The following is a 115,343-nucleotide window of genomic DNA, read 5'->3' on the forward strand; positions in this document are numbered from 1 at the left end:
CCGGAGCGAGATACGGACTATCGGTTTCTATCAAGAGCCGATCGAGTGGTATATGGCGCGCCAGTTGTCGAACTGACGTGGCATTGCGGAATGTTACGATACCCGACAGGGAAATATAGAAGCCCATCCCCACCGCCTCACGAGCCATGTCGAGGTCTTCAGTAAAGCAGTGCAGCACGCCGCCGATGGCTGGATCGCTATACTCGCGGATCAAGGTCAGGGTGTCTTCCCGAGCATCGCGGGTATGCACGACAACGGGCAGACGGCTCTCTGTGGCTGCGATGAGATGATTGCGAAAACGTGCATATTGGCGTTCTCGCGGGATGACATCGTAGTGATAATCGAGCCCTGTCTCGCCGATGGCAACCGCTTGATAACGGTCGGCACACTCGCTGATCGCCAGTGCATCGGGTTCCTCGGCGACCTCATGCAATGGATGGACACCGGCAGAGATCACGACGTCCCCCTGCTCCCTTGCCATCGCCGCCAATGCCGGAACGCCATCGAGTGTTACGGCTATCGCCAGAAACTGTCGTACCTCACGGTGCCTGGCTGCGTCGAGAGCCGCACCGATATCTCCACCATGTGCCGTAAGGTCGAGGCGGTCTAGATGACAATGGGAGTCGATGAACATGCAAACCTCTCGTGGAACAATGATATAATTGAAGCGCCGCGCTGCCTCACGTCTCTGCGTCCCGGCAGGATACAGGCTCGTCAGGAACGTAGCAGCGTCGACCAGCGAACCAGCCAGGCTTCGAGAACCAGTTGGGCATTAGGGTTACCGCCGGCAGACAACAGCTGACGCTGCTCGCGTGCGTAGTCCAGTAGCCGAAACCAATCGTGGACACGCCCATTCTTGATTGCCTGACGATACAAGGGAAGCAGGTCGGGATTGGATACTGTCTCGGCGTCACCAGAGAGCCCCAACCGGATGAGATCTTCGAGCCAGGCGATACCATAGCCAAGTATCGATTCCACCGACTGGCCAGCCAGGCGTGACGCTTCAGCAACAGGCTCGGCACCACGCACCAAGGCATCGAACACCTCATGCAATTGCTGCCTCAGACCTCGCTCCTCAGACTCGGCAAGCTCACTGGCCCGTAGCGGGACTCCTCCCGCGACACGCAGCCAGAACCGTGCCTCTTCGCGCCCCAGACGTTCGCTCAGCCAAGGAAGGCAGTCATCCGCATCGGGAATGGTCAGGCGCCATTGCTGACAACGGGAGCGTATCGTGGCCGGCAATCGTGAGGGGATATCGGACAATAGCAGGAACAGTGTCCTGCCACCCGGCTCTTCCAGGCTCTTCAGTAACGCATTGGCCGCTGCAACATTGAGCGCTTCGGCCGGCTGCATGAGGATGACCCGATACCCCCCCTGCTGTGCTGTCTGCTGCGTAAAATCACTGATATCGCGCACCGCATCGATACGTATCTGGCGACTCGAACCGGCCGGCGTGACCGTCAACAAATCCGGATGATAGCCCGACGCCAGCATCGCACAGCCATGACAGTGACCGCAGGCAGTATCCGCCGGATGGTGGCACAGTGTTCTGGCGATCAGCGCCTCCGCCAACGCCTGCTTTCCCACCCCGCGAGGACCTGATAACAGGAGTGCATGCGGTAATCGCTCATGGTCCTGTTGTGCAGTCAAATGCTTCCATGAGGTCTGCTGCCAGGGCAGCGGGTGAGGCCAGGTCGAGTACGAGGTTACTGCCATGGCGATATCCGATCGTCGAGGGCTTCGGCGATCATGGCCTGGACTTCGTCCAGGGAGCGTCCCGCATCGATGACGACGAATCGCTCAGGTTCTGCCGTGGCCCGTTCCAGATACGTCCGGCGAACCGATTCGAAGAACGCCAAGCGTTCACGTTCGAAACGGTCACGATGTCCTCCTGCCCCCTCGAGGCGTGACTGAAGACGTTGTTGAGCGTCCACGACCGGCATGTCGAGCAGCAGGGTGAGATCAGGCGTCAGCTCACGCTGGACGAATCGTTCCAGGGAAGCGATACGCGACGCGGCAATACCACGTCCTCCCCCCTGGTAAGCATATGTGGCATCGGTGAAACGGTCACATATCACCCACGCGCCTCTGGCCAGAGCGGGACGAATCTTGGTGGCGAGATGCTGGGCGCGGGCAGCGAATACCAACAGGAGTTCCGCGTCATCATCCAATGGCTCGTCATGGCCGGGATCGAGCAATAACTTGCGGATCGCCTCGGCGCGTGGTGTCCCCCCCGGTTCCCGGGTTCTCACCACTTCCATGCCTCGCGACTGCAGCCAGTGGCATATGAACTCGATATTGGATGTCTTGCCGACACCCTCGCTCCCTTCCACGGTGATGAAACGACCGCGCTCGTTCATGGAACTCCCGTTAACGATGCTTGTTCACCGGTTGAGAATATAACGCCTGACAGCTTGATTGTGCTCCTGCAGGCTGCTGGAAAAGTGGTGACTGCCATCTCCCTTTGCAACGAAATAAAGCGCATCGCCGTCCTCTGGATCCACTGCGGCTTCCAGCGAGGCCCGCCCTGGCATGGCAATCGGCGTCGGAGGGAGGCCATCAATGACATAGGTGTTATAGGCAGTGGCTTCACGCAGGTCTTCGTGGGTAATATTGCCGTTGTACCGCTCCCCCATGCCATAAATAACGGTCGGATCCGTCTGCAATCGCATCCCGTTTTCCAACCGACGGACGAATACGCCGGCAATCTCACGACGTTCCTCCGGGACCCCCGTCTCGCGTTCAATCAGCGACGCCAGAATCAATGCTTCATACGCAGAATCCAGCGGCAGGTCGTCATCTCGCTGTTGCCAGACCTCTTCCAGCATCGCTTCCATGCGGCGATGAGACTGCCGAAGTATATCCAAATCGCTCATTCCCTTGTGGTAATGATAAGTGTCCGGGAAGAACCATCCTTCGGGATGTTCGACATCGCTGCCCAGGCGCTCCAGGATCTCTTCTTCTTCCAGATCCGCCGTTTGCTGCGACAATTTGGGTGCCTCGGCCAACACGTCACGTATCTGTTGAAACGTCCAGCCTTCGGGAAACGTGACGGGATACGTGACGACATCGCCGCTTCCCAGATGCTCCAGCAATTCCCGGCCGCTCATGTCAGGGTCAAGACGATACTCCCCGGGACGCAGTTCGGGCAGCGTATCCGGCTCAAGCCGAACCAGAACACGATATGGCCAAGTGGCGTCGATGATATCCCGTTCCGACAGATCACTGAGCACACGATAGAATCCCGCCCCTTTCGAGACTTCATAGACTACCGGCTCATCGATGGCCAGTGGCTTATCGAGTTGTATTTGCCAATAGCGATACCCCCCGAATGCCATTGCCACGGCCAGGATGGCGAGTCCGAGTAGTACTTTCAACGCACGCATGAATGTTCCTCAATCAGGCGCCGGATACGGCGGGTAACGGATAACCGAGCAATGAATGCGCCGTCACCTGAAGTGGCTTGTGAATGGGTCCCAATGACCACTGATGCAATGCCTCCCCCGTCATGTCATCAAGCCGGATAACCGGCCACAGGCCCTGAACCGAATTGCCCACCCAAACGGCCTCGGCCTGACCAAGAATGTCCGGTGGACAGTGGACTTCCTTGATCGGATGTCTTGTCATCAGCGCCTCACGCAGGGTTCCTGCCACACCTGCTTGATCGAGACAGGGGGTTTCCAATCGCCCTTCCCGCTGCCAGAACACATTCATGGACGTGGCTTCCACCAGGTCGCCATGGGTATCGCAGAGGAGTCCTTCGGCTACCGCTGGGTCCGTCCATTCCCGGCGCGCCATGACATTTTCCAGGCGGTTCATGTGCTTGATACCCGCCAATGCCGGTTGAATCGCCAATCGCCAATCGCATTGACGAATGCGGACACCTTCCCACCAGCAGGATGCTCGAGGCGTAAACGGAACGCTCAGCCATCGCCAGTTCGGCTCGGGAGATGACGGCGGCATGTAGCCACGCCCCCCACTGCCTCGTGTGACGATCAACTTGAGCACATGCTGGCCCTCACCGAGGCGGCCGGGAAGCTCGGAAATCGCCTCCATTGCGGGCAGCGGTATCCCGAGACGACGACAGCCCCGCTTCAGGCGCGATAGATGGGCCTCCCATAACATGGGGCGTCCGTCGCGCACCAGCACGGTTTCGAATACGCCATCGCCAAACGCCAGGCCCCGGTCCTCCAATGGTAAAGACGTCTCTGCGATCACAGCACTCATTCGCTCATTTCAGTCGCGAGAACACCAGTGACCCATTGGTCCCACCAAAACCAAAGGAGTTCGACAGACTGACATCAATCGTCATCTCACGGGCCGTGTGAGGGACATAATCAAGATCACAACCGTCATCGGGATCGTCGAGATTGATCGTGGGCGGGGCGATCTGATCACGAATCGCCAGCACACTGAAAATCGCTTCGACAGCCCCTGCTGCGCCCAACAAATGCCCGATCATGGACTTGGTGGAACTGACTGCGACGGCATCGGCATGCTCGCTCAGGACTTTCTTGATCGCCCGACTCTCGGCTAGATCGCCCGCCTGTGTCGAGGTCCCATGCGCATTGATGTAATCGACCGCTGACGTATCGATGCCAGCATCGCTCAATGCGTTCTTCATCGACAGGGCAGCGCCACTACCATCTTCAGGTGGCGCCGTCATGTGATGCGCATCATCACTCATCCCGAAACCGCTCAGTTCCGCATAGATGGGTGCTCCACGATTTTTCGCATGCTCGTACTCCTCAAGGACCAGTACCCCGGCACCATCGGAGAGCACGAACCCATCACGCCCCCTGTCCCAGGGCCGACTGGCTGCCGCCGGGTCCTCATTGCGAGTCGACAAGGCACGCGCCGCCGAGAAACCACCGAGTCCCAAGGGAGTACTGGCCATTTCCGCACCACCACATAGCATGACATCGGCATCGCCATACGCAATAGTCCGAGCGCTATAGCCGATGTTGTGCGTTCCCGTGGTGCAGGCCGTCGTGATTGCGATGTTGGGACCGCGAAAGCCATACTGGATGGCGAGGTTGCCGGAAATCATGTTGATGATGGAGCCGGGAACGAAGAACGGCGAAATCCGGCGAGGCCCACCCCGGTTCATGGCATTATGGTTGTGTTCGATCATCGGCAACCCACCGATGCCCGATCCGATCGCGACACCAATACGGCCGCTGTTCTCTTCAGTACACTCGAGACCGGCATCCTCTATGGCCTGAACACCTGCAGCAATACCGTACTGAATGAACACATCCATCTTCCGCGCTTCCTTGGGATTCAGATAAGGGCTGATATCGAAATCCTTCACCGCCCCACCGAAACGCGTGTTGAACCCGCTGGTATCGAAATGCTCGATATTGGCAATACCGCTCTTGCCGGCCACGATATTGTTCCAGCTCTCCTTGACGGTATTGCCGACTGGCGTCACCAGACCGACCCCTGTTACCACGACCCTTCTACCAGGCATCAGCTTTCCTCCAGACTTGCTTGGTAGCATGACGGCGAACCGGTCGGGACGCTGTCATACCCTGTTGATGCGCATTATACCTGATCAGACAGGCTGTGTGCGTCCATCGGGAAACCTCCCGTTTCCCGACAATGACATAAAACGAGAGCCGCTCTGTTTCCAGAACGGCTCTCGTGCAAGTTCCATTACCCGGAACTCATTCCGACCGAGTCACGAACGTGACGCCAGGATTCACTGATGGGCGTTAACGTAGTCGATCGCTTCTTGAACGGTGGTGATTTTCTCGGCTTCTTCATCAGGAATTTCAGTATCAAATTCCTCTTCAAGTGCCATGACCAATTCAACCGTATCCAAGGAATCGGCGCCGAGATCTTCGGTAAAGGAGGATGTGTTCTGAATATCCTCTTCCTTGACGTTCAGGCGCTCAGCCACAACCTTCTTTACGCGCTCTTCGATCGTGCTCATTAGTCACTCCAGTCGTTCAAATAACCGTTTATTCCAGCCGTACCAAATCCGCAAGCGTTTAAGCTGCGGGGTAGTTTATAGACCGCTCAAGGCCTTCGCAACAGCAGGTTCGACGAGCTCTCAACGCATGTTCATGCCGCCGTTGACCTGCAATGTTTCCCCTGTGATATAACCGGCCGCTTCGCTGGTCAAAAATCCAACGGCAGCGGCAATCTCTTCCGGCTGCCCCAATCTGGCCAACGGGATCTGTTGCAGCAAGGCGTCGTGCTGAGATTCCGGCAGCGCATTGGTCATGTCGGTAGCGATGAAACCCGGGGCGACATTATTGACCGTGATGTTGCGAGCTGCGACTTCACGTGCCAGCGCCCGAGAAAAGCCTTCCATCCCGGCCTTGGCCGCAGCATAGTTGCTTTGCCCCAAGTTGCCCATACCTGCCACCACGGAACTGATGTTCACAATACGGCCAAATCGGGCTTTGGTCATGCCACGAATGCAGGCTTTCGACACCCGATAAACCGACTTGAGATTCGTATCCAGTACGGCATCCCAGTCATCATCCTTCATTCGCATCAACAAGTTATCACGAGTGATACCTGCATTATTGACGAGGATCGTTGGCGCGCCGAACGCCTCGGTCACTGACTTGATCAAGGCCTCGACACTGGACGTGTCCGTCACATCCAACTGGCGCCCGGCCCCTTCGATGCCATGCGCCTTGAGATCGGCATCGATCCGGTCAGCTCCCTCCGATGTCGTCGCCGTACCTATCACCAGGCGTCCCTGGCGGCCAAGCTCATGTGCGATGGCACGTCCTATGCCACGACTGGCTCCGGTTACCAAGGCAACCCTGTGCTCACCGCTGGATGACGCGTCGGTCGTACTGGTCATAATGAATACCGCAATTTGAATGCTGAAAAATAGGCAGAAATGACGCTGCACTATACTATCGATGATCGAGGATGACTATTATCCGTCAACGCCATAGTCATCAGGGCACCATTCACCATTATGGTCAAGGCCAGGATGGTCCCCTTCCGACCCGGTTATTCCTCGGTATCCGGGCGTGCCAATGACAAGGCCGTTTCCAGACTCTCCGGATCATTGACCGCCGCCCCTTTACTTTGCCGCACAATACGCTTATTGAGGCCAGTCAACACTTTTCCGGGACCACACTCGACGAATGTCGTTGCCCCCATATCGGCCATTGCCTCGACACATTCAGTCCAGCGCACGGGACGATACAATTGTTCGATCAACTTCTCCTGGAGTGTGAGGGTGTCGCCATGCGCCTGCGCATCGGCATTCTGCACGACCGTGTAACGCGGCGGGCGAAGTGTCAACTCATCCATGGCGGCAGCCAGACGCTCCGCTGCCGGCTTCATGAGATCACAATGAGAGGGAACCGATACCGGTAATGGCAACGCCCGTTTGGCGCCGGCTTCCTGGCAGTTAGCGATGGCCCGGTCAACCGCGGCTCTGGCACCGGCTATGACCACCTGCCCCGGCGCATTGTAGTTGACAGCCGCGACGACATCCCCTTGAGCTGCATCGGCACAGGCTTTTTCAACCGTCTCATCATCGAGGCCAAGAATTGCAGCCATCGCTCCCTGTCCTTGAGGAACAGCCTCCTGCATGGCTTCACCACGTAGTCTTACCAGACGCACACCTTCTGCAAAGGGCAGTACGCCAGCACAAACCATGGCACTGTATTCACCAAGGCTGTGTCCTGCCATCGCCACTGGACGCGGGCCCTCAAGCTCCTGCCAGACACGCCAGATAGCAACACTGGAACTCAACAGCGCAGGCTGCGTGCATGCCGTCGCATTGAGCACCTCATCGGGGCCCTCCTGCACCACATGCCAAAGGTCGTAACCCAACGCATCCGACGCCTCTTCAAACGTGGTTCGTACCACACTGTAGCGCTCCGCCAGCTCCCGCATCATGCCGACATGCTGGGAGCCCTGCCCCGGAAATATGAGGGCCAGGGATTGCGTCATGACATTCACCTTTTACGTAACATCTTCATTTTGATCGTCTGCGATCGGTGGCGTCGCAGCTCGCATCATCCCCAATTCTCGATCGAGATGACGGGGTAATGACTGATCGACTTCCTGCAGAGCTCGTGAAATGGCAAAGGCGAACCCCCTGGCATCGGCTCCACCATGGCTCTTGATGACGATCCCGCGAAGGCCCAGCAAGCTGGCGCCGTTATAACGCACTGGATCAAGACCGTTTTTCAGGCGTTTCAGTGCCGGGCGAGCCAACAATCCGACCAAACGACTTCCCCAATGCGCCTCAAACGTCTGCTGTACACGCTCGCCCAACATGCGAGCCAGACCTTCACTGGCCTTGAGCACCGCATTGCCGACGAAACCATCGCAAACCACAACGTCGACACCGCCGGAATAGAGGCCATCCCCTTCCACGAAACCACGATAGTCCATACTGGGTAGAGACCGCATTATCCTGTCGGCCGTGCGTACGCTGCGACTCCCCTTGGTTCCCTCAATGCCGACATTGAGCAAGGCGACACGCGGGGCCGGCAACCCATCAATCCGCTTGGCCATGACACTTCCCATCATGGCGAAATCCACCAAGCGTTCGGCGCCGACCTCGACATTGGCTCCCAGATCCAGCAGGTAACAACGTCCACCCGTACGCGTCGGTATGGCGGTACATATCGCAGGGCGGGGAATGCCCCCCACCGTCCCGAGTTCTCGACGTGACAGTGCCATCAATGCACCGGTGTTGCCGGCACTGATCCCGGCGTCGGCGTCACTAGTCGCGACACACTGAAGCATGGCCGACATGCTATTACCCTCTACCACGCGCAAGGCGGCAGAGGGTTTCATCGACTGGGGAATGACTCGTGGGGCATCGACAACCATCATACGTTCTTCCAGCGCTAGCCGGAAACGCCGTGGCAAGGTCTTGATTTCCGCTTGCAACGCATCCCGAGGACCAAATAACCGGACGCTCAGCCCTGAATGCGCCTGCAATGCCAGTGCCGTACCCTGGACGGTGGCTTGGCAGCCCAGATCCCCCCCCATCGCATCAACGGCAACTTGCACCTCGGAACACGCCCCTTGGTGAGAGTCGAAGATCAGGCGTCGACGATCTTGCGTCCCCGGTAGTAGCCATCCGGTGCGACATGATGACGACGATGGGTCGTGCCGGTTTCCTTGTCTTGAGACAACGTCGGCGCAGTGAGCGCATCGTGACTACGACGCATGTCACGCTTGGAACGGGATTTGCGGTTCTGTTGAACAGCCATGAGATATCACTCCAGATATGAGTCGTTATGAATCAGATTTACCTTTCAGGTGGCGTAACACCTCGAAAGGGTTTTCGGTGGAGGCGTTCGAGCTCTCGACCTCCGCCCCACTGCTCAGCTGATCGCGCGAGAGACCACAATCAGCTTCATCGTGATAAACCACCTGGGGCAAGCTCAGGATGAGTTCATCCTCGATCACCTCCAGGAGATTCAGCTGTTCATTCTCCGCCAGCACTGGCTCATGAGTGCTGGGGAGCGCTGCGGCCAGCTCGTCACCGCTGACGATACCCAGCAGGAAATGATTTTCCACCTGAACCGGCATCGGCTGCAGACAACGACGACACGCCAAACGTAAATCAGCTTTTAACCAACCATCGATGACACGACGCCCCTGCTCATCAATAAAAAAGTCCAGACGCACCTGGCACTCACCATCCTGGGGCGGCGCATCAAGAGCCAATCGTTCAAGCCGACTCAACGCCAGCAGACCTTCGACACGTTCATCGTTGGCGGCCAGCCGGTAAGGCTCGACTACTAAGGGCAATCGCTCGGTCAACATAGGCGCGCAATGATAGGCACTCACCCTCCAACTGTCAAAACACATGAATCCTGGCTGTACATCGTCTATCCAAACGCGCAGACTCCCGACGAATCACGACCCGTCGCCCCAAGAAACCGGAGACCACTCATGCCCCGCTTGGTTCTTGCATCCAGTTCACCGTGGCGTCGCCAGCTGCTCGATCGACTGGGCATCGATTATCAATGCGCGGCTCCCGATATCGATGAAACACGCAAACCCCAGGAGAGCCCTGCCGCTCTCGTGCAGCGTCTCGCACTTTCCAAGGCGGCCCGGCTGGCCGACCAGTTTCCAGCCCACCTCATCATTGGCTCCGACCAGGTGGCGGTTTTCGATGGAGACATCCTTGGCAAGCCAGGCGATGAAACGACGGCAAAAGCCAATCTGAGGCGATTTTCCGGCCACTCAGTGCTTTTCATGACGGGCCTGGCACTTCTCGATACGGCGAGCGGCCGGCATTGGCTGACTCACGAAAACTATCGTGTCACTTTCCGCTCGCTGACCGAGCAGGATATAGCGACCTATGTCGAACGGGAGCGTCCACTGGACAGCGCCGGTAGTTTTCGCATGGAGGGGCTGGGTATCACCCTGTTCGATAAGCTCGAAGGGGACGACCCGAACACACTGGTCGGCCTGCCACTGATACGGCTGTGCCAAATGCTGCGAGAGGCCGGGCTGGATCCGCTGCACCGACATCCGCACGAGGATGCCGGCGCCTGATCGGCATCGTGCTATTCAGCTTGATATCGGATAGGGGAGTCCGTACGCGGCACTCCCAGCCATTCTGCAGCGACTTGCCCAAACCGTCGAGCAAGCCGGTCGAACGGATCCAGTGACGGCGTGTAATTGCGCCATTGCGGCTCCTCCAAACGCTCACGGGCCAGGCTGTCAAGACTGCCCAGCTCGTCGACCAACCCAAGCTCGAGGCCCTGTTCTCCCGTCCATATCAAACCGGAGAACAGGTCGTCATTATCCGCAAGCCGATCCCCACGACCACGCTCGACCGCCTCGATGAACTGCTCATGGGTCGTTTCCAGCACGTCCTGCCAGAATACTCGCTGGTTTTCGTCAAGCTCCGAGAAGGGGTCCAGGAACGCCTTGTTTTCACCCGCAGTGAAAACGCGCCGTTCGATGCCTAGTTGTTCGATGGCCTCATCGAGACCAAAACTCGAATAGATGACCCCGATCGAGCCGACCAGACTGGAAGGCGATGCCACGATCTCGTCAGCGGCAGCGGCAATATAATATCCTCCGCTGGCACCGATATCCTCGATAACAGCGATGATCGGTTTATCGCCCTTTTCGCGCAGCCGCATGATCTCCTGATAGATACGCTGCGCCTGAACCGGGCTCCCGCCAGGACTATCGATATGCAGCACGACGGCTTCTGCGTCATCGTTCTCCCAGGCTCGCTCCACGCCGTCAATGATGCGTCTGGCATTGGCAGGAGATTCGGCATCGATGACACCATCAACTTCCACGAGCCCCAGATGCGGTCCCGCCGGCCCTTCCGGCTGCTGTGCCATGAATACGCCGTAACCGGCCAATGCCAGTGACGCCAGGATCAGCACTGCAAACAGGAAGCGGAAAAACAGTTTCCAACGCCGCGAACGTCGCTGCTCCTTGAGCACACCATCCATCCAGCGGTCCATCATCGCGAGCTGGGCCAGACGCTGTCGCTCCCTCAATGTTTCCGCGTCATCACTCCCATCGGCCGATGCCGGCGACGAGTCGGCACTGCCACCCGATGTATCGGGTGGCACCTCGGGTCCCTGTGTCCATTTGTCATCGTGCGATTCATTGCTCATGGGTTCTCACATCCATTCCCTGTCAAACGCGTTCAGTCATGCAGCCAATCGACCAGCTCGGAAAACCTGTCGGCACTGAACACCGGTTCATACGCCGCCAGACGTTCCGGGGCATGGACACCATAGGTGACCGCCACGCGATCCATCCCCACCGCCCGGGCCATCGCCAGATCATATTCGGTATCGCCTACCATCAATGCCTGCTCCACATCGACGCCACACTCACTCAAGAGTTCCTCGAGCATCTGTGGATGCGGCTTGGAACGGGTTTCATCGGCGGTGCGACTGGCATGAAACCAGTCACCGCTGCCGTTTGCCATGAACACACGGTCGAGACCCCGGCGACTTTTGCCGGTCGCTACCGCCAGCTGCAGCCGGGGATTGGCACGCAATCGCGCCACGCCCGTCTCGACTCCCGGGAAAAACGCCATGGGAATACGGTCGGCCGCCACGAAGCGTTCGGCATAACATTCACGTAACCGCTGGGCCCGCTCGCCCTCGATACCGGGGCATAACCGTGCAATGGCTTCAGGCAAGCCCAACCCGATGATATCACGCACCTCATCGGCCCCCAGAGGGTCCCAGCCGATATCCTGAGCCGCTGCCTGCATACAGGCCACAATCCGCGATTCCGAATCCATCAGGGTGCCATCCCAGTCGAAAATCACCAGCTGATACCGCATCGTCACGACTCCATCTCAAGACCACTGACGTGCCCGAGCCAGGGCGGCCTGCAGGGTCTCATCCAGCGGTGCCTTGATACTGACCGGACGGCCATTGCGAGGTTCGGGGAATGTCAATGACGCAGCGTGAAGAAAAAGGCGCGACAACCCCAAACGCTGGGTCAGAAGCTGCTCCTTTCGGTTGCCATACTTGTCGTCACCCAACAAGGGGCAGCCGGCATGTGCTGCATGGACACGTATCTGATGCGTCCGACCGGTCACGGGCTCCACATCGACCAGAGTCATATCAGGCAGCGCCTCGCGAACGGCAAATCGTGTTCTTGCGACCTTCCCTTGGGTGTCAACGCGCACACGGCGTTCACCGTTGCCCGCCTCGTAGCGTAACAGCCGAGCACTGACGAACTCGCGTCGTGCCGGCCAGCGTCCTGCCAGCAGAGCCTGGTAGCGTTTCTCCATGCGGTGCTTCTTGAGTGACTCGTTGAGTGAGAGCAATCCCGTACGGGACTTTGCCAGCAATAAACACCCCGAGGTGTCACGATCCAGGCGATGCACGAGCTCCAGGAAGTCAAGATCCTCGCGTACCTGGCGAAGCGCTTCGATCAAGCCGATCTTGACACCACTTCCTCCATGCACGGCCAGGCCGGAAGGCTTGTTGATCACCAACCAGTCGGGCCCTTCCAATAATACGCTTCCCGCCAACAGGTTACGCAGGCTATCACTCACTTCCTGAACCGCCTCTTCCGGCGCCAGTCGCAAGGGCGGAATCCTCACGACATCGCCCGGAGACAACCGATGGTCTGCCTTGACGCGTTTCTTGTTGACGCGCACTTCGCCTTTCCGTACGACACGATAAATCAGCGACTTGGGCGCCCCTTTCAAACGGGAGCGAAGAAAATTGTCGATACGCTGTCCCGCCTGATCCTCCTGCACCTCGACCCAACGCACATCGCGTCCCTCGGCCATGCTCGTCTCCCGTTATGCGCAGCAACATAGCGCATTCTACCTCAGCGGACCGGGTGTTGTGTCAATTGCTGCGACTGACTATTGCTGGTATATTTCTTACGCGCTCAGATGGGCGAGAAGCGTCCGAAAAACGCGCCTGCACGACAGACACGCAGGCCAGAGCGCCGAAACAAGGCGGTCGATGTCATCGCAACGACATACTACCGCCCGAAAGAAACGATTAGTTACGCCACGCCCGGACCCGAGTCGCGCTTTAGTGTGCGAATCATGGCCACGGGGCTTAGTCATCGCGTGCCGGAAGCCGGCGTTGGCGAATCGATGAATGCCAGGTGTCTGGCGGTAGACCGCAGAGCCGGACCAGCGTATCGCTAGCCGAAACATGTTCTGCCACCGCCGCGTACTCACAACATGGTCAGCCGTCCCAGTTGCGGAACGACACCGTTCCGTATTGGCGGAATGCAACATTGCCTTCGTGACATGAACTGAGCACAAGCACGCAGCACCCAAAGGTTCGCCTTCGTCGACGCCATAGGGCGCTTTTCGGCACGCCCTTTGTTAGCGAGACGACATGAAAAGAATGCTCATCAATGCGACTCAGCCGGAAGAGCTGCGTGTCGCGCTGGTCGACGGTCAACGCTTGTATGACCTGGACATCGAATCCGGTGCCCGGGAACAGAAAAAAGCCAACATCTATCGTGGCAAGATCACCCGCATCGAACCTTCACTGGAAGCTGCGTTCGTGGACTTCGGCGCCGATCGACATGGTTTTCTGCCCCTCAAGGAAATTTCTCGCGAATATTTCACCAAAGAGGTCTCGGGACGTCCCAACATCAAGGATGTGCTCAAGGAAGGTCAGGAGATCATCGTCCAGGTAGACAAGGAAGAGCGCGGCAACAAAGGGGCAGCGCTGACGACCTTCATCAGTCTGGCGGGTCGCTTTCTGGTATTGATGCCCAACAATCCTCGTGCCGGCGGCATCTCCCGCCGGATCGAGGGTGAAGAACGCAGCCAGCTCAAGGAAGCCATGGGACAATTGACCCTGCCTGACAAGATGGGGGTCATCGTTCGTACGGCGGGTATCGGGCGCACACCGGAAGAGTTGCAGTGGGACCTCGATTATCTGGTCCAGGTCTGGGAGTCGATCACCGAGGAAGCCGGGAAGCGTCCAGCGCCGTTTCTGATTTACCGTGAGTCCAATGTCATCATTCGGGCGATGCGTGACTACCTGCGTCACGACATCGGCGAAGTCCTGATCGATAGTCCCGAAATCCATCAGGAAGCCCTGGCCTTCATTCGCCAGGTGATGCCTTCTTATCAACAGAAGATCAAGCTCTACGCCGACGAAGTGCCTCTGTTCTCGCGTTTCCAGATCGAGTCACAGATCGAAACGGCATACCAGCGCGAGGTCAAGCTTCCCTCGGGCGGGTCGATCGTCATCGATCATACCGAGGCGCTGGTGTCCATCGACATCAACTCGTCACGAGCCACACGCGGCAGCGACATCGAAGAGACGGCATTACAGACCAATCTGGAAGCGGCCGATGAAATCGCGCGGCAGCTACGTTTACGAGACATCGGCGGCCTGGTGGTCATCGATTTCATCGACATGAGTCCGGCCCGTAACCAGCGTGAAGTCGAGAATCGCGTCCGTGACGCGCTCAAGCTCGACCGTGCGCGGGTACAGATCGGGCGAATCTCGCGCTTCGGTCTGATGGAAATGTCCCGTCAACGGTTGCGCCCTTCACTCGGTGAAACCAGCGGAGTCGTCTGCCCCCGCTGTGTCGGCCAGGGCACGATCCGTGATGTTCGCTCCCTGTCACTGTCGATACTACGCCTGATCGAAGAAGAGGCGATGAAGGAGCGCAGCGCACACATCCGAGCCATCCTGCCGGTCTCGGTCGCAACCTACCTGCTCAATGAAAAGCGCAACGTCCTCGCCGACGTCGAACGCCGGCAAAACGTTCGCCTGGTGCTGCTGCCCAGCGCCGATATGGACACACCGCACTACGATGTCCAGCGGCTCCGCGACGATCATCTCGACAGTGAAGGCCCCGACAAGTCGAGCTTCGAGCTCTCCACCGAGAGCGAGATCGGCAAAGAGCCCGACACGCGTGCCGACAAACTCGTTCAGCGTGATGAAGCCGCTGTCAAAAGTGTTGCTCATAATGCGCCGGCTCCTGCGTCACTGCAGCAAGAACCCTCTACCGCACCATCCAGTGACGATGAAGCCAGTGTCATCTCGCGGCTGTTCAAAGGGTTCGGCAAGTTGCTCGGAGGAGGTGGTGGTTCCGAGGCACCAGCGACTCCCCGACCCTCGGGTCAACAGACGACCACGTCATCTTCGCGGCAAGAGAGCTCCCAACCCGCTCGTGAGAAGTCTACGCGCAGTGACGGCACCTCTTCTTCCGGACAAGAACCTTCCGAGAACCGTAGCGGCAACGGAGGACAGCGCCGTCAGCGTCAACGCAACGGCAAACAGGAGCGCGATGACAGCCGCACCAGGAACTCCCAGCGCCAGGACGAGTCCCGCTCGCCCAAGAGCGATACGCGCAGCGACGACAGTGATCAAGGCGATACCCGCAAACGTGGTGGACGACAGGATGGTCAGCGTCAATCTGGCGGCGCATCGACTTCACACAAGTCATCCGGTGACACATCAGGCAAATCGACCGCCAACAAACCCAAGGCGGCCGATAAGCCCAAGACGAACGGCCAGGCCAAGGCGAACGGCGAGGATTCGCAAAAAGGAAAACAGGAAACCGCGGACAGCAAGCCCAAGCGCACGCGTAATAATCCTCGCAAGCGTACCCGCAAGCATGCCATCAATCCGAAGGCAGAAGCCGAGCAGCAACGTCTGCAGACAGAGGCTGAGACAGTGACAAGCCAGCCGTCTGAGGCTGGCACACAGGAGTCCCAACCCAAGACGATTGCCGACAAGGGCGGCGAAGAACGCGCAACGGCCGACCCGACGCCTCGGGACACGGCACAACCTGCCACCGCACCGGAGACATCATCCAATCAGGCAACATCGGATGAAGCCCCTGCAGCGGCTACACCACCAGAGACGGCGCAGGCAACCGACAAGGTGGCATCAGTCACCGAAGCGGTTGAGCCGGGAACTGCGGAAGCGACCGAGCAGAAAACAGCGGATGCTGTAGAAGACGCCTCAGAACCGAGCGCCGACGTCGACGCAACGACCGAGGTCAACAGCGAGGCTACGGGCCAATCCGAGCCGACTCGAACCGAGTCAGTGTCACAGCAGGCGCCGACCCAGACGCCCGCCACGTCGGAATCTCCGTCCTCTGCTTCTTCCGAGCCAACGGATACCATGGCGCATCAATCATCCGAGGCGACGACCCAGTCATCTGCACCGGATACCCGCTCCTCTACAATGCAGCCGGATGTGCCGTTCGCTGAACAGCAAAGCACGTCGTCAGACGACGCGACCGCCAAGTCAGGTATGACGACTCAGCAACAACAGACATCCGAGTCGGAAACAAACGACGAGGCAGCGACCGAGCAAACGACTGACGGTGAAACGTCGATGACGGCATCGGTTGAAGACGGCCAACGGGATGACGAGGTGCAGGCGACACGCCCCCGACGCCGCCGACGGGCACACAACGACCCGCGCGAGATGCGTCGGCGTGAGCAGCAAACCCCGTCGGAAAACAGCCAGCACTGAGCCTGGCATGTGACGCAAGGACGACGGGCCCGGAACCGAGCTGTTCCGGGCCCGTCGTCTTCTGTGACCGCGCCGGCTACTCGATGCCTATTGCACGCGGTTCCCGTTCCAGTACCACACCGAAACGTTCGGCCACTCTTCCGGCAATATCTTGAGCAAACGACAACAATTCCCGCGCCGTTCCCCCGCCATAGTGCACCAGCACCAATGCCTGCCTTTCATGAACACCAAACGCCCCGTGGCGTTTTCCCTTGAGACCGCACTGATCGATCAACCAGCCCGCGGCAAGCTTGACGCTGCCATCCGGTTGCGGAAAGCAGGGCATACCCGGATCGCTTTTCAATAGCGACTGCGCATGGTCTCGGGAGACGATAGGGTTCTTGAAGAAGCTCCCGGCATTGCACAAGTCGCTGGGGTCAGGCAGCTTTTCTCGGCGTACCTGACATACGGCCTCTGCAATGGCCTTGGCCGTTGGCTCCGGGCCGACCCGGTCGGCCAGGTCGCCATAAGTCAAACGAGGCCTCGGTCGGCGTGACAACCGCAATACCAGTCCCGTGATGAACGCCCGACCGGCCAATTCGCGTTTGAAGATGCTGTCTCGATAGCCGAAGGCACAATCCGACGCACTCAGGCTGGAAAAGTCATCGCTTTCGGGGAAATAGACCTGCACGCGCTCAAGGATATCTGACAGCTCTACCCCATAGGCCCCGATATTCTGGATTGGCGCAGCACCGCAATGACCAGGAATCAACGCCAGATTCTCGACGCCCCACAGGTCTTGCTCGGCCAGCGACATGACCAGGCGATGCCAGTTCATGCCCGCATCGACATGAACCCGGACACTCTCGTCATCAATCGCTTCAACTTGCCATTGCGAGAATGTCGGACGGACGACCGCGCCTGCCAAGAACGGGCCAAGGATCAGGTTGCTCCCGCCTCCCAGCAGCGTCAGCGGCCACCCCTCCTGACGGGCGAGTCGACAGGCCTGACGCAACATTTCAGGCGTCCGGGCCAGCAGATAATGTTCAGCTCGACAGGGCAATCCCAGCGTATTGGCATTGCTCAGATCGCGGTCGCGCTGCCAGTCAAGTCTCACCGCGACATCTCCATACGAGCCTGCAATCGCTGAATCAAGCCGTCAGCACCAGCCTCGATCAGGTCCAGAACACCATCGAAGCCATCACTGCCACCAAAATAAGGGTCAGGGACCGCTTTGCCTTTCATCCCACCCATCTCGAGGAACAGGCCGATATGAGCTTCGCTGTCAGTCGGACGGCGTGACTGCAGCACGGCAAGGTTCTCATGATCCATGGCCAACAGGTAGTCGAAACGATAGAAGTCCTCAACGGCGAGCTGACGAGCTCTCAAATCACTCATATCGATGCCACGCTGGGCGGCAGCCGCTTGCGCGCGCGGGTCCGGGGGTTCTCCGACATGCCAGGGTCCCGTACCGCATGAATCCACCGTGACGGTATCGGCCAATCCGGCTCGCTTCAGATGCTGTAAAAGAATGGCTTCCGCCGTCGGAGAGCGACAAATGTTACCAAGACAAACCAACAAGATACGCATACACTCACCCTTGGTGGGAGGCTGTCGCCAGCCACTCTCTGACCCTTTCCAGATCCTCTGACGTATCGACACCGGCAGGGTGCGGCTCACGTGCCCGAGCGACGAGGATACGATGACCATGCTGCAGCGCTCGTAATTGCTCGAGCTGTTCGAGCTGCTCGAGCGCAGAAGGCGCCCAATCTCGATAGGCCAGAAGGAAGCCGGCCCGATAAGCATACAGGCCGATATGTCGAAGCCAGGCATCATGTTCGAGCATTTCCGGCCGACCCGTGAAAGCGTCACGGTCCCAAGGGATCGGCGCGCGGGAAAAATAGAGCGCTCGCCCCTCGAGGTCACGCACGACCTTGACCACATTGGCATTGAACAGGTCGTTCACCTCCGTGATCGACTCGGCCAGCGTGGCAATGGATGCCTCAGGATCGTCGGCCAGCCGCAATGCCGTCTGATCGATCAGAGCGGGAGGCAGTAATGGCTCGTCGCCTTGTACGTTGACCAGAATGTCATCCGACGACATCGCCAGCATATCGGCCACTTCGGCCAACCGATCGGTTCCTGACGGATGATCCGGCCGAGTCATGAGGGCCTCACCACCCACAGCATCGATCGTGTCACGAATCCGCTCATCGTCGGTTGCCACCACCACTCGCGATGCGCCGCTCCGGCAGGCCTGTCGCCAGACATGGACGATCATCGGCGCTCCGGCAATGTCCAGCAACGGCTTCCCAGGCAACCGGCTCGAAGCATACCGTGCCGGAATGACAACCGTATAATCGATCATGCCGGCCGACTCCGATCATCATCGGATGGTGACGTCTTTCCCAGTTTTTCATCGACCGACATCACTCGCGCTTCTTCTTCCAGCATCACCGGAATACCGTCGCGAATCGGAAATGCCAGACCGTCGTAATGACACTTGAGCTCGGCGTTGTCACGATCGTATTTCAGCTTGCCCTGACAAAGCGGGCAAACCAGCATGGCCAATAGTTGCTTATCCATTGTCGCACCTCGTCTGAACAGAAACCGACCCACCCTCCATTGGAGCGCCGTCCGTCGTATCATGCAGCGCATCGAGTCGTTGTGAAAGCCAGTGGACGAAAGCCGCCTCCGGCGCCGCGACAACATCGAGCACCCAGCAATCCGGACCGACAATATCGCGGCACTTGACCGCGTCTTTTGCCGTCATGACAACAGGTGCCCGATCCCCGAATGCCAAGTCAGACGCATGAAAGGTATGGTGGTCGGGAAACGCATGCGCATAGTGCGGTACGTTCAGCGCCTCCAGCGTCGCGAAGAAACGCTGAGGATGTCCAATGCCCGCAACGGCATGCACCGGTGACGAGAATGGCGCCGGCGTCAACGGCTGTATCCGGTCGTCAGCGAGTCGACGCCACTGTAACGGCTCCAGCGTCATATGGAAGGGCTCTGGAACCATTGCCAACTGCGCTTGACCATTGACGATCACGGCATCGACTCGTTCCAACCGAGATAGTGGTTCCCGCAATGGCCCTGCCGGCAGACACGCGCCGTTGCCGAAGCCGCGTTTGCCATCCACGACCACCAATTCGATATCCCGCCCCAATGCCAAGTGCTGCAGACCATCATCTGCCAACAGGATATCGCACCCTTCATCAAGCAGTCGACGCGCGCCACGGGGCCTGTCGGGGTCGGCCACCAATGGCGTATCCAATTGCGCCGCCAACATGGCGGGCTCATCCCCACAGCCCGATACCGGAGTATCACGGGTCACCAGCAGCGGATATGTTTTCCCGGCGCTACCATACCCCCGGGATACGATTCCGGGACGCCAACCCTGCTCGGCCAACCACTGAGCCAACCACGCAACCAAAGGGGACTTACCGGTCCCTCCCAGCGTGATATTACCCACCACGATCACCGGCACCGGGGCCTTCCAAACCCGCTTCTTGCCTGCTGCATAGGCACGTGATCGGTGTGTTATCACGGCTTGGTAGGCCCATGCCAAGGGGCGCAATGCCTTGAGCCAGGGGGCATCGTTATACCAGGCATCAAGCAGTCGAGCAGACAGGCTCACATCGTCTCCTGAAACTGCAACTGATGAAGTGCTGCATAGGGGCCGCCACGCACCAGCAAGTCTTCGTGCGTTCCCTCTTCGACGATTTCTCCATGCTCCATGACCAGGATCCGATCCGCTCGTTCGATCGTGGAGAGTCGATGGGCAATGACGAATGTCGTACGACCGCGACACACCTCTTCCAGGGCCCGCTGGATATAGCGTTCGGACTCCGTATCGAGTGCTGATGTCGCTTCGTCGAGGATCAGGATGGGCGCATTCTTGAAGATGGCTCGTGCGATCGCCAGGCGTTGACGCTGCCCACCGGAGAGCATCACGCCATTATCGCCGATGAGCGTGTCATATCCATTGGGCATACGCTCAATGAACTCATGGGCATATGCCGCGCGGGCCGCGGCTTCAATGGCTTCGGACGATGCGTCGTTCACACCATAGGCAATATTATCGGCAATGCTGGCGTTGAACAGGGTCACCTGCTGTGACACCAGTGCGATTTGACGTCGCAGTGGTGACAATCGGTACTCTTCGATCGGAACATCATCAATACGGATTTCCCCGGCTGTGGGGCGATAAAAACGTGGCAACAGACTTACCAGAGTCGACTTGCCACTACCGGAGCGACCCACGATGGCAACCATTTCCCCAGGTTCGACCTCGATGTCGATGCCCTTCAACACCTCGGGCTGGTCCTCCCCGTAGGCGAAAGACACGTTCTGAATGCGCACATGTCCCTGTAGAGCCGCTGGCTCCCGTGTCCCCTCATCGCGTTCGGTCGGCTCCCGCATCAAGCTAAAGAGTTCACCGGATGCCGCAATACCCTTTTGGATCTCACTGTTGATCTCGGTCAACTGGCGAACCGGCTTTGCCATCAATGAGGCCGCCGTGATGAAGGCGACGAATTCGCCCGGCGTCATATCCGACATAAGCGCAGGGGACATGGCAAACCACACCAACGTGGCCAACGCGGCAGCGATCAGCAACTGGATGATGGGTGTGGAAATCGCTTTGGTCAGTGCCTCTTTCATGCTCTGCTGGCGATTGTACTCACTGGCATCGGCAAAGCGGCGTTTCTCATAGTCTTCTGCACCATGTGTCCTGACGACACGATAGCCCGATAGCGCCTCGGAGGCGACATGAGTCACGTCACCCATGGAGTGCTGAATGCGGCGCGACAAGCGCCGGAATCGCTTACTGGCATAACTGACGACACCGCCAATCAGCGGAGTGACAGCCAGGAACAATAGCGTCAGCATCCAGTTGGTCCAGAGCAGGTAACCCACCAGGCCAATCACGAACAGTCCTTCACGCAATAGAATCGTCACTGCCCGCGTCGCGGCACCAGTGACCTGTTCGACATGGTAGGTGACGCGTGAAATCAGATGACCACTGGAATGGGAATCGAAAAAACGGCCTGGAAGATGCAGCATGTGGTTGAAGACATTACAACGCAGGGTATGGACCACATTGCGCGCGACATCACTCATGAAATAGGTCCCAAGAAAGGTCCCCAATCCACGAGCCGCGAACATCCCCACGACAAACAGCGGCAGGAACAGCCGAAAGGCAGCATCCGGGTTCTGGATGCCATCGATCAAGCGCTTCATCATCTCGGCCAATGCAGTACTTGAGGCTGCATAGATCGCATAGCCCACGACAGCCAGGGAAAAGGAACGCCAGTGAGGTCTGACATAGCCCAGCAGTTGTTTATATGAGGACCAACCCGAGTACTGCGACACACTTGCTCCGCTACTATTGATGACTTCAGTCGACAGGTAAACCGCTATTGGGCATTGATTCTACCTGATGGCAGTGGGAGCCGACACCACCGGCCGGTGGCCGTTCCGCGACAATCCGTATTCTCGACCCGTCCATGGTCAGTGTCAGGGCCCCATCACTGGCTGTGCTCCAGAGGCAACTTCCCTGTTGCCGAAAACGCCTGACGATCGTGTCATCCGGATGGCCAAAAGGATTATCACGGCCTGCACTGAAAACCACGTGACGTGGCGAGAGCGCTTCAAGGAAGCGCCTACCGGAGCTCGTCTTGCTGCCATGGTGGCCGGCCACCAAGACATCCACAGGCCCCTCCAGCGAGTCGAGCAACTGGCGTTCGACACGATGGCCAACATCGCCGGTGATCAGCAATCGTCGGCGTGGGGACGCCACCAGCAACACACAAGAACGATCATTGCTGGTGAGTGTCTCTGACGAATCCGCCGGTGGCCATAGGAACCGGAACCTCACACCATCCCACTGCCATGCATCGCCACGCCGACAGGCGTCGGTGGAAACCGCCAGCGACTCGCCGGCGGGCGCCATGAATTGTGCTACCGTATGGGACTTCATGGCATCCAGTCCCCCGGCATGATCCATGTCACCATGACTGACGATGACGCGATCGAAATGACGCCCCGGCGGCCATAGACTTTCCAACGGCATGAAGCCCGAACGAAACTTCGGCCCCAGATCGTAGAGTGCCCGATGACTCCGGGTCTGCAGATCAATGGCGAGCCCCTGCCCCACGTCCTGAATTCTGACTTGTATCTCATCGGCCGCCGGCGTGGGCGCCTCCAATGTCAGAGGAAACAGCAGCAGAACCAAACTGACTCCCCACCGCAACGTTCTGTGTAATCCAGGCAAGGACCAGCATGCCGACAGTATCATCAGAGATAACGACAACGGCATGATCATCCAGTGCGGAGGCGTCCACGCCGGTATCATCGTCACAGCCGACGCCAGTACTGTCTGCAGACACTGGCTCGCCAATTCAAATCCGGACCAGCACACCTCGGCCAGTGGAGGCGCCCAGGCCAACAACCAGCCCAATAGCCCCAGCGGTACCAGAATGCTACTCACCCAGGGCACAGCCACCAGATTCACCAATGGCGCCACCGGTGCCAGTCGCTGGAAAGCCAGCAGCGCTGCTCCCGCCATCAACGGCGCCAACAGCCACTGCGTACGTAGCAGTGCCCACAGCCATCCTCGTACACCACGTGGCCGTGACCGTCCTTGCCACACCACGATCAACAAGCCCACAGCCAGAAACGAGAGCCAAAGCCCCGGTCGCCACGCTGATAATGGGTCGATGATGATCACCAGGGCCAACGCGAGCCACCATGCCTGCCAGACGCCGGGGGCATGACGGCCACTTGCCACCCACAAGCCGATAATGGTCATGATCATCGCTCGCAAGGCCGGGGGCTCGAGGCCGGCCAGTCCGGCATAGCCCGCCGCGGTCAATCCTGCAGCCCACCAGGGCCATACCGTCAGACGCCACTGTTCAGGCATCAGCAGGCGAGCTATCCCCCGACATATCATCAGCATACCGGCAGCAATCAGACCGACATGCAACCCCGAGATAACCACCAGATGCGTGGTTCCGCTACCGTTGAGCAACTTCCAGTCATCGTCGGCGAGGCGCTCTCCGGCACCCAGGCTGAGTGCAGCCAGCCAGCGACGGGTTCGATCCCCCAGTTCCTGTTCATCCAGGTATGCCAGCGCTGCTTGACGCAACGACCATGGCGCCGAAGCCAAACGTTCAGCCATGGGCTCATCGCGCACATACCCGGTGGCACCGATACCTTCCCGCCACAACCAAGCGCGATAATTGAATGTATGAGGATTGGAAAAGCCACCGGGAGGCCGCAACCTGGTAGTCAAGGACCAGCGCTCCCCCGTCCGGAGGCGCTGATCTCCGTATAGGGACAATTTCACCAGATCGAGCTTGTCACAACTTGGCAGGTACGAGGATAACGGCCGACATCGGTCGACCCGGAAGCGTAAGCGCGTTATATCATCGGCAAACTCACTGGATACAACACGGCCTTCCAAACGCAGATCCTGGCGCGACAGACCTTCCGGTAACTCGGCACCTGTCGAGAGCAGAATGCATGAAGCGGTCCAGCCCAGTGCCGCCATCATCATGACTCGCTTGGGACGCCGCACGGCCATCAACATTGCCAATGCCCATGACTCGAACAGCCCGGGAGGCGCCCAATGTCCCAAGACGACTCCCGCCAACGCAGCAAGCGCCGCTGGCATAGCCCAACCGATTTGCATTCCGTTGCCCTCGGTTTGGTTCGCCATCACTGCTCAAGCCGACAGCATGGCGAGACATGAAACTTGTATGGATAATGGGTCGAGTTCGAAAGGCCAGAGGGACGCCATGCCGCGCCGGTTCCTTCAGCGTTACCTTCCCCATCCCGATGCGCTCAAGCGCAATCGGTCGCTGCGCGTTATCGAGCCCCTCATCAGTGATGCGTCACTCTGGATGCTTTCACGACGTAGTGTGGCCAACGCGTTCATGGTCGGCCTGTTCAGTGCGCTGCTCCCTATCCCTTTTCAGATGCTGCTGGCCGCGTTCGGGGCCTGGCTGCTTCGTTGTAATCTGCCGCTATCGGTCGGCCTGGTCTGGATCACCAACCCACTCACCATGCCACTGATATATTACGGTAATTACCGCCTGGGGAGTTGGCTACTGGATACCCCGGCTCGCGAGGCTCCCGAAAGAGTCTCTACACGCTGGGTCGCCGAACAGGCAATGGATATTCTTCCAGCACTCACCATCGGATCGTTGGTCAGCGCCCTCATCGCGGGGTTACTCGGCAATCTGATCATCCGCTTGATCTGGCGCTGGCATGTTTCACGCAACTGGCGTCGCCGTCGACGGCGACGCCTGCGCTTTCGTCACCGTTAGGTCCTGATCGTCAAGCCGTTGTGAGGTGGCCATCATCCAGCTGCATGACGCGGTCTTGATGATTGGCCAGGGCCATGTCATGCGTTACGACCACAAACGCACATGCCGTGGTATCTGCCAGCTCGTCCATCAGGGCCAGGATATTTGCCGCAGTGGACTGGTCGAGATTGCCGGTCGGTTCATCCATCAGGACCAAGCTGGGATCGGTGACCAATGCACGTGCAATGGCGACACGTTGCCGCTCACCGCCGGAAAGTTCACCTGGCTTGTGGTCAGCACGATCCCCCATCCCGACTCGCCCGAGGATTTCCATGGCACGTGACTGCGCCTGGGCACGTTTTTGTCCCCGGATGATCAATGGCAGGGCAGCATTTTCCAGAGCCGTCAGTTCTGCCAGTAGATGATGGAACTGATACACGAAGCCGATGTGCCGATTCCTGAAGCGCCCCAATGCCGCATCATTGAGTTCGGAAAGTGCCTGGCCGGCAACCCACACGTCGCCGCCGGAGGGTTTGTCCAGGCCACCGAGCAGATTGAGTAGCGTCGTTTTACCGGAACCCGAGCTGCCAACGATAGCGACCCGTTCACCTGCACTGACATCGAGTTCCAGCGCATTCAGTACCGTCAGGTCCCGCGGCCCTTCCCGGTAAGTTCGCGTTAACCCACGACAGCACAAGAGCACATCGTTACCGCTTGTGGATTCCCGGGATTTCCGACCGTCCATTGCCGTCTCCTCATTCATAACGCAACACCTCCGCAGGCTGGACTCGTGAGGCGCGCCAGGCCGGATACAGTGTCGACAGGAACGTCAACGTTACCGCGGCAGCAACGATATTGCCGACATCCGCCCAATTGAGACGCGACGGCAAGTCACTGATGAAATAGACGTTGGCATTCAGGAACTGGATATTCAGCACGCTCTCCACCCAGCCGATAACATCCGAAATCCCCAGGGCGAGGGCGATACCCAGCACGACGCCGGCGAGAATCCCGATGAAACCGATCGCCAATCCCTGAACGATGAAGATTCCCATGATCGAACGCGGGGTCGCGCCGATCGTTCTCAATATGGCAATGTCGGCGTGCTTGTCGGTCACCACCATGACCAGTGTCGACACGATATTGAAAGCCGCCACTGCAATGATGACCGTCAGCAGGAGCCCGATCATGCGCTTCTCCATGGCAATGGCTTCGAACAGGTTGCCACGAGTGTATGTCCAGTCCAGGCCACGGAAATCGGACCCCAATTCATTGATGATCGCCTGCGTCTCGTCACTGGCTGCAAACAGATCATCAAGCTCCAGCCGAACACCTTCGACGGCCTCTCCCAAGCGCGCCAGACGCTGCATATCCTCAATGTTGGCGTAGGCCAGATTCCCATCGAGATCGGCGCCGACACTGAATATGCCACTCACCGTGAAGCGCTTCAGCCGAGGGAAAACGCCGGCTGGCGTGATCGAGGCCTCGGGTACCAACAACGTGACCTGGTCACCGACCCCGACCCCCAGGTTGCGTGCCAGCATGCTTCCCAGGACGACGTGCCACTCGCCAGACTCAAGGTCGTCCAGAGTTCCCTCGACCATGTGCTCGTCGATGATCGACACGTCACTTTCACGGGAGGGCTCGATACCATTGACCATGGCGCCTTCATTACGCCCTCCAACAGAGAACATGCCCTGCTGTTCGACGTACGGAGCCGCGCCAATGACGCGCTCCCGTTCCGTCAAACGATCTGCCAGGCCTTGCCAGTCCTCCAGACCTCCCGACTTCTCGATCTTGGTATGAGGTACCATGCCGAGTATCCGGGTGCGCAGTTCGTGATCGAAACCGTTCATGACGGATAACACCAGGATCAATACCGCCACGCCCAGTGTCAGCCCCAGCATCGAGGTCAATGAAATGAAAGAAATGAAATGATTGCGGCGCTTGGCTCTGACGTAACGCAGGCCTAGCATGAATGGCAGACGATCGAGCATCGCATTCGGTTCCTTGTCAGCGGGCGCTCATGGTACGTTTTTTTACCAACGGGCACATCATCGTTGCAGATAACCGGCCAGCTTGTTTTCTACCGGCATCGGTTTTACATTGCTTTTCCTGCCAACGGCCTGGACCCGCCAAGAGCATACCGATCAGAGACCTTCATGGCTAACTGCTTGTTCCCCGAATGGTACCCTCAAGATGCAATACAGTTGACCTGGCCGCATCCCGAAAGCGACTGGGCACCGCTGTTGAGTCGACTCGAAGCAACGCTGGAGACGCTCGTGGCGGTCATTGCCCGCTATCAGCATGTACTGATCAGCGTGGCGGACGGCGGCACCCGGCAACGTCTGCTGACCACTTTCACTCAAATGGGGATCGATACGCAGCGACTGCGGCTTTATGTCGCACCCAGCGATGATACCTGGGCTCGCGATCATGGGCCGATCGCCGTGGCACGAGAGGGCCATCCCCACCTGCTGGATTACACCTTCACTGGCTGGGGTGGCAAGTTTCCCGCGTCTCTCGACAACACGTTGACTCGCCGACTGGTCGACCAGGGCGCGTTTTCTGCCACGGTAGAGACCCGCTCCTTGGTACTGGAAGGAGGAGCGATCGACACCGACGGTCAAGGCACACTGTTAACCACCCGAGCCTGCCTGCTCAACCCCAACCGCAACCGGCAGTGGGAGCAAACCGATATCGAAAAGCAATTGCGTCGGGACTTGGGAATCGAACGATTTCTTTGGCTGGAACACGGCCATCTCGAGGGGGATGACACGGATAGCCATATCGATACCCTTGCACGTTTCTGCGATCACGGGACTATTGCCTATGTCCGTTGCGAGGACCAAAGTGACAGCCATTATCCTGAACTGGCTGCGATGGAAGCCGAGCTGCGTGCCATGCGACAACCCGATGGCACTCCCTACCGACTGATTCCGTTGCCCTGGCCATCTCCCTGTCGGGATCCGGAAGACGGTCATCGACTACCGGCGACCTACGCCAACTTCTTGATCATCAACGGTGCCGTGCTGGTACCCGCTTATGGTGATGCCGCGGACCAACATGCAATCCAGGCATTGCAAAATGCATTTCCTGCCCGCGATATCATTCCCATCGACTGTCGCACCGTCATACGTCAGCATGGAAGTCTACACTGTCTGACCATGCAACTACCGTGCGGCAGTCTCAATCTGTCACCATGAATTCCATCATTACTTGAAGGTAGGAAGCGATGACGACGACATTGACAGCGGGACTGGTTCAACAAGCCGCCTGGCCCGACAAATCAAGAAGCCTGGCAGCGAGTGAAGCTGGCATACGCCAGTTGGCTTCTGATGGCGCCCAATTGGTTCTCCTGCAGGAATTGCACGCCACGCACTATTTCTGCCAGTACGAGGATACAGAGTTGTTCGAATTGGCCGAGCCGCTGGATGGACCGACCGGCAGTTGGTTGGCGGCTCTGGCAGCGGAACTCGACATTGTCCTCGTGGGCTCTGTATTCGAGCGTCGAGCTCCAGGCATCTATCACAATACCGCGGTCGTCTACGATCGTCAGCGGGGACGTATTGGCCACTATCGCAAGATGCATATTCCCGATGACCCTGGATTCTATGAAAAATTCTATTTCACGCCTGGAGACCACGACGATGGCCAGGGCTTCCATCCCATCGATACATCGGTCGGCCGATTGGGTGTTTTGGTATGCTGGGATCAATGGTATCCGGAAGCCGCACGCCTGATGGCATTGGCCGGCGCCGATCTATTATTGTATCCCACGGCCATCGGTTGGCATCCACCTGATGACGATGCAGAAAAAGTCCGCCAGAAAGATGCCTGGACCTTGATCCAACGTTCTCATGGCGTCGCCAACGGCATGCCGGTCATGGTAGCGAACCGTATCGGCCATGAGCCCGACCTCTCGGGTGTCAGTGATGGTATCGATTTCTGGGGTGGCAGTTTCATATGCGGTCCCCAAGGAGAAATGCTCGCTCATGCCGGGGAAGAAGATACAACACTGATTGTCGATATTGACCTGACTCACAGTGAACATACCCGCCGCCTGTGGCCCTACCTGCGCGATCGTCGTATCGATGCTTATGGCGACCTGACAAGACGGTACCGGGACTGAGCGGCCGATGTACGGACTGCAACAACGCATGCCTCTAGCATCGTCAGGACACCCTGACGAGTATGTCGCAGCCCGTACGTCCGCTTATCGGCAGGATTTCCAGAAATCCCGAATGGAGGCGATGCCTTGCGCACCAACGCCACGCGCATGATCGGCATCATGACGCGTCATCCCACCCAGGGCGAATACCGGCATCGCGGCACGCTCAACCAGTTGCTGGAAATCATGCCACCCCATGGGATAGACATCCGGATGGGTCGGCGTAGTTCGTAACGGCGAGAGGGTGACAAAATCACAGCCGATACGCCCCGCCTGTTCCAGTTGCGCCTGATCATGCGTCGATGCGGCAAGCCATTTGTCTTCGGGGACAGGGCGCCGCTCCAATGACATCAACTGCTCGCTGGTCAAATGAATTCCGTCAGCATCGACCTCGTCGAGCAGCCTGGGATCGCCATTGAGCAGCAACCGAGCCTCGTAACGACGGCATAGTTCCAGTGCCTTTTTCGCTCTCGATACGAACGCATCATTCTCCAGTGTCTTGGCACGCAGTTGAACCAACCGCACCGCATCCTCACTCAAGGCACGTTCGAGCTTGGACATGAAAGTGGCATCGTCCGCTTCTTCAGCCGTAATCAGATACTCGGTGGGCAACATCACGGCACGCAGGATCGGCATATTTGCCGCCGGGAAGGGATAATTGAAAAGCTCATCCAGCCTGACCCAGCGAACGGCTTGCCCCTCGCGGCCAAACGGCTCGCCGGCATACTCCCGGACCTGCCAGACATCCATCAGAACATGCTTGTCGGGGTATTCGTGGTGCACCCGGATCAGTGGCTGGGCACGTTGTATCTCGACGCCCAACTCTTCATGGAGTTCGCGTTTCAACGCTTCGAATCCCGTTTCGTAGGGCGCCAGCTTGCCTCCGGGAAATTCCCACAGACCACCCTGATCAACAGTCGATGGTCGACGGGCAATCAATACTTGTCGACCGTCGCGACTGATCATGGCGGCCGCCGCCACATGCACCCTTCTCTTTACCATTGTCTCCATTGAACCCTTTCCCACATGATACCGACTATTCAATGCGATCAACTGCGATAGTCAGCGTTGATCGATACATATTCGTGAGACAGATCCGACGTCCATACTGTCGTACCGGCATCACCACGCCCCAGCCGAATGCGGATGGTGATTTCCTCCTCGGCCATCACGGCGCTTCCAGCCTCTTCCGTATAGCCGGGGGCTCGCCCTCCCTTTTCAACCAACCGGACATCGCCAAGATCGATACGCACAAGATCGACATCGAATGCTTCGACCGGGGCACGACCAACAGCGGCCAGAATGCGCCCCCAGTTGGCATCACAAGCGTAAAGCGCCGTCTTGACCAACGGAGAATGCGCAACGGTGAAGGCCACATCCCGCGCTTCCTGTTCCGTCCGCGCTTCGCTGACATCCAGCGTGACGAATTTTGTCGCGCCTTCCGCATCCCGGATGATCTGCTGAGCCAGAGATATCAACACCTCATCGAGCGCGTTGCGAAAACGCTGGATCGCAGCATCGCCATCAATGCGGGCACCACGCCCCGTTGCCACGAGCAGGCAGGCATCGTTCGTGGAAGTATCACTGTCCACCGTGATGCTGTTGAACGAACGCTGAACACCCGAGCCAAGCCACTCGGATAACCGAGGTTGCTCGATGCAGGCATCCGTCGTGACAAACGCCAGCATGGTCGCCATGTCGGGCTGAATCATGCCGGACCCCTTGGCAATCCCATTGAGGGTGACCGGCTGACCATCGATCTCGATACTGACCGTCACACCCTTGGGCCGCGTATCGGTAGTCAAGATCCCGTCGGCAGCTTGCTGCCATCCGTTATCATCCAGAGCCCCGACCGCTTCCGGCAGTGCAGCCAGCAAGCGGTCCATCGGCAACGGTTCACCGATGACTCCGGTCGAAAACGGCAGTACCATTGCCGGATCGACTTCTCCGAGGCGCGCCAGTTCCTGACAACAGGATTCCGCATCACGTCTACCGGCGATACCAGTCCCTGCATTGGCATTGCCGGTATTGATCAACAAGTATCGCGGTGACGTGCCTCGGGTTTGGCAAATCGCCATATGATCCTTGGCGACATGCACCGGCGCCGCACAGAACGCATTACGCGTGAACGTACCGGCAACACTGGCGTCCGGCGCGATCTCGACCACCACCAGATCACGGCGGTTGGCCTGTTTGATTCCCGCCATAGCCGTACCCAACCGGATGCCGTCGATAGCCGGCATAGCTGGAAAAGGCACAGTTCCCACCGCCATGATGTCATCTCCCTAGCTCAATTTGCCACAACACTGCTTGTATTTCTTGCCAGACCCACAAGTGCAGGGGTCGTTACGACCGATCTTGGGGCCCTCACGACGCAATGGACGCCCATCAACTCCCGGCGGCAGAATCCGCTTGTCATCTTCATTGGATTCAGTCGACGGCTGTTCATCATGTCTGGATGCCGCCGTCGCTTTTTCTCGCTCGAGCGATTCGCGTCGTTGACGCTCGAGTTCCTCGACTTCCTCGCGGCGACGTACCTGCACATGGCTGAGAATTCGTGTCACATCGGATTTGATATTCACCAGCAGTTGCTGGAAGAGTTCGAATGCTTCCCGCTTGTACTCTTGCTTGGGATTTTTCTGAGCGTAACCGCGCAGATGAATACCGCGCCGCAAATGATCCATGGATTGCAGATGCTCTTTCCAGCGTGTATCGAGTACCTGAAGCATGACTTGCTTTTCGAAGCGGCGCATCAATTCCTCGCCGACAGCCTCGACCTTCGCGGCGTAAGCTTCACGATGCTGGGTCTGCAAACGCTCACGGAGCTGCTCTTCGTGGAAGTGCTCATCCTCCTCGGCCCACTGCACGACAGGAACATCCAGATTGAATTCGGATTTCAGATGATCCTGCAGACCTCTGAGATCCCATAATTCCGGCAAGCTTTGCGGCGGCACGAAACTACTGATCGCCTCGTCGAGGACCTCCTCACGTATTCCCATGACGTTAGCGGAGACATCATCAGCCGCTAGAATTTCATTGCGTTGTTCATAGATGACACGACGCTGGTCATTGGCTACGTCATCGTATTCGAGCAACTGTTTACGAATATCGAAGTTCCGACCTTCCACCTTTTTCTGCGCACGCTCGACAGCATTGGACACCATCCTGTGCTCGATAGCCTCACCGCGCTCGAGGCCTAACGCTCCCATCATTTTCTGAACGCGCTCGGACCCGAACAAGCGCATCAGGTTATCTTCAAGCGAAAGGAAGAAACGGGTCGAGCCCGGGTCTCCCTGACGTCCAGCGCGGCCTCGCAATTGATTATCGATCCGTCGTGACTCATGCCGCTCGGAGCCGACCACGTACAACCCACCCGCACGAAGCACCGCGTCATGACGTTCTTGCCATGCCACCTTGATGGCATCGATCTGCTCTTGATCGGGGTCGTCGAGTTTGGCGACCTCGGCTTCCCAGTTGCCCCCCAGGACAATATCCGTTCCGCGACCCGCCATGTTGGTCGCGATGGTAATTGCACCTGGACGTCCCGCCTGCGCAATGACTTCGGCTTCCTGCTGATGCTGCTTGGCATTAAGTACATTGAAGCTCATGCCCTCGCGCTTCATCATGTCCGCCAGGCGTTCGGAGCTCTCGATGGAAGCCGTACCGACCAACACCGGACGCCCTGACTCAGTCTGCGACTTCACATCGGCAATAATCGCCTCGAATTTCTCTTCCTCGCTGAGATAGACCAAGTCATTCAGGTCATCACGAATCATCGGCTTGTTGGTAGGAATCACCATGACGTCAAGGCCATAAATCTGACGAAATTCGAAGGCCTCGGTATCCGCCGTGCCGGTCATCCCGGCCAATTTCTCATACAAGCGGAAATAATTCTGGAATGTGGTCGAGGCCAACGTCTGGCTCTCACGTTGCACGGTCACGCCTTCCTTGGCTTCTACGGCCTGGTGCAACCCTTCGGACCAGCGGCGCCCCGGCATCGTACGCCCGGTATGCTCGTCGACGATCACGACCTGATCGTCATTGACGATGTAATCCACATCACGTTGATAAAGGTGACGGGCACGCAGTGCCGAATGCATATGCTGCAGCAGGTTGAGGTTCTTGGCCGCATACAGCGAGTCCTCCTCGGCCAAAAGCCCTTGTTCCCGCATCAGTGACTCGACCTTGTTATGCCCTTGTTCGGTCAACTCCACTTGCTTGTGCTTTTCATCAAGCGTGAAGTCTCCCGATGTCGGGTCCTCCGGATCACTGCACTGCTGGACGTCTTTCGCCAGGCGGTCAATTACCTTGTATAGCTCGGTATTTTCCTCGACCGGCCCGGAGATGATCAGTGGGGTGCGCGCCTCATCGATCAGTATCGAATCAACCTCATCGACAATGGCGTAATGCAATTCCCGCTGGACCTTGTCTTCCAGTGAAAACGCCATATTGTCGCGCAGATAATCGAACCCGAACTCATTATTGGTGCCATAAGTGATGTCGCACGCATAGGCGGCACGCTTCTGTGCCGAGGTTTGTCCCGAGTAGATCGTACCCACGCTCAAACCGAGCAGTTCATAAAGCGGCCGCATCCACTCGGCATCGCGGCTTGCCAGGTAATCATTGACGGTCACGACATGCACGCCCTTGCCCGAGAGCGCATTCAGATAGACGGCAAGCGTCGCAACCAGCGTCTTGCCTTCACCGGTCTTCATCTCGGCAATTCGACCGCGATGGAGTGCCAGCCCGCCTATCAACTGCACATCGAAGTGACGCATGCCCATAGCGCGTTTACTGGCTTCGCGAACAGTCGCAAACGCCTCAGGCAACAGTTTATCCAAGCTCTCGCCACCCGCGAGACGTTCGCGAAACACGGCGGTTTGCGCCGTCAACGCTTCATCATCGAGAGCTTCCATCTGGGTTTCCAGAGCGTTGACCTGAGATACTATCTTTCCCAGACGCTTCACTTCACGGTCATTTTTCGTACCGACGACTTTACGTAGCAACGTATTCAGCATGGAGTGTCCAATTTTGCCAAAGCGCAGCATGACCGTTTCGAGACGATCGTAGCTACCATGCTACCTGCGCTGATGTAATCAAGGGTGTCAGGATATCGAAACGCATGTATCGGTCGGTACGGGGGGACCTCGGCACGCCAGGACATCGTAAGCCGCTGCGGGAAGGCGCTTTACTAACCGCCAGGGAACGAGCTTGATACGCACAGGGGTAGGCATGGGCACCCGCGGATAACAACGCCGACGATGTGCGATGTTGCGGCTACGAGCTCGAATGACACTGGGCGTCAACAAGCAGATCTGTACCACACGCTCGACCGATCTTCCCGGTTCGGCATTCAGCAATGTGGCTGGCAGTAAGCACCCTACCAACAGCCCTGCCAGCCACCAGCGAGTAATCACCCCACGTGGCGACACTCCTGCAGCAGCCTGTGCAGTATCGTCTGTCGCGGTCCTGGTATGGTACATAACTGTTGACATATTCCCGTTCGTGCTATGGTATCAGCCAGTTTCACCGGCCTTGCAGAACAAGCTAATGAGTATAAAGGTTAAGCGTTTCCGCGCCCAGTCCATCAACTCGCTACTTAGCGGTAGCAGCGAGCTTGGCCATCTGATACGAGCCGCTTCATTGCTCGAACGGGCGCAAGGTGAATTGCGTCGCGCCTTGCCAGGCGACATGCAGGAGCATGTGTATGTCGGAGGCTATCACCAAGGAAAACTGACCATTATCACGGACAAGGCCGCCTGGCTGACATGGCTTCGATTCCAGCAATCTCATTTGCTCGGCATACTCCATCGCTTGCCGGAATTGGAGAGTGTGACGGGACTCGCGTTCAAGGTTCGTCCGGTTCACCCGCCCAAGGTGCCTCAACGTCAACATCGCAGACTCCCCAGCAAGGCAGCCGATGAATTATCGAGTTGCGCAGCTGACACTGACAATCCCCGCTTGAAAAAGGCGCTTGAGCGCTTGGCATCACATGCCGAAAGACAGGAATAACGACACAACCAACGCCGGCCGGAATCCTCGACGATCAAACGAAAACGCTGCCTTCCTGGGAGGGCAGCGTTTCTAATCCATAACGGGGCCAAACCGCTCTATGCCATGGCAGGTGCCGCATATGAAATCGGCACGTCTTCGGTTTCGTCTTCAAACGTCACGATTTCCCAAGCGTCGGGCTGCTGAAGCAAGGCACGACAGAGCTGGTTGTTAAGCGCGTGGCCGGATTTGACACCACGAAACTCGCCAATCAGGCTGAAACCGAGTTGGTAAAGATCGCCGATGGCATCCAGCACTTTATGTTTGACGAACTCATCGTCATAACGCAGACCACCTTCATTCACGATCCGGTAATCATCTACCACGATCGCATTGTCCAGGCTGCCACCTAGAGCCAGATTATGAGAACGCAAAAATTCGAGATCTCTCATGAAACCAAAGGTTCTCGCCCGAGAAACCTCTCTAACGAAAGAGGTCGTGGAGAAGTCGACAACGGCTCTCTGCTTCTGTAATTCGATGACAGGGTGATCGAAATCGATGGCAAAAGAGACCTTGAAGCCTTCATGAGGGAGAAATACAGCCTCTTTGTCATCTTCCTGAACGGCAATTTTCCGTTTGATACGAATGAACTTCTTGGGAGCATCCTGCTCGGTGATGCCAGCCGATTGAATCAGGAACACAAAAGGACCGGCACTGCCATCCATGATGGGTACTTCCGGAGCACTGACATCGACGTAAGCATTATCGATACCAAGACCGGCGAGCGCCGACATGAGGTGCTCAACCGTTGCCACCTTCGCTCCCCCTTGAGAAAGCGCTGTGCATAGCATCGTATCAGTGACGTTCTCGGCTCGAGCAGCGATATGTACCATCGGGTCCAGATCGGTACGCACGAAGATGATACCAGCATTGGCAGGTGCCGGCCTCAACGTGAGGTAGACCTTTTCTCCCGAATGCAACCCAACGCCGGTTGCACGAATGGTATTCTTAAGAGTTCGTTGTCGTATCATGGGCAATTGCCAGGCAGCCATTCATTATCAAACACCGTTCACTATAACACTGAACAGGGGTGACAACAAATTGTCATTGCAACGCGCGCCTTTCATTGCCGTGATAGCCAGGCTCAATCAGCCTGGCGACGGAGAAAGGCGGGGATATCCAAGTAATCATCAAGCTCCTGGGATTTGCGGCTATCCGATCGACTACGCGCAGCATTTTCCTGCTGCTCGGCTTTCGCGGACTGCTGCCGCATGACCGCGGGCTGTTGCTGAAGCTTGCGATAGTCGGAGGTATCGGGACGCGCGGCTGCTGTCTCACGCGGTGCTGCCTTCTGCTGATTACCTTCCAAACCGGCAGCGACAACGGTCACCCGAAGCTCGTCCGACATTTCCATATCGATGGAGGTTCCCACGACGATAGTGGCATCTTGAGAAGCGAACTCCTGGACCGTCGCCCCGACGTCATTGAATTCACCAATGGACAGGTCCGGCCCGGCGGTGATATTGACCAGAATACCGCGTGCGCCGTGCAAGTCGATATCCTCCAACAGGGGACTGCGGATGGCCTTCTCGGCAGCTTCCCGAGCGCGGTTCTCACCGGTGGCTCCGCCGGTTCCCATCATGGCCATTCCCATCTCGGACATGACGGTTCGCACATCCGCAAAGTCAACGTTGATGATACCCGGGCTGGTGATCAACTCGGCGATTCCCTGAACGGCACCGAGCAACACGTCATTGGCCGCACTGAAAGCCCCCAACAAGCTGGCATTCTTGCCCAACACGGCGAGCAGCTTCTCATTGGGAATAGTGATCAGGGAGTCGACATGTTCGGAAAGCTCTTTCATGCCTTCTTCGGCAGCACGCATGCGCTTGGGTCCCTCGAACGGGAACGGCCGGGTCACGACGGCCACTGTCAGGATCCCCAGCTCCTTGGCTACCTGTGCAACGATCGGCGCACCTCCTGTCCCGGTACCTCCCCCCATACCGGCAGTGATGAACACCATGTCGGCACCCTCGATAAGTTCGGCAATTCGGTCACGATCTTCCATTGCCGCTTGCCGACCTACATCGGGATTTGCCCCGGCGCCAAGTCCTTTGGTGATGTCACTGCCCAATTGGAGAACGGTCTTGGCAGTGACGCGTTTGAGAGCTTGCGCATCAGTGTTGGCGCAGACGAACTCTACACCTTCAATGTTGCTCTCGACCATGTGGTTGACGGCATTACCACCACCGCCACCGACACCGACCACTTTAATGACCGCACTGCTTGAGGGTGCGTTATCTACCAGTTCGAACATAACCCCGTCTCCTGGGACCGTTAGCGGCCCTTGTCAGAAATTTCCTTTGAACCAGCCCTTGATCTTGTCCAGCGCCGGAATACCGTCCTTGAATCCACGCCGGGAGACGTCCTCCCCTTTCGGCTGGGCCGAAACCAATTTCCCCTGCCCCTGGCGACCATGCCCGAGCCTGGCTTCACGCATACCATAATGTAGCAAACCGACTCCCGTTGAATAAATCGGATTACGCACGACATCAGCCAAGCCTCTGACATTGTATGGAAAGGCGATACGAACCGGCATATGAAAGATTTCTTCTGCCAACTCGACCACGCCTTCCATACGAGAAGTGCCGCCTGTCAAGACGACACCCGCCGCTACCAAATCTTCATAACCGCTTCGCCTGAGCTCTTCGCGAACCAGCGTAAAGAGCTCTTCATAACGAGGCTCCACCACTTCGGCCAATGCCTGACGGGACAAATCCCTTGCCGGCCGGTCACCTACACTGGGCACTTTGATCATCTCGTCACTGGATGCCAACTGTGTAAGAGCACAGGCATATTTAACTTTAATATCTTCGGCGTACTGCGTTGGTGTTCGTAGCGCCATGGCAATATCATTGGTCACTTGATCCCCGGCAATCGGGATGACAGCCGTATGCCGAATGGCACCCTCGGTGAACACAGCAATGTCCGTTGTGCCGCCACCGATATCGACGACGCAGACTCCCAGCTCGCGCTCATCTTCAGTCAAGACCGCATGGCTGGACGCCAGTTGCTCCAGAATAATCGCATCGACTTCAAGCCCACAACGCCTCACGCACTTCTCGATGTTCTGCACTGCATTGAGCGCGGCTGTCACCAAATGAACACGTGCCTCGAGCCGAACCCCGGACATGCCGAGTGGCTCACGAATTCCTTCCTGGTTGTCGATGGCAAATTCCTGGGGTAACACATGCAGAACACGTTGCCCTTCCGAGATGGCTCTTGCACGCGCTGAATCAATGACTCGATCAATATCCGAAGTAGTGACCTCTCGTTCCTTGATGGCGACAACGCCATCGGAATTCATGGAACTGATATGACTCCCGGCGATCCCGACATAGACAGAATGGATATCACAACCGGCCATCAATTCCGCTTCTTCGACTGCGCGCTGGATAGACTGCACAGTCGACTCGATATTGATCACAACTCCTTTTTTCATGCCTCGAGATGGATGCGAGCCGATACCAGCAATTTCGATACTTCCATCATCTGTGGCTTGTCCAACGATCGCCACGACTTTGGATGTTCCGATATCCAGCCCGACTACCATATTCGACGCATCGGATTGAACTGCCATGGGCCGGGAAGACTCCTTAATACTCGTCTATATCGAATGTCCGTATAAGGACGTAATAACACCTTGGACCAATTATAGGAACAACTTGCGCCGATTAACCAGCCCTGATGTAAATCATTCGTCAGAATACGGGGATTTTTACCAAAAAGGAACACCCGAAAAGCCTATTTGACGGGGGATGTATCCAAAAAACGACTCATGAACCTTCATCACCATTCAACGAGTCGGTATCCGTCTCACCATGCCAGGCAACGGCAACACCATTAGGATAGCGGAGATCTATGTAGCGAATTTGCGACGCCTGACTACCCAATTGACGTTGCCATGCCGCGGTCAATCTCGCCAACCTGGCATCACGATCATTTCGCCCCAACATGATCCAGACACTATCATCGAGTTGAAGTCGCCACGCCCCCCTTGCTTCCAACCTCAACTGGGTCACTTCAACGCCCAACGTATCGAAACGCCCCTGTAGTTTTTCAAGATAATTCAGCACCTCCTTGCCACTATCATCCGGGCCCGCAAGATCCGGTAAACCATCGGGAGGAGTCACCTGCCCAATATCGAAGGGCTCGCCCTCTTCATTGAGCAACTCGTCATCGTTCCATCGAGCCACGGGGCGTTGCTCCACCAATTCGAAGCGCAACGCATTGGGCCATTCTCGAGACACGCTGACTTCCGCCAACCAACCTATCCGTTTGGCGCGATGTCGCAGGTCCCCCAAATCCACGGACAACCATGTCTTGCCACGCATCAATGGGGCCATGTGGTTCTGCAGATAGCTGGCACTCACATACTGGAGATCACCACCGACCGATACTCGTTCTATGGGGCGATCCAGCCACACCCACAACGCTCGTCCACCGGCACCCAGTAGCACGACCAACAATACGATTCCCAACCATGAGCCCCGCATAATGAATCAAGCGCCCATCGAGGTATCGAGAATCTGCATGACCAAGGCATCGAAATCCATACCGGCATGAGCCGCCGATTGAGGCACCAGGCTATGATCCGTCATTCCCGGAACGGTATTGACCTCGAGAAGCCAGAAACTGCCGTTGGCATCGCGCATCACATCGACACGCCCCCATCCACGACCGCCGATGACGGCAAACGCCTCACGACATAGCTCGCCCAGTACGTTTTCCTCCGCCGGAGGCAAGCCGCATGGCAAATGGTAGAGTGTCTCGTTGGAATGATATTTGGCCTCATAATCATAGAAACCGCTCGGCACCTCGACGCGAATCGCCGGCAGGACCTTGTCTCCCAATAACGACACGGTATATTCATCACCTTCGATAAACCGCTCCGCCATGACATTGGCATCGAAGCGAGCCGCCTCCTGATAGGCTGATTTCAACGCTTCCACGTTATCGACAATGGTAATCCCGAGCGTCGAACCTTCATGAACAGGCTTGACGATCAAGGGCAACCCAAGGCGCTCACAAACATCACGCCAATCGGAGTGTTCCCCGAGCGTAATGCTTTCCGGCGTCGGCAGGTTCCAGGCATGCCACAGCATCTTCGTGCGCTGCTTATCCATACCCAGCGCCGACGCCAGAACCCCACTCCCGGTATAGGGAATCTTCAGTAACTCCAGGGCGCCTTGCAGGGTGCCGTCTTCTCCATCACCACCATGCAGAGCGATAAAGACTCGATCCGGACGCATGGTCTCGAGGCCAACCAACCCGCCTTCCGCCAGATCGTACCCTTGAGCGTCGACTCCCTGCCGCCATAACGCCGCAAGAATTGCCGCGCCACTGATCAATGAGACTTCCCGCTCAGCGGAATCGCCGCCATAGAGAACCACGACACGACCGTATTCACCAGGCTCTCGTCCCAGATTCATAGCTCCACCTCTGCGAGATTCAAGCGACTCTCCGCCAAGCGCATGGAGATCCCTCCAATATCTCCAGCGCCCTGCGTAATGAGGATGTCACCGGGATGCAACAGGGTCGAGAGCAAATCGGGTAATGCACCTTTCTCTTCAACGAACAGCGGATCCACCTGGCCGCGCTGGCGAATCGACCCTGCCAGAGTACGGCCTTCCGCGCCGGTGATCGGTGCTTCCCCGGCACTGTAGACATCCAATAGCAACAGAGCATCGACGCCGGACAAAACACGCACGAACTCTTCATAAAGGTCACGCGTCCGGGTAAAGCGGTGCGGCTGATACACCATGACCAACCGGCGTTCGGGCCATCCGGCACGCACCGCCTGAATCACCATTTCCACTTCCCGAGGATGATGACCGTAATCATCGACGAGCATGATGTCGCCATCCCCTTGAGGCGCCGGATAGTGACCGTGCACCTGGAAACGGCGTCCAACGCCGGCAAAGCTCGCAAGTCCTTTGAGGATCGCTGTATCGGACACACCGGCGTCGCTCGCGACGGCGATTGCCGCCATTGCATTCAAGGCATTATGGCGCCCCGGCATGGCTAGATTCACATCCAGAGGCGCCTGACCATCCGGCCGTAGCGCCGTAAAATGCACTCCTCCACCTTTCTGAGAAAACTCAACGATCCGATAATCGGCATCAGCACTAAAACCATAGGTCACGAATTGTCGATGCACCTGATCGAGCATGTCGCGGACATGCTCATCATCGACGCACAGAATGGCCAGACCATAAAACGGAAGATTATGGAGAAACTCGAGAAACGTACTTCTCAACCGCTCGAAATCACCGCCATACGTCGACATATGGTCGGCATCGATATTGGTGACGATCGAGACCATCGGTTGCAGATGCAGAAAAGAGGCATCCGATTCATCGGCTTCCGCGACTAACAGATCGCCTTCACCAAGACGTGCATTGGTCCCCGCGCTGGTCAACTTGCCACCGATCACGAATGTTGGGTCCAACCCGCCTTCGCCAAGCAACGTCGCCACGATACTGGTCGTGGTAGTCTTGCCGTGAGTGCCCGCAACGGCGATCCCATGCCGGAAACGCATCAATTCAGCCAGCATCTCGGCACGTCTTACTACTGGTACACGATGTTCGTGAGCCCAGCGTATTTCGGGATTGGCAGCGTCGACGGCCGTGGAAACCACTACGACGTCCGCGTGCTCCACATGACTGGCATCATGGCCTATGGCAACATTGATTCCCACATCGCGGAGGTGGGCAACGACCGCACTCTCCTTGAGGTCACTGCCGCTGACGGCGTATCCCTGGTTGGCCAATACTTCTGCAATACCGCACATACCGGCACCGCCTATACCCACGAAATGAATGCGCCGTATACGACGCATTCCCATGCCGCGGTTATCATTGCCACGCTCTGCCTGGCAAATGGCGTTGGATGTTGTACTAGCGCTCAAGTCCTGTCTCCATACAGCCAGCCACCAGGCGATCAACGGCATCGACATGCGCACTTGCGCGTACCTTTTCCGCCATGGTGGCAAGAATTTGGGGATTCAATAACGAGGACAGTCGTTCGGCGAGAGACGATGACGTCAGGTCACGTTGCAAGAGCATGACGCTACCCCCCGTATCGACAAGCCCTTTCGCATTGATGGCCTGATGATCGTCAACGGCATGAGGAAAAGGAATCAACAACGATGGCTTGGCAGCCGCCGCCAATTCAGACACCGTCAATGCGCCTGCACGGCACACGACTAGATCCGCCCAATCATAGGCCGTTGCCATATCCTCGATGAATGCTGTCACTTCTGCGTCAACGCCATGCTCCAGGTACGCCTGGCGTGTCGATTCCTCCTTGTCGCGACCAGCCTGATGCCAGACTTGTGGGCGTCGTTCCCTCTCCAGAAGACTCAATGCCGTCGGCAGTGTCTCGTTCAGCACTTTTGCACCCAATGACCCACCGACCACCAATAGACGCAGTGGTCGTTCACGCATCGAGTCGCTATCATGTGGCTGAGTACCGAGTGACGCTATCGCTTCACGTACCGGATTGCCGATCACCTCGACATTGTGTCCTGGGAATGCATCAGGGAATGCCGCATAGACACGCTTGGCAAAGCGGGCCAGTACCCGGTTTGTCATTCCCGCAATCGCATTTTGCTCATGAATCAGCACCGGTCGGCCCATCAACCAGGCAGCAATTCCCCCCGGGCCACTCGCGAAACCGCCAAGACCGACCACGACGCCGGGATTGACCTGACGGATAATGCGACCCGCCTGCCATACGGCGCGGGTAAGCCGCCAGGGTGCCATCAACCAGCCGACCATACCGTTACCCCGCAAACCGGCAACGGAAATACGATGCAACGAAAAGCCGGCATCAGGCACCAGGGTATTCTCGATACCATGCGGACTGCCCAGCCAGGACACCTCTATCCCCTGTGCAGTCAAGCCCTGCGCCAATGACAAGGCGGGTATGACATGGCCTCCAGTACCTCCGGCCATGATCAAGGCACGCTTGGGATTGCCCCGGCTCATTGTTTCGCTCCTTTTCGATATCCCGCTGTTCGGGCGGTTTTCCTTGATGCGGTCGGTCTTGAGCGCCTGACCCGTCGACGAGTCTCGATATCGACCCGCAGCAGCATCGCCACCATGACACAGCTGACCAGCAGACTGGAGCCACCATAGCTGAGCAATGGAAGTGTCAACCCTTTGGTGGGCAACATACCAGTGCTTACCGCGATATTGATGAAGGTCTGGGCACCAAGCACGAGAGCGATCCCATAACTGAGATATGCAGCAAACGGCAGTTTGACCAATTCCGCATTCCGTCCGATGACCAGGCCGCGATATATGAGCAGGGCAAACAGGATCACCACGCTCATCGCACCAATCAGGCCCAGTTCTTCGGCAATCACCGCAAAGACGAAATCCGTGTGAGCCTCGGGCAGATAGAACAATTTCTGAACACTGTTTCCCAACCCGAGCCCTAGCCAATGCCCCCGGCCGTAGGCTATCAGAGCCTGGGTCAACTGATAGCCACTGGCGAACTGATCCGACCAGGGATCGGCGAAACTAGTCAATCTCGCCAGCCGGTAGGGTTCAGCAATCGCAACAACAAACCCCAACGCCCCGACAGCCATCAGCAATAACAGAAAACGCCACCAAGGGGCACCTGCCATCAGCAACATTCCCAGCACCCCCCCCATCAGCACTACTACGGCACCATAATCAGGCTCCAGGATCAGCAAGCCGGAAAAGATAAGAGCCACGACCAATGGCCGCAGAAAAGCGCCCCACTGCCGCCGTACCTCAGGCAGAAAACGTTCCAGATAACCTGCCAGATACACGATCAAGAATAGCTTCGCCACTTCCGATGCTTGAAGGTTGAAGGGGATCCCGGGAACAGATAACCACCGTTTGCTGCCGTTGACTTCGCGTCCCACCAGCAACACCATGATCAGCAACACAAAACCCAGCAACAGCAAAAAAGGCCCGTTAACCCGCCACCAGGCAAGAGGAACACGAGTCACACCTGCTGCCGCCGTCAGTGAGATAAGAATGAAAAGACCATGACGGAGGCTGTAATGATACGGATTGCCTGTCAGGCCGGAAGCGACTTCCGTGGACGCGGAGGTCACCATCACCCATCCAATGATGAGCAGCGCCAGAGCCGCCACCAGCAACCAACTATCAAACGGATAGCCCTCGGTTGAGAATCGTTGGGTCAGCGATCTTCGCATGACGCCTCCCCTGCCGACGAACGCACCCATCGGCAGAATACCTCACCCCTCGCCTGATAACCGGTAAACTGATCAAGACTAGCGCATGCCGGCGATAACAGGACGCAGTCACCAGGCTCGGCTATCGATCGTGCATGCGCCATGGCCTGCTCGAGATCCGACACCCGTGAGATAGCGAGGAAGGAAGGCAATGCCTGCGCCAGACGCTCCGCATCCTGCCCGAACAGAACGGCTGCACGCGCATAGGTCGCTAACGGTTGGGCCAATGGCGTAAAGTCCGCATCCTTACCAACCCCACCTGCCAACAACACCAACTTTCCCGGAATCGTCGGCCCTAGACCATGAATGGCAGCAAGCGTTGCACCGACATTGGTTCCCTTGGAATCGTTGATCCAGGAAACGCCATCGAGATCAGCAACCCACTCTCCCCGATGTGGCAACCCCGGGAAACGAGCCAGCGCTTGTCGCATTGCCCTGAGCGGCAACCCCAAGTGCTGTCCCATTGCCAATGCAGCTAATGCATTGGCCTGGTTATGCCGCCCACGCAATCCCATGTCGGTGGTCCGTATCAGTGGTTTACCGCCATGCATCAACCATGTCTCGCCCTCCAACTCGCTGATTCCCCACTCCTCATCGACGGGCTCCTGTGTCGTGAACCGATCCAGCGCCGGCACATCCATCACCGGCCAGGTTCTCTCGTCTTCGCCATTGACTACAGCATGGCGGGCACCCCGAAATATCGATTGTTTAATGGACCCATAATTCGCCATGTCTCCGTGGCGATCGAGGTGATCCTCGCATAAATTGAGATACGCTGCGGTCTCAGCGCCTAACCAGACGGTCGTCTCAAGCTGAAAACTCGACACTTCGAGCACGAACAGCTCAGCGTCAGGATGTTCATGCAGCAAATCCAACGCTGGCGGTCCGAGATTGCCGCCAACCGCCACCCGTCGCCCGGCCGCCCTGGCCATCTCACCCAACAACGTAGTCACGGTCGACTTGGCATTGGAGCCAGTGATTGCAGCGATGGGAACGCAACACTCGCGCACGAAGAGCTCTATCTCCCCGATTACAGGAATACCGTGGCCCTGAGCATGTCGTGAACGTGCTGCTGCCGCCAATTCCGGCATTCGCGGATCGACACCCGGGCTCAGCACGATTTCACCGGCCTCACTCATATCCAATTCGGAAAGCGGACCGCAATACACCGGTACATCGGGATGGTCGACACGAAATGACGCCAACCCCGGAGGGGAAGGTCGCGTATCGGCTAGCATGAAAGGCACATTGCGCTCGGCCAGATGACGGGCAATGGCGCCTCCTGACACCCCAAGCCCAACAACTAGCGTCATCCCGAGCGGGACTTTCATAGTGACACCTCTTGGCCAGATAGCCGTACGGTTTTTTCGGGAGGAAAACTGCGTCAACGAAGCTTGAGTGTTGCTAGACCAAGCAGGACCAGAACAACCGTAATGATCCAGAACCGGACGATGACGCGAGGTTCAGGCCACCCTTTCAGTTCATAATGGTGATGTAGCGGTGCCATGCGAAAAATTCGTCGTCCAGTCAGTTTATAGGAACCGACTTGAAGGATGACCGATACGGTTTCCATCACGAAGACCCCACCCATGACGAACAAGACGATTTCCTGACGCACGATTACCGCAATCACGCCCAGCGCAGCACCCAACGCCAAAGCCCCGACATCCCCCATGAAGACCTGGGCCGGGTAAGTATTGAACCAGAGGAAGCCCAGGCCGGCGCCAGCAATCGTGCCACAAAATACCGCTAATTCCCCGGCGCCAGGAATCACCGGTATATGCAGATAGGTAGCGAATACCGTATTCCCGCTGGCATAGGCAAATACCGCCAATCCCATCGCGACCAGGACCGTCGGCATGATAGCCAGACCGTCGAGCCCATCGGTCAGGTTGACAGCGTTGGAACTCCCAACGATCACGAAATATGCCAGGACAATGTAGAACAGCCCCAGTTGGACGACGACATCCTTGAAAAACGGAACGATCAGGCTCGTTTCAACCGGGCCTGCCGCCGTCAGATACAGAATCGCCGCTGCCGCAAGGCCAATCAGAGATTGCCAGAAATATTTCCACTTCGCCGGTAACCCCCGTGGATTTTTCTCCACGACCTTGCGGTAATCATCGATCCAACCGATGGCGCCATACCCAAGCGTCACGCCCAGCACGACCCAGACGTAATGATTGCGAAGGTCCCCCCACAGCAGCGAGCTGATAGCGATTGCCATCAGGATCATGGCTCCCCCCATGGTAGGGGTGCCCGCTTTGGACAAATGGGACTGAGGCCCATCATCCCTGACGGCTTGCCCGATCTGCCTCTCGACCAATCGGCGGATCATCATCGGTCCCAACCACAAGCACAACAGGAGAGCGCTCAGAGTCCCCATGATGATGCGAGTCGTGAGGTAATTGAAAACATTGAAGGCGCTTTGAAATTGCGCTAAAAACTCGGCCAGAAAAAGCAGCATGTATTCCGTTCACCTTGATCCATCACAACGCAGCGCATCCACGACTCGTTCCATGGCCGCACTACGTGACCCTTTAACCAGCACGCTGGCTCCCGTCGGAAGATGCTCTCGAGCGTATCCGACCAACGCCTCCCATTGCTCGAAATGACATCCCATGTCGCCGAACGCATCAACTGCCGGTTTGGCATCCGTCCCCATCGCTACCAGGCATTGAACACCACATGCCCTCGCATAGTGGCCGATATCGGCATGCAATTCCGGCGAGGCATCTCCCAACTCCGCCATGGCGCCCAACACGCACCAACGAGGAGAAGGCCACTCGGCCAACAACTCAAGAGCCGCTTTTACCGCCCCGGGGCTCGCATTGTAAGTGTCATCGAGTATATGAGTGCCACGAACGCCATCAACAACCGCCATACGCCCCGGCATAGGGCGAAATGACGACAACCCATTCACGACACGTGTCTCGGATACCCCCATGGCCAACGCGCATGCCGCCGCCGCCAGGGCATTGGATACATTGTATCGTCCCAGCAACGACAGGGTGACGCGCCCCAGAGCACGCCCATCCAGCAATAGCGTGAAAGCATAGCGCCCCAACGCATCACAGACCAGCCCACTGGCACGCAGCCTGGCCGCCGGATGCATCCCAAAATCCAGGACGTCATGAGGCATGGCCAACCGTTGCCAGACAGAAAAAAAGGCATCGTCCCGGTTCAGTACCGCCACACCATCATCCGGTAAGCCCGACAAGATCTCCCCTTTGGCTTGAGCTATACGCCCACGACCGCCGAACTCCCCGAGATGCGCACCGGTCACATTGGTGATGACTGCCACATTGGGTGCTGAAAGTGCCGAAGTCCAGGCGATCTCCCCCAGATGATTCGCGCCGAGTTCGATAACGGCATATTGATGCTCCGGGCGTAACGAAAGCAGCGTCAAGGGAGCCCCGATGTCATTATTGAAGTTCCCCTGCGAGGCCAGAACCTCATGATCACCGCCTAATAGAGAGGCCACCAGTTCCTTGACGGTCGTCTTGCCACTATTGCCGGTAATCGCAACCAGAGGCCCATCCCAGGCTCGGCGCCGTGCCTGTCCTAAAACACCCAAAGCGAGCCGGGTATCCTCCACAACCAGCTGCGGCAGGTCATCATCGATCGGTCGGGACACAATGGCAGCGATGGCTCCGGCTTCACGGGCGTTGGCAATGAAGTCGTGCCCATCAAAGCGCTCTCCAACCAAGGCGAGAAACAGGTCCCCGGGAGCCAGAGTCCGCGTGTCCGTCACGATGCGATGGCAGACCTTTTCTTCGGCCTCGGGACAATCGATCGCGAGAATGTCGGCAATATCTGCCAGAGTCGCCAGGCCACATTGCGTCATTGTTCGTCCCTTTGAGCTTGAAGCGCAGCAGTGGCCACGTCGACATCCGAGAATGCATGACGCACTCCATGTATCTCCTGATAGGTTTCATGACCTTTACCGGCAATCAGCACCACATCTTCCGCCTCTGCCTCGCGAATGGCATGCTCGATCGCTCCATCTCGGCCACCGATGCACCACGCACGTTGGGGCGATGCCTCATCCAGGCCGGCCATGATATCCTGCCTGATACACTGCGGCGCCTCGGTTCTGGGATTGTCATCGGTAACAACCAGCAGATCGGCATGTGCCTGCGCCGCTTGAGCCATCAACGCCCGCTTGCCCCGGTCTCGGTCACCGCCACACCCGAAGAGACACCATAGGCGGCCATGCTTACCGCGATGGGCGCGCAACGCTTGTAGTGCATTGGCCAAGGCATCCGGCGTATGTGCATAATCAATCACCACGCTGGGCTGTCCAGGAAATGATAACAATTCCATACGTCCAGGAACCGGCTTGAGCGCGTCGGCAGCCTGAAACAGGGCATCCAGATCATCCCCCAACCCCCAGGCAGTCGCGATCGCCAGCAGTACATTATCAAGGTTGAAGCGTCCCATTAACGAGAGCGCCAGCTCACGCTCTCCTTGCGGTGTCGCGACCAGCGCTCGCTGCCCCTCCTCATGCGGAGTCCACTCGACGACTCGGAGTGTTGCTGCCTCCTGATCACCGCACGCCAGTACCCGAACATGCTGCGCCATACCTGACAGCATCAGACGAGCCAGTGCATCATTACCATTGACCACGGCCACCTGAAGCTCCTGACGCTGAAACAGTTTGGCTTTGGCAGCCGCGTATGCCGCCATGCTGTCATGGTAGTCGAGGTGGTCGCGACTCAAATTGGTGAACACTGCCGTATGCAGACGACATCCCCGCAAGCGTTGCTGATCCAGCGCATGCGAGGAGACTTCCATGGCAATACGCGAGATACCCCGATGTGCCATGTCACCCAGTTGAGCCTGAAGCATCAACGGCCCCGGCGTGGTCAAGCCACTGTCGATAAGCTGTCCTGCAGGCCCGAATCCAAGCGTTCCGATCAAACCCGCACGATGCCCCAGCGCATCACTCAACTGGGCCAGATAGTGGGTTACCGAACTCTTGCCATTGGTACCGGTCACGCCAACCAGCGCCAGAGTATCCGGCACCGCAAAGAGTTTGTGTCCCAACTCTCCCAAGCGTTGCTGTAGCGCAACGAGTCCCAAAACGCATTGCGAGGTACCACCGCTTTCCGTCACTCCCTCATCGTCATGACGCAAGACCAAGGACGCACCGGCAGACAGCGCCTGCTCGATGAATTGCCTGCCATCGACGTGAGTGCCTGGCAATGCCAGGAAAACATCTCCCTTATCGACATCACGACTGTCCGTCACCAGGCGAAGCCGTTCCGGGACGTCCTCTGCCAGGTACCGGTCACTTAGTGCTTCCGGCCACATGGCATCGAGACAAGCAAGCAGGTGATCTCGTTCGAGGTGCATCAAATTGGCCATTAGCGCTCCTGAGCCTCAGACTGCTGGTCGGGTGGGACGTCCAGCAGCCGCAATGCACTCCCCGTTACCCGGGAAAAAACGGGCGCCGCGACCGCGCCACCATAATACTCATCGCCCCGAGGATGATCGATCATCACGACCGTCACAATGCGAGGCTCCGACACAGGGGCAATGCCTGCAAACAAACTACGGTAGGCATCTTTTTCATAACCTCCCGGAGAGGACTTGCGTGAAGTCCCCGTTTTCCCGGCAATACGATACCCCGACACAGCAGCCCGATGTCCCCCCGCACCTGGCTGCACTGACTCTTCCAGCATCCTCAAGAGCTCATGGGATATTTCTGGATCGAAGACCTGCGTGCCCTCAGGTGATTCATTGCGCTTGAGCAGCGACGGCTCCAAACGCCGTCCATCATTGGCAATAGCGGTATAGGCACTGGCCAGTTGCAGTGTCGATACCGACAGGCCATATCCATAGGAAAGTGCCGCACGTTGGCTTCGTGACCATCGCACCGGCGGCGGTACGCTGCCGTCTGCTTCCCCCGGAAATCCTGTTTCGGGCGGCTGGCCCAACCCTAAAGCGTTATAGCGTTCCCAAAGTGTCGTGTCATCGAGCTCCAGTGCAATGCGTGACATACCGATGTTGGACGATTTTTCGAGTATCTCCGCCAGTGTCAAGCGGCCATAGTTGCGAAAATCATGGATCGTGAACCCATCGATACGCATCCAGCCAGGCGATGTGTCGATGACAGTATCCGGCTCGTACTCCCCTGTAGATAATGCCGCAGACATCGCCAGCGGTTTCATGACCGAGCCAGGTTCAAAGACATCAACGATCGCCTGATTGCGCAATCCGCCAGGATCCATACCGGCGCGATCATTAGGATTGAACGAGGGGACATTGGCCATAGCCAGGACTTCGCCATTGCGGTTATCGATCATCACAAGGCTGCCACCTTTGGCATCATGCTCGGAAACGGCTGACTTGAGTTCACGGTAGGCCATGTATTGAAGCCGTTGATCGATGGATAGCGTCAAATCCCCCCCGGGTTTCGCATCCTGCAACAGCTTGACATCACGCACCAGTCGGCCGCGTCGATCTTTCAATACCCGTCGTTTGCCCGGCTCCCCGGCGAGGTGCCGTTGATAGGCAAGCTCCAACCCTTCCTGGCCTCGATCGTCGACATTGGTGACACCCAATAACTGTGCCGTCACCTCACCGGAGGGATAATAACGACGGTACTCATTCTCCGCATGAACACCCGACAGGTTCAGATCCAGAACACGCTGCGCCGCTTCAGGGGTCAATTGACGGCGCAAATACATGAACTCGCGATCCTGATAACGCTCGATGCGGGCATTGAGGTCCTCCAGATCCATATCGATCGCTCGGGCCAGCATCAGACGCTGAATATCATCTGCCGGTAGCTCTTCAGGCTCGGCCCAGAGCGTCACTACCGGTGTGGAAATCGCCAGAGGCTCACCATTGCGGTCCTTGATCATGCCTCGGTGTGCGCCAAGCGACTCCGTACGCAACGTTCTCGCATCGCCCTGTCCCTGCAGAAACGTACGATCGATGATATGAAGATCGACGATGCGCATACCCAGCAATCCCAATGCAACGATGACGATCGTGACCATCAGGGCATAACGACCACCACGCATCGGCTCCATCGCGGGAGAGCGGCGTGACCTTGCGGATTCGCGGTGCTCTTCGCTCACGGACGAATCACCTCGGCCTCGTTGACATCAGGAAGGCGCATATCCAAGCGTTCCCCCGCCAGTTTTTCGATCCGTGCCGGGGATGACCATGCACTCTCTTCCAGCAGAAGTTGCCCCCATTCCGTCTGGAGTTGGTCCGCTTCCTGTTCGAGACGTTGCAGACGTGCATATTGCTCGCGCGTCAAATGCGCACTGGTAATGACTGCCAATGCGGTCCCCAACAGCAACAACAGCAAACCTATCACCAACAGCAGCTGCCCACTGGGACGCCACCGGGCGCCAATTGCAGGGAACAAGGCTCGTCCTTTGAGCATATCCGTTTCACACCAGCTTGCGCGCTGCGCGCAACACGGCACTGCGAGCGCGTGGATTGTCGTCGACTTCGCTTGCCTCTGGCCGCCTGGCTTTTCCCATCATTTCCAGGCGCCTGGCCAATTCATCATCACGAACGGGCATACCGCGTGGCAAATGACTATCGCCGCGTACATGCTCCCGAATGAAGCGCTTGACGCGCCTATCCTCCAATGAATGGAAGCTGATGACCACCAGGTGCCCTCCAGGAGCCAGTGCCTCCAATGCCGCCTTCAAGGCAGTGTCCAGCTGTTCCAGCTCGTTATTGATATGGATACGTAACGCCTGAAAAACCCGTGTAGCAGGATGCTTACCCTTCTCCCATGCTGGATGGGCGGCTTTCACGACCTCCGCCAGATCTTCGGTACGCTCGAATGGTCGCTCCTGGCGCCGCCGAACTATCGCTCGGCTGATACGTTTGGCAAAGCGTTCTTCACCTAACGATTTGAACACTCGTACCATTTCCGACTCACTGGCATATGCCAACCACTGTGCAGCACTCTCGCCACGGGTAGGATCCATACGCATATCCAGTGGCCCGTCTCGGAGGAAACTGAAGCCTCGTTGCGGATCATCCAACTGAGGAGAGGACACCCCGATATCGAGCAATACCCCCGCAAGTCGACCATGGACACCGTGTCGTTCGGCGACTTGATCCAAGCTGGCGAACTCACCGGCTTCCATAAAGAAACGGGAATCATCGATCGACCGGGCGGCTTGCAACGCCTCGGGATCTCGATCAATGGCAATCAGGCGTCCGGATGGCGAGAGGCGATTCAATATGGCACGCGCATGACCTCCCCGTCCGAAAGTGCCATCCAGATACACACCGTCAGGGTCATTCACCAAAATATCCACGGCTCCATCAAGGAGCACACTGGCATGGCGATAGGTCGGCGGTTCCGGAAGGTTATCTGAAGACGTCATGCAATTCTCAATCTGTCAGGCCATGGCGGGATAGACGCCAGGGGCCCGATGACGACGGATGGAGTGAAGGGAGTCGGCCGATAAGCCGGGTTCTGTCTAAGACAGCCATTCATCTAGGAGGCATGTCGCCATACCTCTCGAGCAACCTACCCGAACCCGACGCGGGCCACGCCTATCGGGTTCCTATTTGGTCTTGCTCCGGGTGGGGTTTACCGTGCCACGCTCTGTTACCAGGCGCGCGGTGCGCTCTTACCGCACCCTTTCACCCTTACCGGCCTCCCGGAATCGGGAGACGTAGGCGGTCTACTCTCTGCTGCACTAGCCGTCGGCTCGCGCCGCCCAGGCGTTACCTGGCACCCTGCCCTTTGGAGCCCGGACTTTCCTCCCCCAACCTCGGGTTGGCGGCGGCTGTCTGGCCTACTCCCAAGCAAGGGAGAATAACAGCCTCCCTGCTACCGCTCAAGCGATTCACTGCTCACTGTGCTGCGCCCTCTCCTTGGCGAGCTGGGCACGCTCATACCAATCCTTCTTTCCACCCCCCAATAGTTTCGACGCGACAGCCGCCACCTGTTTGACGCCGACCTTTTCAGCGATCATGGCATCAACCAAGCGTTGTCCCTCCACATTGACTGCTGTTTCGTCGTGGGTCGAGTCGGCGCCCTCAAGCATCACGACAAATTCGCCTCGCGACTGGTCAGGGTCACGCTCCATGAGAGACTGCAGTTGAGCAGGAGCCCCCTCAAGAAAGGTCTCGAACGTTTTGGTCAGTTCGCGAGCTAGCACGACACGCCGCTCACCACATATACCCTCGATATCTTTTAGCGTGTGGCGTATTCGATGAGGTGACTCATAGAAAACGAGCGTTTCCGGTCGTTTCGCAAGCATTTCAAGCCGGGAACGTCGCGCGCTTGACTTGGCGGGCAGAAAACCATGAAAAGAGAAGCTGTCAGTCGGCAGGCCGGATGCCGATAATGCCGCGATCAGGGCACAAGCTCCCGGAATGGGAATGATTCGATGCCCTGCCTCACGCAGCGCCCGCACGAGTAGAAACCCAGGATCACTGATCAATGGCGTCCCCGCATCGCTGATCAATGCAACATCCTCACCGCGCTCAAGGCAGGCTGCGATCTGCGCAATACGGAAGTGTTCGTTGTGTTCATGCAGCGACATCAGCGGCCGCTCCACTCCGAAATGCCGCAACAGGCGACCGCTGTGCCTCGTGTCTTCAACGGCGATCAACGCCACATTTCCCAGAACATGAGCAGCACGAGCTGTCAGATCATCTAGATTCCCAATCGGTGTGGCGACCACGTACAATGCGCCGTAAGCTGATACAGTCATTGCGGTTCCGACATGCAAGTTACCCCAGACAAGGGATAGGATTTATGGACAAATCGCCTCGAAATTTCCTGGCGGCGGCACTGCTGGCGCTTCTGGTAGCCGGTTGCGCAGGACAGCCCGGCCCCGTCGAACGCGAGGATGCCGATCCTCAGGAACTGCTGGAGCAAGCCGAGGAACAGTCCGCTGCTGACGCCGCACGCAGTCGACTGGAAGCGGCTGATATCCTAGCACGTCGTGGCAATGAAACGCAGGCTCTCGATATCGCCAAGGCGATCGATGCCGGCCAGCTGGAAAACGAGCAGCGAATCCGCTGGGCCTTGCTCCTTTCGGAACTGGCTTTGGATCATGAGGATGACAGGGCTGTTATCGAAGCCACTCAATTGCTTGATGAAGACCGGGATATTGCTACAGAAGACGCCAACATTCTGCGTCAGAGACGGGGGCTGGCACTGGGTAATCTTGGAGAACCGCTAGCCGCCACGGAAACGTTGATCGCACTACAGGAAGACACCGACAATCTTGACCTGAATGACGCTATCTGGAAACAAATATCGCGTCTCGGCGAACGTCAGCTAGACAGTCTGGCGGCAGATGCCTCTCGATTGATGAGAGGCTGGACGGAATTGGCGTCACTGCAACAACGCAGCGGCGGCGATATCAACCGTTTGATCCGGCTGTATGATGACTGGCAGGAGCGCTACTCCAGCCACCCAGCAGCCCGCCGCTCTCCTGCCAAACTTGACGCCTTGCGTGATTTGCGTGATGAGCAAGTGGAACGTATCGCTGTCCTGTTACCGGAATCCGGTTCACTTGCTGATGTCGCCGGGGAGATACGTGAAGGCATGGAAGCGCGGCACATGCAAGCCGTCGAGGACGGCGAATCCACGCCACAAATCACATTTCTCGATTCCAGTAATAGCGACCTGGAATCGCTTTACGCCGAGGCGACCATGAATGGAGCACAGGTCGTGATCGGTCCATTGGACAAGGATCAGGTCAGCAGGCTGGAGAATCGCGACGAACTGCCCTTGCCCACCCTGGCACTGAACTACGGGCAGTCCGAGGAGAATCAGGCCGACAACCTGTTCCAATATGGTCTGTCGGCCGAAGACGAAGCGCGTCAAGTCGCACGCCGAGCCTATCTTGATGGCCATCGCCGCAGTGCCGTTCTGATTCCCGACAATGACTGGGGGGAGCGCGTCGGCGAGGCATTTCGGCGTGAATGGGAGACGCAAGGAGGCGACGTTGCCACCGCTCTGCGCTATAACCCCGACGCCTCCGTCACCCGTGCCATCGAGCGACTGCTGGATGTCGATGGCAATGATCGTGCCCGTACTGACGACATCGACATGATGTTCCTGCTCGCACTGCCCCGTTACGCGAGACAGGTTCCTCCAACGCTCGATTACTACTATGCAGAAGAGTTACCGATCTACGGGACATCGCACCTCTATGAAGGCCGACCACAACCCGACAGCGATCATGACCTCAATGACGTGTTCTTCATCGATATTCCCTGGCTGCTTCCCGATGCCGCTGTTGGCGGTGAAGATGCACTGCCCTATGCCAACACTTACAAGACGCTCAGTGAAGAGAGCGATCCCTCCCTGCTCAAGCTAAAAGCCATGGGGGTCGATGCCTACGAGCTCGCACGCCGCCTACCACAGATTCAGCAGATCAGTGGTACGGAAGTTTTCGGTGCCACTGGCACATTGCGCGCGCAGGATGATGGACGTATACAACGCACACTTCCCTGGGCACAGTTCATTGACGGCATCCCCCAGTTGCCCATGCAGAGTGCCGCAAGAGGCATCTTCGGCGATGATTTCGATGATGCCTTCGGGGAGGAAAAGGAGGAAGATGGTGACGACGATGACGATGAGTCATGACGCGCGAGCGCGTGGGCTCGCCATCGAGCGCCAGACCGAGAGATGGCTGCAGGAGCAGGGGCTGATTCCCATTGCCCACAACCAGCATGTCAAAGGCGGAGAACTGGATCTCGTGATGCGAGACGGCGGAACACTGGTCTTTGTTGAGGTCAAACATCGACGCAGTGCTCAACACGGACATCCACTGGAGGCAGTGACGCCCCTGAAACAGCGCCGATTGATTCGCGCCGCCCGTTTTTATCTGGCGCGCAACGGGATATCATCCCCTTGCCGATTCGATGTCGTCGCTGTGACAGGAATACAGCCATCCCTGACCTACGAGTGGATCAAGGCCGCTTTCGACGCTTTCTGAATGTTTCGGACCAGGATGTCACCATGGATTTCCAATCGCGCATACTCGATCAATTCAATGCGAGCATAGACACCAAGACCTATGCGAGCGAAGTGTTACCCCCCTTCATCGAAGTCGCTAGCCAGATGATGGTTCAGTGCCTGGTCAACGAAGGCAAGATCCTTGCCTGCGGAAATGGCGGGAGCGCAGGTGACAGCCAGCACTTCTCGTCCGAGCTGCTCAACCGTTTTGAGCGTGAACGCCCCAGTCTCCCCGCTCTGGCACTGACCACGGACACCTCCACATTAACCTCAATTGCCAACGACTACACGTACAATGAGGTCTACTCCAAGCAGATCCGTGCCTTGGGTCAACCCGGCGATGTGCTGCTCGCCATTTCGACCAGCGGTAACTCCGCCAACGTGGTACAGGCCATTCAGGCAGCCCATGACCGGGATATGACCATCGTCGCCCTGACGGGACGTGATGGTGGTAACATGGTATCCCTGCTCGGCCAGGACGACTGCGAGATCCGAGTCCCGGCCACAGTCACAGCTCGCATACAGGAAGTGCATCTATTGGTCATTCACTGCCTTTGCGACCTCATTGATGAACAACTTTTCGGCAGCAGCGAGTCTCTCACATGAAGATTGGATCATTGACTCCCATCGTATTACTCAGCTTGATGCTCGGTTTGAGTGGCTGCACGACAGTCGCCAATGTCACCAACTCGGACACAATCGAGGAAAACTACGGCAAGCGAACCATAGGCGCACGGGTCGAAGACGAAAGCATCGAGACCAAAATCGAGGTCAACCTGAGCAAGACCGACGCGCGTTTCGATGACGCACGAGTCAATGTCGATAGTTATAACGGCATTGTATTGCTCACCGGTCAGGTTCCCAGCGAGGAACTCCAGGAAAAGGCCCTGGATATCGCAGAAGATGTGCGAAACGTGCGAAAGGTCCACAATGAGCTCAGCGTTTCGGCGAACCTTCCCGCAGGACAGCGCATATCTGACGGCTGGCTGAGCACCCGGATTCGCACCGCGCTGGCGACCAACGAAAATATCGACGCCAGTCGAATTCGAGTCATCACGGAAAACGCCAGCGTCTACTTGATGGGCATCGTGACTAGAGAGGAGGGTGATCGGATCGCCAAGGCAGCCTCCGGTATCAATGGCGTCCAACGTATCGTCAAGGCGTTTGAATATCTGGACTAGTCATTATGCAGTTAGCTAAGTAAACAAGGCAGGCCTGATGGAGCCTGCCCCGAATGAACAAGCGCTCTCACTTGACGACTCGTAATGACGGTTTGCCTTTGTTGGGCGCTTTCGATTTACCCTCATCCTCGGCATCCGTAGCCGATGATTCGACGCTGGATAAATCGGGCTTTTTCTCGGCCTCATCGGATATGACAGGCTCCGACTCCTCTTCCGGCTCATCCTGACCAGGCATGACCGGCTCATGACCGAAGACCATGCCAACGCCATTTTCCCGAGCATAAAGAGCAATCAACGCATCGCTGGGTACCACCACTTCCATGGGGTGCCCCCCAAAGCGGGCATTGAATGTAATTGCATCGTTTCCTATTGAGAGTTCACGTACGGCCGACGGCGAGAGATTGAGCACAATCTGACCGTTCTGCACGAACTGCCTTGGCACCAGTACTCCTTCGCGTTCAGCATCCACGACGATATACGGTGTCTGATCGTTGTCCAGCAGCCACTCGTATAGTGCTCTGGCAAGATAAGGACGGCTAGATAACATGGGGGAACCTCGCTTTATCGCATACCGGATAGGTGTCACGATTTCATCGCTATTCGCTGAATTCAGGCGCGCATTTCCCGCTCGGCTTCGGAAAGCGATGCCTGGAAAGTGTCACGGGCAAACAGGCGCTCCATGTATGCCAGCAAAGGTTTGACCTGCTTTTCCGGCAATTCAATTCCCAATGCCGGCAAACGCCATAGCAAAGGCGCCATGCAACAATCCACCAATGAAAACTCTTCACTCATGAAAAACGGCATGTCTTCGAAGATGGGGGATATCCCCACCAAGCTTTCGCGTAATTCCTTACGTCCCCGGTCGGCGTCTTTCTTGGACCCACTGAGAATATCATCGACCAGCGGACACCATTCCCGTTCGATACGGTGCATCCACAAGCGACTCTGCGCTCTCGCTACCGGATAGACCGGCAACAAGGGAGGATGCGGAAAACGTTCATCCAGATACTCCATCATCACCTTGGATTCGTAGAGTACCAAGTCCCTATCCAGCAGAGTCGGCACACTGTCATAGGGGTTCAGGTCCGCCAGCTCCTTGGGATGATTGTCTTCCGTAACATCCAGGATGTCGACAGCCACGCCTTTCTCGGCCAAGACGATACGCACTCGATGACTGAAGTGGTCGTCACTCCCGGAATAGAACGTCATCGACGACCGCTTTGTCACTACACCCATGAAACAATCCTCACATTTGTCCGAACCCGAATGATAACACGTCCTGACTGTGACACGCTGCCCATATACAGTACCGGACTTTCGATATCTGGCATAAAAGTCAAAGGCGCATGGCCCTGAGACCATGCGCCCTCATGTCGAAGATCACTGCTGGATCAATGCACGTCCCGCCAGTACTCTCGTTTGAGCAGGTAGGCTATGACGCCGAAGATGAACAGGAAGATCAAGACCTTTGGCCCCAATGTATTGGCCTGGAGCTTGGAGGGCTCCCCAACATAGGCCAAAAAATTGGTGAGATCGTAGACAGCCTCTTCGAATTCCTCGGGCTCCATCTCGCCAGGCTCTGTCACCTGAAGCACATCGCACGACCCATCCCCACTCGCATCTTCATCTTCAGGGCATACTTTCTCCTGGACCCCTTGCAAGGGCTCCAGCACATTAGGCATGGCCACCATATCGAAGACTTCGTTGTTGACGCCCGTGGGCTGATCTTCATCCTTATAAAAGGTCAGCAGGTATGAATATATCCAGTCGGTCCCTCGTAACCGACTGTGTAGTGTCAGATCGGGCGGCGGCGCTCCGAACCAGTTTTCCGCATCGCCCTTATCCATGGCGATATGCATCTGATCATTGAACAATAAATCGGAGGAGAAGATGAGATTGTCCTCGACCAGATCTTGAGGCATATCAAGATCACTCGCGGCGCGCGAGAAACGCTGATACTCCAGGGAATGGCATCCTAGGCAATAATTGACATACAGCTTCATGCCATTTTGCAGCGATGCCTTGTCCTCAAGATCCGGTGTCATCGAATACGGCAAGTCACTACTGGGCGCGGCGACACCGACCAAGGGAACCAGCGCGAACAGCAGTGCGAACAGTTGCTTTTTCATTAGCCAGTCACCCTTTCCGGAACGGGTTTTGTTTTTTCTATCCGTGTGTAGTACGGCATCAGCAGAAAGAACGCGAAATAGACTGCCGTACAAATCTGGGAAATCTGAGTCCGCACTCCAGTGGGTGGCAATACTCCCAGCACTCCCAGAATGCAGAAGCTGATCACAAACAGCCCCAGCATGATTCGTGAGAACCAGCCCTTGTAGCGCATCGAGCGTGCTGGACTACGATCCAGCCAAGGAAGAACGAAGAGAATCGCAATCGCCGCTCCCATGGTCATGACACCAAGGAACTTGGCATCAAGGCCGAACAGGGAGAAGGTCACAGACCGCAACATGGCGTAAAAAGGCGTGAAATACCACACCGGCGCGATATGATCCGGTGTCGATAGCGGGTCAGCGGGTTCGAAATTGGGCTTTTCGATAAAATAACCGCCACCTTCAGGAAAATAGAAGACCACCACGCAGAACACGAAGAGGAAAACGGCGACCCCAAACAAGTCCTTGACAGTGTAGTAAGGGTGGAACGGTATGCCATCCAGGGGTTTGCCGGAAGCATCCTTCTTGTCCTTGATTTCGACCCCGTCAGGATTATTGGATCCGACTTCATGCAACGCAATGAGGTGGAGGACCACCAATCCCAGGATGACGATAGGCAACGCCACCACATGCAGCGCAAAGAACCGGTTGAGCGTAATTCCCGACACGAGAAAATCGCCACGAATCCACTGCGCAAGGTCAGGCCCGATAAGAGGAATCGCCGAGAACAACGAGATAATCACCTGAGCGCCCCAATAGGACATCTGCCCCCATGGCAGTAGATAGCCCATGAAGGCCTCGGCCATCAGCACCAGATAGATCGTCATGCCGAACACCCAGACGAGCTCTCTCGGCGCGCGATAGGAACCGTACAGCAAGCCGCGGAACATATGCAGATAGACAACGACGAAAAATGCCGACGCCCCCGTTGAGTGCAGGTAGCGAATCAGCCACCCGTATTCGACATCACGCATGATGTACTCAATGGAGTCGAATGCCCCTTCGGCCGAGGGGTTATAGCTCATGGTAAGCCAGACCCCGGTCAGGATCTGGTTGACGAGCACCAACAACGCCAGTGAGCCAAAGAAATACCAGAAATTGAAATTCTTAGGGGCATAATACCTGGACAGATGCTCCTGCCACATCTGAGTGGCTGGGAAGCGGTCATCCACCCAACGCATGAACCCACGTTCCGCCTTGACGCGATTCGGATTACCCATCAGGCGCTCTCCTTGTCTTCCCCAACCCAGACGATATTGTCGCCTTCATAGCGATGTGGCGGCACTTCGAGATTGGTCGGCGCCGGGACATTGACGAACACGCGACCAGCGAGGTCGAAGCGCGACCCGTGACAGGCACAGAAATAGCCACCCGGCCAATCGCCTCCCAGATCAGAAGCCCCCGGCTCAGGACGGAATGTCGGCGAACAGCCCAGATGGGTGCAAATGCCTACCAGGACGCCGACTTCGGGCTTGATGGAGCGAAGGGGACCAGAAATATATTCCGGTTGTTGGGGATCCTCAGAGTCAGGGTCCGCCAGTTGTGAGGTATCCAAATTCTCCGTCGCTTCGATCATTTCCTTGCTACGGCGCACCAGCCATACCGGCTTGCCGCGCCACTCGACGGTCATCTGCTGACCTTCCTCAAGCTTGGAAATATCGGCAGGTACAGGCGCTCCCGCTGCCCTCGCTCTGGCACTTGGCTGCCATGAAGCGACAAAGGGAACCGCAACCCCGACAGCACCCACCGCCCCCACGACGGTAGTCGCTCCCACGAGGAAGCGGCGTCTCCCTTTGTTGATGCCGTGCTCTGTCATTGTAATGTTTCTCCCATCAACTCACCCGCGGTCTCTATTGTTCGCTGATGCCGGGCGACTCACGGACATTAATCCAAGCTATGGTAAAAAAGTGAACAGTTCAACACAAGATAAGCAGTCTCTGACCTAAGTTGCATATGAGGCTTATCTATTTGATTTACATAAGAAAGCGCCCGGGCATTTTTTGACCCGGGCGCCACAACTGCTATGGAAAGCGCGATTAACGCTTGGAGAACTGAGGACGGCGACGCGCCTTGCGCAAGCCGATCTTCTTACGTTCCACGCTACGTGCATCCCGAGTCACATAGCCGGCGGTACGCAACGGCTTACGGAAATCCTCGTTGTACTGAATCAGGGCACGGGTGATCCCGTGACGGATAGCTCCTGCCTGGGCAGAGCCCCCGCCGCCGGACACAGTGACGTAAACATCGAACTGATCTTGAGTCTCGGTCAACTCCAGCGGCTGGCGAACGACCATATGACCAGTCACGCGACCGAAGTAATCATTCAGTTCGCGATTGTTGACAGAAATCTTGCCGGTGCCCGGCTTCAGAAACACTCGGGCAGTAGAGGTCTTGCGGCGCCCGGTACCGTAATACTGCTGTGACATGACGAGTACCCCTTAAAGGTTCAGTTCTTGCGGCTGTTGAGCGGTATGCGGATGATCGGCGCCTGCATAGACCTTGAGCTTGGAATGCATGGCACGTCCAAGCGGCCCCTTGGGTAGCATGCCCTTGACGGCCTTTTCAATAACGCGCTCCGGCGCATACTCGATCATACCTTCGAAGCTCATCGAACGCAGACCCCCCGGATAGCCGGTATGCCGATAGTACTGCTTGTCGCTCGCTTTGTTGCCGGTCACGCGAACCTTCTCGGCATTGACCACCACGATGTAATCACCGGTATCGACATGCGGAGTGTATTCGGGCTTGTGTTTGCCACGCAGACGGCGGGCAATTTCGGTTGCCAGACGACCGAGCGTCTTGTCCGTCGCGTCGACGACATACCAATCGCGCTGGACGGACTGCGGCTTAGCACTGAACGTCTTCATGAATTGATTCACCAAAATCGATGTATTGGGCCAACGTTTGCCATTCCTGACTTACGTGACCATCCCTATTCTTCTTGGTTGTGCCGTACGGTAGAGCTCGGTAAACGGCACAACGAGCCGAGCGAGCGCGCATTATACATGCCTGAAAAGGAAAGGTTAAGCGAAATCGATCACGAACTGCAGCCATACTGGCTCGGACCTGGTTCTGTATCACTCGTATTCAGGGCTTATGCGGTAGCGCAAGGTACTCATGCGACTGCATCTCAAGCAAGCGTGACAGTGTCCGCTCGAACTCGAAGGCCAGATCATCGCCACGATAAAGCTGCTCAGCCGGTGCTGCCGCAGACATCAACAGCTTCACACCGCGATCATAGAATTCATCGACCAGATTGATGAAGCGCCTTGCTTGATCATCGCTTTCACGGCCCATATAGGGAACATTGGAGAGCAGGACACTATGAAATTCTCGAGCCAGTTCAATGTAATCGTTCTGACTACGAGGGCCATCACAGAGTTCGGAAAACTCGAACCAGACCACATCGTCATGCATACGACGAGACGTCAAGAGCCGGTGATTGACCTCTATAGACACCCCGCTCTCCCCTTCGCTTCCGGCAATTTCTCGAAAACTGCGCGCCAGTTCGGCTTCCGCCGCGTCATCAAGGGGGGAATGGAAGATTTCAGCCCTCTCAAGAGCCCTTAGCCGATAGTCGACCCCTGAATCCACATTCACCACCACGCAATGGCGATTGAGAAGATCGATGGCCGGCAGGAATCTCGCACGCTGCAATCCATCCTTGTACAGGTCGTCAGGAGTAATATTCGATGTGGCAACCAGAACCACCCCCTGCTCGAACAGGGCTTCCAGTAAATTGGCCAGGATCATCGCGTCGGTGATGTCCTTTACGAAGAACTCGTCGAAACAGATGACACGAGCCTCACTGGCAAACTTGGCAGCGATCAAGCGCAACGGATTCTTCTCGCCTTTATAATGCTCCAGCTCGTTGTGCACACGCTGCATGAAACGGTGAAAGTGCGTTCGCATCTTGTCCGGGAACGGCAGTGTCTCGTAGAAGGTATCCACAAGGTATGTCTTGCCACGCCCAACACCGCCCCAGAAGTACAGCCCCATGATGTCGGGCGACTCGTGAAATGGGGATGATTCCTGCTTCTGCCCCAACAACCCGGCCAAACGCGACCGCAGCCCCTTGCCTGAAGCGACGGGTCGAGGCTCGGGTCGGGGCTTGGACACCAACTCATCGTAGAGTCGCTGAAGGTGTTTGACCGCCTCTTCCTGAGCGGGGTCGTATTCGAAATCTTCACGCGCCAAATCGGCATGATAACGAGCCAATGGTGTGGCGGCTGCATGCGCAGCGGACGGGTCATGTGGAGTGGTCACTGTTGAACACATCAGTGTATGGGCTGCCTCATACGAATTTATAAGCTTGGCATATTATACGCTGTCCAAGCGCCAAGCGCATGCCATCGACCAATGCCTTGCGTCATGCACATTGACCTCAGTCTTGGCCTGCCCCATATAATGGGCTCGAGCGACGTCATCGCAATCGTCGCCGTCACAAGCCTGGTCGCTCATAATCTCGTCAATGACGACCAGTGCCGCAAGCATTTCTAAGGGGAACGACGTGTACGAGAGCAATATCGACTGGATACTGGCAATCGTCAGTGGGCTGGCGGGAATAGGTATCGGCGCTCTGGGGTATCATCTGCTGAACAGCAATGTGGCCCGCAATCAGAAAGTGCGCCAGCGCCTGGCAGAAACCGAGCTGGAATTGAACCAGGTCAAAGAATCATTGAATGATCATTTTGCCCGGGCTGCCGATCTTGTAGAAAGCATACAACGTCAGAGCCAGGAGCTTGAGCAACAACTTGCCCAAGGAGCCGATCGCTTCTGTGACGATAGCCAGATCCGTCGGCGACTCAACAACATGCCGGCTGATGAAGCGGAGCCCGGCGAACCAGTCACAGCCGCCCCGCGCGACTACGCCGATAATCACGGCACACTGTCTGAAGATTTCGGGCTACGCTCGACGTCCACGACCCAGGAGCCGGATCAGCCACCGCGCTATTGACAACGTCAGGCCGGATTGTCGATGTCCACGAAACGATGTTCGAGCTCGAGATGGGTCGCCAGCCATTCGCCCAGTGCCTTGATACCACCACGCTCGGTGGCATGGTGACCCGCAGCCAGGTAGCTGATACCCATCTCTCTTGCCATATGCGTAGTACGCTCCGAGATCTCGCCGGAAATAAAGGCTTGCGCGCCCGACTCAGCGGCCTGGGCAATCATGTCCTGGGCGCCTCCGGTGCACCAGGCTATGCGGGTCAACGGCCGATCATTCCCTGATATCAGCAACGGCGCCCGACCGAGCTTCTCCTGCAGCCGGGCCGCCAAGGCACGATCATCCAGTGGCTGTTTTGGCGCTCCGAGCCACAACAGCCCCTCCCCCAGGGGTGCATCCGCGCAACCATCGACATCGAAACCCATGAGTTCCGCCAACCTGGCATTGTTTCCCAGTGTCGGATGCGCATCCAGTGGAAGGTGATAAGCCATCAGATTGATATCATTGGTGAGTAATGTCGCTATCCGATGACGCTTCATCCCAGTGATATTGACAGGCTCGTTCTTCCAGAAATATCCGTGGTGTACCAGTAGCGCATCGGCTCCCCATGCAACCGCCTCATCGAGAAGCGCTTGACAGGCAGTCACGCCGGTCATGATGCGTTGAACTGTCTCCGTTCCAGCCACCTGCAATCCATTGACAGTAAAGTCCTTGAACTTGTCGGGTTGCAACTGGGTTTCACAGGCTTCGACAAGTTCATCACGAGAGATCATCGCCACCTCCGGACAGGTGAAATGGGCAGTGTTACAATCACATCATTGTAACGACCCAGGTCCATATCAGCGACCGCCCAAGTCGACAAGGATGCTTTGCATGCGCCGTTTCTTGCCACTTTTTTGGCCGGTTCTGTCCGGCATATTGCTTGCCATCGTTCTGCTCAATGCGTTTCCTGACTTGATTGGACGCTCACAGGACCAGGATGACAACGGCTCCGACCCCATTCCGACCTTACAACTCCCGACGGTCGAACCACCGGCCATTCCTCAATTGACCAGTAGCGATACCTCGGAAGAGGACTCCCGCCCGGCTCCCGATGTACAGAGCGCCGCCCCCTTGTCGCGCGAACAAGGGCCCGCCAGCTACTCCGATGCGGTCGAACGTGCCGCTCCAGCCGTTGTCAACATTTATTCTTCCCGGGTCGTCGAGCGTGATCAGCATCCCTTGATGTCCGACCCCTTCTTTCGGCAGTTCTATGGCGATGAGATGCCCAGCCGTCAGCGCATGCTCTCCAGTCTCGGGTCCGGAGTGATCGTCAGCGAAGATGGCTATGTTCTGACCAATCACCATGTGATCAGTGATGCCGACCAGATACAGGTCGCACTACGCGACGGCAGGGAGACACTGGCCGAGGTCATCGGCACCGACCCTGAGAGCGACCTGGCCGTATTGAAGATCGATCTTGACGACCTCCCCGTGATTTCCATGGCCGATTCCACCGAGACCGCAGTGGGAGACGTCGCGCTGGCTATCGGTAACCCATTCGGCGTCGGACAAACCGTGACCATGGGGATAGTCAGTGCTACCGGACGCAGCCATCTGGGACTCAATGCTTATGAGGATTTCATTCAGACGGATGCCGCCATCAACCCTGGCAATTCCGGTGGTGCGCTGGTCAACCCGGAAGGCGCCATGGTGGGAATCAACACGGCAATTTTCTCCCGCTCCGGTGGGTCACAGGGTATCGGGTTTGCCATTCCGGCCAACCTGGCTCGCAACATCCTCGACGAGCTGGTCACTCAAGGGCGAGTGATTCGTGGATGGCTCGGCATCGAAGCCCAGGAAATGACACAGGAGCTGGCCGCTTCATTCGGACTGAACACGCTCAAAGGGGTCGTGATTTCCGGCGTGGTTCCGGATGGCCCGGCGGACGAAGCAGGACTGGAACCCGGCGATGTGCTGCTGGAGATCGATGGGCGACCGATTCTCGACGCCCGAGCAGCCATGGCCGAGATAGCGGCGCTAGAGCCAGGCTCAGACTTACCGCTGACGGTCATCCGCAATGGGGAAACGCTCGACGTCGAACTGGAGGTGGGCGAGCGGCCACCGCCCGAGTTACGCGAACCCGAACGCTGACCGTTCCATGTTTACTGACGCTGGATACGATACTCTGCGGAACGAGCATGCGCTGTCAGGGATTCCCCGCGTGCCAGTTCCGCTGCCGTCTTGCCCAGAGCGGATGCCCCCTCGGGTGAGCAGTGGATCAACGACGAACGCTTTTGAAAGTCGTAGACGCCTAGTGGTGAAGAAAAACGGGCAGTCCCCGAGGTCGGCAGGACATGATTGGGGCCCGCACAATAATCCCCCAGGACTTCGGCCGTATGGCGTCCCATGAAGATTGCACCGGCATGGCGAACACCCGAGAGCATGGACTCGGGATCCGCCACTGACAACTCAAGGTGCTCAGGTGCAATGCGATTGATCAAGGCAAGCGCATCATCGCGATCACGACACGTAATCAGTGCCCCCCTGCTACGCAGAGATTCCTGAATAATGGAAGCGCGCTCCATACTGGGTAGCAGGCGTTTCATCGATGCCTCGACCGCCTGCAGATGGTCGGGATCCCAGCTGACCAGTATCGCTTGCGCGTCTTCATCATGCTCCGCCTGGGAAAAGAGGTCCATGGCAAGCCAATCCGGTTCGGTACCCCCATCGGAAACCACCAGAACCTCCGAAGGGCCGGCGATCATGTCGATCCCCACCTGGCCGAATACCGTTTTCTTCGCCGTGGCTACGTAAATGTTTCCCGGTCCGACGATCTTATCGACCCGTGGAACCGTCTCCGTACCATATGCCAGTGCGGCAATCGCCTGAGCGCCTCCCAGAGTATATACCTGATCAATCCCGGCGAGATACGCAGCCGCCAACACCAGATCATTGCATACGCCATCCGGTGTCGGTACGACCATCACGATTTCTCTGACGCCTGCGACATGCGCTGGAATGGCGTTCATCAACACCGAGGAAGGGTACGCCGCCTTACCTCCCGGAACATAGATACCTGCCCGGTCCAGCGGCGTCACTCGCTGACCCAGGACGGTGCCGTCATCTTCAGTATACTGCCAGGATGTTGGCTTCTGTCGCTCATGATAAGCACGGATGCGATCGGCTGCCGCAGCAAGCGCCTCACGCTGACTCTCGGGCAGCCTTTCGAAAGCATCGCGCAGTACCTCGGGCTGCAGCGTCAATTCCTGCATCGTCGTCGCCTGAAGACGGTCGAAACGATGCGTATATTCGAGCAGCGCCTCATCACCCCGCGTCCTGACAGCTTCGATGATATCGTCGACACGACGCTGTATCGTGGCGTCAGACACCCCCTCCCATTCAAGCAAGGCATTCAGGCGTTCGTCGAAGTCCATATCCTTCGTCGAGAATCGGTTGATGCGGATGTCGGTGGCAGAATTGTCAGGCATGCTACTTCCTCGATTGCCGATCGTCGTTTCGCTTCTCAGGCCGAGACGGTAGGGTCCCCGTGGCGCGACATCACTGCCTCGCGGAGTCGGTCGATCAACGGTTTCAGTTGCTCGTGCTTCATGGTCATGGCGGCCTTGTTGACCACCAGCCGGGTACTGATATCGGCAATCAACTCGCGTGGCGCCATGCCGTTGGCACGCAGCGTGTTACCGGTATCGACGATATCCACGATCTCATCGGCCAGATTCATCAAGGGGGCCAGTTCCATACCACCATAAAGTTTGATGACTTCGGCCTGGATACCTCGTTCCGCATAATACCGACGTGCGATATCCACGAACTTGGTGGCCACTCGGCGACGCGCGCGGGCCGGCTCAGCCCCCTGGATGCCCGCGGTCATCAAGCGGCATTTGGCGATCCGGAGATCCAGCGGCTCATATAGCCCTTCGGCTCCATGCTCCATCAACACATCCTTGCCGGCGACTCCCAGATCCGCCGCACCGAGTTGCACATAGGTCGGCACATCCGTAGCGCGTATCACCACTAGCTTGACGTTCGGCAAGTTAGTATCGAAAAGCAGTTTACGGCTCTTGTCGATATCCTCGGAAGGTTCAATGCCGGCATCTGCCAGCAATGGCAAGGTCTCTTCCAGAATACGTCCCTTGGACAAGGCCAATATCAATTGCTTGCTCATAGCGTCTCGTCGGTTGATCGATCAGCCGGGTACACGGCGAATCTTCGCCCCCAATAGCTGCAGTTTTTCCTCAATACACTCGTAACCGCGGTCGATGTGATAGATGCGGTCTACCAAGGTCTCGCCTGCAGCACACAAGGCTGCCACTACCAGTGAGGCCGACGCGCGCAAGTCGGTAGCCATGACCGGGGCACCGGACAGCTTGTCCACACCATTGATCACGGCGGTATTGCCCTCAAGAGCAATCTGCGCCCCCATGCGGTTAAGCTCCTGGACGTGCATGAAACGGTTCTCGAAGATCGTTTCGACGACTCGCCCATGCCCATCAGCTATGGCATTCAAGGCCACAAACTGGGCCTGCATATCCGTGGGGAACGCAGGGTACGGTGCGGTACGAACATTCACCGCCTTGGGACGACGCCCTCCCATATCGAGTTCTATCCAACCCGGGCCACTGGTAATAGTCGCGCCTGCTTCTTCCAACTTGGCCAGCACGGCCTCCAGTATGTCGGCGCGAGTGTTACGCACTCTGACACGACCCCCGGTCAAGGCCGCCGCAACCAGGAACGTACCTGTCTCGATCCGGTCGGGCATCACATCATGATGACACCCGGACAACCGTTCGACCCCTTCGATGGTAATGGTATCACTACCATGCCCGCGGATATTGGCCCCCATCTTGTTGAGACACTCGGCCAGATCCACCACTTCCGGCTCGCGTGCCGAGTTTTCCAGGATGGTGGTGCCCTTGGCCAGAGTCGCTGCCATCATCAGGTTCTCGGTCCCGGTGACGGTAACGGTATCGAAGAAAATCGTCGCACCATGCAAGCGGCCATCAGTACGCGCACGAATATATCCTCCTTCGACGCGAATATCCGCCCCCATCGCCTCCAACCCATTGATATGCAGGTCGACAGGGCGAGAACCAATGGCACATCCGCCTGGCAAGGAGACATCCGCTGTACCGAAATGCGCCAATAGGGGTCCCAGCACCAGGATAGAGGCCCGCATCTTCTTGACCAAATCGTAAGGTGCATGACAGTCATGGACCTGCGAACCATCCAACTGGATGGTCATTTTTTCGCCCATTACCGGCTCGACCCCCATGCGACCGAGCAGTTCGAGGGTTGTTGTAATATCCTGCAAGTGAGGGAGGTTACCGATAGTCACCGGGCCATCAGCCAGGAGTGAGGCACACAGCACCGGCAGCGCAGAGTTTTTGGCACCGCTCGCCCACACCTCCCCCTGGAGGGGGCCATTGCCGGTAATGATCAATTTATCCATGGAGTTCCGGAGTGTCAGGCGTCAATGTTTTCCGGCGCATCCTGCCATTGCGCCGGCGTATAAGTCTTGAGGCTCAGAGCGTGCAATTCTCCACTGGCCAGTTCTTCCGATAGCGCACCGTAAATGAGTTGCTGACGCTTGACGGCGCTCAGTCCTTCGAATACATCGCCGACGGCAATCACCTGAAAATTGCACCCTTCTCCCTGGATATGGAACTCGCATCCTTCAATACGCGACTCGAGCCGCGCTTTGACCTCGCTGGGCAGCATGAACAAGGACTCCTTGAAGACATCATCGTGATCGCAGCTATCGCCACGACCCAAAACCATCATACATGGTAATGAAAAGCGCCGCCGATGGCGATGGGCGGCGGCGCAACAAGTATCAGACGAAACGCGTCAGTCGATCAATCGGCGGGCAGTAGCGCATCCAGGCTTGCCACTTCAGTCAGCCGGCGTAACGGCGGCGACAAGATGACGGTTCGTACCGTCAGGCCAGCGTCAACGGCACATCGCATCCACTCCAACATGACGCTGAGGGCAGCACTGCTGACCCGATCCACCCCGCCAAAATCGAGTTCAATCTCGCCGTTGGGCGGGCAAGCAACAAGCCATTGTCTCCCCGCATCGGCAATTACCGTCGCCACGTCAAAGTCGACATCCCCACTGACGACGAGGCGCTGCTCCATTGCCGACAAGCGGGCGCCTTGAGCATTCAACAAGAGCGTCATGACTCGCCGTTTTCCAATTCCTCGACATCCACCTCCGGCGACCAACTATCAATGACGGCATCATAGTCGCGATTATGGTCTCGCATGGCCTGATCAAACTGGTTGCGGAACGTCAGACCCAGGTTGATGCCGTTGACGATCACATTGACAACCTTCCATCCATCATCCGTCTTCCGCAGTGAATACGTGACCGGATACACCTCCCCATCATTGGCAACGACTTCCATATCCACACTCGCCTGATCTTCCGAGCGCGAATGCCGCTGCTTGTCCAGGACACGCAACTCATCATAGTCGAACGAAACTAACCCCTTGGCATAAGTGTCGATCAGAGTTTGGCGAAACGTATCAGCAAACCGGGCGCGCTGCTCAGGCGTTGCATTCTTGAAATAACGACCCATGACACTGGCACCGATATAGCGAAAATCAGCAACGCCATCCAGGTTGGCATCCACCAACGCTTCGAGTTCATCGACATTCTCGGCGAAATAATCTTCCCGGCCGTCGATTTCGCCCATCAGGTCATCAATGCTGTCACGAATTATCTGCTCCGGACGCTGTTCCGTACTTTGAGCCTGCACGCCCAGCGATACCAGGCTCAGGCTGCATAACATCAGCCCAATCAACGTATGTTTTCCCACCCACTGCAACAGTTGCATAACCGGTTCTCCTAGCTTGCTGTCCCTGTCAATCCGTTGCCATATTCGACACGACTTGCTGGATCAATTCTTCCAGTACGACGGCAGATTGTGTGTCGTTAATGGTATCGCCATCACCGAGCGTGTCCGGATCTCCCCCGACCGACAGCCCAACGTACTGCTCGCCCAGCAATCCTGCCGTCAGAATCGCGGCCGTCGTGTCACGCGACAACTGATCTTCCAATTCACCATCGATTTCCATGACAACGCGAGCGTCATACCAGTCGGTATCCAGCTCGATATCACTGACGCGTCCCACCGTCACACCTGCCATGGTGACCCGCGAGCGTGGTTTCAGGCTGCCGATATTGGAGAAATTGGCTTCCAGCGTGAATGTCTCACGAGGCGCATCGAAAGTCAGTCCGCTGACGCGCAACCCGAGAAACAGCAGCCCCAGGATGCCCGCCAGCATGAATAGTCCGACACTTAGCTCCACCATCTTGCTGCGCTTCATCCGTTATCTCCCACCATCAGGAAAGTCCTCCAAACATGAGCGCCGTCAACACGAAATCCAGCCCTAAAACCGCCAGTGACGAGTACACCACAGTACGTGTTGTCGCTCGGGAAATACCCTCGGATGTCGGCACCAAATCATACCCCTGGAAGACAGCAATCCAGGTCACGACCCAGGCAAACACCAGGCTCTTGATCATGCCGTTTCCCACATCACCAAAGAACGCTACGCTGGCCTGCATGTTGCTCCAGTAAGACCCCTCATAAATACCCAACCACTGGACGCCAACCAGGTACCCTCCCCAGATACCGACGACACCAAAGCCGACGGTCAGAACCGGCAAGGAAACGAAACCCGCCCATAAGCGGGGAGCCACGATGCGTCGCAGCGGGTCGACGCCGATCATCTCCATGCTGCTGAGCTGCTCGGTGGCTTTCATCAAGCCGATCTCGGCGGTTAGCGCCGATCCGGCACGACCGGCGAAGAGCAGCGCTGCCACCACGGGGGCCAACTCACGCAACAGCGAGAGTGCCACCATCTGCCCCAATGCCTGTTCCGCACCGAAATCAACCAGAATGGTATAGCCCTGCAGGCCAAGTACCATGCCGATAAAGACGCCCGACACCAGCACGATGGCCAGTGAAAGCACGCCGACGGCATACATCTGCCGCAGCCACAACGACCAACCTTCACGAGATGGCATACCTACTGCCGAGCGCGCCAGGAACATGCCGGCACGCCCCAGTGACTCGATCGTTTCACAGCCATGGCGACCCAACCGGGCAATGAGGTCCACCATCATCCATTCCTCACGTCGAGAATATCGTGATAGTAATTATCCGCCGGATAATGAAATGGCACTGGCCCATCAGGCTCGCCATGTACGAACTGTCGTACTCGAGGGTCTTCCTCGACATCCAGAGTCTCCGGCGTACCATGCGCCATGACCTGCCCATCAGCAATCACATAGACATAGTCGGCAATGGATAATGTCTCTTTGATGTCGTGAGAGACGACGATAGCCGTCAACCCTAACGCCTCATGAATGCGCTTGATCAACTGTACCAATACGCCCATGGATATAGGATCCTGTCCCACGAATGGCTCGTCATACATGATCAACTCAGGGTCGAGAACCATAGCCCTTGCTAGAGCGACCCGCCGTGACATTCCTCCCGACAGTTCCGAGGGCATGAGATAACGCGCTCCTCGCAGCCCCACGGCTTCCAGCTTCATCAGCACGACATCGCGAACCATCGAATCCGGCAGGTCCGTGTGGACCCTTAACGGAAACGCCACATTCTCATAAACGTTGAGATCAGAGAACAGGGCACCGCTCTGGAACAGCATCCCCATCCGCCGACGCAGCCGGAACAAAGCGCGACGAGACAAGGCATGCACATCATGACCATCCACCGTTACACGGCCGGAATCGGGCACCAATTGCCCACCAATCAGCTTGAGCAGCGTGGTCTTGCCGGTGCCGCTCGGCCCCATGATGGCCGTCACCTTGCCTCGCGGTATCGACAGGCTCACCCCCCGAAAGATATCCATCTCTCCGCGAGCAAAATATAAATTGTCAACGACTACCCAGGGCGAATCAGCCATGGATTCACCTCCCCAGCCAAATTATCGAACATTGTATCTTAACCTTTCCCGCCCTCGCCAGCACCCAAGAGGCGGCCAAAGTCCATATACCGGCTTGCGCCTTGCGTTGGAGGCCCCGGACGCGTTTAATGTGGTCCCCTTTCCAGTCACCGAAACCGATAGACGTTTTTCAATGTTGCTTGCGCTTTTCAGCATGCTGGCGGGGCTGATCGCCCTGCTATGGAGTGCCGACCGGTTCGTCGGATCCGCTGCGGCAACCGCTCAGCGCGCCGGCATGAGCCCAATGCTCATCGGCATGACACTGGTTGCACTGGGAACATCGGCACCGGAAATCGTCGTGTCCATCATGGCGGCACTGGACGATTCCCCCGGGCTAGCTGTCGGCAACGCTCTCGGCTCGAATATAGCCAATATCGGCCTGGTGCTGGGTGTCACCGCCCTGGTGGCACCGATCCCCATTCGTTTCTCCATCGTTCGCAAGGAGTTGCCCCTGTTGCTGGGAGCAACCGGCCTGGCCGGATACACTCTCGCCAACGGATACCTCGGACGTGTCGATGGATTGCTGTTACTCACCCTGCTGGTTTTTAGCTTATGGTGGCTGGTTCGTGCTGACACGCTTGACGACGTTTCTGATAGCGACATTCCTGACATGCGATTGGGAACGGCACTCTTCTGGTCGGCGACCTCGTTGATCGTTCTGGTACTGGGTTCCCGGGCCTTGGTCTGGGGGGCCATTGACGTCGCGACCCGCTTCGGTGTCAGCGACCTTGTGATAGGATTGACGATCGTTGCCATCGGCACCAGCTTGCCGGAGGTGGCCGCCTGCATCGCCAGTGCACTGAAACGTCACCATGACATCGCCATCGGAAATGTGATCGGCTCCAACCTCTTCAATATGTTAGCGGTTATGCCGATCCCCGGCTTACTGGCACCGGGCGCCACGGACTCAGCGGCAGCCAGCCGGGATTTTCCGGTCATGCTTGCCTTGACGCTCGTGCTTGGTGCCATGTTGCTGTGGCAACGCCATAATAACCTGGGCAGAGGAGCAGGCACGCTGCTGACATTGGCCTATATCGCTTATCTGGGGCTGTTGATCAAGACAGGCACGCCCATCATACCCTCTTGAACCTTGAGCCACATCACGGGACAGCCAACAATTGACGTCATGACATCCGACTCCGAATCTCCGTTTTTACAAAGCGCCCGTCGCACCTTGCAACTCGAGCAAGAAGCCGTCGGCGCCTTGATTTCACGCCTGGATGGCGATTTTGACCGCGCGTGCCAATTGATCCTGAAATGCACCGGACGCGTGATCGTGACCGGAATGGGCAAGTCAGGCCATATTGGCGGCAAGATCGCTGCAACCCTGGCCAGCACAGGAACTCCCGCGTTTTTCGTGCATCCCGGTGAAGCCAGTCACGGCGATCTGGGCATGATCACACCAGGTGATATCGTGCTGGCACTATCCAACTCCGGCGAAACCAGTGAGGTGACCGCCCTGCTGCCTTTGCTGAAGCGCATGGGTATCCCCCTGATCAGCATGACCGGCCGAAACGGGTCTACGCTCGCCACACATGCGGACGCCCACCTTGATGCCAGCGTTGTGCGTGAAGCGTGCCCCCTGGATCTGGCACCAACATCATCAACCACGGCATCGCTGGCGCTGGGAGATGCATTAGCGGTAGCCCTGCTGGAAGCTCGAGGATTCACGGCCGAACAATTTGCGTTGTCGCATCCGGGAGGTAGCCTGGGACGCCGGCTATTGCTGCGGGTTTCCGACCTCATGCATCAAGGAGACCGCCTTCCCCAGGTCGCGTTAGGCAGCCCGCTGCGCGATGCGTTACTCGAGATCACGCACAAGGGGCTGGGATTCACCTGCGTTGTCGATGGCCAAGGGCGACTTGAAGGCGTCTACACTGACGGTGACCTGAGACGCACGCTCGATCAATACTCGGATTTACATGCCTTGTCGGTCGACGACGTCATGACTCGGCCGGGAAAACGAATAGCACCCGACATACTGGCGGCTGAAGCGGTTCGCATCATGGAGGATAACCGTATCACGGCACTCGCCGTGGTCGATGACACTGGCCACCCCGTCGGCGCCCTTCACATGCACGACCTGCTGAGTAGTGGCGTCGTCTGAGGAGTCTTCACTCATGTCCTTTTCCCTGCGCAGTGATTCGACACTGACCAACCGAGCGCGCCGAATTCGTTTGCTGGCACTGGATGTCGATGGCGTCTTGACCGATGGTCGGCTTTATTTTCAGGCCGATGGCATCGAGAGCAAGGCCTTCCACACTCAGGATGGCCTCGGCATCAAACTGCTACAACGAACAGGCGTCGACGTCGCACTGATCACCGGCCGCGACTCCCCTATGGTCAGCCAACGCGCTGCTGCTCTCGGAATCGCTCATGTCCATCAAGACCGCGATGATAAGTTGGCCGCATTACAGGAATTGTGTCGACAACTGAACTTGACGACCGATCAAGCCGCCTATGCCGGCGATGACTTGCCTGACCTGGCCGCCATCAAACAGGCAGGCCTCGGTATGACGGTACCCAATGCCCCGATGTACATTCAGGAGCATGCCGACTGGGTCACCGAGCATCCGGGAGGGCAAGCTGCCGTTCGAGACATCTGTGATATGCTGCTGAAAGCGCAGGACAATTGGCAGGCTATTCTCGACAGCTATCTCAGCGACTCATGACGGAACGACAGACGCCTCATCGACTCAAACGCGTCATCCAAGCGTCCACAAAATGGTGGATAGCGCTTCTGATCGTCGCGCTTGGCGTGCTGCTTGCCGTCATCGAGCAGCGCGATGATCGCTCACCCGGCCCGGTACCTACGGATGATGCCGGCGAGCCAGACTATTATCTTGAAGGGGTGACCATGACCCGCTTCGATGCCGAAGGCTCTCCTCATCAACGGCTGGAAACCCCCCGCCTTGTTCATACCCCGGATGACGATACCACTCGCAGCGAAACTCCCCGAGCCACGTTCCTGGATAGCGAAGGCCGAACCTGGCACGGTAGCGGCGAGACCGGCAGACTGGGCCCCGGGAACGAACTATTGACCCTCCGGGGCAATGCACGGCTCACTGCTCCTGAGGAAGGGTGGCAGCTAGATACCGACACCCTGTACATCGATATTGACGACAGTTACGCCTGGAGCGAAACCTCTGCCCTGCTCCAACAGCCTCCACAACGAATGCGTGGTGATCGATTCGAAGCCTGGTTCGATGATAACCGTATGCGCCTGACCGATGACGTTCGCGGACATCATCCGCGTCAAGACCGAGACGCATCAGAACGAGAGGAACAAGATTCATGATACGACGGCCCGCTTCTCCCGTGACCACACTGATCGTCAGCGCGGTGCTGATGATGACGCCATTGACGCCATATGCACTCGAAGGTGATGCCGAGGCTCCCATCGAAGTGACGGCAAACCAGCTCGACCTCGACGACAACAAAGGTACTGCCATCTATACCGGTGACGTGGAGATGGAACAGGGCAGCATGAAGTTGACCGGCGATCGCGTCGAGATCCTTCGCAACGACGCAGGCGAAGTGACGAGGGTGACTGCTACCGGAAACGATGGCAGAGCCTATATAGAACAACAGCCTGCAGAAGATGAGCCTATCGTCAAAGGATGGGGCCATACCGTCATCTATCATGCCGCGGAACGCCGGGTAGAATTGTACGACGATGCTGAACTTCACCAGGCTCGTGACCGTTTCAACGGCGCTTTCGTCGAATACTTCCTCGACCGACGCCAGGTTCAGGCCCGCTCAGAGCGCGAGGGTAGTGATGAACGCGAACGCGTCCGCATGACGCTGAATCCCGAGCAACAATAGGTCGTTCATGAAGATACTCAGCGCCACCCATCTCGCCAAAAGCTACAAACGCCGCCGTGTCGTGCAGGACATCAGCTTGACCATCGAGCAGGGCCACATCGTCGGCTTGCTGGGTCCTAATGGTGCGGGCAAGACGACATCATTCTATATGATCGTCGGCCTCGTACGCGCCGATGCCGGCAGCGTCTCCATCGATGACCGCGACTTATCCAAGGCGGCCATGCACGAGCGAGCCCGTGCCGGTATCGGTTACCTTCCCCAGGAGGCCTCGATCTTTCGCAAGCTGTCCGTCGCCGATAACATCATGGCCATCCTGGAAACTCGCAAGGACCTGAATGCGGCGGCACGACGCGAACGGCTCGACCAGCTCCTTGAAGACTTCCATGTCACTCACATACGCCGCAATCCAGGCATGAGCCTGTCGGGAGGCGAACGCCGACGTGTAGAGATCGCTCGTGCTCTTGCCACCGAGCCGGACTTCATTCTTCTCGACGAGCCATTCGCTGGTGTCGACCCCATCTCTGTCGGAGAAATCAAAGGTATCATCCGTGAGCTGCGCCGGCGCCAGATCGGCGTTCTCATCACTGACCACAATGTACGTGAGACATTGGATATCTGTGATCGTGCTTACATTGTCGGAGATGGGCAGATCATCGCACATGGTGATGCCGAATCAATTCTCGCCAATCAACAAGTGCGCGATGTTTACCTCGGCGAAGACTTCCGCCTATAGTCTGCGGTCGAACCAATGCCAAGACAATGATTTTATTTCATTAAATCAGGAAATGGCATGAGAATTGCGCACGGCATGCTTATTGCTTGATTTTCTTTTCCTTTGGGCTTGCAAGCTCACGAACAGCGGGCTAACGTGACGTTTTCCACGTCAGCGATGTACGCCTTCAATTATGGCCATGAAACCTTCGTTGCAACTCCGTGTCGGCACTCAGCTGACCATGACTCCCCAATTGCAGCAAGCGATCGCGCTGCTGCAATTATCGACATTGGATCTCCGGCAAGAAATTCAGCAGGCCCTGGAATCCAACCCCATGCTCGAGCTCGACGAGGCCTATGGTGAGCAGGATGTAGCCGATGCCCCGGAAGACCAATGGGCAAGCGAAATACCGGACGAACTCACCGTCGACAGTGAATGGTCGGATACCTACCAGGACTTCGCCTCCTCTCCCGGCACCGGTAGCGCCGAAGGCCCTGATTTCGATCGCAATGCCTCTGGCCAAAGCTTACATGACCATCTTCGTTGGCAATTGGCAATGACCGATCTCGATGAACGCGAACGCCTGATTGCCGAGAGCTTGATCGATGCCGTGGATGGCAACGGTTATCTGAATGGCGGGCTTGACGATATCGGTGAAGGACTTCGTGAGGCAGGTCTCAACGGACTCAAGCAAACGGACATCGAGCAGGTCCTGCTTCGTCTACAGCAGTTTGAACCCACAGGCGTATTCGCTCGGGACCTACGCGAATGCCTCATGCTGCAATTGGGCACATTCTCGGATGATACGCCCTTGTTACCCCAGGCCAAGCGGTTGGTGAGACAGTTTCTCGAAGCACTTGGCGCCAATGACCGCAAGCTGCTCAAGCGCCGCCTGAGGCTCGACGATATACAGCTTGACACGGTCATTGAGCTGGTGAGAAATCTCGATCCACGCCCCGGACAGGCATTCGATGACAGCCGTAGCGATTATGTCATTCCTGACCTGATCGCCTACCACCGAGAGGATGGATGGCACATTGAGCTCAATCCCGATGCTCTACCCAAGATGCGCATTCAGCCCGACTATGCAGCCATGATCAAGCGTGCCGATAAAAGTGAAGACAATACCTTCATGAAGCAGCACCTTCAGGAAGCTCGCTGGCTTCTCAAGAGCCTTTCCAGTCGCAATGACACCTTGCTTCGCGTTGGCAGCGAGATCATGGCCAGGCAAATGGAGTTTCTCGAGCATGGCGAAGAGGCAATGAAGCCGCTCGTCCTTGCCGACATCGCTCAGAAAGTCGACATGCACGAGTCCACCATCTCACGAGTGACGACCCAGAAATTCATTCACACGCCCCGCGGAGTATTCGAGCTCAAGTACTTCTTTTCCAGTCACGTGGGCAATGATGGGGGTGACTTGCACTCCAGCACAGCGATACGCGCCCGCATCAAGAAACTGATCAGCGACGAACCGCCACGCAAACCGCTATCCGACAACAAACTGGTACAAGCACTGGCCGATGACGGCATACAGGTCGCAAGACGTACAGTCGCCAAGTACCGTGAAGCCATGGGCATCCCCCCGTCGAGCGAGCGTAAGCGCTTGTCGTAGCAAGCGAATCTGCTACTGACCATGCAATTTTATCGATAGCATGTGTCAGGGGGTTTGCAGGACGGCAAAAAGGGTTACAATCGAAACGACATTCGCTGGCAGGAACAGGAGCGTGCTATGCAAGTCAATCTCACCGGCCATCACATCGAACTGACCGATGCCCTGCGTGACTATGTTAACGAGAAGCTTGCCCGCCTTGAGCGCCATTATGACAATATCACCACGGTGCAAGTGACTCTGTCAGTTGAAAAGGAACGTCAGCAAGCAGCTTGCACACTACACGCAGCCGGCGCTGACTTGCATGCCGATGCCCAGGACAGCGATATGTATGCCGCCATTGATGCACTGGCAGATAAACTCGATCGCCAGCTTGTCAAACACAAGGAAAAAGCCCAGGCCCGAGCCCAGGGCGCGGGTGTCCGCTAAACAATGACTTTGTCATCCATCCTCCCCCCGGAACGCACGCTGTTCGACGTTACCGGGGGCAGCAAGAAACGTGTACTGGAATTCTTCAGTACATTCATTGCCCAGAATACCCCTAGCCTGGACAGTCAGGAGGTATTCAGCCGTCTGATTTCCCGCGAGCGCCTGGGGAGCACCGGCATTGGAAATGGTGTCGCCATACCTCATGCCCGAAGCCCCCATTGCAAAGCACCTATTGCCGGCTTTCTCAAGCTTGATGATCCCATCGATTTCGACGCAGTCGATGGTGATCCTGTGGATCTGCTGTTTGTGTTACTGGTACCAGAGGAAGCTGATGATACGCATCTCGCATTACTCGGCCAGGTAGCTTCAGTCATGAATGATGCCGATACTCGGCACCAGTTGCGACACAGCGAAAGCCAGCAGCAACTCCACGAAGTCCTGATAGAGGCCATACACCGGCATGCTGACGGCGAGTCATCTCGTCCTGAGTAACTCGATTCGTTCACCAGGATTACACTATCGTCAGGGACGATGAGGAGAGAGTCGTCATGCAGATCGTGATTATCAGCGGCCGCTCCGGCTCGGGAAAGTCGATCGCCCTCCAGGCGCTCGAAGATATGGGGTTTTATGCCATAGACAATCTGCCTGCCATGCTGCTGGGATACTTGGTCGACGAACTCCAATCCGGTGAGAACAAACAGACCTCGGTGGCGGTCAGCATTGACGCACGCAACTTGCCCGAGGCCCTCAAGCGCTTCCCAGACATGCTTGACACCCTGAATAAACGTGGCATCAGCTGTCAGATCGTCTACCTGACCGCCGAATCCAAGACGCTTCTCGAACGATTCTCGGAAACCCGCCGCCGCCACCCTCTGACACGTGAAAGCAATATGACGCTAGCGGAAGCCGTCGATTCCGAAGAGAAAGCATTAGGGGAAATCCGCGATCTCGCCGACCTGATCATCGATACTTCACGTTTGTCAGTACACGACCTACGAGGACGGATCACCGAGCAGGTTGCCAGACACTCGGCAAGCAAGTTGACCTTGACCTTCGTATCATTCGGCTTCAAACGTGGCGTACCGCTGGATGCCGACAACGTATTCGATGCCCGTTGCCTTCCCAATCCCTACTGGGAGCCACAATTGAGGGAATCCACTGGCCGAGACGCAGACACGATCGTTTTCCTTGAAAGTTACCCCGATGTCCTCGCCATGGTCGAGGATATTCGCCAGTGGCTCGAGCGTTGGCTTCCAGCGTACCAAGCCAGCCATCGTAGCTACATGACGGTTGCTATCGGCTGTACGGGAGGCCAGCATCGTTCCGTGTATATCGCTGAACGCCTGGCCCAGGCCTTCGCCCAACATTATCCCGATGTTCGCCTGCGACATCGAGAACTCGGCATTCATACTGCTATCAGTCAAACAACGCCGCTAGCCAGGGAAACACCCACTCGTCAAGGAACTTAGGCATGCCGACTCGTCAGTTGACCCTGAGCAACAAGCGCGGTCTACATGCACGAGCCGCAACAAAACTGGTTCAATGTTGCCAAACCTACAACGCAAAAGTCGTTGTTTCCCATCAAGGCAAGGAAGCGGATGCCGCCAACATCATGTCATTGATGATACTAGCGGCCCCCTGCGGTACCGTACTCGACATTCATGCGGAAGGAGACGATGCCGAGCAGGTATTGGATGCTCTGGAAGCCCTCTTCGAAGCCAAGTTCGAAGAGGAGGTATAAAAACCCGCAACGCGATTCTCACGAGCCCGCAACTGTCATGGCATCGATCAACCAACTCCCCGAATGAATACTTCCACGCGTATCCGTATCATCGCCGACACCGCTCAATCCAGCGAACATGTCGCGCAGGTTGCCGGCGATGGTGAATTCCTCGACGGGGTATTGAATCTTGCCGTTTTCCACCCAGAATCCTGCTGCACCTCGTGAGTAGTCACCCGTCACGTTATTGACGCCTTGTCCCATCAATTCGGTCACCATGACGCCGCGATCCATTCTGGCGAGCAGCGTCTCTGGTGACTCCAGGGGAGCGCTTAGGCGAATATTGCGTGCTCCACCTGCATTACCGGTGGTATCCATCCCCAACCGACGGGCACTATATACAGATAGCATATAGCTGGCCAATCTGCCCTGGTCGATGAACAGATTATCCCGTGTATAGACCCCGTCATTATCGAAGGCGCTGCTGGCTATCGCACCTTGCTCTCGTGGTTTTTCCTGCAGGCTAAACCACTCGGGAAACAAGGACTGACCCAATCCATCGCACAAGAAAGATGCCTGACGATATAGCGAGCCTCCGGCGATGGCACTCATCAAATGTCCTATCAAGCCACTTGCCATGCGCGGGTCGAACAACACCGGCATCCGCCCCGTCACGGGACGAACCGCGCCCAGGCGACTCAATGCCCGCTCGGCAGCAGAGAGGCCGACATCCGCCGGGGAACGCAACTTGGCGGGATCTCTCTCGCTGGAATAGTCATAGTCACGCTGCATGCCATGGTGATCTTCAGCTATCAACACACATGACAATGAGTGGTGGCTACCACGCTGACTTCCCAGAAAACCATGGCTGTTGGCATAGACGCGGACTCCCTCTCCGCTGGACAAGCTTGCCCCTTCGGAATTGCTGATGCCGTCAACATCCCGTCCAGCGATTTCACACGCCAGTGCCTGTGAAACCGCTTCGTCGGTCGTGAGTGCCCAGGGGTGATGGACACCGAGATCCGGGATCTCTCTCGCCATCAGCTCGGCATCGGCCAAGCCCGCAGCCGGATCTTCCCCGGTATAGCGGGCAATGGCCATTGCCTGTTCAACAGCAGAGCGGATCGAGGCTTCCCCCGCATCGGATGATGACGCCGTGCCTTTGCGCTGACCGACATAAACGGTTACCGCGATCCCCTGGTCGCGCGACAACTCGACACTTTCCACTTCACCCAAACGCACACTGACCTCGATCCCCTGATCGACGCTGGCGCCCACCTCGCATGCATCGGCACCCAAGCGTCGAGCCTGGTCCAAAGCAGCCTCGGCACGAGATTCCAGCAGTGCTTGCTGGGCAGTGGCATCGAATGCCTGAGTCATTGACAATCTCCTTGCCTCAATCAAGATATCTCGACATGGCGAGTCAACTGATATACTCGCCACTCATTTCGTTACGGACATTGACGCCATGTCACTCAACTCTCCAGCGGATGAGCCCAAGAGCAAGTCACAGCGCAAACGGGAAATGCAGGCGCTACAGAATCTCGGCGAAAAGATCATTGCACTTCCCGGAAGCCAGCGTCGCCAGTTGCCATTATCCGAGGACATGCGAATGGCAATCGAGGAGGCGGATCGCATCAGTTCGCACGAAGCACGGCGCCGCCATATGCAATACATCGGAAAACTGATGCGCCGCGAGGATACTGAAGCCATACACACGACCTTCGAGCAGTTCGAGCAGTTCGAGCAGGAGAAACGGCAACGCGACCACGCCCTGCATCAGCTGGAGATGTGGCGAGACCGGCTGATTGACGACGGGGATGCTGCGGTGGAATCCGTCATCCATGAGCTTCCCCATATCGATCGACAATCCTTGCGCCAGTTCATTCGTAATGCGCGACGCGAACGGGAAAGACAGAAGCCACCAATCAACGCCCGCAAGCTTTTCAAACTCCTCCGGGATACTGCCGGACTTTGAGCGACCGGTAGTCGATATATTACGGGAGGAGGCTCAGGACTGCGTGCCTCCCACCGTCAGTTCATCCAGCTTCACGGTCGGCTGGCCGACCCCGACAGGGACTCCCTGCCCTTCCTTGCCACAAACGCCGATACCGGTGTCCAGTGCCATATCGTGGCCGATCATCGATACACGCCCCATCGCTTCGGGCCCGTTTCCGATCAAGGTCGCTCCCTTGACTGGAGAGGTAATACGACCATCCTCGATCAAATAGGCTTCATTGGCGGAAAAGACAAATTTACCCGAGGTAATATCCACCTGGCCGCCGCCGAAGCTGACCGCATACAGGCCATACTTGACACTCTTGATGATATCTTCGGGATCATCCTGCCCCGGCAACATATAGGTGTTGGTCATGCGTGGCATCGGCATATGGGCATAGGATTCTCGACGGGCATTGCCTGTCGGCGCCATCCCCATCAAACGCGCATTCAACTTGTCCTGCATGTAACCCGTCAGAATGCCGTCCTCGATCAGGGTCGTGTACTCTCCCGGAGTACCTTCATCGTCCACGCTCATCGATCCGCGCCGGTCCGACAGGGTCGCATCATCCACGACGGTCACGCCCGGCGCCGCCACACGCTCCCCCATTCGACCGGCGAAAGCAGAACTCCCCTTACGGTTGAAGTCGCCCTCAAGACCATGTCCGACGGCTTCATGCAGCAATATCCCGGGCCAACCGGGACCCAGCACGACGGGCAATTGGCCCGCTGGAGCATCAACGGCATCGAGATTCACCAATGCCTGGCGCACCGCCTCACGCGCATACTGTTCAGCGACACCCTCATCCCGCAGCCGGGACATCGCAAAGCGTCCGCCACCACCGGCACTGCCACGTTCACGGCGACCATCACGAGCCGCGATGACACTGACATTGAAGCGCACCAACGGACGAATGTCCGCTGCTAACGTACCATCACTCGCACGTACCAGGACGACCTCATGCACGCCAGTCAACGAGGCACTCACTTGGCTGACGGAGGGATCGGCAGAACGTGCCGCTCTATCCGCCTCTTTCAGCATGGCAATCTTGTCGGCAGAGGATAGACCGCTGAGCGGATCGATACCGGCATAGCGCTCTATGGCTGGCTTGATATTACGTGGCTCGACCCCCAGGCGAGTACCGCTACGCACGATCCCCGCAGCCGTCTGACCACTATCGGCGAGGGCATCCAGACTGATCTGATTGGAATAGGCAAACCCCGTCTTTTCTCCTGCCATGGCTCGCACACCGACGCCTCCGTCGATGTTATAGCTCCCTTCTTTGACCTCGCCATCCTCCAGCACCCAGCTTTCATGCCAACTCCGCTGCAGGTAAAGATCGGCAAAATCCACTCCCGATCCCATGGCGTAGGCTAGCCCCGTATCCAGTGAATCCAGGTTCAACTCTCCCGGAGCAAGCAACGTCGCCACGGCTTCATCGAGCACTGACTGATGACGTGATTCTGGAATGGGTTGGTTCATTCGGCTCGTTCCAATGAAATCTGCGGCGCCGTCAAGGGACCGCGCACGCGATAATGAATTTGAGTCGCCCGGTCGATGGCTCCCCCGAATAACTGGTGAGCAACGAACAAGGCTCCCCCGAGTACTGGTGAGCCCACGGCGACTGCCGCCAGAGGCAAATTCTGACTTACAGGTACCGAGACACCAAGACGCTGATCGAGTTCACGGCGCACCAGATCCACGGTTCCATCGAGACGGAAGTCAGTGGCCGGTCCATCGATCACGACCGGGCCTTGAGTTTCCAGTTTCCCACCATACAACGTTGCGGCACCTTTGACACTGTCGAACGATGTTCCCTGCTCTGCCACATCCGAGAAATCCAACCTCAGCCGGCGCAGTAGGTTGTCCACATTGAGCAAGCCGATCAGTTTGGCCGACGGTGCATCGATATTGAGGAAATGGCCATCCGTCAACTCGATGTCGAGGTTACCACGCGACCGCTCCAGCCCAAATTGCCAGGGCGCTCCGGGCCACGCCAATTGGGATTTCACGGCAGTACGTTCGTTTCGAATGGTGACGGGCTGAGCCAAGCGCTCGAGCGCGGTTCCCAGATCGCCGCCATCAAGGGACAGACGGGAGCGCGTCAGACTCGAGTCATCACCCGAGGCCTCCCATATCAACTCCCCCCGAGCTGACACCTTACCGAGAGTCAACCCCAATGGCTCGATTCTCAAGTCATCGGGAGACGCTCGCCAGCGAGCCATCAATGGGCCGAACCGGCGCCCTTGATGTTCGATGTCGGCTACCCGTAGACGCCCATCCGGCAAATCCCCAATCCATTTGGGGAAAGGCGTCGGTGTCGGAGCGGTCGCGACCTCTCCAAGAAAGGCATCCCCGCTCTCCTCTGCCGAGGGCAACAAGGCACCGAGGTCCAGTCGTGATAAAGCGATATCCACGGCATCGCTGGCCCATGGACGATAGTGCAAATCGCCATTGGCCAGACTACCGCTAAGCGTCGCTTGCCAGGCATCCGGCGACTGTGACGGAGAGCCTTCGACTTCTACGGACCCCAGACACCGGGAATCGTAAGACAGGCAATCCGTTTGCAGCACGATACGACGGAGTGCATCCAGGCTCGTCCCCTCGCCTTCCGGTGCCTGGACATCCATGGTGGACAGGGCCTCGGTCCAGGCATCGACATCCAGTTGTGGCGTTGCCCAGAACATCTCCCATCCTTCGGCGTTGTGCCAATCCGGCGAGGCTGGCCAGCGCTCAAGCCAGGCTTGGCCTTGTGCGCCCTCGCTCGCCTGACGCCAACGGATACGCAGGCGCTGCTCGAGTTCGGCGCTCCATTCATGGTTCTGAAGATCTGCCAGGAAACGCAAGGGCACCCTGTCGCTGGCCTGCTTGCCGAATGGCGCCGGCAGGTCGATCGTCGTGCCTTCCAAGTCACTTTCCAGTTGAACGCGAGGTCCAGCATCGTCCAATGTCACGGTCGCCATATAAGGGAATTCACCGCTGGCCAGCGTTGACATGCTACCACCGCCGACCCGATCCAGGATGCTGTGGATTCGGGCACGCCCTTCGATTCGCGTGTTCTCGTCAGCGGTATCGATACTGGCTTGAATCGGGCCGTCAAACACACGCCCCTCCAGGCTACCGACCAGATCACCGCTCCCCGCCTGATGGTGATAGACCAGTTCCCCATCGACCGCTTCAGCCAGCAACTCGACAGGTCGGTAGCGCAATTCAGGAATATCGATATCAGCCAGGACCTCGAGATCGAGAGCGTCGGGATCATCAATCGGCAGGGTCAGGTCTATTTCACCGTTCAAGTCCCCCTGGCTACTCCAGTCCTCCGCATCGAGCCCCAGTTCGGGAACATCGGCCAGGTACGTCAACCATTGTGTGGTCGTTCCCTGCAAGGCGCCGGTGACACTCAAGGTGTCATCTTCCAACTCAATGCGCCCTTCACTGGCCGTCACTCCATGACTTTCAGCATGCTCGACTCGAGCATGCAGACGCTGATCCGCATAGGACAAATGGCCTTCCACATTTTCCAGCATCGGCCAAGCAGCGGCGAACGGCAACCGGCCCTGGGTCACATCCAATGCCAGTTGCAAATCGATCTCCTCGTCATCCAGATCCTCTTTCAGCGGTTGCTGCAGTCTCAAACGGCCCTGTTCAACCCGACCCGCAGCGCCCAACGACAACCATTCCTGAAGCCCTTCATCCATGACTTGCACAGGCAGCCACTCAACGACAGGCGTATTGAGGGCATCGACCTCCGCAAAATCCAACGCAAGCAGCAGATCGCCTGGACGACTCCCCCCCAATGCCAGCTGGAAACTGCCATTCACTGGCGCATCCCGCCATCGAGCCTTCAAGTCATCACCCTGTACAAGGACACGATCATCATCGCGCTGCCAAGCGACATTGCCGGCGGCGACTTGCAAGGCGAGCGGAGTCCGAAATATTTGCGGAAAGGCCAGGTTCATGCCTTCGCCTCCCACGAACTCGACATTCCCTCCGTTGCGCCGCATCTCAAGCCAGCCATCTATCGGGCCACCGCCGGGAACAGACTGCCATGGATCCACGGCGACCTGACTCAGTGCCGCCTGCAGGCGCCACTCTTCGCCATCATGCTCGACCCTCGCCCCGGTCACCTCACCACGTGGCGACAGCCCCGTTAGCCAGCGATCCAGTTCCTCGGGTAACGCCAGTCGATCACGCCACCTCAAGAGAGAGGCAATATCAAAGGCATCTGCCTTGACTTGCCACCTTCCGCCATTTCCGGAAGCCTGCCAGTGCCGGGGCAGAGCCGGCCCACTTGCGCCCCGGCCATCGTTGGCGACCGGCTCGCCATCGTCATTCTCGACGCCGGTATTCAGCCAGGCCTCCCAGCCTGACTCGACTCGCTGCCACTGCCCCCGACTCTGCAAACCGTTCGTGGTGAACCCAACCTCACTTCCCGCCTGCCGCAATGACATGCGAGGTATATCCACCTGCCATCGCACATCATCCAGCTTGCCTGCATGCCAACGCCCCCAAAGCGTGGTTTCCCCTTCTGCAGCATCCAGTCTCATGCCATGATCGAAGGGTAATAGGTTGGTCAAGCCCACAAGGCTGGAAACATCCATGGTCGCTTTCATGGCGGCATTGAAATCGGCAAGCCCCTGCCGCCCCGGCATGAGTTCGAGAGAGGCCTGCAACGCAGCGCCTTCCTTGCCTTCGACATTGATCCAGCCGGAAATGCGGGTATGTCGGCGATCACCATCTATCAACAATTGCGGGGCTTCCAGCACGACCTGCGACTCGCGGCCATGTAATACCAGGCGGACTTCCTCGGCGTCTACACGCTGGCGCAACAACGTTTCCAGAGCAGCATCCAAGCGGTCGAGATCGAAACGGCGATCCGGCTGCAGCCAGGATGGGAGCGTCGCTGGCTCCGGCCAATGCCAGCTGCCATCCTCGCGCTGATAGAGATGCAGGGTGACATCGTGCAGTCGGGCATCATCGGACACAGGCAGCCATGCCTTGAATGACTGCCAGGTATCCATTCGTAAATCGGCCTGCCCCACTTCCAGCAGAGGATCGTCATTGCGGCGACCGGTAAAGCGGAGCCCTTCCAATGCCAGCGATAGCTGGTTCCCGCGCCACAGGCCGGATAACTCGTCGACCTCGACATCAGCATTGAAAGAGGACGAGAGAAAGGAGACAAGCTCGGGACGCACCGAATCCACCTGGTCGACTGCGAGCCTCAACAGGAGTACCAGCACTGCCAGCAATCCCAATCCGAGCGCCAACAGTGTCAGGGCCCAGCGCAGTAACAGGCGGAACATACTCATCGGCTCACATCAGTACGATATCGTACTGCTCCTGAGAGTAATGAACCTCGACCTGGAAGCTGATGGTCTTGTTGATGAATATTTCAAGATCGGACACCGCCGTCGACTCTTCATCCAGCAAACGGTCCACGACTGCCTGAGACGCCAATACCATATATGCCTCGGGACTATAGGCACGCTCTTCACGCAGGATTTCGCGGAAGATCTCGTAACATACGGTTTCCGGCGTCTTCAGCGTACCGCGTCCAGCACAGGTAGGGCATGGCTCGCAAAGCGTCTGCTCCAGACTCTCGCGGGTGCGCTTTCGTGTCAGTTGTACCAGGCCCAGCTCGGTCACACCGGTACACTTGGTTTTGGCATGATCGCGCTCCAGCGACTTTTCCAGCACACGCAACACCTGTCGTTGGTGTTCGGTATCTTCCATGTCGATAAAATCAATAATGATGATGCCGCCAAGATTGCGTAAGCGCAACTGACGTGCAATCGCCGTGGCTGCCTCCAGGTTGGTCTTGAAAATCGTTTCCTCGAGATTGCGGTGGCCGACATACCCGCCGGTATTGACATCGATAGTCGTCATCGCCTCGGTGGGATCGATCACGAGGTAGCCACCGGATTTGAGCTGGACCTTGCGTGCCAATGCTTTTTGAATCTCATCTTCGACACTGAAAAGGTCGAATATCGGTCGCTCACCGGGATAGTACTCGATTTGCGCTTCAACGTCGGGCATGAATTCACGGGCGAAGGCAAGCAGATTATCGAAATTTTCCCGCGAATCGATGCGGATCTTTTCAAGCTCATCATTCATGAGGTCGCGCAAGGTACGAATATACAAAGGCAGGTCATCGTAGATCACGCTGGGTGTCGGAGCCGTAACTCGACGCTCGCTGACCTTACGCCACAGGCGCAACAGGAAATGCATGTCGGCATAGAGCTCATTTTTACCGACCCCTTCGGCAGCCGTACGGACGATAAAACCGCCAGTCACTTCCAACTCCTGCTCGGCCTGACACTCATCGGTCAATGCCCGCAAGCGATCTCGTTCCGTATCCTCTTCAATCCGTTGAGACACCCCATTGTGGGGCGACTCAGGCATGTAGACCAGGTACCGGGATGGCACCGACAGATGGGTGGTCAGGCGGGCCCCCTTGGAACCGATAGGGTCCTTGGTCACTTGAACCACCAGCGTTTGCCCCTCGGCCAGCAAATGGCCGATGGCGACCTTCTCGTTTGTGGCACCATTGGAGCCGACGACATCATGCGCGTGGATGAAGGCCGCTCGCTCGAGGCCAATATCGATGAACGCGGCCTGCATCCCCGGCAACACTCTAGCAACCCGGCCCTTGTAAATATTACCGACGATACCCCGTCGTCGAGTCCGCTCGATGAAGGCTTCCTGCAAGACGCCGTTCTCGACGACGGCCACTCGCGTCTCCATGGGCGTCAGATTGATCAAGACTTCACCGCTCATGAGGAATTCCTTATCGAGTGAATGGCGGCATTATGACATATCCTCCTGCAGGTCAAACCAAAGCGGTATGCCTTGACGAACCAATAGTGCCGAAGTTTCGCAAAGCGGTAGCCCGACGACTGCCGAGTAGCTGCCTTCAATATGTGTAACGAATACGGCACCCCGCGCTTGAATGGCATACCCTCCTGCCTTGTCCCGGGGCTCGCCCGTCAACCAATATGCTGCAATCTCCGTCGGTGAAATCTCACGCATGGTGACTCGGGTCACCACACAGGCTTCCAGCACACCGGCAGGACCATCAACGGCCACCGCCGTCATGACATCATGCGTAGCCCCTGCCAGCCGTGACAGCATCTGTGCTGCATGATCACGATCTCTGGGCTTGCCGAGAATCCGCCCCTCATACACGACTGCGGTATCCGCACCGAGCACTGGCAAGGAGGACAGACGCGAGCCGGCCAATGCTTTTTCACGCGCCAAGCGACTAACGTAATCCACCGGAGGCTCATCGGCCCGCGGTGTTTCATCGATATCCACCGGACGTACCTCTGTCTCCAGACCAATGGACATCAGTAGTTCACGTCGACGGGGAGAGGCAGAGGCAAGACATAATGGCACCGTCATGATACCCCCTGTTCGAACGGCAAGATCCTGTCACGCTATGGCGAAGCGACGGCGCAACGATTGCAGCATGGTGAATAACCATGGCCATAGTACCGCACCGATCAATGATGGCAGCAAGAATGCCAAATGGATCGAAAAAGGGCCGAACAGCGTCAACAACCACTGTTCCATTAGCTGCACGATACCCAGCAGAATGAAAACCAGTACGGCCTGCTGAAATAGCGAGTAAGCTCTGAAACGCTGATATACGAGGGCACAAAGAAACGCCAATAACGAGAGTGTCAAGGCGTTCTGACCCAGTGGGGTTCCCTCGATCAAATCCAGCAGAATCCCCATGACGAAGCCATGCATGACTCCGACCCGCAACGGGGCGGCGACACACCAGTAGATCAGGATCAGGCCCAGCCAGTCAGGACGCCACATCAACCAGCGGTCCGACATCGGCATCACCTGAAGGCACAACGCCAAGAACAAGCTGATCCATATCAGTATCCAGCCGCGCAACGCAGGAGACAGCATCAGCGAATCAACTCCTCTGGCGGTTCGGTAATCGAGAAGGTCTCATCCCATAGCCGATCTCCCGCTTCAGGCTGGACTGACGGAGGCGGGAACAGCAGCAGGAAATGTCTCGAGCGCTGGAGTTGCGCTACCGGTTCCGCCGTGACACTCGCGAACGGCTGACCGGGATCATGCTCCACACCCGTCACCTTGGCGACGGGATACCCCGCAGGAAAGCGACCCGCAAGCCCGGAACTGACCAACAGATCCCCTTCCCGAATATCCGCAGTGTTAGGTACATGACGCACATCGAGAGAATTGTAACGGCCGGTACCCTGAACGATGAAACGCAGGCCGTTTCGGTTGACCTGTACCGGGAGTGCATGGCTGGCATCGGCAAGTGTCAATACCCGGCTGGAATACGCCGACACCGCCGTGACTTGCCCCACCACGCCGGACGCATCCATGACGGGCTGCCCGACATAAGCCCCATCACGTCGGCCACGGTCAATCACCATCTGGTGTGTAAAAGGATCGGAGTCCAGCGACAACAACTCCGCAGTGATGTAGTGCATTTCATCCTGCGGCGCCGCATTGAGCAATTCCCTGAGCCGGACATTGTCAGCTGTCAAACTTGCCATGCGCTGCACACGATGGGAAAGCGTAAGCAACTGTTCGCGCAGACGTCGATTTTCTTCGACCAGTTCTCGCTGCTCGGAAAGGGCCAGTGCCCCCCAGGTCAACACATCGCTGGGTACGCTGACCAGCCACTGAATCGGTGCCACCACCGTCGTTAACTGGGCACGGACCTCTTCCATACGGGAAAAGCGGTGCTCGGCGAACATCAGCACAAAGGCCAGGATCGCACACAGCAGCATGCGATATCCTGGCACCGGTCCATGTGAGAACAGCGGTTTGATAGGCGTCCTCCCAGCAGCCCCCCTGGCAGGGCGTCAATCGCTCGACAATAGCTCGAAGGTATGCTGGTCGATCATTTCGAGCGCCTTACCCCCTCCGCGGGCGACACAGGTCAATGGGTCCTCGGCTACGATAACCGGCAAGCCAGTTTCCTCGGCAATCAGTTTGTCGAGATCTCGCAGCAGAGCACCACCACCGGTCAGCACCAGACCGCGTTCGGCGATATCCGAAGCCAGTTCGGGAGGTGATTGCTCGAGTGCACTTTTAACGGCTGTCACAATAGAGGCCAGGGTTTCCTGAAGCGCATCGAGTATCTCGTGCGAATTCAGTGTAAAACTGCGCGGTATCCCTTCAGCCAGATTACGGCCACGCACATCGATCTCACGCAACTCACCACCAGGGTAGGCACAGCCGATTTCTTCTTTAATGCGTTCTGCGGTCGCTTCACCGATCAAGCTGCCGTAATGACGGCGGACATAAGCAGTGATCGCTTCATCGAAGCGGTCGCCACCCACGCGGATCGACTCGGAGTAGACGATGCCATTGAGCGAAATAATGGCGATTTCGCTGGTCCCGCCACCGATATCGACAATCATCGATCCCTGGGCTTCCTCGACAGGCAGGCCGGCCCCGATCGCCGCAGCCATGGGCTCTTCGATGAGGAACACCTCACGCGCCCCAGCCCCTTCGGCGGACTCCTTGATAGCTCGCCGTTCCACTTGGGTGGACATGCATGGCACGCACACCAGCACGCGCGGACTGGGTGTCAGGAACGTGCTCTGGTGCACTTTGCGGATGAAATGCTGAAGCATCTGTTCCGTCACGGTGAAGTCGGCAATCACACCGTCCTTCATCGGACGAATGGCAGTGATATTGCCTGGTGTGCGGCCCAGCATACGCTTGGCATCGACGCCGACGGCGGCCACACTGCGAAGATTTCCCGACTGACGGATTGCCACGACGGACGGCTCATCGAGCACAATGCCGCGACCACGAACGTAGATCAGCGTATTGGCAGTTCCCAGGTCAATCGATAGATCACTGGAAAACAGCCCCCTTAAGCGTTTAAACATGAAAGTCTTTCACCTAGTGCAGACCGGAACCCTGTGCGGATGCAAACGGTATCACTGCCACCGAAAAGCAGCAAGCAAGAGTGCCTGCCAGATGCCACAGGATATGGTATATTTTGCGGTTATTTCCGCGGGGAATCGTCAATGACAGTGCTGTTGCAGTCATGATACCGAAGACATTTCAGCCGACTCCCCGTCTGTCAATACAAGGACCATACCACCATGGCGATTGAACACGAAGATGTCCGTCGCGCGGCACATCTTGCCCGTCTGGGGCTCGATGATGCCGACGCCGCCCATTATGTCGACGATCTGGGACGCATTCTCGAGATGGTGGACCAACTGCAAACCGTCGATACCGATCAGGTGACGCCCATGGCTCACCCTCTGGATGCCACACAGCGGTTACGTGCCGACGAGGTGACCGAGCCCGATCAACGCGATCATTTTCAGCGTTGTGCGCCTCTGGTCGAGAATGGCCTCTACCTGGTTCCCCGTGTCGTCGAATAATCGCTTTCAGGAGTTCGTCTCTTCCATGCATGACAAGACGCTCATCGAACTCTCCCGTGCACTGAACGCCGGTGAGTTTTCAAGCCGAGAACTGATCGAAGCCTTTCTCGCCCGTATCGACCGCCTCGATGGCCGGCTCAACAGCTTCATTACTGTCACTGCCGAACAAGCACTCGCGGCCGCAGAGGTTGCCGACGCCAAGCGTGACGGGAACGAGCATCCCCTGCTGGCCGGCATCCCCATTGCACTCAAGGACATCATCTGTACGCAAGGCGTGAAGACCAGTTGCGGTTCGAAAATGCTGGACAACTTCGTGTCCCCCTACGATGCCACCATCGTGGAGAAACTGGCGGGTAGCGGCACGATAAGCCTTGGCAAGACCAATATGGATGAATTCGCCATGGGTTCATCCAATGAAACCAGCTTTTACGGTCCGACACATAACCCGTGGGACCTCACCGCCGTCCCTGGCGGCAGTTCGGGCGGAAGCGCTGCTGCTGTCGCTGCTGGATTGGTACCGGCGGCAATAGGCACCGATACGGGAGGATCGATACGACAGCCCGCGGCGTTCTGTGGCATTACGGGCCTCAAGCCGACTTACGGACGCGTATCACGCTATGGAATCATCGCTTACGCCTCCAGCCTGGACCAGGCAGGCCCCATGGCTCGTACTGCCGAAGATTGTGCCCTGCTGCTGGAAACTATCGCCGGTCATGACCTGCGAGACTCGACCAGCGTTGCCCGTAGCGTACCGGATTACCGCGCCGAACTCGGCCAATCCCTGTCCGGCCTGAAAATCGGCCTACCCCGCGAATACTTCGGCGAGGGGCTCGACCCCGCTGTCGACGCGGCGGTCCGCGACGCCGTCAAAACCTACGAATCGCTCGGTGCTACGGTTCGCGAGATCAGCTTGCCCCATACGCACCTTGCCATCCCTGCCTACTACGTCATCGCACCGGCAGAGGCATCCTCCAACCTGTCGCGCTATGACGGTGTACGTTTCGGTCATCGCTGTGACAATCCCAGCAACCTGATCGACCTGTACAAACGCTCACGTGCTGAAGGGTTCGGAGAAGAGGTGAAACGTCGAATACTGATCGGAACACACACACTGTCCGAAGGCTTTTTTGATGCCTACTACAAGAAGGCACAACAAGTTCGTCGCCTGATCCGCCAGGATTTCGTCGATGCCTTCGAAGAAGTCGATGTATTGATGGGCCCCACAACGCCCACGCCCGCATTCGATCTCAACGCCAAGAAAGACCCTGTATCGATGTATCTGCAGGACATCTACACCATTGCCATCAACCTTGCCGGCATTCCCGGTATCACAGTTCCAGCTGGCTTTGCAGAAGGCACCGAAGGTGAGCGCCCCATAGGACTGCAGATTCTGGGTCCGCATTTTGCGGAATCACAATTGCTTAACGTTGCTCATCAGTTTCAGCAAAACACCGACTGGCACCTTCGCCGTCCGGCTATCGCCGAGGAGACCGCCTGATGCAATGGGAAACCGTGATCGGCCTGGAAGTCCACGTCCAGCTCGCGACTCGTTCAAAGATATTTTCCGGCGCTTCCACTGCCTTCGGAGCCGAACCCAACTCCCAAGCCTGTGCCGTGGATCTTGGCCTGCCCGGCGTGCTACCGGTACTCAACGAAGCCGCGGTCGCCATGGCCGTGAAGTTCGGGCTGGCAATCAATGCCGAAATCCCGGAAATCTCGGTATTCGATCGCAAGAACTATTTTTATCCGGATCTTCCCAAGGGATATCAGACCAGCCAGATGTATTCCCCCATCGTCGGACCCGGCGAGGTGGAGATTACGCTCGATGATGGTGCGACCAAGCAAATCGGGGTCCATCATGCCCATCTGGAGGAAGATGCCGGCAAGTCGCTGCATGAGGATTTCCACGGCATGACCGGCATCGACCTCAACCGTGCCGGTACCCCCCTGATGGAAATCGTTTCCCAGCCAGACATGCGGTCGGCCAAGGAAGCTGCCGCCTATCTCAAGGCCATCCATGCCATCGTCACTTATCTCGGCATATCCGATGGCAACATGGCCGAAGGGTCCATGCGTTGCGACGTCAACGTCTCGGTGCGTCCCGAAGGGCAGGAGCGCTTCGGCACCCGTGCGGAAATCAAGAACGTCAACTCCTTCCGATTCGTCGAACGGGCCATCAACTTTGAAAAGGAACGGCAGATAGAATTGCTGGAGGACGGGGGCGTAGTTGAACAGGAAACCCGCCTGTTTGACCCTGAACTCGATGAAACTCGCAGCATGCGCACCAAAGAGGAAGCCAACGACTATCGTTACTTTCCCTGTCCCGACCTGCTTCCCGTGGTGCTCGATCAGGCCTACATCGACCATCAGCGGCGATCGCTTCCCGAGCTACCGGCCGAGAAACGCGCCCGCTTCCAGGATGAACTCGGCTTGTCCGCCTACGATGCCGGTATCCTGTCATCGAGTCGCGCCATGGCAGACTACTTCGAGGTGGTCAAGGACGTCTGCGGCGATGCCAAGCAAGCTGCCAATTGGGTTCAAGGCGAGCTTTCCGGTGCACTTAACCGCGAGAACCTGAGCATCGAACAAAGCCCAGTGGCGGCCCGGCAACTCGGCGGGCTCGTGTCCCGTGTGGTGGATGACACGATCAACGGCAAGGCGGCCAAGGAAGTCTTCCAGGCCCTGTGGAATGGGGAAGGCGATAGCGCCGATGACATCATCGACGCCAAGGGCCTTGAGCAGGTGACGGATACCGGCGCCATCGAAGCCATGATTGATCAAGTGATCGCCGATAACCCGGCACAGGTCACTCAGTATCAAGAAGCCGATGACGCCAAGCGCGGCAAGATGATCGGTTACTTCGTCGGCCAGGTAATGAAGGCCTCACGCGGCACGGCGAATCCACAGCAGGTCAATGCGCTGCTGAAAGAGAAACTAGACCAGGCTTGAAGGAGACAGGGATGTCCGATGACGTCGGCGGGCGGCTACGCGCTCTGCGAACGATGCGAGGCATATCACAACGAGAGCTGGCCAAGCGCTGCGGAGTAACCCACTCGAGCCTGTCACTGATCGAACAGGGCAAGGTCAGCCCCTCGGTGAGTTCCCTGAAGAAAATCCTCGATGCGATTCCCATCAGTGTCGGTGATTTCTTCACCATGGATATGGAAAGCCGTGACCAGGTCTTTTATTCCGCCGACGATCTCGCCGACATGGGAAGTGGTGATGTCATCTACAAGCTGGTCGGTGCCAATCGCGAGTCACGGGCACTCTCATTCATGATCGAGACCTATCCGGCCGGTACCGACACCGGCCGCGAAATGATCGCCCACCAGGGTGAGGAAGCCGGTGTCATCCTGGAAGGCGAGATCGAGATCACCGTAGGGGCCGACACGCGCATCCTTGGTCCCGGTGAAGCCTATTACTTTGACACCAATGTACCGCACCGCTTTCGCAACCCGGGCAAGACCGCCTGCCGACTGGTCAGTTGCTGCACGCCGGCCAAGACGTTCTGATCGCATCGTTTTCGGTGGCCTGAGGGTGGGTGTTACATTTAAAGGCATTGAAGTAGTGAACAGATATCATCACTCAACTCACTGAAGCGAGAATATGCCATGACACCCAAGACAAGAACGCTTATTGGACTTGCACTGATTCTGGTTACATGTGTCGCCTACGCGCAATCGACCGATGATGACAGCATCACGGCAGATGACAAGTCGACGTTACAGCAAGAGATTGATTCCGAACGCGATACCGAACAAGCGCTGAGCTCGCTGGAAAGCGCTCAGGCAGACGCCTCTGACGATGCCGACTTCGGGCTGGACACCGCACAAGACGCCGTCGAGAACGGAGGTGTCGACGGTGAAGCGATCAGCGCCGAGGCGAGTGATGGAATGAATAGCCAAGCGTCCGACAGTAACGCAGCAGCCTCTGGCCCTGGCAACGCTAGTAGCAATGCCGGTGGTGGCAGTGGTTCTGGCGGAGCCGGCGGCGGTGCTGGTGGAGCCGGCGGCGGTGCTGGTGGAGCCGGCGGAGCCGGTGGTGGCAGAAACTAGTGACACAGGCCGGCCTATGGCCGGCCAAATCAACGGACGCTTATGTCAACGCCATCCACACACTCTTGAGTTCCGAATACTCCTCCAGGCTGTGGTGTGATTTGTCACGACCATTGCCGGACTGCTTGACGCCACCGAAAGGCATCGTCATATCACCACCTGCCCAGTTATTGACGTAGACTTGACCCGAGTGCAAACGGCGCGTCACGCGCATGATGCGGTCGATATCCTGACTCCAGAGCCCAGCAGCCAGGCCATACTGGCTGTCATTGGCCATGGTGATGGCTTCTTCCTCGGTATCGAAACCGAAGACCGACAGCACCGGACCGAACACTTCCTCACGCCCAATCGCCATTTGTGGCGTCACACCATCAAACACCGTTGGCGGAATGAACAGCCCCCCACTCTCTTCATTGGTGGCCTCACCCCCGACTCGCAAATGAGCCCCTTCTTCAACACCGCGCCGGATATAGTCGAGAATGCTCTGATACTGGGTCCGATCGACGATGGCTCCCATGAAGCTGGCCGGATCCAGGGGATCGCCAGGCTGCATCGTTTCAGCCGCCTCGAGAACCTTTTCAATGAAGGTTTCACGTACCGAGTTCTCGACCAGAAGACGCGAACCAGCGATACAGACTTCGCCCTGATTATGAAAGATGGCCGCTGCCGCATTCGTTGCCACGGCATCGAGATCCTTGCAATCGGCAAACACCAGATTGGGGCTCTTGCCCCCACACTCCAGATAGACACGTTTTAGATTGGATTGACCCGCGAACTGCATCAGCAGTTTGCCGACCTGGGTCGAACCGGTAAAGGACAAGCAATCGACGTCCATCGACAGCGCCAACGCCTGTCCAACCGTATGCCCATAGCCAGGCAGCACCTGGAAGACCCCGGTTGGCAACCCGGCTTCCAAGGCCAATTGGGCCAGCCGCAGTGCCGACAGCGGCGACTTTTCCGAGGGTTTCAGAATGACACTATTGCCCGCCGCCAGTGCCGGGCCGATTTTCCAGGCCGTCATCATCAACGGAAAGTTCCAGGGCACGATCGACGCCACCACGCCAAGCGGTTCACGCAGAATCATACCCAGGCTATCTTCACCGGTCGGCGCGACTTCACCATAGAGCTTGTCGATGGTTTCGGCGTTATACCGTATGCAACTGATAGCACCCGCCATATCGCCCATCGAGCTGGTCACCGGCTTGCCCATGTCGAGCGTGTCGAGCAATGCCAGTTCATGCTTATGGCACTCCATGAGATCGGCCAAGCGTAACAGGGCTCGTTTTCGCTCTGACGGAGCGATACGAGACCAGTTGCCGGTATTGAATGCCTGTCGAGCATGACGGATTGCCGCTTCTGCTTCGGGCGCATCACAGCTAGCAACGCGCGCCAGCACGTCTCCAGTAGCGGGATTGACTGTCTCGAACGTCACTCCACTCGACGCATCGACGAATGCATCATTGATGAAAGCGCGCGTCTCGAATCGAAGTGCCCCGGCCATTGCTTGCCAGTCAGCATGCGACTCCGGAACCTTGTGCATTGCGCTCATGCCGTTTGCTCCTTATGAATGGCTACATTCAGGTGCCTGGCCGTCTCATCAAGCGCCTGACGGGCCAGGCTCACTAATTCATCGATCTGGTCACGGGTCATGGTCAAGGGCGGCGATATGATCATGCTATCGCCAACGGACCGCATGACCAGCCCATTGGCGAAACTGATATCACGACATAAATTGCCGACCCCTAATGACTTGTCGAACCGTGCACCAGTGGCCTTGTCGGCAACGAGCTCCAATGCGCCTATCAATCCCAGCGACCGAGCTTCGCCAACAAGCGGATGATCAGCCAGCGCACTCCACCGCTGCGCAAGGTAGGGGCCCACATCGTCACGTACGCGCTGAACGACGCCTGCCGCCTGCATGATCTCAAGATTCTTGAGCGCTACGGCAGCACAGGCGGGATGACCGGAATACGTGAATCCATGGAAGAATTCGCCCCCCGTGTCGATCAGGGTGTCGGCGACCCGATCGCCGACCATGACACCGCCGATAGGGAGATAACCGGACGACATGCCCTTGGCAATCGGCATCAGGTCAGGCTCGAGGCCATAATGTTGACTGCCAAACCATTCGCCCAGACGGCCGAAGCCACAAATCACCTCATCAACGACCAGCAGGATGTCGTATCTGGCAAGGATCTCCTTGACCGCCGGCCAGTAACTGTCAGGGGGAATGATGGCGCCACCTGCGCCCTGCACCGGCTCGGCAATGAACGCCGCAACATTCTCCTCACCGAGCTCGAGGATCCTCTCTTCCAACGCCGCCGCACAGGCTCGACCGAAGTCCTCCGGTGATTGATCTCGACCTTCACCGAACCAATAGGGCTGGGCGATATGCGTGATTCCCGGTACGAGCGGACCACCCTGGGCATGCATCGGTGCCATGCCGCCCAGACTCATGCCGGCAACCGTGGAACCGTGATAGGCATTTTCCCGGGCAATGATCCACTGCTTGTCGGGTTGGCCCTCCAATGCCCAATAACGTCGAACCATTCGCAGAACGGTATCATTGGCCTCCGAGCCTGAACCGGTAAAGAACACATGATTGACCGATGCCGGCGCCAGGCGACACAGCGTATCGGCCAACGTGACGGCCGGTACATGCGTCGTCTTGAAGAAATTATTGTAGTAAGGCAATTGCTGTAACTGCCGGGTTGCCGCGTCGACCAGTGCCTGACGGCCATATCCCAGATTGACGCACCACAACCCCGCCATGCCATCCAGAATACGATGCCCTTCACTGTCAAAGATATAGATCCCATCGGCATGCGTTACGATGCGGCTCCCCTCTTCTCCCAACGCCTTGAAATCGGTGAAAGGGTGAAGGTGATGCGCCCTGTCGAGCGCTTGCATGTCTTTCGTCCAATTCATGATGGCGGTCCCCACCGGCAAAACAGAGAAAGTCAGGAAGGATCATGCACTAACACATGCCTCGGTATCCGCCATACGTACCCGTTTGCGGTGGATACACGCCCTGGCATACGCGGCAAACAAGGCATCATAGAGAGGATGTTCACGAGGCTGCCACTCAGGATGCCACTGGACAGCCAGCGCAAATTGCTCGGCGGCCTCGACGGACACGGCCTCGACCAGTCCATCAGGAGCAACCGCCTCAGCACGCAACCCGGGTGCCAGTTCGGCGACCCCCTGCTGATGAAGTGAATTGACCCGGCTATAAGGTTGGGCATGAAGCGATGCCAGAATTCCTCCCGGCAGGATCTCGAGATCATGGCTTGGCGCATAGCGAACGTCTTTAGGACCCACGGGCTCACGATGATCCATAAGGCCTTCCACACGTTCGACCGCCTGGTACAACGTCCCGCCAAATGCCACGTTGATTTCCTGAAACCCCCGACAAATACCGAACAAGGGGAGCCCCAGATCGAGTGCTGCAGGTACCCACGCCATCGCGGCAGCATCACGATCACTATCTCCCTGAGTATTTTCAGGTGCGCATGCAGCCTCATAGCGGGACGGTTCGACATTGCTGTAACTACCGGTCAGCAGCAGACCATCCAATTGTGCCAGCAAGGCTGTCTCTGAGGCGTGCGCATGTACATCATTCCACACTGGCAGTAATACCGGCGCCATACCGTACTCACGGAGGGCCTGCAGATATTTATCCGTCACGACATGCGCAGGATGACCTTCCACCTCCCGGCGACATGCAATCACGCCAACTACGGGTGTCGCTTGCATTACCTGTCCCTCACCACACTGTTATATGGACTGGATTGTTGCTCCAAACATACCAGCCGTTGATTTAAGTTTCCAACCTCATCATAAAACAAGTCCAACAAAAACATATAAAATATTGATATATATGAAACCATTCTGAAATCAGGCGTCACCCCTCTTAGCAGGAAGCCGCTTTTTTCGTAAATAATTTGACAACAGAAAGCAGGAACGGAAAGATACCGGACAATACAAACGACGATTTAGGCAACAGGTGACCTTCATGCCGACGACCAGATCCATTGACGAGGCCGAGGCGTTTCTCGAACGACACCCGGATATCGATAGCGTCGACCTGCTGATCAGCGACCTGAATGGCGTACCACGCGGTAAACGCATACCACGTAACAACCTGACCAAGGCATATCGCGACGGTATCAACCTGCCTGCCTCGGTATTTGCCCTTGATATCAATGGCAATACCATCGAGGAAACCGGCCTCGGCTTGACCATTGGAGACAGTGATCGTGTGTGCCGTCCCATTGCCGGCACGCTGATGCCTACGCCATGGATCAGACGCGGCAGGCAGGCGCAATTATTGATGACGATGGAAGAAGCGAACGGTGCGCCTTTCTTTGCCGACCCACGCTGCGTTCTCGAGGGGATCCTGGAGCGTCTGGGCGAGGCAGGCCTTACCCCTGTCGTGGCATTGGAACTGGAATTCTATCTCATAGACCGTGAGCGCGATCCGCTCGGTTCCGTTCAGCCCCCTTGTTCTCCCGCCACCGGCGAGCGTGCGACCCAAAGTCAGCTATATTCCATCGGGGAGCTCGACGAATACGCCGATTTCCTGGAAGACATCCAACAGGCCGCCCGAATTCAACAGCTTCCACTGGATACGGCCCTCAAGGAGTGCGCGCCAGGCCAGTTCGAAATCAATCTGATCCACTGTGACGATGCCTTGAAAGCCTGCGATAGCGCCATTCTCCTCAAGCGTCTGATCAAGGGTGTGGCCGTTCAGCACGGTTTCGAAGCCACTTTCATGGCCAAGCCTTATGGTCAGGAAGCGGGGAACGGGACCCATGTGCATATCAGCCTGCTGGATGAGACAGGCCAGAATATTTTCGCCGACCCCGAGGAGAGTCCTCATGGCACGCCCGCCCTGCGCCAGGCCATCGCCGGTCTGATCGAACAGATGCCGGCTTCCATGGCCATATTCGCGCCGAATATCAACTCATTCCGTCGGTTCCAGCCGGGGCTTTATGTACCCATGACACCGACATGGGGATATGACAATCGGTCAGTGGCATTGCGGATTCCTTCAGGCCCGAATGCCGCACGGCGCATCGAACACCGCGTTGCGGGGGCCGACGTCAACCCCTATCTACTGTTGGCCACGCTCCTTGCGTCCATTGACTACGGTATGCAGCAGCAGCTGACTCCCCCGCCGGCGACAACCGGCAATGCCTATGAGCAATACGACAGCAGCCTGACCAATAGCTGGCAACAAGCGCTAGACTTACTGGAAGGCAACGAGATCCTCAACAAGGCTCTGGGCGCTGAATTCGTGAATGTCTATATTGCCAACCGACGCGCCGAGCGGGCTCAGGCGATGCAGGCCGTCAGTCAACTCGAATACGACTGGTATCTTCGCCAGGTCTGATACCGCACCCTGACATCACGTTTTATCCCCATGCCCATAGGGACATGGGGATGGGCCATCAGACACCAAGCGCATCCCGAGTCCGGTAATACCAGGCCCCCAACGCAGATAACGGAACACGCAGCAAACGCCCCCCAGGAAACGGCAGATGCGGTAGATCCGCAAAGGCATCGAAGCGCTCGTTTCTGCCTTCCATCACCTCAGCAATCAGGCGTCCTGCCAGGTGGGTGCAGGTCACCCCATGGCCGGAATAACCCTGTGCATAATAGATGTTGTCGTTGATGACACCGAACTGAGGAAGTCGATTGAGCGTCATCAAGAACGTTCCGCTCCACGCGTAATCGACCTTCACATTGGCCAGCTGCGGGAAGGTCCTGAGCATTTTGGGGCGAATGACCGCCTCGATATTATCGGGGTCCTGTCCTCCATAATTGACACCTCCACCATAAATCAGACGGTTGTCGGCACTAAGACGGAAATAGTCCAGGAGATAATTACAGTCCTCTACGGCCATGTCGTTTGGCAGCAGCGTGCCGGCCAGATCGGCACCGAGTGGCTCGGTGGTGATGATCTGCGTGCCACAAGGCATCGATCGACTCTCGAGCTCCGGCAACACTCCATTGAGATACGCATTGCCAGCCATCACGACTTGATCCGCCACAACGCTCCCCCGCGGCGTGCGCAAGCGTACGGGATCGCCTTGCTCCACCGCGACGACAGGGCTCTGTTCGTGGATACGCCCTCCCAGGGTTTCGACAGCCGCCGCCTCCCCCAATACCAGATTCAGAGGATGCAAGTGTCCACCGGAATGATCGACGAGCGCACCCACGAACCGCTCGCTCACGACTTCTCGCGCCAGCTCACTACCTTCCAGCAGTTCCAGTTCATGGTTACCATAACGCTCCCATAACGTCTTGTGCTCCTTGAGCTCACTCCATTGCTTGGCGTTACAGGCAGCGAACAGGTTACCGTTCTTGAGATCACAGCGAATATCGTAGGTGTCGATACGCTCGCGGATGATGCGGTTGCCTTCGAACGCCATATCCCCCAGTGAGCGAGCGGTTTCGGCACCATACTTGGCCTCGATGACATCCATATCGCGACTATAGCTGTTGACGATCTGTCCGCCATTGCGTCCGGAGGCACCATACCCCACTCGCGCCGACTCCAGAACCACAACGCTAAAGCCACGTTCGGCAAGGTGTAGTGCCGAAGACATTCCAGTGAATCCGGCACCAACCACACAGACATCACATGTTACCTCCCCGATCAGCTCTGGACGCTGAGGGGTCGGGTTGGCAGTCGCTGCATAATAGGATCGCGCATGCTCAGTCGATGACGCAGCAGTCATGAGGACCTCTCAAAGATGATTGATAGCACCGGGATAGCAAACAGTGACACTCGATCGGTCACATCAGACCCGTAACAACAGGTGTTCGCGCTCCCAAGAACTGATGACCTGGAAATAGGCGCGGTGTTCAGCGCGCTTGACCGCGAGGTAACTGTTGGCAAAACGTTCTCCCAACAGATCACAAAGCGGCTTGCAATCGTGCAGGGCATCCAGCGCCGGCCCGATATCATCGGGCAGCTTGTTGCCGCCCGACCAAGCGGATCCCACTACCGGTGGACGGGCGTCGACCTGCCCCAACATACCCAGATAACCGCATGCCAGAGATGCTGCCATGACCAGATAAGGGTTGGCATCGGCGCCAGCCAGGCGATTTTCCACGCGGGTGGCTTCGGGCTCTGCTACGGGCACACGCAACCCCACCGTACGATTGTCGAGTCCCCACTCCACGTTCACAGGTGCCGAACCGCTGTGTTCGCTACGAATCAATCGGCGATAGGAGTTGACGTTTGGTGCCAGCATGGGCATGGCCGCCGGTAAATACTGCTGCAGCCCCCCAATGAAGTGATGAAACAGGCGGCTCGGTTGGCCATCGTCACCAGCAAACAGGTTACGCCGGCTCTCCTTGTCCACCACGCTCTGATGGATATGCATGGAACTACCCGGTTCGTTGGCCATGGGTTTGGCCATGAAGGTGGCATACATGCCATGCCGCAGAGCGGTTTCGCGCAACGTACGCTTGAAGATCACGACCTGATCGGCCAATGTGAGCGGATCGCCATGCTGAAAATTGACCTCCATCTGCCCGGCACCCTCTTCATGAATCAGGGTATCCAGGTCCAGATTCATGGCATCGCAGTAGTCATACATCTCTTCAAACAGGGGGTCGAACTCATTGACAGCATCGATCGAGAATGACTGCCGACTGCTTTCCTGGCGCCCTGATCGGCCAATGGGAGGTTCCAGCGGATAATCCGAGTCGGTATTGGTCTTGACCAAGTAAAACTCGACTTCCGGGGCCACCACCGGAATCCAGCCTCGGGACTCATAGAGCTCCAGAACCCGTTTAAGAACGTGCCTGGGCGATAACTCAACGGGCTCCCCCGTCAGGTAATGGCAATCATGGATGATCTGTGCCGTGGCATCTTCCGCCCAAGGGACCAGATAGATGGCATCGGGATCCGGCACCAACTCCATGTCGCGCTCTGCGGGATTCCAGAAACGGATATCCTCATCATCGGGATAGCCACCAGTCACCGTTTGAATGAAGATCGAATCTGGCAGCCTGGGGCGTCCACCGTTGAGATATTTCTTGGCCGGGATGATCTTGCCCTTGAGTATGCCCGTCTGATCCGAGACGAGACACTCCACTTCCGTAATTCCATGGGCATCGAACCAGTCTTTCAACACCGGTTCTACGTGGCTGTTACTCATAAAGAATTCCTTGGTGAAGAAGCGGGGCCCGGCACTTTCGTGCCCGCCGGGTCCCGGCCTCGTGCATCAAGCACCGAGGGCTTAGCGCGATTTCACTTCAGACCACAACTGCTGGAAGGTATCCAGCTCGTCCCCTTGCAGGCTGGGAGTGAACCGCAGATTTTCCATGTCCTCTTCGCTCGGCTGTACCGGCGGCTCGTTCAGGACATCGTCAAGATGCGGCTTGGCGGCCTCATTGGGGCTCGCGTAATAGTTGTAGTTGGACAACTGGGCGCCAACCTCGGCATCAAGAATGAAGTCAATGAACTTGTGGGCCAAGTCCGGATTGGGTGCCTCGCTAGGGATCATCATGGCATCGACCCACATTTCGGCACCCTCTTCGGGCAGCATGAAATCGATGGTCTCGAAGGTCTCGGGATCCTCATCCTTGAAGTAGAGGTAGTCACCGTTGTAGCTCAAGCCAACATGCGTGACGCCACGTGCCAACTCCTGCAGGGCGGGTGTGCCGTCGACGAATCCACTGAAGGTATCGCGCTCCTTGGTATCCAGCAGCAATTGGGCCGCCTCTTTCCAGGCCTCCATATTCGTACAGTCATAGCCATGCCCGAGATAGGCACAGGCCGCTCCCATACTGACCTGACCATCTCCCATCAACGCGAAGGGATGCTCAGGGTTCGTCGACTCGTCAAAGAGCAGCGACCAGCTCTTGGGGGCGTCGGGGAAGGTTTCCGTGTTGTAGACGATACCCGTCGTTCCCCATTGATAGGGCGCACTATACTGGTTTCCCGGATCGTACTCCGGATCCTGGAACTCCCCCATCAGATTATCGAGGTTTTCCAGCTTGTCGTGGTCGAGCTCCTGTACCAGGCCCGTCTCGATCAAGCGCGGAATGTAGTAATTGGATGGAACGATGATGTCGTATTGGGAGGTGCCTCCGGCATTGAGCTTGGAGAACATCTCCGGCAACGAGTTGAAATAGTTCTGGACCACCTCGACATCGTACTTCTCCTCGAAGGCCTCGATGATGTCGGGGTCCATGTATTCTGTCCAGTTGAAGAGGTACAGGGTGTCCTCATCTGCCTGGGCCGTTGAGGCCAGCATCAGACCACCCAGGCCGATAGCGACGTTGCGGGTCATTGTTTTCATCATTTCGCTCTCCTTCGGATCCCTCGTTGGGGGTAATGGGCGCCTTATTGCTGACGCCCCTGACGGTTGAACATCAGACTCAGCACAGCAGCAACAGCGACGGCACCGATCATGACGGTCGCCATCGCATTGATTTCCGGAGACACCCCTTTCTTGATGGCCCCCCAGATATAGATCGGCAATGTGGCGCTTTCCGGACCGGCCGTGAAGAAGCTGATCACGAAGTCGTCGATGGATAGTGTGAACGACAGGAAGAATGCCGAAATCAACGCTGGCTTGATGGTTGGCAACATGAAGAACCGGGCACGCTGCCAAGGCGTGGCGTAAAGATCCTTCGCCGCCTCGAACAATGTCGGGTCAAGACCGACGAACCGCGAATAGACAATCAGCGCCACGAAGGGAATCTGGAATGTCACATGCGAGATGATCATGGTCAAAAGCCCCGGTCCCAGCAAACCGGTCAACCGATTGATCTGCACGAAGAACGCCATCTCCGAGATCCCGAAAACAATATCCGGCAGCACGATCGGCAAGTAAATCAGGATGATCAACCAACCGAGCTTACGGTGACGGTGCCGATACATGCCATAACCAATCAAACAGCCTAGAGTCAGCGCCACTGCAGAGGAGGCAATGGCCAACACCATGCTATTGGCAAAGGCCGACAGGATTTCCTCGTTCCCCAGTAACTGCTGGTACCAGCGTAACGAAAAGCCGGTAAAATTCGCTGCGCTATTGGCCGCGTTGAAAGAAAAGAGGACCACGACCAGTAGAGGCACATAGAGAAAGAACAGGGTCAGCCACCAGAAACCGGTCAGCGACCGTTGCAAGGTCTGCTTTTTCATATGACGACCTCCTCGCCGCCACCCAGTCGCTTACCGATACGACGCATGGCATAGAGTCCAATGAAAGTGGCAATCAGCATCAGGATGGCGCCGGCGGCACCCAGCGGCCAGTTCGAACCGCCCGAGAACTGATTGGCAACCAGATTGCCCAGCATCATTCCTTTACCGCCACCCAGCAGTTCAGGGATGACGTACATGCCAAAGGCGGGAATGGCCACCAGCACGATACCGGCCAGCAAACCTGGCAACGTCTGAGGGAAGACAGCGTGCCAGAATGCTCGCACCGGAGAAGCATAGAGGTCCTGTGCCGCCTGCACCTGAGCGTGGTCCAGCTTTTCAAAAGCCGCATACAAAGGCAGCACCATGAAGGGCAGGAAGTTATAAACCAACCCCAGGGTCACGGCAAAATTCGAAGGATAGAGCCCCATATTGGCCGGGACCAGACCCAGCATCTGGGCAAACTCAGCCAATGGCGTCCCGGGCGCCAGCAGGTTCATCCAGCCGAACGTCCGGATCACCTGATTGGTCCAGGAGGGGACGACTACCAGCAACAGCATGATGGGACGCCACTTCTCCCGGCAGGTGGTGATGTAATAGGCAATCGGGTAAGCAATAATGATCACCAGTCCAGTGGAGACCACTGTCTGCCACAATGAACGCAACAGGGTGAAGAGATTCCCGGCACTCCAGCCCAGAAAGCCGAATCCCGCCAGGCGCTTGAACGATTCCAGGCTCAACGGCATTTCTGGCAGGCCATACGTGCCGTTGGTCATGAACGCAACGCTCATCAGGTAGAAGCTGGGTAGAACCAGGAAGATAAAAATCCAGACAGCCCCCGGGGCAACCGTCATCAGCAGGTGTCGGGATTCACTGACCATCGCTCGACTGCGTGCGCTTGGGAGAACTCCAGAATAAGCCATGGCACACCTCACGCGTTCAGGGTGACGAGGTCATCGGTGGAGACAACCACCGTGACACGATCGCCGACAGCCGGCAGGTTTCCGCCGCAATTCCTGACGGTAGCCTGCATGGTCGTGGAACCGACCTCCAGGCGATATTCGGCATGGCTGCCACGATAGAGACACTCCGTTACGGTGCCGAACAAGCGATTGTCCCCTGCCTGCTCGCCAGGCAACAGGTCCAGTGTCTCGGGACGTATCAATAGAAGATCGCCATCGGGCGGTGTCGTCAGGTGCAGTGTGCCCAGATCCGTCATCAAGGCACTCCCGTCGCGGTTGGTGACCGGATACAGGTTGTCATGCCCCATGAACCGAGCCACGAACGCATTGACCGGCCGCTCGTATACGTCGCGAGGAGGGCCGACCTGCTGGATGATACCGCCATCGAGTACAGCGATGCGGTCCGACATCACCATCGCTTCCTGCTGATCGTGCGTCACGAAGACGAACGTCATGCCCAACCGTTTCTGCACTCTCAACAACTCGACCTGAAGCTGACTTCTCAAACCCGCGTCCAGTGCCGACAACGGCTCATCGAGCAGCAATACTTCCGGCTCGCATACCAGCGCTCTGGCCAGTGCAATACGCTGGCGCTGACCTCCGGACAACTGATCAACCCGCCGATCGATCAGTGGCCCCAACTGAATGAAATCCGCTATGTCGTCGACACGACGGTTTCTCTCGGCTTCCGAGATTCCCTGCATACGTAGGCCGAATGCCAGGTTTTCCCGAACCGAGAGATGAGGAAACAATGCGTAGGACTGGAAGACGGTATTAACACTCCGCCGGTGAGGCGGAATCTCGGTGATGTCTTTGTCACCCAACAGCAATCGTCCACCGTCGGGAGTTTCAAGCCCAGCCAAGATACGCAGCAACGTCGTCTTGCCACATCCCGAGGGACCTAGCAGTGTAAAGAACTCACCGGAATCGATGGTCAAATCCACACCATCAAGGGCGATGGTGTCTGCTCCAAAACGCTTTTCCAGGCCTTGCAACACTATCGTTGACGCCTTGTGGCGGGAGGCGGAGTCCTCAGGGTAATCGGCGTGGACAGTTTCCGACGCCGGAGTGGCGTTATCAGGGGCCGTCAAGGAAGAAGTCATTATTCCACTCTCCTGTTATGGGCTCTCGATCCCTACTTGTCCTTGTTATAGGCGATCGCGCAGTTTGTAAAAATTGGTAGCCAGTACCAACAAGGGAGTGCGTAACCAGCGTCCGCCGGGGAACCGACGATGCGGCATGGCAGCAAATACATCGAATCTCTCAGCCTGTCCAGCGATGGTTTCGGCGAGCAACTGACCCGCCAGACCTGCCAAGGCCATCCCATGGCCCGAATATCCTTGAGCGTAATACAGATTGCCTTCCAGACGTCCGAAGTCAGGGGCACGATTGAGCGTGATAGCCACATCCCCACCCCAGCGATAATCGATCCTGGCACCGCCCAATACGGGGAAAAGATGAGCGATCTTCGTCTCCATGCGTTCTTGCAAATGTTTCGGTTCACGCCCGTTGTAGCTCACTTCTCCACCATAAATCAGGCGGCGGTCACCAGAGAGTCGATAATAATCGAGTACGAAATTAGCATCGGACAAGGCATCGTTCTGGGGCAGGACCTTCGCAGCACGTGCTTCACCTAGCGGTTCGGTCGCAATCATGTAGTTGGCAGCCCGCATGATGCGCCCATCCAGTTCAGGCACCAGGCCTCCGAGATACGCGTTTCCAGCCACCACGACGAAATCGGCTGTCACACTCCCCTGTTCAGTCACGACGCGTGCTGGAGAGCCGCGCTGGACATGCAGAGCGGCACTATGCTCATACAGATGCGCTCCAGCACGCTGAGCGGCTTTCGCCAGTCCCAACGTATAATTGAGGGGATGCAGATGCCCGCCCTCGCTGTCATACAGCGCACCGGGATAGACACCGGTGCAGACATGTTCTCGCAGCGCATCACCCTCGAGCCAATGCAGGCCGGAGTAACCGTAACGACGCTCCATCTCATCCCGAAAGGACTGCAGCTCGCGAATCTGGCGTGTCTTGACGGCAGCGTGAAGATATCCCCACTGAAGATCGCAAGGTATCGAATGGCGCTCGATCAAGGAGGCGGTCAGGCGCACCGCTTCACGGCTCATTTCCCAGATATCCCGTGCTCGCTCCAGGCCAAGCGCCTTTTCGATCGTTGAGATGTCGGTACCCAGACCAGGCAGGATCTGGCCGCCACTTCGGCCCGAAGCGCCAAAGCCAACCTCTCCCGCTTCGAGCAACACCACCGAATATCCTTGTTCGGCCAGATGCAAGGCCGTCGAACATCCGGTGACACCGCCACCAATAATGCAGACGTCCGCTCTCGCTTCACCCTCCAGCGTGGAGGTCGGCGCCAGCGTTACCTGGATGCTGTCACGGTAGTAGGATGCGGGACTCTCGCTGGCATCGGATGCCATGAAACCTTCCTTATCAAGACAGAGAGGATCTCTGCTGACTATTGTTGTTGAATTCTTTGACCACCCTGGGAAGCATATGGATCATTTTGCTGATCCAAGGTGTGATTACAGTCTGCCACCAAGCCACTACCACATGTCAAGTATTCAATAACGAAAACAACAAGCGGAGAAGGGAAACGAACGCGATACGACGTCAAGGGTTTTTCTCAAGAACCTCGAAAAAGGCCTCCAGGACGCGATTGGGTCGACGATCACGACGAGTAATGACGACAAATGGCGTCAAATAATAACCACCATCGATGGGCAATTCTCTCAACCGCCCCATCGCTTTCCAGGGGGCCGCCAGGTGATCCGGCAGATAACCGATATAGCTCCCGGTGAGAATCAGGAAAGCCGCCCCCTCTCGATCGGACGCGGTTGCCGTTCCTCTGAGCCGCGCATGGGGTGCACGGGCCGTATCGGGCAGCGGATAACCGGGCACCACGGCTTCATAATCATGGAGATCGGTTGTCTCCAATGCCTCCGCCGGAATATCGAACAATGGATGACGATTCGCGCAATACAGGCGGGAGCATTCACTGTACAGAAACCGAGTCTCCAGGCTCGCCAGCAGATTGACCTGCGGGACAACGCCCAGATGCAGCCGGGAGTCCAGGACTCCCTGGGCAATGGCATCCGGCGGATCCATGTGGATGTTAATGGCCACATCCGGCGCCTGGGCCTTGAGGTCGGCCAGAGTATGCGTGATTCGCATCTGAGGCAGACTGACAAGATTGTCTGTGATGCCAATATTCAGTTCACCGCGCAAGGTATGATGCAGTTCATTGACCTCGCTGCGGAACATTTCCAGGGAAGCAAACAGACGCAAGGACGCTTCATAGACATGGCGCCCCTCTTCCGTCAACGCAAATCCCCCCCGTCCGCGCTGACAAAGACGCAATCCCAGTCGCTTTTCGAGATCGTTCATGTGCAGACTGATAGCCGGCCGGCCGATACCGAGGACGACTTCCGCTGCCGTAAAGCCACCACATTCGGCCACAGCCCTGAACACTCGCAACAAACGGATATCAAAATCGCTGACCTGGCCAGGCAGTGGCGACTTGTGCTCTCCCGTCATGCGGTCTCCTTGCATCACCGATCGGCGCAGACCGCACAGTGAGGATCACGAGGCACCTGAAAATGACGCCAGGTCCCTTGCATGCCGTCGAAGGTGGATAATCCGCGATGCCATGTCCCGGCACCACTAAGCACCTTGATCGCTTCCAGTGCCTGGAAACTACCGATCACCCCAACGAGCGGCGCAACTACGCCATTTTCCGAACAGCGCAATTCATCATCCGACATCCCCTCCTGCGGCGGATACAGACAGGCATAGCACGGGCTTTCACTATCACGGGGATCGAACACCGCCAACTGTCCGGAGAAACGAATCGCCGCCCCGGAGACCAGAGGACGACCGGTCGTCACACAGGCATGATTGATGGCATAACGGCTCGAAAAGCGGTCGGTACAATCGACGACCAGGTCAACACTCGACACGGCCTCGCGCATCGCCTCACCCTCGAGATGGGACGTAAGCGTATCGATGCGGCATTGGGGATTGAGCGCCAACGCCGCCGCTCGCGCGGAGTCAGCCTTGTTGCTGCCCAGATCCACCTGGGTATGTGCGATCTGACGCTGCAGGTTGGATAATTCGACACGATCAGCGTCGGCAATCGTCAATCGGCCGACACCGGCTGCGGCCAGGTAAAGCGCTACCGGCGACCCAAGTCCACCGGCACCCACAATCAGAACCCGGCTATTCAGCAAACGCTCCTGTCCATCGATATCGATGGCATCGAGCATGATTTGCCGGCTGTAGCGCAGCAGGGCCTGATCATCCATCGGGTAGCCACTCCAGGTTAGTTGTCTTCCAATTCATCCAGGTCCGGCACGTGCAGTGCAAACTCCTCCTTGACCTCCTCCATCACCACATAGCTCTTGGACTCCTTGACCCCGGGAAGGGTCAAGACGACATCACCCAACAGCTGGCGATATGCCGACATTTCAGGGATACGACATTTCAGGATGTAATCGAACTGCCCGGATACCAGGTGGCACTCCTGGATTTGCGGTAACTTGGCAACGGCACGGCGAAACTCGTCGAACACTGCCGGCGACTGTGTTTCCAGACTGATCTCTACAAACACCAACAGGTTAGCCTTCAGTGCCTTGGGATCGAGCAAGGCTTTATAGCCACGAATAATGCCGGCACGCTCGAGACGTTTGACACGCTCGAGACATGGAGTCGTGGATAACCCCACTTGCGAGGCCAGATCGACATAGGAAACACGTGCATTTTCCTGCAGGCAGCGCAGGATCTTGATATCAATACGGTCGAGCGAACGGGTCTTGGCTTTCATCGTGAATCACCACCCGAGCCATTTCAGACGCGCAAACATGGTAGATGATTCGCCCAACATTGGCGGTTTTTCTAGTTCTCGATATGGCATATCAGCTAGGATCTGAAAAAAACAACGAAGGAAAACACTCTTACCATTAATACCATACCGCAGAACTGGTCTCCAGCCGCTTGTGCCAGCGCCGCTCAACATCGCCCACCGCTGACACGCTCACGCCCGCCCAGATCAGTCCGCGTCACGACATCACCATAACCGGCTTCCAACAACATGCCGCGTACCACTTCTCCCTGCTCCGCACCATGCTCCAGAAACAGCCATCCCTTTCGTTTCAGATGATGTCCCGCCCTTGCGATCAGGGATCTAAGATCCCCCAGCCCATGGGCCGATGCCACCAGTGCAGAACGAGGCTCGAAACGCACATCACCATGATCCAGGTGAGGATCGTCATCGGACAGATACGGTGGGTTGGCGGCAATGACATCGAACTCCCGCTCCTCGATACTGGCAAACCAGTCACTGACACGGAAATCGGCATTGTCTATCCCCAAACGAACCGCATTGCGTTGGGCCAGCATCACGGCATCATGAACGACATCGACTCCCAGAACATGCCATTGGGGGCGCTCGCTGGCAAATGCCAGAGCAACGGCACCAGTACCGCACCCCAGGTCCAGGAACCGTCCCCGAGATCGAACGCCATGTTCCAGT

The 115,343-nt window shown here is 57.3% G+C and carries 113 protein-coding genes and 1 other RNA gene (2 of these 114 only partly in view); 30 read left to right on the forward strand and 84 right to left on the reverse strand.

Annotated features, from left to right (window positions below):
- From BLW01_RS00530 to BLW01_RS00585, 12 genes are all read right to left on the reverse strand, one after another.
- Positions 1-634, reverse strand: partial view of a TatD family hydrolase gene (locus BLW01_RS00530; protein ID WP_092567547.1) — the 5' portion only. 194 nt of this gene lie to the left of the window's left edge; the window shows 634 of its 828 coding nt (coding positions 1-634); the start codon lies at positions 632-634; the stop codon falls past the left edge of the window.
- 80 nt (positions 635-714) lie between these two features.
- Complete coding sequence (locus BLW01_RS00535) at positions 715-1,716, reverse strand: DNA polymerase III subunit delta' (protein WP_092567548.1); 1,002 nt, start codon at positions 1,714-1,716, stop codon at positions 715-717.
- On the reverse strand, positions 1,707-2,360 hold the full coding sequence (gene tmk / locus BLW01_RS00540; protein ID WP_092567549.1) for a dTMP kinase: 654 nt from the start codon (positions 2,358-2,360) through the stop codon (positions 1,707-1,709). Before tmk ends, BLW01_RS00535 begins: the two co-directional genes overlap by 10 nt.
- A 24-nt stretch (positions 2,361-2,384) precedes the next feature.
- Positions 2,385-3,386, reverse strand: coding sequence for an endolytic transglycosylase MltG (gene mltG / locus BLW01_RS00545; RefSeq protein ID WP_092567550.1), 1,002 nt, complete (start codon positions 3,384-3,386; stop codon positions 2,385-2,387).
- Positions 3,387-3,399: 13 nt separating this feature from the next.
- Positions 3,400-4,227, reverse strand: coding sequence for an aminodeoxychorismate lyase (gene pabC / locus BLW01_RS00550; protein WP_092567551.1), 828 nt, complete (start codon positions 4,225-4,227; stop codon positions 3,400-3,402).
- 4 nt (positions 4,228-4,231) lie between these two features.
- On the reverse strand, positions 4,232-5,473 hold the full coding sequence (gene fabF / locus BLW01_RS00555) for a beta-ketoacyl-ACP synthase II (protein WP_092567552.1): 1,242 nt from the start codon (positions 5,471-5,473) through the stop codon (positions 4,232-4,234).
- A 231-nt stretch (positions 5,474-5,704) separates the two neighbouring features.
- Positions 5,705-5,938, reverse strand: coding sequence for an acyl carrier protein (gene acpP, locus BLW01_RS00560; protein WP_016414620.1), 234 nt, complete (start codon positions 5,936-5,938; stop codon positions 5,705-5,707).
- A 120-nt stretch (positions 5,939-6,058) separates the two neighbouring features.
- Positions 6,059-6,826: a 3-oxoacyl-ACP reductase FabG gene (gene fabG / locus BLW01_RS00565; RefSeq protein ID WP_092568059.1), complete on the reverse strand. Its 768-nt coding sequence runs from the start codon at positions 6,824-6,826 to the stop codon at positions 6,059-6,061.
- 155 nt (positions 6,827-6,981) lie between these two features.
- On the reverse strand, positions 6,982-7,935 hold the full coding sequence (fabD, locus tag BLW01_RS00570; protein ID WP_092567553.1) for an ACP S-malonyltransferase: 954 nt from the start codon (positions 7,933-7,935) through the stop codon (positions 6,982-6,984).
- A gap of 12 nt (positions 7,936-7,947) precedes the next feature.
- Positions 7,948-9,009, reverse strand: a complete 1,062-nt coding sequence (gene plsX, locus BLW01_RS00575; protein WP_092567554.1) for a phosphate acyltransferase PlsX — start codon at positions 9,007-9,009, stop codon at positions 7,948-7,950.
- A gap of 32 nt (positions 9,010-9,041) precedes the next feature.
- On the reverse strand, positions 9,042-9,212 hold the full coding sequence (rpmF, locus tag BLW01_RS00580; protein WP_092567555.1) for a 50S ribosomal protein L32: 171 nt from the start codon (positions 9,210-9,212) through the stop codon (positions 9,042-9,044).
- Positions 9,213-9,237: 25 nt separating this feature from the next.
- Complete coding sequence (locus BLW01_RS00585; protein ID WP_092567556.1) at positions 9,238-9,771, reverse strand: YceD family protein; 534 nt, start codon at positions 9,769-9,771, stop codon at positions 9,238-9,240.
- 129 nt (positions 9,772-9,900) lie between these two features.
- Between BLW01_RS00585 and BLW01_RS00590 the strand changes: the two genes are divergently transcribed.
- Positions 9,901-10,509, forward strand: a complete 609-nt coding sequence (locus BLW01_RS00590) for a Maf family protein (RefSeq protein WP_092567557.1) — start codon at positions 9,901-9,903, stop codon at positions 10,507-10,509.
- A gap of 11 nt (positions 10,510-10,520) precedes the next feature.
- Here the strand turns inward: BLW01_RS00590 and sppA are convergent, their stop codons facing one another.
- Genes sppA through BLW01_RS00605 form a run of 3 tightly spaced genes read right to left on the reverse strand, consistent with a single transcriptional unit; the run spans position 10,521 to position 13,243 of the window.
- Positions 10,521-11,597, reverse strand: coding sequence for a signal peptide peptidase SppA (sppA, locus tag BLW01_RS00595; protein ID WP_092567558.1), 1,077 nt, complete (start codon positions 11,595-11,597; stop codon positions 10,521-10,523).
- Between the two features lie 32 nt (positions 11,598-11,629).
- On the reverse strand, positions 11,630-12,280 hold the full coding sequence (locus tag BLW01_RS00600) for an HAD family hydrolase (RefSeq protein ID WP_092567559.1): 651 nt from the start codon (positions 12,278-12,280) through the stop codon (positions 11,630-11,632).
- Between the two features lie 15 nt (positions 12,281-12,295).
- Positions 12,296-13,243, reverse strand: coding sequence for an RluA family pseudouridine synthase (locus BLW01_RS00605; RefSeq protein ID WP_092567560.1), 948 nt, complete (start codon positions 13,241-13,243; stop codon positions 12,296-12,298).
- A 568-nt stretch (positions 13,244-13,811) separates the two neighbouring features.
- On the opposite strand from BLW01_RS00605, the gene rne reads away from it, so the two are divergent.
- Entirely contained in the window at positions 13,812-16,928 is a 3,117-nt protein-coding gene (gene rne / locus BLW01_RS00610; RefSeq protein WP_092567561.1) for a ribonuclease E, read from the forward strand.
- Between the two features lie 76 nt (positions 16,929-17,004).
- Here rne and murB read toward each other — a convergent pair whose 3' ends face one another.
- The 7 genes from murB to BLW01_RS00645 are packed head-to-tail and all read right to left on the reverse strand — an operon-like array spanning position 17,005 to position 24,603.
- On the reverse strand, positions 17,005-18,024 hold the full coding sequence (gene murB, locus BLW01_RS00615; RefSeq protein WP_092567562.1) for a UDP-N-acetylmuramate dehydrogenase: 1,020 nt from the start codon (positions 18,022-18,024) through the stop codon (positions 17,005-17,007).
- Positions 18,021-18,497 (reverse strand): low molecular weight protein-tyrosine-phosphatase, encoded by a 477-nt coding sequence (locus BLW01_RS00620; RefSeq protein ID WP_092567563.1) that lies wholly within the window; start codon positions 18,495-18,497, stop codon positions 18,021-18,023. Before BLW01_RS00620 ends, murB begins: the two co-directional genes overlap by 4 nt.
- Before the next feature lie 4 nt (positions 18,498-18,501).
- Complete coding sequence (kdsB, locus tag BLW01_RS00625) at positions 18,502-19,275, reverse strand: 3-deoxy-manno-octulosonate cytidylyltransferase (protein ID WP_092567564.1); 774 nt, start codon at positions 19,273-19,275, stop codon at positions 18,502-18,504.
- Entirely contained in the window at positions 19,272-19,493 is a 222-nt protein-coding gene (locus BLW01_RS00630) for a Trm112 family protein (protein ID WP_092567565.1), read from the reverse strand. Before BLW01_RS00630 ends, kdsB begins: the two co-directional genes overlap by 4 nt.
- On the reverse strand, positions 19,486-20,547 hold the full coding sequence (lpxK, locus tag BLW01_RS00635; RefSeq protein ID WP_092567566.1) for a tetraacyldisaccharide 4'-kinase: 1,062 nt from the start codon (positions 20,545-20,547) through the stop codon (positions 19,486-19,488). Before lpxK ends, BLW01_RS00630 begins: the two co-directional genes overlap by 8 nt.
- Positions 20,544-22,283, reverse strand: coding sequence for a lipid A export permease/ATP-binding protein MsbA (msbA, locus tag BLW01_RS00640; protein ID WP_092567567.1), 1,740 nt, complete (start codon positions 22,281-22,283; stop codon positions 20,544-20,546). Before msbA ends, lpxK begins: the two co-directional genes overlap by 4 nt.
- 25 nt (positions 22,284-22,308) lie before the next feature.
- Positions 22,309-24,603 carry a DNA internalization-related competence protein ComEC/Rec2 gene (locus BLW01_RS00645; protein WP_092568060.1) on the reverse strand — a complete coding sequence of 765 codons (2,295 nt, stop codon included), beginning with the start codon at positions 24,601-24,603 and terminating at the stop codon, positions 22,309-22,311.
- Positions 24,604-24,709: 106 nt separating this feature from the next.
- On the opposite strand from BLW01_RS00645, the gene BLW01_RS00650 reads away from it, so the two are divergent.
- Positions 24,710-25,240 (forward strand): DUF2062 domain-containing protein, encoded by a 531-nt coding sequence (locus BLW01_RS00650; protein WP_092568061.1) that lies wholly within the window; start codon positions 24,710-24,712, stop codon positions 25,238-25,240.
- A 10-nt stretch (positions 25,241-25,250) separates the two neighbouring features.
- Here BLW01_RS00650 and BLW01_RS00655 read toward each other — a convergent pair whose 3' ends face one another.
- Positions 25,251-25,964, reverse strand: coding sequence for an ABC transporter ATP-binding protein (locus BLW01_RS00655; RefSeq protein ID WP_229806344.1), 714 nt, complete (start codon positions 25,962-25,964; stop codon positions 25,251-25,253).
- A 10-nt stretch (positions 25,965-25,974) separates the two neighbouring features.
- Positions 25,975-27,216 carry a lipoprotein-releasing ABC transporter permease subunit gene (locus tag BLW01_RS00660; protein ID WP_092567569.1) on the reverse strand — a complete coding sequence of 414 codons (1,242 nt, stop codon included), beginning with the start codon at positions 27,214-27,216 and terminating at the stop codon, positions 25,975-25,977.
- Between the two features lie 165 nt (positions 27,217-27,381).
- On the opposite strand from BLW01_RS00660, the gene BLW01_RS00665 reads away from it, so the two are divergent.
- Both BLW01_RS00665 and BLW01_RS00670 read left to right on the forward strand, forming a co-directional pair.
- Positions 27,382-28,425 carry an agmatine deiminase family protein gene (locus BLW01_RS00665; protein WP_092567570.1) on the forward strand — a complete coding sequence of 348 codons (1,044 nt, stop codon included), beginning with the start codon at positions 27,382-27,384 and terminating at the stop codon, positions 28,423-28,425.
- A gap of 29 nt (positions 28,426-28,454) precedes the next feature.
- Complete coding sequence (locus tag BLW01_RS00670) at positions 28,455-29,351, forward strand: carbon-nitrogen hydrolase (RefSeq protein ID WP_092567571.1); 897 nt, start codon at positions 28,455-28,457, stop codon at positions 29,349-29,351.
- Positions 29,352-29,435: 84 nt separating this feature from the next.
- Here BLW01_RS00670 and BLW01_RS00675 read toward each other — a convergent pair whose 3' ends face one another.
- Genes BLW01_RS00675 through secA form a run of 3 tightly spaced genes read right to left on the reverse strand, consistent with a single transcriptional unit; the run spans position 29,436 to position 34,408 of the window.
- Positions 29,436-30,392, reverse strand: a complete 957-nt coding sequence (locus tag BLW01_RS00675; protein WP_092567572.1) for a Nudix family hydrolase — start codon at positions 30,390-30,392, stop codon at positions 29,436-29,438.
- A 47-nt stretch (positions 30,393-30,439) separates the two neighbouring features.
- Positions 30,440-31,663 carry a bifunctional glutamate N-acetyltransferase/amino-acid acetyltransferase ArgJ gene (gene argJ / locus BLW01_RS00680; RefSeq protein ID WP_092567573.1) on the reverse strand — a complete coding sequence of 408 codons (1,224 nt, stop codon included), beginning with the start codon at positions 31,661-31,663 and terminating at the stop codon, positions 30,440-30,442.
- 12 nt (positions 31,664-31,675) lie between these two features.
- The gene (gene secA / locus BLW01_RS00685) at positions 31,676-34,408 is read right to left on the reverse strand and encodes a preprotein translocase subunit SecA (protein ID WP_092568062.1); all 2,733 of its coding nucleotides are present in this window, start codon (positions 34,406-34,408) and stop codon (positions 31,676-31,678) included.
- 532 nt (positions 34,409-34,940) lie between these two features.
- Here secA and BLW01_RS00695 point away from each other — a divergent pair.
- Positions 34,941-35,402 (forward strand): DUF721 domain-containing protein, encoded by a 462-nt coding sequence (locus BLW01_RS00695; RefSeq protein ID WP_092567574.1) that lies wholly within the window; start codon positions 34,941-34,943, stop codon positions 35,400-35,402.
- Positions 35,403-35,500: 98 nt separating this feature from the next.
- Here BLW01_RS00695 and lpxC read toward each other — a convergent pair whose 3' ends face one another.
- From lpxC to rsmI, 17 genes are all read right to left on the reverse strand, one after another.
- The gene (gene lpxC / locus BLW01_RS00700) at positions 35,501-36,412 is read right to left on the reverse strand and encodes a UDP-3-O-acyl-N-acetylglucosamine deacetylase (protein WP_092568064.1); all 912 of its coding nucleotides are present in this window, start codon (positions 36,410-36,412) and stop codon (positions 35,501-35,503) included.
- A 113-nt stretch (positions 36,413-36,525) separates the two neighbouring features.
- A complete protein-coding gene (ftsZ, locus tag BLW01_RS00705) occupies positions 36,526-37,698 on the reverse strand; it encodes a cell division protein FtsZ (protein WP_092567575.1) in 1,173 nt (390 codons plus the stop codon).
- Positions 37,699-37,731: 33 nt separating this feature from the next.
- Positions 37,732-39,021 (reverse strand): cell division protein FtsA, encoded by a 1,290-nt coding sequence (ftsA, locus tag BLW01_RS00710; RefSeq protein WP_092567576.1) that lies wholly within the window; start codon positions 39,019-39,021, stop codon positions 37,732-37,734.
- 196 nt (positions 39,022-39,217) lie between these two features.
- On the reverse strand, positions 39,218-39,937 hold the full coding sequence (locus BLW01_RS00715) for a cell division protein FtsQ/DivIB (protein WP_092567577.1): 720 nt from the start codon (positions 39,935-39,937) through the stop codon (positions 39,218-39,220).
- Between the two features lie 6 nt (positions 39,938-39,943).
- The gene (locus BLW01_RS00720) at positions 39,944-40,873 is read right to left on the reverse strand and encodes a D-alanine--D-alanine ligase (protein ID WP_092567578.1); all 930 of its coding nucleotides are present in this window, start codon (positions 40,871-40,873) and stop codon (positions 39,944-39,946) included.
- On the reverse strand, positions 40,870-42,288 hold the full coding sequence (murC, locus tag BLW01_RS00725) for a UDP-N-acetylmuramate--L-alanine ligase (RefSeq protein WP_229806367.1): 1,419 nt from the start codon (positions 42,286-42,288) through the stop codon (positions 40,870-40,872). The genes BLW01_RS00720 and murC overlap by 4 nt, the downstream gene beginning before the upstream one ends.
- Positions 42,289-42,340: 52 nt before the next feature.
- The gene (gene murG / locus BLW01_RS00730; RefSeq protein WP_092567580.1) at positions 42,341-43,432 is read right to left on the reverse strand and encodes an undecaprenyldiphospho-muramoylpentapeptide beta-N-acetylglucosaminyltransferase; all 1,092 of its coding nucleotides are present in this window, start codon (positions 43,430-43,432) and stop codon (positions 42,341-42,343) included.
- Positions 43,429-44,637, reverse strand: a complete 1,209-nt coding sequence (gene ftsW, locus BLW01_RS00735) for a putative lipid II flippase FtsW (protein WP_092567581.1) — start codon at positions 44,635-44,637, stop codon at positions 43,429-43,431. Before ftsW ends, murG begins: the two co-directional genes overlap by 4 nt.
- Positions 44,622-46,007 (reverse strand): UDP-N-acetylmuramoyl-L-alanine--D-glutamate ligase, encoded by a 1,386-nt coding sequence (gene murD / locus BLW01_RS00740; protein WP_092567582.1) that lies wholly within the window; start codon positions 46,005-46,007, stop codon positions 44,622-44,624. Before murD ends, ftsW begins: the two co-directional genes overlap by 16 nt.
- A gap of 53 nt (positions 46,008-46,060) precedes the next feature.
- The gene (gene mraY / locus BLW01_RS00745; protein WP_092567583.1) at positions 46,061-47,143 is read right to left on the reverse strand and encodes a phospho-N-acetylmuramoyl-pentapeptide-transferase; all 1,083 of its coding nucleotides are present in this window, start codon (positions 47,141-47,143) and stop codon (positions 46,061-46,063) included.
- Positions 47,144-47,152: 9 nt separating this feature from the next.
- Positions 47,153-48,523, reverse strand: a complete 1,371-nt coding sequence (locus BLW01_RS00750; RefSeq protein WP_092567584.1) for a UDP-N-acetylmuramoyl-tripeptide--D-alanyl-D-alanine ligase — start codon at positions 48,521-48,523, stop codon at positions 47,153-47,155.
- Positions 48,520-50,034 (reverse strand): UDP-N-acetylmuramoyl-L-alanyl-D-glutamate--2,6-diaminopimelate ligase, encoded by a 1,515-nt coding sequence (locus BLW01_RS00755; RefSeq protein ID WP_092568065.1) that lies wholly within the window; start codon positions 50,032-50,034, stop codon positions 48,520-48,522. Before BLW01_RS00755 ends, BLW01_RS00750 begins: the two co-directional genes overlap by 4 nt.
- An 11-nt stretch (positions 50,035-50,045) precedes the next feature.
- Positions 50,046-51,710 (reverse strand): peptidoglycan D,D-transpeptidase FtsI family protein, encoded by a 1,665-nt coding sequence (locus BLW01_RS00760; RefSeq protein ID WP_092567585.1) that lies wholly within the window; start codon positions 51,708-51,710, stop codon positions 50,046-50,048.
- A gap of 53 nt (positions 51,711-51,763) precedes the next feature.
- Positions 51,764-52,081, reverse strand: coding sequence for a cell division protein FtsL (ftsL, locus tag BLW01_RS00765; protein WP_092567586.1), 318 nt, complete (start codon positions 52,079-52,081; stop codon positions 51,764-51,766).
- A gap of 7 nt (positions 52,082-52,088) precedes the next feature.
- On the reverse strand, positions 52,089-53,045 hold the full coding sequence (gene rsmH / locus BLW01_RS00770; RefSeq protein WP_092567587.1) for a 16S rRNA (cytosine(1402)-N(4))-methyltransferase RsmH: 957 nt from the start codon (positions 53,043-53,045) through the stop codon (positions 52,089-52,091).
- A gap of 65 nt (positions 53,046-53,110) precedes the next feature.
- Positions 53,111-53,469, reverse strand: an RNA gene (gene rnpB, locus BLW01_RS00775) — RNase P RNA component class A.
- Positions 53,470-53,513: 44 nt separating this feature from the next.
- Positions 53,514-54,386, reverse strand: a complete 873-nt coding sequence (rsmI, locus tag BLW01_RS00780) for a 16S rRNA (cytidine(1402)-2'-O)-methyltransferase (protein ID WP_092567588.1) — start codon at positions 54,384-54,386, stop codon at positions 53,514-53,516.
- 44 nt (positions 54,387-54,430) lie between these two features.
- Between rsmI and BLW01_RS00785 the strand changes: the two genes are divergently transcribed.
- Genes BLW01_RS00785 through BLW01_RS00800 form a run of 4 tightly spaced genes read left to right on the forward strand, consistent with a single transcriptional unit; the run spans position 54,431 to position 57,828 of the window.
- Entirely contained in the window at positions 54,431-56,275 is a 1,845-nt protein-coding gene (locus BLW01_RS00785; RefSeq protein ID WP_092567589.1) for a penicillin-binding protein activator, read from the forward strand.
- Positions 56,259-56,627 carry a YraN family protein gene (locus BLW01_RS00790; RefSeq protein WP_092568066.1) on the forward strand — a complete coding sequence of 123 codons (369 nt, stop codon included), beginning with the start codon at positions 56,259-56,261 and terminating at the stop codon, positions 56,625-56,627. Before BLW01_RS00785 ends, BLW01_RS00790 begins: the two co-directional genes overlap by 17 nt.
- 23 nt (positions 56,628-56,650) lie before the next feature.
- Complete coding sequence (locus BLW01_RS00795; protein ID WP_092567590.1) at positions 56,651-57,253, forward strand: phosphoheptose isomerase; 603 nt, start codon at positions 56,651-56,653, stop codon at positions 57,251-57,253.
- Positions 57,250-57,828, forward strand: coding sequence for a BON domain-containing protein (locus BLW01_RS00800; RefSeq protein WP_092567591.1), 579 nt, complete (start codon positions 57,250-57,252; stop codon positions 57,826-57,828). Before BLW01_RS00795 ends, BLW01_RS00800 begins: the two co-directional genes overlap by 4 nt.
- A 67-nt stretch (positions 57,829-57,895) precedes the next feature.
- Here BLW01_RS00800 and BLW01_RS00805 read toward each other — a convergent pair whose 3' ends face one another.
- From BLW01_RS00805 to zapE, 8 genes are all read right to left on the reverse strand, one after another.
- Positions 57,896-58,375 carry a ClpXP protease specificity-enhancing factor gene (locus BLW01_RS00805; protein ID WP_092567592.1) on the reverse strand — a complete coding sequence of 160 codons (480 nt, stop codon included), beginning with the start codon at positions 58,373-58,375 and terminating at the stop codon, positions 57,896-57,898.
- 62 nt (positions 58,376-58,437) lie between these two features.
- A complete protein-coding gene (gene sspA / locus BLW01_RS00810; protein ID WP_092567593.1) occupies positions 58,438-59,064 on the reverse strand; it encodes a stringent starvation protein SspA in 627 nt (208 codons plus the stop codon).
- A 155-nt stretch (positions 59,065-59,219) separates the two neighbouring features.
- Entirely contained in the window at positions 59,220-59,957 is a 738-nt protein-coding gene (locus BLW01_RS00815) for a cytochrome c1 (RefSeq protein ID WP_092567594.1), read from the reverse strand.
- On the reverse strand, positions 59,957-61,216 hold the full coding sequence (locus tag BLW01_RS00820; protein WP_092567595.1) for a cytochrome b: 1,260 nt from the start codon (positions 61,214-61,216) through the stop codon (positions 59,957-59,959). Before BLW01_RS00820 ends, BLW01_RS00815 begins: the two co-directional genes overlap by 1 nt.
- The gene (gene petA / locus BLW01_RS00825; RefSeq protein WP_092567596.1) at positions 61,216-61,812 is read right to left on the reverse strand and encodes a ubiquinol-cytochrome c reductase iron-sulfur subunit; all 597 of its coding nucleotides are present in this window, start codon (positions 61,810-61,812) and stop codon (positions 61,216-61,218) included. Before petA ends, BLW01_RS00820 begins: the two co-directional genes overlap by 1 nt.
- Before the next feature lie 220 nt (positions 61,813-62,032).
- Positions 62,033-62,422 (reverse strand): 30S ribosomal protein S9, encoded by a 390-nt coding sequence (gene rpsI / locus BLW01_RS00830; RefSeq protein ID WP_092567597.1) that lies wholly within the window; start codon positions 62,420-62,422, stop codon positions 62,033-62,035.
- Positions 62,423-62,434: 12 nt separating this feature from the next.
- The gene (gene rplM, locus BLW01_RS00835; RefSeq protein ID WP_092568067.1) at positions 62,435-62,863 is read right to left on the reverse strand and encodes a 50S ribosomal protein L13; all 429 of its coding nucleotides are present in this window, start codon (positions 62,861-62,863) and stop codon (positions 62,435-62,437) included.
- Between the two features lie 220 nt (positions 62,864-63,083).
- Positions 63,084-64,274 carry a cell division protein ZapE gene (zapE, locus tag BLW01_RS00840; protein WP_092567598.1) on the reverse strand — a complete coding sequence of 397 codons (1,191 nt, stop codon included), beginning with the start codon at positions 64,272-64,274 and terminating at the stop codon, positions 63,084-63,086.
- 232 nt (positions 64,275-64,506) lie between these two features.
- Here zapE and BLW01_RS00845 point away from each other — a divergent pair, with 232 nt between their 5' ends.
- Positions 64,507-64,953 (forward strand): Z-ring associated ZapG family protein, encoded by a 447-nt coding sequence (locus BLW01_RS00845; RefSeq protein ID WP_092567599.1) that lies wholly within the window; start codon positions 64,507-64,509, stop codon positions 64,951-64,953.
- Positions 64,954-64,958: 5 nt separating this feature from the next.
- Here the strand turns inward: BLW01_RS00845 and BLW01_RS00850 are convergent, their stop codons facing one another.
- The gene (locus tag BLW01_RS00850) at positions 64,959-65,717 is read right to left on the reverse strand and encodes a Nif3-like dinuclear metal center hexameric protein (protein ID WP_092567600.1); all 759 of its coding nucleotides are present in this window, start codon (positions 65,715-65,717) and stop codon (positions 64,959-64,961) included.
- Positions 65,718-65,817: 100 nt separating this feature from the next.
- On the opposite strand from BLW01_RS00850, the gene BLW01_RS00855 reads away from it, so the two are divergent.
- Entirely contained in the window at positions 65,818-67,077 is a 1,260-nt protein-coding gene (locus BLW01_RS00855; RefSeq protein ID WP_092567601.1) for a Do family serine endopeptidase, read from the forward strand.
- 11 nt (positions 67,078-67,088) lie between these two features.
- Here the strand turns inward: BLW01_RS00855 and hisD are convergent, their stop codons facing one another.
- From hisD to BLW01_RS00900, 9 genes are all read right to left on the reverse strand, one after another.
- Positions 67,089-68,414: a histidinol dehydrogenase gene (gene hisD / locus BLW01_RS00860; RefSeq protein ID WP_092567602.1), complete on the reverse strand. Its 1,326-nt coding sequence runs from the start codon at positions 68,412-68,414 to the stop codon at positions 67,089-67,091.
- 35 nt (positions 68,415-68,449) lie between these two features.
- Complete coding sequence (gene hisG / locus BLW01_RS00865; RefSeq protein ID WP_092567603.1) at positions 68,450-69,109, reverse strand: ATP phosphoribosyltransferase; 660 nt, start codon at positions 69,107-69,109, stop codon at positions 68,450-68,452.
- Positions 69,110-69,130: 21 nt separating this feature from the next.
- The gene (gene murA, locus BLW01_RS00870; RefSeq protein WP_092567604.1) at positions 69,131-70,393 is read right to left on the reverse strand and encodes a UDP-N-acetylglucosamine 1-carboxyvinyltransferase; all 1,263 of its coding nucleotides are present in this window, start codon (positions 70,391-70,393) and stop codon (positions 69,131-69,133) included.
- Positions 70,394-70,407: 14 nt separating this feature from the next.
- Positions 70,408-70,662 (reverse strand): BolA family protein, encoded by a 255-nt coding sequence (locus tag BLW01_RS00875; protein WP_092568068.1) that lies wholly within the window; start codon positions 70,660-70,662, stop codon positions 70,408-70,410.
- A gap of 137 nt (positions 70,663-70,799) precedes the next feature.
- Positions 70,800-71,123, reverse strand: coding sequence for an STAS domain-containing protein (locus BLW01_RS00880; RefSeq protein WP_092567605.1), 324 nt, complete (start codon positions 71,121-71,123; stop codon positions 70,800-70,802).
- Positions 71,120-71,737 carry an MlaC/ttg2D family ABC transporter substrate-binding protein gene (locus BLW01_RS00885; protein WP_373294013.1) on the reverse strand — a complete coding sequence of 206 codons (618 nt, stop codon included), beginning with the start codon at positions 71,735-71,737 and terminating at the stop codon, positions 71,120-71,122. Before BLW01_RS00885 ends, BLW01_RS00880 begins: the two co-directional genes overlap by 4 nt.
- A gap of 73 nt (positions 71,738-71,810) precedes the next feature.
- The gene (gene mlaD / locus BLW01_RS00890) at positions 71,811-72,275 is read right to left on the reverse strand and encodes an outer membrane lipid asymmetry maintenance protein MlaD (RefSeq protein ID WP_092567607.1); all 465 of its coding nucleotides are present in this window, start codon (positions 72,273-72,275) and stop codon (positions 71,811-71,813) included.
- Positions 72,276-72,291: 16 nt separating this feature from the next.
- Positions 72,292-73,074 (reverse strand): lipid asymmetry maintenance ABC transporter permease subunit MlaE, encoded by a 783-nt coding sequence (gene mlaE / locus BLW01_RS00895; RefSeq protein ID WP_092567608.1) that lies wholly within the window; start codon positions 73,072-73,074, stop codon positions 72,292-72,294.
- Positions 73,074-73,883 (reverse strand): ATP-binding cassette domain-containing protein, encoded by an 810-nt coding sequence (locus tag BLW01_RS00900; protein ID WP_092567609.1) that lies wholly within the window; start codon positions 73,881-73,883, stop codon positions 73,074-73,076. The genes mlaE and BLW01_RS00900 overlap by 1 nt, the downstream gene beginning before the upstream one ends.
- A gap of 172 nt (positions 73,884-74,055) precedes the next feature.
- On the opposite strand from BLW01_RS00900, the gene BLW01_RS00905 reads away from it, so the two are divergent.
- The 11 genes from BLW01_RS00905 to BLW01_RS00955 all read left to right on the forward strand — a co-directional run bounded on the left by BLW01_RS00905 (position 74,056) and on the right by BLW01_RS00955 (position 82,238).
- A complete protein-coding gene (locus BLW01_RS00905; protein ID WP_092567610.1) occupies positions 74,056-75,009 on the forward strand; it encodes a calcium/sodium antiporter in 954 nt (317 codons plus the stop codon).
- A gap of 39 nt (positions 75,010-75,048) precedes the next feature.
- Positions 75,049-76,029, forward strand: coding sequence for a KpsF/GutQ family sugar-phosphate isomerase (locus tag BLW01_RS00910; protein WP_092567611.1), 981 nt, complete (start codon positions 75,049-75,051; stop codon positions 76,027-76,029).
- Between the two features lie 13 nt (positions 76,030-76,042).
- Positions 76,043-76,594, forward strand: a complete 552-nt coding sequence (locus BLW01_RS00915; protein ID WP_092567612.1) for a KdsC family phosphatase — start codon at positions 76,043-76,045, stop codon at positions 76,592-76,594.
- Positions 76,591-77,220, forward strand: coding sequence for an LPS export ABC transporter periplasmic protein LptC (lptC, locus tag BLW01_RS00920; protein ID WP_092567613.1), 630 nt, complete (start codon positions 76,591-76,593; stop codon positions 77,218-77,220). The genes BLW01_RS00915 and lptC overlap by 4 nt, the downstream gene beginning before the upstream one ends.
- On the forward strand, positions 77,217-77,747 hold the full coding sequence (lptA, locus tag BLW01_RS00925; RefSeq protein WP_092567614.1) for a lipopolysaccharide transport periplasmic protein LptA: 531 nt from the start codon (positions 77,217-77,219) through the stop codon (positions 77,745-77,747). The genes lptC and lptA overlap by 4 nt, the downstream gene beginning before the upstream one ends.
- Positions 77,748-77,754: 7 nt before the next feature.
- Positions 77,755-78,480 carry an LPS export ABC transporter ATP-binding protein gene (lptB, locus tag BLW01_RS00930; protein WP_092567615.1) on the forward strand — a complete coding sequence of 242 codons (726 nt, stop codon included), beginning with the start codon at positions 77,755-77,757 and terminating at the stop codon, positions 78,478-78,480.
- A 172-nt stretch (positions 78,481-78,652) separates the two neighbouring features.
- Entirely contained in the window at positions 78,653-80,071 is a 1,419-nt protein-coding gene (locus tag BLW01_RS00935; RefSeq protein ID WP_092567616.1) for an RNA polymerase factor sigma-54, read from the forward strand.
- 117 nt (positions 80,072-80,188) lie between these two features.
- Positions 80,189-80,497 (forward strand): ribosome hibernation-promoting factor, HPF/YfiA family, encoded by a 309-nt coding sequence (gene hpf / locus BLW01_RS00940; protein WP_092567617.1) that lies wholly within the window; start codon positions 80,189-80,191, stop codon positions 80,495-80,497.
- Between the two features lie 3 nt (positions 80,498-80,500).
- Positions 80,501-80,989, forward strand: coding sequence for a PTS IIA-like nitrogen regulatory protein PtsN (gene ptsN / locus BLW01_RS00945; RefSeq protein ID WP_092567618.1), 489 nt, complete (start codon positions 80,501-80,503; stop codon positions 80,987-80,989).
- A 56-nt stretch (positions 80,990-81,045) separates the two neighbouring features.
- The gene (rapZ, locus tag BLW01_RS00950) at positions 81,046-81,966 is read left to right on the forward strand and encodes an RNase adapter RapZ (protein WP_092567619.1); all 921 of its coding nucleotides are present in this window, start codon (positions 81,046-81,048) and stop codon (positions 81,964-81,966) included.
- Between the two features lie 2 nt (positions 81,967-81,968).
- Positions 81,969-82,238: an HPr family phosphocarrier protein gene (locus BLW01_RS00955; RefSeq protein ID WP_092567620.1), complete on the forward strand. Its 270-nt coding sequence runs from the start codon at positions 81,969-81,971 to the stop codon at positions 82,236-82,238.
- An 18-nt stretch (positions 82,239-82,256) separates the two neighbouring features.
- Here the strand turns inward: BLW01_RS00955 and pmbA are convergent, their stop codons facing one another.
- The gene (pmbA, locus tag BLW01_RS00960; RefSeq protein WP_092567621.1) at positions 82,257-83,597 is read right to left on the reverse strand and encodes a metalloprotease PmbA; all 1,341 of its coding nucleotides are present in this window, start codon (positions 83,595-83,597) and stop codon (positions 82,257-82,259) included.
- A gap of 88 nt (positions 83,598-83,685) precedes the next feature.
- Here pmbA and yjgA point away from each other — a divergent pair, with 88 nt between their 5' ends.
- Positions 83,686-84,195, forward strand: coding sequence for a ribosome biogenesis factor YjgA (gene yjgA, locus BLW01_RS00965; RefSeq protein ID WP_092567622.1), 510 nt, complete (start codon positions 83,686-83,688; stop codon positions 84,193-84,195).
- A 33-nt stretch (positions 84,196-84,228) separates the two neighbouring features.
- Here the strand turns inward: yjgA and tldD are convergent, their stop codons facing one another.
- Genes tldD through BLW01_RS01000 form a run of 7 tightly spaced genes read right to left on the reverse strand, consistent with a single transcriptional unit; the run spans position 84,229 to position 94,106 of the window.
- A complete protein-coding gene (gene tldD, locus BLW01_RS00970; protein ID WP_092567623.1) occupies positions 84,229-85,698 on the reverse strand; it encodes a metalloprotease TldD in 1,470 nt (489 codons plus the stop codon).
- On the reverse strand, positions 85,695-89,525 hold the full coding sequence (locus tag BLW01_RS00975; RefSeq protein WP_092567624.1) for a YhdP family phospholipid transporter: 3,831 nt from the start codon (positions 89,523-89,525) through the stop codon (positions 85,695-85,697). Before BLW01_RS00975 ends, tldD begins: the two co-directional genes overlap by 4 nt.
- Before the next feature lie 4 nt (positions 89,526-89,529).
- Positions 89,530-90,993: a ribonuclease G gene (gene rng / locus BLW01_RS00980; protein WP_092567625.1), complete on the reverse strand. Its 1,464-nt coding sequence runs from the start codon at positions 90,991-90,993 to the stop codon at positions 89,530-89,532.
- Positions 90,994-91,023: 30 nt separating this feature from the next.
- Entirely contained in the window at positions 91,024-91,617 is a 594-nt protein-coding gene (locus BLW01_RS00985) for a Maf family protein (RefSeq protein WP_092567626.1), read from the reverse strand.
- A 30-nt stretch (positions 91,618-91,647) separates the two neighbouring features.
- Positions 91,648-92,136, reverse strand: a complete 489-nt coding sequence (mreD, locus tag BLW01_RS00990) for a rod shape-determining protein MreD (protein ID WP_092567627.1) — start codon at positions 92,134-92,136, stop codon at positions 91,648-91,650.
- Positions 92,136-93,035 carry a rod shape-determining protein MreC gene (gene mreC, locus BLW01_RS00995; RefSeq protein WP_268244654.1) on the reverse strand — a complete coding sequence of 300 codons (900 nt, stop codon included), beginning with the start codon at positions 93,033-93,035 and terminating at the stop codon, positions 92,136-92,138. The genes mreD and mreC overlap by 1 nt, the downstream gene beginning before the upstream one ends.
- Before the next feature lie 33 nt (positions 93,036-93,068).
- Positions 93,069-94,106, reverse strand: coding sequence for a rod shape-determining protein (locus BLW01_RS01000; RefSeq protein WP_092567629.1), 1,038 nt, complete (start codon positions 94,104-94,106; stop codon positions 93,069-93,071).
- 219 nt (positions 94,107-94,325) lie between these two features.
- Here BLW01_RS01000 and gatC point away from each other — a divergent pair, with 219 nt between their 5' ends.
- From gatC to BLW01_RS18275, 5 genes are all read left to right on the forward strand, one after another.
- A complete protein-coding gene (gene gatC, locus BLW01_RS01005; protein ID WP_092567630.1) occupies positions 94,326-94,613 on the forward strand; it encodes an Asp-tRNA(Asn)/Glu-tRNA(Gln) amidotransferase subunit GatC in 288 nt (95 codons plus the stop codon).
- A 25-nt stretch (positions 94,614-94,638) separates the two neighbouring features.
- Positions 94,639-96,111, forward strand: coding sequence for an Asp-tRNA(Asn)/Glu-tRNA(Gln) amidotransferase subunit GatA (gene gatA / locus BLW01_RS01010; protein ID WP_092567631.1), 1,473 nt, complete (start codon positions 94,639-94,641; stop codon positions 96,109-96,111).
- Complete coding sequence (gene gatB / locus BLW01_RS01015) at positions 96,111-97,562, forward strand: Asp-tRNA(Asn)/Glu-tRNA(Gln) amidotransferase subunit GatB (protein ID WP_092567632.1); 1,452 nt, start codon at positions 96,111-96,113, stop codon at positions 97,560-97,562. Before gatA ends, gatB begins: the two co-directional genes overlap by 1 nt.
- An 11-nt stretch (positions 97,563-97,573) precedes the next feature.
- Positions 97,574-98,125, forward strand: a complete 552-nt coding sequence (locus tag BLW01_RS01020) for a cupin domain-containing protein (protein WP_092567633.1) — start codon at positions 97,574-97,576, stop codon at positions 98,123-98,125.
- A 99-nt stretch (positions 98,126-98,224) separates the two neighbouring features.
- Positions 98,225-98,668 carry a hypothetical protein gene (locus BLW01_RS18275; RefSeq protein WP_139243892.1) on the forward strand — a complete coding sequence of 148 codons (444 nt, stop codon included), beginning with the start codon at positions 98,225-98,227 and terminating at the stop codon, positions 98,666-98,668.
- Positions 98,669-98,708: 40 nt separating this feature from the next.
- Here BLW01_RS18275 and BLW01_RS01030 read toward each other — a convergent pair whose 3' ends face one another.
- The 3 genes from BLW01_RS01030 to BLW01_RS01040 are packed head-to-tail and all read right to left on the reverse strand — an operon-like array spanning position 98,709 to position 102,424.
- Positions 98,709-100,217, reverse strand: coding sequence for an aldehyde dehydrogenase (locus tag BLW01_RS01030; RefSeq protein ID WP_092567634.1), 1,509 nt, complete (start codon positions 100,215-100,217; stop codon positions 98,709-98,711).
- Positions 100,214-101,596 carry an aspartate aminotransferase family protein gene (locus tag BLW01_RS01035; RefSeq protein WP_092567635.1) on the reverse strand — a complete coding sequence of 461 codons (1,383 nt, stop codon included), beginning with the start codon at positions 101,594-101,596 and terminating at the stop codon, positions 100,214-100,216. Before BLW01_RS01035 ends, BLW01_RS01030 begins: the two co-directional genes overlap by 4 nt.
- A 42-nt stretch (positions 101,597-101,638) precedes the next feature.
- Complete coding sequence (locus BLW01_RS01040) at positions 101,639-102,424, reverse strand: gamma-glutamyl-gamma-aminobutyrate hydrolase family protein (RefSeq protein ID WP_092567636.1); 786 nt, start codon at positions 102,422-102,424, stop codon at positions 101,639-101,641.
- Positions 102,425-102,683: 259 nt separating this feature from the next.
- Here BLW01_RS01040 and BLW01_RS01045 point away from each other — a divergent pair, with 259 nt between their 5' ends.
- Positions 102,684-104,063, forward strand: a complete 1,380-nt coding sequence (locus BLW01_RS01045) for a glutamine synthetase family protein (protein WP_092567637.1) — start codon at positions 102,684-102,686, stop codon at positions 104,061-104,063.
- Between the two features lie 58 nt (positions 104,064-104,121).
- Here BLW01_RS01045 and BLW01_RS01050 read toward each other — a convergent pair whose 3' ends face one another.
- From BLW01_RS01050 to prmC, 11 genes are all read right to left on the reverse strand, one after another.
- Positions 104,122-105,414 (reverse strand): NAD(P)/FAD-dependent oxidoreductase, encoded by a 1,293-nt coding sequence (locus BLW01_RS01050; RefSeq protein WP_092567638.1) that lies wholly within the window; start codon positions 105,412-105,414, stop codon positions 104,122-104,124.
- A 63-nt stretch (positions 105,415-105,477) separates the two neighbouring features.
- A complete protein-coding gene (locus BLW01_RS01055; RefSeq protein WP_092567639.1) occupies positions 105,478-106,845 on the reverse strand; it encodes a glutamine synthetase family protein in 1,368 nt (455 codons plus the stop codon).
- 81 nt (positions 106,846-106,926) lie between these two features.
- Complete coding sequence (locus BLW01_RS01060; RefSeq protein WP_229806343.1) at positions 106,927-107,994, reverse strand: ABC transporter substrate-binding protein; 1,068 nt, start codon at positions 107,992-107,994, stop codon at positions 106,927-106,929.
- A gap of 41 nt (positions 107,995-108,035) precedes the next feature.
- Positions 108,036-108,836, reverse strand: coding sequence for an ABC transporter permease (locus tag BLW01_RS01065; RefSeq protein WP_092567640.1), 801 nt, complete (start codon positions 108,834-108,836; stop codon positions 108,036-108,038).
- Complete coding sequence (locus BLW01_RS01070; protein ID WP_092567641.1) at positions 108,833-109,756, reverse strand: ABC transporter permease; 924 nt, start codon at positions 109,754-109,756, stop codon at positions 108,833-108,835. The genes BLW01_RS01065 and BLW01_RS01070 overlap by 4 nt, the downstream gene beginning before the upstream one ends.
- 8 nt (positions 109,757-109,764) lie before the next feature.
- Positions 109,765-110,898, reverse strand: coding sequence for an ABC transporter ATP-binding protein (locus tag BLW01_RS01075; RefSeq protein ID WP_092567642.1), 1,134 nt, complete (start codon positions 110,896-110,898; stop codon positions 109,765-109,767).
- A 45-nt stretch (positions 110,899-110,943) separates the two neighbouring features.
- A complete protein-coding gene (locus tag BLW01_RS01080) occupies positions 110,944-112,233 on the reverse strand; it encodes an NAD(P)/FAD-dependent oxidoreductase (protein WP_092567643.1) in 1,290 nt (429 codons plus the stop codon).
- 193 nt (positions 112,234-112,426) lie between these two features.
- Complete coding sequence (locus BLW01_RS01085) at positions 112,427-113,350, reverse strand: LysR family transcriptional regulator (RefSeq protein ID WP_092567644.1); 924 nt, start codon at positions 113,348-113,350, stop codon at positions 112,427-112,429.
- 14 nt (positions 113,351-113,364) lie between these two features.
- Complete coding sequence (locus BLW01_RS01090; protein ID WP_092567645.1) at positions 113,365-114,117, reverse strand: HesA/MoeB/ThiF family protein; 753 nt, start codon at positions 114,115-114,117, stop codon at positions 113,365-113,367.
- 17 nt (positions 114,118-114,134) lie between these two features.
- Positions 114,135-114,635 carry an Lrp/AsnC ligand binding domain-containing protein gene (locus BLW01_RS01095; RefSeq protein WP_092567646.1) on the reverse strand — a complete coding sequence of 167 codons (501 nt, stop codon included), beginning with the start codon at positions 114,633-114,635 and terminating at the stop codon, positions 114,135-114,137.
- Positions 114,636-114,820: 185 nt separating this feature from the next.
- Positions 114,821-115,343, reverse strand: the 3' portion of a protein-coding gene (gene prmC, locus BLW01_RS01100; protein ID WP_092567647.1) for a peptide chain release factor N(5)-glutamine methyltransferase. 311 nt of this gene lie beyond the right edge of the window; 523 of the gene's 834 nt are visible here — the last part of the coding sequence; its start codon lies beyond the right edge, outside the window; its stop codon occupies positions 114,821-114,823.

This window comes from Aidingimonas halophila (assembly GCF_900106955.1).
Lineage (GTDB): Bacteria > Pseudomonadota > Gammaproteobacteria > Pseudomonadales > Halomonadaceae > Aidingimonas > Aidingimonas halophila.

Excerpts from the sequence above, each read along its gene's own strand:
- BLW01_RS00535 (WP_092567548.1), bottom strand. The coding sequence starts at position 1,716 with ATGGCAGTAACCTCGTACTCGACCTGGCCTCACCCGCTGCCCTGGCAG.
- tmk (WP_092567549.1), bottom strand. The coding sequence starts at position 2,360 with ATGAACGAGCGCGGTCGTTTCATCACCGTGGAAGGGAGCGAGGGTGTC.
- mltG (WP_092567550.1), bottom strand. The coding sequence starts at position 3,386 with ATGCGTGCGTTGAAAGTACTACTCGGACTCGCCATCCTGGCCGTGGCA.
- pabC (WP_092567551.1), bottom strand. The coding sequence starts at position 4,227 with ATGAGTGCTGTGATCGCAGAGACGTCTTTACCATTGGAGGACCGGGGC.
- fabF (WP_092567552.1), bottom strand. The coding sequence starts at position 5,473 with ATGCCTGGTAGAAGGGTCGTGGTAACAGGGGTCGGTCTGGTGACGCCA.
- acpP (WP_016414620.1), bottom strand. The coding sequence starts at position 5,938 with ATGAGCACGATCGAAGAGCGCGTAAAGAAGGTTGTGGCTGAGCGCCTG.
- fabG (WP_092568059.1), bottom strand. The coding sequence starts at position 6,826 with ATGACCAGTACGACCGACGCGTCATCCAGCGGTGAGCACAGGGTTGCC.
- fabD (WP_092567553.1), bottom strand. The coding sequence starts at position 7,935 with ATGACGCAATCCCTGGCCCTCATATTTCCGGGGCAGGGCTCCCAGCAT.
- rpmF (WP_092567555.1), bottom strand. The coding sequence starts at position 9,212 with ATGGCTGTTCAACAGAACCGCAAATCCCGTTCCAAGCGTGACATGCGT.
- BLW01_RS00585 (WP_092567556.1), bottom strand. The coding sequence starts at position 9,771 with ATGTTGACCGAGCGATTGCCCTTAGTAGTCGAGCCTTACCGGCTGGCC.
- BLW01_RS00590 (WP_092567557.1), top strand. The coding sequence starts at position 9,901 with ATGCCCCGCTTGGTTCTTGCATCCAGTTCACCGTGGCGTCGCCAGCTG.
- sppA (WP_092567558.1), bottom strand. The coding sequence starts at position 11,597 with ATGAGCAATGAATCGCACGATGACAAATGGACACAGGGACCCGAGGTG.
- BLW01_RS00600 (WP_092567559.1), bottom strand. The coding sequence starts at position 12,280 with ATGCGGTATCAGCTGGTGATTTTCGACTGGGATGGCACCCTGATGGAT.
- BLW01_RS00605 (WP_092567560.1), bottom strand. The coding sequence starts at position 13,243 with ATGGCCGAGGGACGCGATGTGCGTTGGGTCGAGGTGCAGGAGGATCAG.
- rne (WP_092567561.1), top strand. The coding sequence starts at position 13,812 with ATGAAAAGAATGCTCATCAATGCGACTCAGCCGGAAGAGCTGCGTGTC.
- BLW01_RS00620 (WP_092567563.1), bottom strand. The coding sequence starts at position 18,497 with ATGCGTATCTTGTTGGTTTGTCTTGGTAACATTTGTCGCTCTCCGACG.
- kdsB (WP_092567564.1), bottom strand. The coding sequence starts at position 19,275 with ATGATCGATTATACGGTTGTCATTCCGGCACGGTATGCTTCGAGCCGG.
- BLW01_RS00630 (WP_092567565.1), bottom strand. The coding sequence starts at position 19,493 with ATGGATAAGCAACTATTGGCCATGCTGGTTTGCCCGCTTTGTCAGGGC.
- BLW01_RS00645 (WP_092568060.1), bottom strand. The coding sequence starts at position 24,603 with ATGCAAATCGGTTGGGCTATGCCAGCGGCGCTTGCTGCGTTGGCGGGA.
- BLW01_RS00650 (WP_092568061.1), top strand. The coding sequence starts at position 24,710 with ATGCCGCGCCGGTTCCTTCAGCGTTACCTTCCCCATCCCGATGCGCTC.
- BLW01_RS00655 (WP_229806344.1), bottom strand. The coding sequence starts at position 25,964 with ATGGACGGTCGGAAATCCCGGGAATCCACAAGCGGTAACGATGTGCTC.
- BLW01_RS00660 (WP_092567569.1), bottom strand. The coding sequence starts at position 27,216 with ATGCTCGATCGTCTGCCATTCATGCTAGGCCTGCGTTACGTCAGAGCC.
- BLW01_RS00665 (WP_092567570.1), top strand. The coding sequence starts at position 27,382 with ATGGCTAACTGCTTGTTCCCCGAATGGTACCCTCAAGATGCAATACAG.
- BLW01_RS00670 (WP_092567571.1), top strand. The coding sequence starts at position 28,455 with ATGACGACGACATTGACAGCGGGACTGGTTCAACAAGCCGCCTGGCCC.
- BLW01_RS00675 (WP_092567572.1), bottom strand. The coding sequence starts at position 30,392 with ATGGTAAAGAGAAGGGTGCATGTGGCGGCGGCCGCCATGATCAGTCGC.
- argJ (WP_092567573.1), bottom strand. The coding sequence starts at position 31,663 with ATGGCGGTGGGAACTGTGCCTTTTCCAGCTATGCCGGCTATCGACGGC.
- secA (WP_092568062.1), bottom strand. The coding sequence starts at position 34,408 with ATGCTGAATACGTTGCTACGTAAAGTCGTCGGTACGAAAAATGACCGT.
- BLW01_RS00695 (WP_092567574.1), top strand. The coding sequence starts at position 34,941 with ATGAGTATAAAGGTTAAGCGTTTCCGCGCCCAGTCCATCAACTCGCTA.
- lpxC (WP_092568064.1), bottom strand. The coding sequence starts at position 36,412 with ATGATACGACAACGAACTCTTAAGAATACCATTCGTGCAACCGGCGTT.
- ftsZ (WP_092567575.1), bottom strand. The coding sequence starts at position 37,698 with ATGTTCGAACTGGTAGATAACGCACCCTCAAGCAGTGCGGTCATTAAA.
- ftsA (WP_092567576.1), bottom strand. The coding sequence starts at position 39,021 with ATGGCAGTTCAATCCGATGCGTCGAATATGGTAGTCGGGCTGGATATC.
- BLW01_RS00715 (WP_092567577.1), bottom strand. The coding sequence starts at position 39,937 with ATGCGGGGCTCATGGTTGGGAATCGTATTGTTGGTCGTGCTACTGGGT.
- BLW01_RS00720 (WP_092567578.1), bottom strand. The coding sequence starts at position 40,873 with ATGAATCTGGGACGAGAGCCTGGTGAATACGGTCGTGTCGTGGTTCTC.
- murC (WP_229806367.1), bottom strand. The coding sequence starts at position 42,288 with ATGGGAATGCGTCGTATACGGCGCATTCATTTCGTGGGTATAGGCGGT.
- murG (WP_092567580.1), bottom strand. The coding sequence starts at position 43,432 with ATGAGCCGGGGCAATCCCAAGCGTGCCTTGATCATGGCCGGAGGTACT.
- ftsW (WP_092567581.1), bottom strand. The coding sequence starts at position 44,637 with ATGCGAAGATCGCTGACCCAACGATTCTCAACCGAGGGCTATCCGTTT.
- murD (WP_092567582.1), bottom strand. The coding sequence starts at position 46,007 with ATGAAAGTCCCGCTCGGGATGACGCTAGTTGTTGGGCTTGGGGTGTCA.
- mraY (WP_092567583.1), bottom strand. The coding sequence starts at position 47,143 with ATGCTGCTTTTTCTGGCCGAGTTTTTAGCGCAATTTCAAAGCGCCTTC.
- BLW01_RS00750 (WP_092567584.1), bottom strand. The coding sequence starts at position 48,523 with ATGACGCAATGTGGCCTGGCGACTCTGGCAGATATTGCCGACATTCTC.
- BLW01_RS00755 (WP_092568065.1), bottom strand. The coding sequence starts at position 50,034 with ATGCACCTCGAACGAGATCACCTGCTTGCTTGTCTCGATGCCATGTGG.
- BLW01_RS00760 (WP_092567585.1), bottom strand. The coding sequence starts at position 51,710 with ATGCGTGGTGGTCGTTATGCCCTGATGGTCACGATCGTCATCGTTGCA.
- ftsL (WP_092567586.1), bottom strand. The coding sequence starts at position 52,081 with ATGCTCAAAGGACGAGCCTTGTTCCCTGCAATTGGCGCCCGGTGGCGT.
- rsmH (WP_092567587.1), bottom strand. The coding sequence starts at position 53,045 with ATGACGTCTTCAGATAACCTTCCGGAACCGCCGACCTATCGCCATGCC.
- rsmI (WP_092567588.1), bottom strand. The coding sequence starts at position 54,386 with ATGACTGTATCAGCTTACGGCGCATTGTACGTGGTCGCCACACCGATT.
- BLW01_RS00785 (WP_092567589.1), top strand. The coding sequence starts at position 54,431 with ATGGACAAATCGCCTCGAAATTTCCTGGCGGCGGCACTGCTGGCGCTT.
- BLW01_RS00790 (WP_092568066.1), top strand. The coding sequence starts at position 56,259 with ATGACGATGAGTCATGACGCGCGAGCGCGTGGGCTCGCCATCGAGCGC.
- BLW01_RS00795 (WP_092567590.1), top strand. The coding sequence starts at position 56,651 with ATGGATTTCCAATCGCGCATACTCGATCAATTCAATGCGAGCATAGAC.
- BLW01_RS00800 (WP_092567591.1), top strand. The coding sequence starts at position 57,250 with ATGAAGATTGGATCATTGACTCCCATCGTATTACTCAGCTTGATGCTC.
- BLW01_RS00805 (WP_092567592.1), bottom strand. The coding sequence starts at position 58,375 with ATGTTATCTAGCCGTCCTTATCTTGCCAGAGCACTATACGAGTGGCTG.
- sspA (WP_092567593.1), bottom strand. The coding sequence starts at position 59,064 with ATGGGTGTAGTGACAAAGCGGTCGTCGATGACGTTCTATTCCGGGAGT.
- BLW01_RS00815 (WP_092567594.1), bottom strand. The coding sequence starts at position 59,957 with ATGAAAAAGCAACTGTTCGCACTGCTGTTCGCGCTGGTTCCCTTGGTC.
- BLW01_RS00820 (WP_092567595.1), bottom strand. The coding sequence starts at position 61,216 with ATGGGTAATCCGAATCGCGTCAAGGCGGAACGTGGGTTCATGCGTTGG.
- petA (WP_092567596.1), bottom strand. The coding sequence starts at position 61,812 with ATGACAGAGCACGGCATCAACAAAGGGAGACGCCGCTTCCTCGTGGGA.
- rpsI (WP_092567597.1), bottom strand. The coding sequence starts at position 62,422 with ATGTCACAGCAGTATTACGGTACCGGGCGCCGCAAGACCTCTACTGCC.
- rplM (WP_092568067.1), bottom strand. The coding sequence starts at position 62,863 with ATGAAGACGTTCAGTGCTAAGCCGCAGTCCGTCCAGCGCGATTGGTAT.
- zapE (WP_092567598.1), bottom strand. The coding sequence starts at position 64,274 with ATGTGTTCAACAGTGACCACTCCACATGACCCGTCCGCTGCGCATGCA.
- BLW01_RS00850 (WP_092567600.1), bottom strand. The coding sequence starts at position 65,717 with ATGATCTCTCGTGATGAACTTGTCGAAGCCTGTGAAACCCAGTTGCAA.
- BLW01_RS00855 (WP_092567601.1), top strand. The coding sequence starts at position 65,818 with ATGCGCCGTTTCTTGCCACTTTTTTGGCCGGTTCTGTCCGGCATATTG.
- hisD (WP_092567602.1), bottom strand. The coding sequence starts at position 68,414 with ATGCCTGACAATTCTGCCACCGACATCCGCATCAACCGATTCTCGACG.
- hisG (WP_092567603.1), bottom strand. The coding sequence starts at position 69,109 with ATGAGCAAGCAATTGATATTGGCCTTGTCCAAGGGACGTATTCTGGAA.
- murA (WP_092567604.1), bottom strand. The coding sequence starts at position 70,393 with ATGGATAAATTGATCATTACCGGCAATGGCCCCCTCCAGGGGGAGGTG.
- BLW01_RS00875 (WP_092568068.1), bottom strand. The coding sequence starts at position 70,662 with ATGCTGCCCAGCGAGGTCAAAGCGCGGCTCGAGTCGCGTATTGAAGGA.
- BLW01_RS00880 (WP_092567605.1), bottom strand. The coding sequence starts at position 71,123 with ATGACGCTCTTGTTGAATGCTCAAGGCGCCCGCTTGTCGGCAATGGAG.
- BLW01_RS00885 (WP_373294013.1), bottom strand. The coding sequence starts at position 71,737 with ATGTTATGCAGCCTGAGCCTGGTATCGCTGGGCGTGCAGGCTCAAAGT.
- mlaD (WP_092567607.1), bottom strand. The coding sequence starts at position 72,275 with ATGAAGCGCAGCAAGATGGTGGAGCTAAGTGTCGGACTATTCATGCTG.
- mlaE (WP_092567608.1), bottom strand. The coding sequence starts at position 73,074 with ATGGTGGACCTCATTGCCCGGTTGGGTCGCCATGGCTGTGAAACGATC.
- BLW01_RS00900 (WP_092567609.1), bottom strand. The coding sequence starts at position 73,883 with ATGGCTGATTCGCCCTGGGTAGTCGTTGACAATTTATATTTTGCTCGC.
- BLW01_RS00905 (WP_092567610.1), top strand. The coding sequence starts at position 74,056 with ATGTTGCTTGCGCTTTTCAGCATGCTGGCGGGGCTGATCGCCCTGCTA.
- BLW01_RS00910 (WP_092567611.1), top strand. The coding sequence starts at position 75,049 with ATGACATCCGACTCCGAATCTCCGTTTTTACAAAGCGCCCGTCGCACC.
- BLW01_RS00915 (WP_092567612.1), top strand. The coding sequence starts at position 76,043 with ATGTCCTTTTCCCTGCGCAGTGATTCGACACTGACCAACCGAGCGCGC.
- lptC (WP_092567613.1), top strand. The coding sequence starts at position 76,591 with ATGACGGAACGACAGACGCCTCATCGACTCAAACGCGTCATCCAAGCG.
- lptA (WP_092567614.1), top strand. The coding sequence starts at position 77,217 with ATGATACGACGGCCCGCTTCTCCCGTGACCACACTGATCGTCAGCGCG.
- lptB (WP_092567615.1), top strand. The coding sequence starts at position 77,755 with ATGAAGATACTCAGCGCCACCCATCTCGCCAAAAGCTACAAACGCCGC.
- BLW01_RS00935 (WP_092567616.1), top strand. The coding sequence starts at position 78,653 with ATGGCCATGAAACCTTCGTTGCAACTCCGTGTCGGCACTCAGCTGACC.
- hpf (WP_092567617.1), top strand. The coding sequence starts at position 80,189 with ATGCAAGTCAATCTCACCGGCCATCACATCGAACTGACCGATGCCCTG.
- ptsN (WP_092567618.1), top strand. The coding sequence starts at position 80,501 with ATGACTTTGTCATCCATCCTCCCCCCGGAACGCACGCTGTTCGACGTT.
- rapZ (WP_092567619.1), top strand. The coding sequence starts at position 81,046 with ATGCAGATCGTGATTATCAGCGGCCGCTCCGGCTCGGGAAAGTCGATC.
- BLW01_RS00955 (WP_092567620.1), top strand. The coding sequence starts at position 81,969 with ATGCCGACTCGTCAGTTGACCCTGAGCAACAAGCGCGGTCTACATGCA.
- pmbA (WP_092567621.1), bottom strand. The coding sequence starts at position 83,597 with ATGACTCAGGCATTCGATGCCACTGCCCAGCAAGCACTGCTGGAATCT.
- yjgA (WP_092567622.1), top strand. The coding sequence starts at position 83,686 with ATGTCACTCAACTCTCCAGCGGATGAGCCCAAGAGCAAGTCACAGCGC.
- tldD (WP_092567623.1), bottom strand. The coding sequence starts at position 85,698 with ATGAACCAACCCATTCCAGAATCACGTCATCAGTCAGTGCTCGATGAA.
- BLW01_RS00975 (WP_092567624.1), bottom strand. The coding sequence starts at position 89,525 with ATGAGTATGTTCCGCCTGTTACTGCGCTGGGCCCTGACACTGTTGGCG.
- rng (WP_092567625.1), bottom strand. The coding sequence starts at position 90,993 with ATGAGCGGTGAAGTCTTGATCAATCTGACGCCCATGGAGACGCGAGTG.
- BLW01_RS00985 (WP_092567626.1), bottom strand. The coding sequence starts at position 91,617 with ATGACGGTGCCATTATGTCTTGCCTCTGCCTCTCCCCGTCGACGTGAA.
- mreD (WP_092567627.1), bottom strand. The coding sequence starts at position 92,136 with ATGCTGTCTCCTGCGTTGCGCGGCTGGATACTGATATGGATCAGCTTG.
- BLW01_RS01000 (WP_092567629.1), bottom strand. The coding sequence starts at position 94,106 with ATGTTTAAACGCTTAAGGGGGCTGTTTTCCAGTGATCTATCGATTGAC.
- gatC (WP_092567630.1), top strand. The coding sequence starts at position 94,326 with ATGGCGATTGAACACGAAGATGTCCGTCGCGCGGCACATCTTGCCCGT.
- gatA (WP_092567631.1), top strand. The coding sequence starts at position 94,639 with ATGCATGACAAGACGCTCATCGAACTCTCCCGTGCACTGAACGCCGGT.
- gatB (WP_092567632.1), top strand. The coding sequence starts at position 96,111 with ATGCAATGGGAAACCGTGATCGGCCTGGAAGTCCACGTCCAGCTCGCG.
- BLW01_RS01020 (WP_092567633.1), top strand. The coding sequence starts at position 97,574 with ATGTCCGATGACGTCGGCGGGCGGCTACGCGCTCTGCGAACGATGCGA.
- BLW01_RS18275 (WP_139243892.1), top strand. The coding sequence starts at position 98,225 with ATGACACCCAAGACAAGAACGCTTATTGGACTTGCACTGATTCTGGTT.
- BLW01_RS01030 (WP_092567634.1), bottom strand. The coding sequence starts at position 100,217 with ATGAGCGCAATGCACAAGGTTCCGGAGTCGCATGCTGACTGGCAAGCA.
- BLW01_RS01035 (WP_092567635.1), bottom strand. The coding sequence starts at position 101,596 with ATGAATTGGACGAAAGACATGCAAGCGCTCGACAGGGCGCATCACCTT.
- BLW01_RS01040 (WP_092567636.1), bottom strand. The coding sequence starts at position 102,424 with ATGCAAGCGACACCCGTAGTTGGCGTGATTGCATGTCGCCGGGAGGTG.
- BLW01_RS01045 (WP_092567637.1), top strand. The coding sequence starts at position 102,684 with ATGCCGACGACCAGATCCATTGACGAGGCCGAGGCGTTTCTCGAACGA.
- BLW01_RS01050 (WP_092567638.1), bottom strand. The coding sequence starts at position 105,414 with ATGACTGCTGCGTCATCGACTGAGCATGCGCGATCCTATTATGCAGCG.
- BLW01_RS01055 (WP_092567639.1), bottom strand. The coding sequence starts at position 106,845 with ATGAGTAACAGCCACGTAGAACCGGTGTTGAAAGACTGGTTCGATGCC.
- BLW01_RS01060 (WP_229806343.1), bottom strand. The coding sequence starts at position 107,994 with ATGATGAAAACAATGACCCGCAACGTCGCTATCGGCCTGGGTGGTCTG.
- BLW01_RS01065 (WP_092567640.1), bottom strand. The coding sequence starts at position 108,836 with ATGAAAAAGCAGACCTTGCAACGGTCGCTGACCGGTTTCTGGTGGCTG.
- BLW01_RS01070 (WP_092567641.1), bottom strand. The coding sequence starts at position 109,756 with ATGGCTTATTCTGGAGTTCTCCCAAGCGCACGCAGTCGAGCGATGGTC.
- BLW01_RS01075 (WP_092567642.1), bottom strand. The coding sequence starts at position 110,898 with ATGACTTCTTCCTTGACGGCCCCTGATAACGCCACTCCGGCGTCGGAA.
- BLW01_RS01080 (WP_092567643.1), bottom strand. The coding sequence starts at position 112,233 with ATGGCATCCGATGCCAGCGAGAGTCCCGCATCCTACTACCGTGACAGC.
- BLW01_RS01085 (WP_092567644.1), bottom strand. The coding sequence starts at position 113,350 with ATGACGGGAGAGCACAAGTCGCCACTGCCTGGCCAGGTCAGCGATTTT.
- BLW01_RS01090 (WP_092567645.1), bottom strand. The coding sequence starts at position 114,117 with ATGGATGATCAGGCCCTGCTGCGCTACAGCCGGCAAATCATGCTCGAT.
- BLW01_RS01095 (WP_092567646.1), bottom strand. The coding sequence starts at position 114,635 with ATGAAAGCCAAGACCCGTTCGCTCGACCGTATTGATATCAAGATCCTG.